99 protein-coding genes (1 of these 99 running past the window's edge) are annotated in these 115,343 nt (G+C 61.0%); 49 read left to right on the top strand and 50 right to left on the bottom strand.

The window, feature by feature from the left end; translation table 11 throughout:
• Positions 1 to 790, top strand: partial view of a histone deacetylase family protein gene (locus tag FQ705_RS04370; protein WP_144138183.1) — the 3' portion only. The gene continues 233 nt to the left of window position 1, outside the view; 790 of the gene's 1,023 nt are visible here — the last part of the coding sequence; the start codon falls outside the window, past its left edge; its stop codon occupies positions 788 to 790.
• Positions 791 to 978: 188 nt separating this feature from the next.
• Positions 979 to 1,731: a glucose 1-dehydrogenase gene (locus FQ705_RS04365; RefSeq protein ID WP_144138182.1), complete on the top strand. Its 753-nt coding sequence runs from the start codon at positions 979 to 981 to the stop codon at positions 1,729 to 1,731.
• A gap of 79 nt (positions 1,732 to 1,810) precedes the next feature.
• Here the strand turns inward: FQ705_RS04365 and FQ705_RS04360 are convergent, their stop codons facing one another.
• Positions 1,811 to 2,692: a LysR substrate-binding domain-containing protein gene (locus FQ705_RS04360; RefSeq protein WP_144138181.1), complete on the bottom strand. Its 882-nt coding sequence runs from the start codon at positions 2,690 to 2,692 to the stop codon at positions 1,811 to 1,813.
• Between the two features lie 118 nt (positions 2,693 to 2,810).
• Between FQ705_RS04360 and FQ705_RS04355 the strand changes: the two genes are divergently transcribed.
• Together FQ705_RS04355 and phnX are read left to right on the top strand one after the other, a co-directional pair.
• Entirely contained in the window at positions 2,811 to 4,019 is a 1,209-nt protein-coding gene (locus FQ705_RS04355; RefSeq protein ID WP_144138180.1) for a 2-aminoethylphosphonate--pyruvate transaminase, read from the top strand.
• Between the two features lie 30 nt (positions 4,020 to 4,049).
• Positions 4,050 to 4,853 carry a phosphonoacetaldehyde hydrolase gene (phnX, locus tag FQ705_RS04350; RefSeq protein WP_144138179.1) on the top strand — a complete coding sequence of 268 codons (804 nt, stop codon included), beginning with the start codon at positions 4,050 to 4,052 and terminating at the stop codon, positions 4,851 to 4,853.
• A gap of 102 nt (positions 4,854 to 4,955) precedes the next feature.
• Here the strand turns inward: phnX and FQ705_RS04345 are convergent, their stop codons facing one another.
• Both FQ705_RS04345 and FQ705_RS04340 read right to left on the bottom strand, forming a co-directional pair.
• On the bottom strand, positions 4,956 to 5,861 hold the full coding sequence (locus FQ705_RS04345; RefSeq protein ID WP_144138178.1) for a LysR family transcriptional regulator: 906 nt from the start codon (positions 5,859 to 5,861) through the stop codon (positions 4,956 to 4,958).
• A gap of 91 nt (positions 5,862 to 5,952) precedes the next feature.
• Entirely contained in the window at positions 5,953 to 7,170 is a 1,218-nt protein-coding gene (locus tag FQ705_RS04340) for an amidohydrolase family protein (RefSeq protein WP_144138177.1), read from the bottom strand.
• Positions 7,171 to 7,427: 257 nt separating this feature from the next.
• Between FQ705_RS04340 and FQ705_RS04335 the strand changes: the two genes are divergently transcribed.
• The gene (locus FQ705_RS04335; protein WP_260854386.1) at positions 7,428 to 8,459 is read left to right on the top strand and encodes a sensor domain-containing diguanylate cyclase; all 1,032 of its coding nucleotides are present in this window, start codon (positions 7,428 to 7,430) and stop codon (positions 8,457 to 8,459) included.
• Positions 8,460 to 8,524: 65 nt separating this feature from the next.
• Here FQ705_RS04335 and FQ705_RS04330 read toward each other — a convergent pair whose 3' ends face one another.
• On the bottom strand, positions 8,525 to 9,433 hold the full coding sequence (locus FQ705_RS04330; protein ID WP_144138176.1) for a LysR family transcriptional regulator: 909 nt from the start codon (positions 9,431 to 9,433) through the stop codon (positions 8,525 to 8,527).
• Between the two features lie 130 nt (positions 9,434 to 9,563).
• Here FQ705_RS04330 and FQ705_RS04325 point away from each other — a divergent pair, with 130 nt between their 5' ends.
• Positions 9,564 to 10,346 carry a glucose 1-dehydrogenase gene (locus FQ705_RS04325; RefSeq protein WP_144138175.1) on the top strand — a complete coding sequence of 261 codons (783 nt, stop codon included), beginning with the start codon at positions 9,564 to 9,566 and terminating at the stop codon, positions 10,344 to 10,346.
• Between the two features lie 94 nt (positions 10,347 to 10,440).
• Here the strand turns inward: FQ705_RS04325 and FQ705_RS04320 are convergent, their stop codons facing one another.
• The 5 genes from FQ705_RS04320 to FQ705_RS04290 all read right to left on the bottom strand — a co-directional run bounded on the left by FQ705_RS04320 (position 10,441) and on the right by FQ705_RS04290 (position 18,412).
• Positions 10,441 to 13,302: an Hsp70 family protein gene (locus FQ705_RS04320; protein WP_186307787.1), complete on the bottom strand. Its 2,862-nt coding sequence runs from the start codon at positions 13,300 to 13,302 to the stop codon at positions 10,441 to 10,443.
• Positions 13,299 to 15,149, bottom strand: a complete 1,851-nt coding sequence (locus FQ705_RS04315) for an Hsp70 family protein (RefSeq protein WP_144138174.1) — start codon at positions 15,147 to 15,149, stop codon at positions 13,299 to 13,301. The genes FQ705_RS04320 and FQ705_RS04315 overlap by 4 nt, the downstream gene beginning before the upstream one ends.
• Complete coding sequence (locus tag FQ705_RS04310) at positions 15,146 to 15,748, bottom strand: DUF2760 domain-containing protein (RefSeq protein ID WP_144138173.1); 603 nt, start codon at positions 15,746 to 15,748, stop codon at positions 15,146 to 15,148. The genes FQ705_RS04315 and FQ705_RS04310 overlap by 4 nt, the downstream gene beginning before the upstream one ends.
• A 579-nt stretch (positions 15,749 to 16,327) precedes the next feature.
• Positions 16,328 to 17,599: a glycosyltransferase WbuB gene (locus tag FQ705_RS04295; RefSeq protein WP_144138172.1), complete on the bottom strand. Its 1,272-nt coding sequence runs from the start codon at positions 17,597 to 17,599 to the stop codon at positions 16,328 to 16,330.
• Between the two features lie 78 nt (positions 17,600 to 17,677).
• Complete coding sequence (locus tag FQ705_RS04290; RefSeq protein WP_144138171.1) at positions 17,678 to 18,412, bottom strand: hypothetical protein; 735 nt, start codon at positions 18,410 to 18,412, stop codon at positions 17,678 to 17,680.
• Positions 18,413 to 19,367: 955 nt separating this feature from the next.
• Between FQ705_RS04290 and FQ705_RS04285 the strand changes: the two genes are divergently transcribed.
• The 9 genes from FQ705_RS04285 (at position 19,368) to FQ705_RS04245 (ending at position 34,559) form a co-directional block, all read left to right on the top strand.
• Positions 19,368 to 20,927 (top strand): mannose-1-phosphate guanylyltransferase/mannose-6-phosphate isomerase, encoded by a 1,560-nt coding sequence (locus tag FQ705_RS04285; RefSeq protein WP_144138170.1) that lies wholly within the window; start codon positions 19,368 to 19,370, stop codon positions 20,925 to 20,927.
• A 24-nt stretch (positions 20,928 to 20,951) separates the two neighbouring features.
• A complete protein-coding gene (locus FQ705_RS04280) occupies positions 20,952 to 22,385 on the top strand; it encodes an undecaprenyl-phosphate glucose phosphotransferase (RefSeq protein WP_144138169.1) in 1,434 nt (477 codons plus the stop codon).
• A 104-nt stretch (positions 22,386 to 22,489) separates the two neighbouring features.
• Positions 22,490 to 24,709: a polysaccharide biosynthesis tyrosine autokinase gene (locus tag FQ705_RS04275; RefSeq protein ID WP_144138168.1), complete on the top strand. Its 2,220-nt coding sequence runs from the start codon at positions 22,490 to 22,492 to the stop codon at positions 24,707 to 24,709.
• A gap of 32 nt (positions 24,710 to 24,741) precedes the next feature.
• On the top strand, positions 24,742 to 25,761 hold the full coding sequence (locus FQ705_RS04270; protein ID WP_144138167.1) for a hypothetical protein: 1,020 nt from the start codon (positions 24,742 to 24,744) through the stop codon (positions 25,759 to 25,761).
• A 79-nt stretch (positions 25,762 to 25,840) separates the two neighbouring features.
• A complete protein-coding gene (locus tag FQ705_RS04265) occupies positions 25,841 to 27,022 on the top strand; it encodes a glycosyltransferase family 4 protein (protein ID WP_186307786.1) in 1,182 nt (393 codons plus the stop codon).
• A 3-nt stretch (positions 27,023 to 27,025) separates the two neighbouring features.
• Positions 27,026 to 28,378 carry a hypothetical protein gene (locus FQ705_RS04260; RefSeq protein ID WP_144138165.1) on the top strand — a complete coding sequence of 451 codons (1,353 nt, stop codon included), beginning with the start codon at positions 27,026 to 27,028 and terminating at the stop codon, positions 28,376 to 28,378.
• Positions 28,375 to 29,478, top strand: a complete 1,104-nt coding sequence (locus FQ705_RS33960; protein ID WP_186307785.1) for a glycosyltransferase family 4 protein — start codon at positions 28,375 to 28,377, stop codon at positions 29,476 to 29,478. The genes FQ705_RS04260 and FQ705_RS33960 overlap by 4 nt, the downstream gene beginning before the upstream one ends.
• Positions 29,479 to 29,676: 198 nt before the next feature.
• A complete protein-coding gene (locus FQ705_RS04250; RefSeq protein WP_144138164.1) occupies positions 29,677 to 31,002 on the top strand; it encodes a lipopolysaccharide biosynthesis protein in 1,326 nt (441 codons plus the stop codon).
• Complete coding sequence (locus FQ705_RS04245; RefSeq protein WP_144138163.1) at positions 30,999 to 34,559, top strand: hypothetical protein; 3,561 nt, start codon at positions 30,999 to 31,001, stop codon at positions 34,557 to 34,559. Before FQ705_RS04250 ends, FQ705_RS04245 begins: the two co-directional genes overlap by 4 nt.
• A 30-nt stretch (positions 34,560 to 34,589) precedes the next feature.
• Here FQ705_RS04245 and FQ705_RS04240 read toward each other — a convergent pair whose 3' ends face one another.
• Both FQ705_RS04240 and FQ705_RS04235 read right to left on the bottom strand, forming a co-directional pair.
• A complete protein-coding gene (locus FQ705_RS04240; RefSeq protein WP_186307784.1) occupies positions 34,590 to 35,633 on the bottom strand; it encodes an acyltransferase family protein in 1,044 nt (347 codons plus the stop codon).
• A gap of 47 nt (positions 35,634 to 35,680) precedes the next feature.
• Positions 35,681 to 36,877, bottom strand: a complete 1,197-nt coding sequence (locus tag FQ705_RS04235; protein ID WP_144138161.1) for an acyltransferase family protein — start codon at positions 36,875 to 36,877, stop codon at positions 35,681 to 35,683.
• Between the two features lie 256 nt (positions 36,878 to 37,133).
• Here FQ705_RS04235 and FQ705_RS04230 point away from each other — a divergent pair, with 256 nt between their 5' ends.
• The 4 genes from FQ705_RS04230 (at position 37,134) to FQ705_RS04215 (ending at position 40,963) form a co-directional block, all read left to right on the top strand.
• Positions 37,134 to 37,403 carry a DUF1488 family protein gene (locus FQ705_RS04230; protein ID WP_144138160.1) on the top strand — a complete coding sequence of 90 codons (270 nt, stop codon included), beginning with the start codon at positions 37,134 to 37,136 and terminating at the stop codon, positions 37,401 to 37,403.
• A gap of 22 nt (positions 37,404 to 37,425) precedes the next feature.
• Entirely contained in the window at positions 37,426 to 37,830 is a 405-nt protein-coding gene (locus tag FQ705_RS04225) for an Hsp20/alpha crystallin family protein (protein WP_144138159.1), read from the top strand.
• A gap of 29 nt (positions 37,831 to 37,859) precedes the next feature.
• Positions 37,860 to 40,259: an endopeptidase La gene (gene lon, locus FQ705_RS04220; RefSeq protein WP_144138158.1), complete on the top strand. Its 2,400-nt coding sequence runs from the start codon at positions 37,860 to 37,862 to the stop codon at positions 40,257 to 40,259.
• Positions 40,260 to 40,453: 194 nt separating this feature from the next.
• Positions 40,454 to 40,963 (top strand): low affinity iron permease family protein, encoded by a 510-nt coding sequence (locus FQ705_RS04215; RefSeq protein ID WP_144138157.1) that lies wholly within the window; start codon positions 40,454 to 40,456, stop codon positions 40,961 to 40,963.
• A 66-nt stretch (positions 40,964 to 41,029) separates the two neighbouring features.
• On the opposite strand, the gene FQ705_RS04210 is transcribed toward FQ705_RS04215, so the two are convergent.
• The 6 genes from FQ705_RS04210 to FQ705_RS04185 all read right to left on the bottom strand — a co-directional run bounded on the left by FQ705_RS04210 (position 41,030) and on the right by FQ705_RS04185 (position 45,713).
• Entirely contained in the window at positions 41,030 to 41,926 is an 897-nt protein-coding gene (locus FQ705_RS04210; RefSeq protein WP_144138156.1) for a fructose bisphosphate aldolase, read from the bottom strand.
• A 164-nt stretch (positions 41,927 to 42,090) separates the two neighbouring features.
• The gene (locus FQ705_RS04205; protein WP_144138225.1) at positions 42,091 to 42,744 is read right to left on the bottom strand and encodes an ureidoglycolate lyase; all 654 of its coding nucleotides are present in this window, start codon (positions 42,742 to 42,744) and stop codon (positions 42,091 to 42,093) included.
• Between the two features lie 71 nt (positions 42,745 to 42,815).
• Positions 42,816 to 43,229: a DoxX family protein gene (locus FQ705_RS04200; protein WP_186307783.1), complete on the bottom strand. Its 414-nt coding sequence runs from the start codon at positions 43,227 to 43,229 to the stop codon at positions 42,816 to 42,818.
• Positions 43,230 to 43,490: 261 nt separating this feature from the next.
• Complete coding sequence (locus FQ705_RS04195) at positions 43,491 to 45,062, bottom strand: AAA family ATPase (protein WP_186307782.1); 1,572 nt, start codon at positions 45,060 to 45,062, stop codon at positions 43,491 to 43,493.
• 69 nt (positions 45,063 to 45,131) lie between these two features.
• The gene (locus FQ705_RS04190; protein ID WP_144138154.1) at positions 45,132 to 45,326 is read right to left on the bottom strand and encodes a hypothetical protein; all 195 of its coding nucleotides are present in this window, start codon (positions 45,324 to 45,326) and stop codon (positions 45,132 to 45,134) included.
• 153 nt (positions 45,327 to 45,479) lie between these two features.
• Entirely contained in the window at positions 45,480 to 45,713 is a 234-nt protein-coding gene (locus tag FQ705_RS04185; RefSeq protein WP_144138153.1) for a hypothetical protein, read from the bottom strand.
• 37 nt (positions 45,714 to 45,750) lie between these two features.
• Between FQ705_RS04185 and poxB the strand changes: the two genes are divergently transcribed.
• The 12 genes from poxB (at position 45,751) to FQ705_RS04130 (ending at position 60,379) form a co-directional block, all read left to right on the top strand.
• The gene (gene poxB / locus FQ705_RS04180; protein WP_144138152.1) at positions 45,751 to 47,472 is read left to right on the top strand and encodes a ubiquinone-dependent pyruvate dehydrogenase; all 1,722 of its coding nucleotides are present in this window, start codon (positions 45,751 to 45,753) and stop codon (positions 47,470 to 47,472) included.
• Positions 47,473 to 47,485: 13 nt separating this feature from the next.
• The gene (locus FQ705_RS04175; protein ID WP_260854384.1) at positions 47,486 to 47,857 is read left to right on the top strand and encodes a YtcA family lipoprotein; all 372 of its coding nucleotides are present in this window, start codon (positions 47,486 to 47,488) and stop codon (positions 47,855 to 47,857) included.
• 19 nt (positions 47,858 to 47,876) lie between these two features.
• Complete coding sequence (gene mdtN, locus FQ705_RS04170) at positions 47,877 to 48,974, top strand: multidrug transporter subunit MdtN (RefSeq protein ID WP_313955658.1); 1,098 nt, start codon at positions 47,877 to 47,879, stop codon at positions 48,972 to 48,974.
• Positions 48,975 to 48,979: 5 nt separating this feature from the next.
• Positions 48,980 to 51,148 (top strand): FUSC family protein, encoded by a 2,169-nt coding sequence (locus tag FQ705_RS04165; protein WP_260854388.1) that lies wholly within the window; start codon positions 48,980 to 48,982, stop codon positions 51,146 to 51,148.
• A gap of 4 nt (positions 51,149 to 51,152) precedes the next feature.
• Positions 51,153 to 52,697 (top strand): MdtP family multidrug efflux transporter outer membrane subunit, encoded by a 1,545-nt coding sequence (locus FQ705_RS04160; RefSeq protein WP_313955657.1) that lies wholly within the window; start codon positions 51,153 to 51,155, stop codon positions 52,695 to 52,697.
• Positions 52,698 to 54,170, top strand: coding sequence for a mechanosensitive ion channel domain-containing protein (locus FQ705_RS04155; protein ID WP_144138150.1), 1,473 nt, complete (start codon positions 52,698 to 52,700; stop codon positions 54,168 to 54,170).
• Between the two features lie 170 nt (positions 54,171 to 54,340).
• On the top strand, positions 54,341 to 54,739 hold the full coding sequence (locus FQ705_RS04150; protein WP_144138149.1) for a MucR family transcriptional regulator: 399 nt from the start codon (positions 54,341 to 54,343) through the stop codon (positions 54,737 to 54,739).
• 285 nt (positions 54,740 to 55,024) lie between these two features.
• Positions 55,025 to 56,536: a helix-turn-helix transcriptional regulator gene (locus FQ705_RS04145; RefSeq protein ID WP_186307781.1), complete on the top strand. Its 1,512-nt coding sequence runs from the start codon at positions 55,025 to 55,027 to the stop codon at positions 56,534 to 56,536.
• 252 nt (positions 56,537 to 56,788) lie between these two features.
• Positions 56,789 to 58,177 (top strand): cytochrome ubiquinol oxidase subunit I, encoded by a 1,389-nt coding sequence (locus FQ705_RS04140; protein ID WP_144138220.1) that lies wholly within the window; start codon positions 56,789 to 56,791, stop codon positions 58,175 to 58,177.
• 4 nt (positions 58,178 to 58,181) lie between these two features.
• Positions 58,182 to 59,189 (top strand): cytochrome d ubiquinol oxidase subunit II, encoded by a 1,008-nt coding sequence (gene cydB / locus FQ705_RS04135; RefSeq protein WP_144138147.1) that lies wholly within the window; start codon positions 58,182 to 58,184, stop codon positions 59,187 to 59,189.
• A gap of 32 nt (positions 59,190 to 59,221) precedes the next feature.
• The gene (locus FQ705_RS33955) at positions 59,222 to 59,365 is read left to right on the top strand and encodes a hypothetical protein (RefSeq protein WP_186307780.1); all 144 of its coding nucleotides are present in this window, start codon (positions 59,222 to 59,224) and stop codon (positions 59,363 to 59,365) included.
• A gap of 27 nt (positions 59,366 to 59,392) precedes the next feature.
• On the top strand, positions 59,393 to 60,379 hold the full coding sequence (locus FQ705_RS04130; RefSeq protein WP_186307779.1) for a catalase: 987 nt from the start codon (positions 59,393 to 59,395) through the stop codon (positions 60,377 to 60,379).
• Between the two features lie 51 nt (positions 60,380 to 60,430).
• On the opposite strand, the gene FQ705_RS04125 is transcribed toward FQ705_RS04130, so the two are convergent.
• A complete protein-coding gene (locus FQ705_RS04125) occupies positions 60,431 to 62,080 on the bottom strand; it encodes an ATP-binding protein (protein WP_144138145.1) in 1,650 nt (549 codons plus the stop codon).
• 317 nt (positions 62,081 to 62,397) lie between these two features.
• Here FQ705_RS04125 and FQ705_RS04120 point away from each other — a divergent pair, with 317 nt between their 5' ends.
• Positions 62,398 to 63,324, top strand: coding sequence for a LysR family transcriptional regulator (locus tag FQ705_RS04120; RefSeq protein WP_313955656.1), 927 nt, complete (start codon positions 62,398 to 62,400; stop codon positions 63,322 to 63,324).
• A 123-nt stretch (positions 63,325 to 63,447) separates the two neighbouring features.
• Here FQ705_RS04120 and FQ705_RS04115 read toward each other — a convergent pair whose 3' ends face one another.
• Positions 63,448 to 65,157 carry a thiamine pyrophosphate-dependent enzyme gene (locus FQ705_RS04115; protein ID WP_144138144.1) on the bottom strand — a complete coding sequence of 570 codons (1,710 nt, stop codon included), beginning with the start codon at positions 65,155 to 65,157 and terminating at the stop codon, positions 63,448 to 63,450.
• Between the two features lie 423 nt (positions 65,158 to 65,580).
• Between FQ705_RS04115 and FQ705_RS04110 the strand changes: the two genes are divergently transcribed.
• Both FQ705_RS04110 and FQ705_RS04105 read left to right on the top strand, forming a co-directional pair.
• Positions 65,581 to 66,381 carry an acetoacetate decarboxylase family protein gene (locus FQ705_RS04110; RefSeq protein WP_144138143.1) on the top strand — a complete coding sequence of 267 codons (801 nt, stop codon included), beginning with the start codon at positions 65,581 to 65,583 and terminating at the stop codon, positions 66,379 to 66,381.
• Between the two features lie 148 nt (positions 66,382 to 66,529).
• Entirely contained in the window at positions 66,530 to 69,634 is a 3,105-nt protein-coding gene (locus FQ705_RS04105) for an ATP-binding protein (RefSeq protein ID WP_144138142.1), read from the top strand.
• Positions 69,635 to 69,791: 157 nt separating this feature from the next.
• On the opposite strand, the gene FQ705_RS04100 is transcribed toward FQ705_RS04105, so the two are convergent.
• Both FQ705_RS04100 and FQ705_RS04095 read right to left on the bottom strand, forming a co-directional pair.
• Positions 69,792 to 71,342: an acetolactate synthase large subunit gene (locus tag FQ705_RS04100; RefSeq protein ID WP_144138141.1), complete on the bottom strand. Its 1,551-nt coding sequence runs from the start codon at positions 71,340 to 71,342 to the stop codon at positions 69,792 to 69,794.
• 250 nt (positions 71,343 to 71,592) lie between these two features.
• On the bottom strand, positions 71,593 to 71,979 hold the full coding sequence (locus FQ705_RS04095; protein WP_144138140.1) for a DUF3331 domain-containing protein: 387 nt from the start codon (positions 71,977 to 71,979) through the stop codon (positions 71,593 to 71,595).
• Between the two features lie 1,411 nt (positions 71,980 to 73,390).
• Here FQ705_RS04095 and FQ705_RS04090 point away from each other — a divergent pair.
• Positions 73,391 to 73,849: an HAD domain-containing protein gene (locus FQ705_RS04090; RefSeq protein ID WP_144138139.1), complete on the top strand. Its 459-nt coding sequence runs from the start codon at positions 73,391 to 73,393 to the stop codon at positions 73,847 to 73,849.
• Between the two features lie 744 nt (positions 73,850 to 74,593).
• Here FQ705_RS04090 and FQ705_RS04085 read toward each other — a convergent pair.
• From FQ705_RS04085 to FQ705_RS04025, 14 genes are all read right to left on the bottom strand, one after another.
• Positions 74,594 to 76,315: a UvrD-helicase domain-containing protein gene (locus FQ705_RS04085; RefSeq protein WP_144138138.1), complete on the bottom strand. Its 1,722-nt coding sequence runs from the start codon at positions 76,313 to 76,315 to the stop codon at positions 74,594 to 74,596.
• Positions 76,312 to 78,060, bottom strand: a complete 1,749-nt coding sequence (locus FQ705_RS04080) for an ATP-dependent nuclease (protein ID WP_144138137.1) — start codon at positions 78,058 to 78,060, stop codon at positions 76,312 to 76,314. The genes FQ705_RS04085 and FQ705_RS04080 overlap by 4 nt, the downstream gene beginning before the upstream one ends.
• Positions 78,061 to 79,036: 976 nt before the next feature.
• Positions 79,037 to 79,657 (bottom strand): hypothetical protein, encoded by a 621-nt coding sequence (locus FQ705_RS04075; RefSeq protein ID WP_144138136.1) that lies wholly within the window; start codon positions 79,655 to 79,657, stop codon positions 79,037 to 79,039.
• A 344-nt stretch (positions 79,658 to 80,001) separates the two neighbouring features.
• On the bottom strand, positions 80,002 to 80,673 hold the full coding sequence (locus tag FQ705_RS04070; RefSeq protein ID WP_144138135.1) for a hypothetical protein: 672 nt from the start codon (positions 80,671 to 80,673) through the stop codon (positions 80,002 to 80,004).
• An 81-nt stretch (positions 80,674 to 80,754) separates the two neighbouring features.
• Positions 80,755 to 81,135 (bottom strand): hypothetical protein, encoded by a 381-nt coding sequence (locus FQ705_RS04065; protein ID WP_144138134.1) that lies wholly within the window; start codon positions 81,133 to 81,135, stop codon positions 80,755 to 80,757.
• A gap of 95 nt (positions 81,136 to 81,230) precedes the next feature.
• Positions 81,231 to 81,578 carry a hypothetical protein gene (locus FQ705_RS04060; RefSeq protein ID WP_144138133.1) on the bottom strand — a complete coding sequence of 116 codons (348 nt, stop codon included), beginning with the start codon at positions 81,576 to 81,578 and terminating at the stop codon, positions 81,231 to 81,233.
• A gap of 93 nt (positions 81,579 to 81,671) precedes the next feature.
• Positions 81,672 to 82,187, bottom strand: a complete 516-nt coding sequence (locus tag FQ705_RS04055; protein WP_186307778.1) for a RelA/SpoT domain-containing protein — start codon at positions 82,185 to 82,187, stop codon at positions 81,672 to 81,674.
• Positions 82,188 to 82,414: 227 nt separating this feature from the next.
• Complete coding sequence (locus FQ705_RS34890) at positions 82,415 to 82,918, bottom strand: 4-fold beta flower protein (RefSeq protein ID WP_409934676.1); 504 nt, start codon at positions 82,916 to 82,918, stop codon at positions 82,415 to 82,417.
• Between the two features lie 104 nt (positions 82,919 to 83,022).
• Entirely contained in the window at positions 83,023 to 83,253 is a 231-nt protein-coding gene (locus FQ705_RS04050; RefSeq protein ID WP_144138131.1) for a hypothetical protein, read from the bottom strand.
• Positions 83,254 to 83,255: 2 nt separating this feature from the next.
• Positions 83,256 to 83,678 carry a hypothetical protein gene (locus FQ705_RS04045; RefSeq protein WP_144138130.1) on the bottom strand — a complete coding sequence of 141 codons (423 nt, stop codon included), beginning with the start codon at positions 83,676 to 83,678 and terminating at the stop codon, positions 83,256 to 83,258.
• A gap of 33 nt (positions 83,679 to 83,711) precedes the next feature.
• Complete coding sequence (locus tag FQ705_RS04040; RefSeq protein ID WP_144138129.1) at positions 83,712 to 84,179, bottom strand: hypothetical protein; 468 nt, start codon at positions 84,177 to 84,179, stop codon at positions 83,712 to 83,714.
• A gap of 9 nt (positions 84,180 to 84,188) precedes the next feature.
• On the bottom strand, positions 84,189 to 84,737 hold the full coding sequence (locus tag FQ705_RS04035) for a DUF2441 domain-containing protein (protein ID WP_186307777.1): 549 nt from the start codon (positions 84,735 to 84,737) through the stop codon (positions 84,189 to 84,191).
• Positions 84,738 to 84,786: 49 nt separating this feature from the next.
• The gene (locus FQ705_RS33945) at positions 84,787 to 85,296 is read right to left on the bottom strand and encodes a hypothetical protein (RefSeq protein WP_186307776.1); all 510 of its coding nucleotides are present in this window, start codon (positions 85,294 to 85,296) and stop codon (positions 84,787 to 84,789) included.
• A gap of 1,029 nt (positions 85,297 to 86,325) precedes the next feature.
• Positions 86,326 to 87,351 carry a DNA-binding protein gene (locus FQ705_RS04025; protein WP_144138127.1) on the bottom strand — a complete coding sequence of 342 codons (1,026 nt, stop codon included), beginning with the start codon at positions 87,349 to 87,351 and terminating at the stop codon, positions 86,326 to 86,328.
• Between the two features lie 161 nt (positions 87,352 to 87,512).
• Between FQ705_RS04025 and FQ705_RS04020 the strand changes: the two genes are divergently transcribed.
• Both FQ705_RS04020 and FQ705_RS34885 read left to right on the top strand, forming a co-directional pair.
• The gene (locus FQ705_RS04020; RefSeq protein WP_144138126.1) at positions 87,513 to 88,691 is read left to right on the top strand and encodes a tyrosine-type recombinase/integrase; all 1,179 of its coding nucleotides are present in this window, start codon (positions 87,513 to 87,515) and stop codon (positions 88,689 to 88,691) included.
• Positions 88,692 to 89,010: 319 nt separating this feature from the next.
• On the top strand, positions 89,011 to 89,250 hold the full coding sequence (locus FQ705_RS34885) for a hypothetical protein (protein ID WP_409934675.1): 240 nt from the start codon (positions 89,011 to 89,013) through the stop codon (positions 89,248 to 89,250).
• A gap of 290 nt (positions 89,251 to 89,540) precedes the next feature.
• Here FQ705_RS34885 and hxsC read toward each other — a convergent pair whose 3' ends face one another.
• The 6 genes from hxsC to FQ705_RS03985 all read right to left on the bottom strand — a co-directional run bounded on the left by hxsC (position 89,541) and on the right by FQ705_RS03985 (position 94,210).
• Positions 89,541 to 90,758, bottom strand: coding sequence for a His-Xaa-Ser system radical SAM maturase HxsC (hxsC, locus tag FQ705_RS04010; RefSeq protein WP_144138125.1), 1,218 nt, complete (start codon positions 90,756 to 90,758; stop codon positions 89,541 to 89,543).
• Positions 90,752 to 92,209: a His-Xaa-Ser system radical SAM maturase HxsB gene (gene hxsB / locus FQ705_RS04005; RefSeq protein ID WP_144138124.1), complete on the bottom strand. Its 1,458-nt coding sequence runs from the start codon at positions 92,207 to 92,209 to the stop codon at positions 90,752 to 90,754. Before hxsB ends, hxsC begins: the two co-directional genes overlap by 7 nt.
• Before the next feature lie 9 nt (positions 92,210 to 92,218).
• Positions 92,219 to 92,503 (bottom strand): His-Xaa-Ser system protein HxsD, encoded by a 285-nt coding sequence (hxsD, locus tag FQ705_RS04000; RefSeq protein WP_144138123.1) that lies wholly within the window; start codon positions 92,501 to 92,503, stop codon positions 92,219 to 92,221.
• An 11-nt stretch (positions 92,504 to 92,514) separates the two neighbouring features.
• Positions 92,515 to 92,802, bottom strand: coding sequence for a His-Xaa-Ser repeat protein HxsA2 (hxsA2, locus tag FQ705_RS03995; RefSeq protein ID WP_144138122.1), 288 nt, complete (start codon positions 92,800 to 92,802; stop codon positions 92,515 to 92,517).
• A gap of 763 nt (positions 92,803 to 93,565) precedes the next feature.
• Positions 93,566 to 93,820, bottom strand: a complete 255-nt coding sequence (locus FQ705_RS03990) for a hypothetical protein (protein ID WP_260854383.1) — start codon at positions 93,818 to 93,820, stop codon at positions 93,566 to 93,568.
• 90 nt (positions 93,821 to 93,910) lie between these two features.
• The gene (locus FQ705_RS03985; protein ID WP_144138121.1) at positions 93,911 to 94,210 is read right to left on the bottom strand and encodes a hypothetical protein; all 300 of its coding nucleotides are present in this window, start codon (positions 94,208 to 94,210) and stop codon (positions 93,911 to 93,913) included.
• A gap of 448 nt (positions 94,211 to 94,658) precedes the next feature.
• Here FQ705_RS03985 and FQ705_RS03980 point away from each other — a divergent pair, with 448 nt between their 5' ends.
• Both FQ705_RS03980 and FQ705_RS03975 read left to right on the top strand, forming a co-directional pair.
• Entirely contained in the window at positions 94,659 to 94,970 is a 312-nt protein-coding gene (locus tag FQ705_RS03980) for a DUF4148 domain-containing protein (protein ID WP_144138120.1), read from the top strand.
• Positions 94,971 to 95,294: 324 nt separating this feature from the next.
• The gene (locus tag FQ705_RS03975) at positions 95,295 to 95,942 is read left to right on the top strand and encodes a BON domain-containing protein (protein WP_144138119.1); all 648 of its coding nucleotides are present in this window, start codon (positions 95,295 to 95,297) and stop codon (positions 95,940 to 95,942) included.
• Between the two features lie 208 nt (positions 95,943 to 96,150).
• On the opposite strand, the gene FQ705_RS03970 is transcribed toward FQ705_RS03975, so the two are convergent.
• On the bottom strand, positions 96,151 to 96,927 hold the full coding sequence (locus FQ705_RS03970; protein ID WP_260854382.1) for a helix-turn-helix domain-containing protein: 777 nt from the start codon (positions 96,925 to 96,927) through the stop codon (positions 96,151 to 96,153).
• Positions 96,928 to 97,700: 773 nt separating this feature from the next.
• Here FQ705_RS03970 and FQ705_RS03965 point away from each other — a divergent pair.
• A complete protein-coding gene (locus tag FQ705_RS03965; RefSeq protein ID WP_144138117.1) occupies positions 97,701 to 98,195 on the top strand; it encodes an MgtC/SapB family protein in 495 nt (164 codons plus the stop codon).
• A 90-nt stretch (positions 98,196 to 98,285) separates the two neighbouring features.
• Here the strand turns inward: FQ705_RS03965 and FQ705_RS03960 are convergent, their stop codons facing one another.
• Positions 98,286 to 98,720: a PRC-barrel domain-containing protein gene (locus FQ705_RS03960; RefSeq protein WP_144138218.1), complete on the bottom strand. Its 435-nt coding sequence runs from the start codon at positions 98,718 to 98,720 to the stop codon at positions 98,286 to 98,288.
• A 295-nt stretch (positions 98,721 to 99,015) separates the two neighbouring features.
• Here FQ705_RS03960 and FQ705_RS03955 point away from each other — a divergent pair, with 295 nt between their 5' ends.
• The 3 genes from FQ705_RS03955 (at position 99,016) to FQ705_RS03945 (ending at position 103,526) form a co-directional block, all read left to right on the top strand.
• On the top strand, positions 99,016 to 99,591 hold the full coding sequence (locus tag FQ705_RS03955; RefSeq protein WP_144138116.1) for an HdeD family acid-resistance protein: 576 nt from the start codon (positions 99,016 to 99,018) through the stop codon (positions 99,589 to 99,591).
• A 191-nt stretch (positions 99,592 to 99,782) separates the two neighbouring features.
• Complete coding sequence (locus tag FQ705_RS03950; protein WP_144138115.1) at positions 99,783 to 100,418, top strand: Hsp20/alpha crystallin family protein; 636 nt, start codon at positions 99,783 to 99,785, stop codon at positions 100,416 to 100,418.
• A gap of 273 nt (positions 100,419 to 100,691) precedes the next feature.
• Positions 100,692 to 103,526, top strand: coding sequence for an ATP-dependent Clp protease ATP-binding subunit (locus FQ705_RS03945; protein WP_144138114.1), 2,835 nt, complete (start codon positions 100,692 to 100,694; stop codon positions 103,524 to 103,526).
• A gap of 53 nt (positions 103,527 to 103,579) precedes the next feature.
• On the opposite strand, the gene FQ705_RS03940 is transcribed toward FQ705_RS03945, so the two are convergent.
• The 4 genes from FQ705_RS03940 to FQ705_RS03925 all read right to left on the bottom strand — a co-directional run bounded on the left by FQ705_RS03940 (position 103,580) and on the right by FQ705_RS03925 (position 105,827).
• Positions 103,580 to 103,852, bottom strand: a complete 273-nt coding sequence (locus FQ705_RS03940) for a UBP-type zinc finger domain-containing protein (protein ID WP_144138113.1) — start codon at positions 103,850 to 103,852, stop codon at positions 103,580 to 103,582.
• A 56-nt stretch (positions 103,853 to 103,908) separates the two neighbouring features.
• Complete coding sequence (locus FQ705_RS03935) at positions 103,909 to 105,123, bottom strand: NAD(P)/FAD-dependent oxidoreductase (protein WP_260854381.1); 1,215 nt, start codon at positions 105,121 to 105,123, stop codon at positions 103,909 to 103,911.
• A 194-nt stretch (positions 105,124 to 105,317) separates the two neighbouring features.
• A complete protein-coding gene (locus FQ705_RS03930) occupies positions 105,318 to 105,557 on the bottom strand; it encodes a DUF6566 family protein (protein ID WP_144138111.1) in 240 nt (79 codons plus the stop codon).
• 27 nt (positions 105,558 to 105,584) lie between these two features.
• Positions 105,585 to 105,827: a hypothetical protein gene (locus tag FQ705_RS03925; protein ID WP_144138110.1), complete on the bottom strand. Its 243-nt coding sequence runs from the start codon at positions 105,825 to 105,827 to the stop codon at positions 105,585 to 105,587.
• A gap of 537 nt (positions 105,828 to 106,364) precedes the next feature.
• Between FQ705_RS03925 and FQ705_RS03920 the strand changes: the two genes are divergently transcribed.
• Positions 106,365 to 106,931: a phosphate-starvation-inducible PsiE family protein gene (locus FQ705_RS03920; RefSeq protein WP_144138109.1), complete on the top strand. Its 567-nt coding sequence runs from the start codon at positions 106,365 to 106,367 to the stop codon at positions 106,929 to 106,931.
• Positions 106,932 to 107,716: 785 nt separating this feature from the next.
• Here FQ705_RS03920 and FQ705_RS03915 read toward each other — a convergent pair.
• Positions 107,717 to 108,358, bottom strand: coding sequence for a glutathione S-transferase family protein (locus FQ705_RS03915; RefSeq protein ID WP_144138108.1), 642 nt, complete (start codon positions 108,356 to 108,358; stop codon positions 107,717 to 107,719).
• 599 nt (positions 108,359 to 108,957) lie between these two features.
• On the opposite strand from FQ705_RS03915, the gene FQ705_RS03910 reads away from it, so the two are divergent.
• The 3 genes from FQ705_RS03910 to FQ705_RS03900 all read left to right on the top strand — a co-directional run bounded on the left by FQ705_RS03910 (position 108,958) and on the right by FQ705_RS03900 (position 111,454).
• Positions 108,958 to 110,544: a recombinase family protein gene (locus FQ705_RS03910; RefSeq protein WP_260854380.1), complete on the top strand. Its 1,587-nt coding sequence runs from the start codon at positions 108,958 to 108,960 to the stop codon at positions 110,542 to 110,544.
• Between the two features lie 5 nt (positions 110,545 to 110,549).
• The gene (locus FQ705_RS03905; protein WP_144138106.1) at positions 110,550 to 110,873 is read left to right on the top strand and encodes a hypothetical protein; all 324 of its coding nucleotides are present in this window, start codon (positions 110,550 to 110,552) and stop codon (positions 110,871 to 110,873) included.
• A gap of 125 nt (positions 110,874 to 110,998) precedes the next feature.
• Positions 110,999 to 111,454, top strand: a complete 456-nt coding sequence (locus FQ705_RS03900; RefSeq protein WP_144138105.1) for a hypothetical protein — start codon at positions 110,999 to 111,001, stop codon at positions 111,452 to 111,454.
• A 104-nt stretch (positions 111,455 to 111,558) separates the two neighbouring features.
• Here FQ705_RS03900 and FQ705_RS03895 read toward each other — a convergent pair whose 3' ends face one another.
• On the bottom strand, positions 111,559 to 111,768 hold the full coding sequence (locus FQ705_RS03895; protein WP_144138104.1) for a hypothetical protein: 210 nt from the start codon (positions 111,766 to 111,768) through the stop codon (positions 111,559 to 111,561).
• A 30-nt stretch (positions 111,769 to 111,798) separates the two neighbouring features.
• Positions 111,799 to 112,164, bottom strand: coding sequence for a hypothetical protein (locus FQ705_RS03890; RefSeq protein ID WP_144138103.1), 366 nt, complete (start codon positions 112,162 to 112,164; stop codon positions 111,799 to 111,801).
• A 644-nt stretch (positions 112,165 to 112,808) separates the two neighbouring features.
• Here FQ705_RS03890 and FQ705_RS03885 point away from each other — a divergent pair.
• Together FQ705_RS03885 and FQ705_RS03880 are read left to right on the top strand one after the other, a co-directional pair.
• Positions 112,809 to 113,789: an SDR family oxidoreductase gene (locus tag FQ705_RS03885; protein ID WP_144138102.1), complete on the top strand. Its 981-nt coding sequence runs from the start codon at positions 112,809 to 112,811 to the stop codon at positions 113,787 to 113,789.
• A 144-nt stretch (positions 113,790 to 113,933) separates the two neighbouring features.
• Positions 113,934 to 114,956 (top strand): IS110 family transposase, encoded by a 1,023-nt coding sequence (locus FQ705_RS03880; RefSeq protein WP_144138101.1) that lies wholly within the window; start codon positions 113,934 to 113,936, stop codon positions 114,954 to 114,956.
• Positions 114,957 to 115,343: the final 387 nt, after the last annotated feature.

Here is a 115,343-nt window from a genome sequence, read left to right as displayed (position 1 = left end):
GAAGATGCCCGCGGAATGGGGCGACGAAGTGATGTCGAACGTGTACATCCGCGAGAACAATCCCCTGCGCGGCGTGCTGGCGCAAGCGGCACGCTATCTCGCCGACGGCAGTTGTCCGGTGGGCGAGCATACGTACGAATCCGCGTACTGGTCCGCACAAAGTGCGCTCGGCGGCGCCCATGCAATTCTCGACGGCGCGAGCGAAGCCTACGCCTTGTGCCGCCCACCGGGCCATCACGCGCGCGCTGAAGCGGCCGGCGGTTTCTGCTATCTGAACAATGCGGCTGTCGCTGCGCAAGCGCTGCGGCAGAAGTACCCGCGCGTGGCGATTCTCGACACCGACATGCATCATGGCCAGGGCGTGCAGGAAATCTTTTACGGCCGCGACGACGTGCTGTATGTGTCGATTCACGGCGATCCGACCAACTTCTATCCGGTGGTGGCGGGCTTCGAAGACGAACGCGGCGCAGCGCAGGGTGAAGGCTACAACGTCAATCTGCCGATGCCGCACGGTTCGTCGGAGGAGGTGTTCTTCGAACACCTCGATGCGGCCTTGCGCGTGGTGGCGCGTTTTCAACCGGATGTGCTGGTCGTTGCGCTTGGCTTCGACATCTACAAGGACGACCCGCAAGCGATGGTGGCCGTGACCACCGAGGGTTTCGGCACGCTGGGCGGCAAACTCGGTGGCTTGAAACTGCCCACTTTGATCGTGCAGGAAGGGGGATATCACATCGAGACGCTCGATGCGAACGCGCAGTCCTTTTTCAAAGGCTTTGCTTCGAAACGGTGAGGTCCGGCCGCATAGGCGGCCGATCGGTCGAGCCGTTCTCCGGCAGACGCTTAAACCTGCGCCTGCCGATTGTTCGGCTCGACCGACGTATCTATTCGTTTCAAGCTGCTTTATCCCGGGCACCAACCTGCCTACATTGTCTCCTGTGACAGCGTCACTCGACGCTAACCCACTTAAAGGACACGATGATGAGCAAGCTCACAGGTAAGGTTGCAGTAGTAACCGGCGCATCGAAGGGTATCGGCGCGGCGATCGCCAAGGCTTTGGCGGCGCAGGGCGCATCGGTGGTGGTGAATTACGCGTCGAGCCGCGAGGGTGCGGACAACGTCGTGGCGGCCATCACCGCGGCGGGCGGCAAGGCAGTCGCGGTGGTCGGCGACGTGTCGAAAGCCGCGGACGCGCAAGGCATCATCGATACCGCGATCGAAACCTATGGACACCTCGATATTCTGGTGAACAACTCGGGCGTGTATGCATTCGCGCCGATCGAGGAAATCACCGAAGAGCATTTCCATCAACACTTCAACGTGAACGTACTCGGTCTGCTGCTGGTTACTCAGGCGGCGGTCAAGCATCTCGGCGAAGGCGCCAGCATCGTCAACGTCAGTTCGGTGGTGAGCCGCATCACGCCGGCAGGCAGTGCGGTCTATACCGCGACCAAGGGCGCGGTGGACGGTATTACCGGCGTGCTCGCCCGCGAACTGGGCCCGCGCAAGATTCGCGTGAATTCGGTGAATCCCGGCATGGTGGCGACGGAAGGCACGCATAGCGCGGGCATCACCGGCACGGATTCCGATTTCGAAGCCTGGGCGCTCAGCACGACGCCGCTCGGCCGCATCGGCAAGCCGGACGATATCGCCGATGTCGTCGCGTTCCTCGCCTCGGACGACGCTCGCTGGTTGACCGGCGAAAGTCTGATTGCAAGCGGTGGCTCGCGTTAAGCGCGTTCGACTCCGTTTGGCAAAATAAAAAATCGCCCCGACGCCGTGCGTGCCGGGGCGGTTTCTATTTCGGGCGCACTTATTTCGCTGTCACGTCGCCGACGCCAGGCAGTTCCACCGCAAACAGCGCATCCAGCAGATTCGAGCCCGGCCGCTCGGCGAGTCGCGTCAGCGATTCGATCATCTGCACCTGGCAATCCTGTAGCGGAATCATTCTGATACGCCGCGATTCATTGAATTCGGCACGCGCGATCACGCCGACGCCCATACCTTGCGCGACCGCTTCTTCCAGCGCCTCGCGCCCATCTACATACATCACCGGTTCGACCTGCAACGACGAGCGCACCAGTTCGATTTCAAGTAGCTGCTGCGTGACGGATTGCGGCTCGCGAAAAATCATCGGCTGCCTGACCAGTTCCGCGTAGCTCAGCTTGCGCTTCTTGGCGACCGCGTAACTGGCCGGCACCATCGCCACCAGCGGATCGCGTCGTAAAACGCGCGCCTCCAGCCGGCTATGCACCTGCGGCGCGGCAGTAATCGCGGCGTCCACGGCGCTCGACAACACCCGCTGCATGCAATCCGCCGCATTGGCGATCGACAGCGTGACGACGATGCCCGGATGCAGTTTGCGAAACGCGCTGACCAACGCGACCGCGAGATCGGGCGCATCCGCGACCAGCGAGAGCGACCCGGACTCCAGACCGCCCGCGGATTCCAGCAATTGACGCGCGTCGCGTTCGCAACTGAGCATGTGCCGAGTCACGCTGAAAAGACGCAGGCCGAGTTCGGTTGTTTCGACCCCGCGCGGGCCGCGCTCGAACAGCTTGACCCCGTAATCCTGCTCCAGACGCCGCACATGATCCGACACTGCGGGCTGCGTGAGCGACAGCGCCTGCGCCGCCCGGGAGAAGCCGCCATGTTCCGCGACCGCGTGGAACGCCCGCAATTGCGCGTATTGCATGTGTGCCTCACTAAGCCATAAGTTTTTACGATATCCACATCGATTATATCGATTTTACCGATGCCGGGCCTTTCGGTACGCTGTGATCACCGAAACAGCCCTCTCGGAGCGTCCGAACATGGAAAGCACGATAGACCGTTCTCCCGCAGCGACCTGCGCCCCGCCGGCCAAAGGCGAACCCTATCTGCTGACGCCCGGTCCGTTGACCACGGCGTACTCCACCAAGGAAGCCATGCTGCGCGACTGGGGGTCGTGGGACGGGGATTTTCGCGCGATGACCGCGCACCTGCGCGCCAGCCTGCTGGACATCGCCGGCGACACGGCGGGCGACTACGACTGCGTGCCGCTGCAAGGCAGCGGCAGCTACTGCGTCGAGGCCATGCTCGGCAGCCTGATTCCGCGCGACGGCCACGCGCTGGTCCTCGCCAACGGCGCGTACGGCAAGCGTATTGCCACCACGCTCGGCTATCTCGGCCGCCGCGCCACGCTGCTCGACAAGGGCGATTATTTGCCGCCGCGCGGCGCAGAAGTCGAGCGCATGCTGGAGGCCGATCCGAGCATCACGCATGTGGTCGCGGTGCACTGCGAAACCAGTTCGGGGATTCTCAACCCGATCGGGGAAATCGCCGCCGCCACGGCCAGGACAGGCCGCAAGCTGCTGATCGATTCGATGAGCGCTTTCGGCGCGGTGCCGTTCGATGTGCGCGAGATTGCCTGCGAGGCGTTCGTTTCGTCGGCCAACAAGTGCATTGAAGGCGTACCCGGCTTCGGCTTCGTGATCGCCCGCAAGAGCGCGTTGCAGGAAGCCAAAGGCCGCAGCCATTCGCTCGCGCTCGACGTCTACGACCAATGGGACGTGATGAACCGCACCGGTCAATGGCGCTTCACGCCGCCCACGCACACGGTCGCCGCGTTCATCGAAGCGCTGCGCCTGCACAAACTCGAAGGTGGCCAGCCGGGACGCCTCGCGCGTTACGCGAACAATCGTGACGTGCTGGTGGCCGGCATGCATGAACTCGGTTTCGAGCCGCTGCTGAATGCACGTTGGCGCTCGCCGATCATCGTGACGTTCTTCGCCCCGGCGCATGCATCGTTCAGCTTCGAGCGTTTCTATGAATTGATGAAAGAGCAGGGCTTCATCATTTATCCGGGCAAGCTGACCGTGGTGGACAGTTTCCGCATCGGCTGCATCGGACAGGTGGACGAGCAGGTGATGCGCCGGGTGGTGCAGGCCTGCGCGAAGTCGCTGCAGACGCTGGGCGTGCCGCACGCCGCGCCGCCGGCCGTCGCGCTCGACGAACGCAAGTCATTGGCCGAGTCAGGCTGACCCCGACTGACCTCTTCAGGATCGAAGCAGATGAAACATGTCAAAGCAGTGATTTTCGACTGGGCCGGCACCGTAGTGGACTACGGCTCACTGGCGCCGATGGGCGCATTCGTCGAGACGTTCGAGCAGTTCGGCGTGTCGATCACGATCGAGGAAGCGCGCGGGCCGATGGGCATGGCCAAGCGTCCGCATATCGCCGCACTGATGGCCTTGCCGCGCGTGGCGCAGGCCTGGGCGGACAAGCACGGCCACGCGCCGGGCGAGGCGGATATCGATGCGGTCTACGACGTTTTCGTACCGAAGAACATCGCCGTCGCGGCGAGCTATAGCTCGGTGATTCCGGGCGTGGCGGAAGTGGCCATCGCCTTGCGTCACGACGACATCCGCATCGGCACGACCACCGGTTATACACGCGAAATCATGGCCGAGATTCTGCCGGGTGCGGCCGCGCAGGGTTTTTCGCCGGACAGCCTGGTGTGCACGGGCGATACGCCGGAAGGGCGGCCGTCGCCGTACATGATCTACAAGACGTTGCCCGAGCTGGGCGTATGGCGAGCGAAGGATGCGATCAAGGTCGACGACACCGAAGTCGGCATCGAAGAGGGCATCAACGGCGGTACGTGGGCGGTGGGCGTCGCGGTGAGCGGCAACGCTTTCGGCATGGCCGAGGACGACGTCAAGGCGCTCGCCCCGGCTGAATTCGCGTGGCGCCGCAAGGCCGCGATCCAGAAGCTGCAGGCGGCCGGCGCGCACTACGTGATCGACAGCGTGGCGGATCTGATGCCGGTGGTGTACGACATCGAAGCGCGTCTCGCACGCGGCGAGCGGCCGTGATGAAATGAAAAAGCGGGGCATGTACCCCGCTTTCTTACTTGAAGGAAGGCGCGCCGTTACACGACGGCGCGCCTTTTTTCTTGCCCGACGCCGCGCGCAATTTCAGTTGAAGAACCCCACGGCGAGATCGATGAACTCGCGAATTTTGCGCGGCACGAACTCCCGGCTCGGATAGACCAGCGACACGGCCACATCGCCATTGAGCACGGCGTAATCGTCGAGCACCTTGACGAGGGTGCCGGCGCGCAACTCGTCGGCCACCATTTCGAGCGGCAGCAAGGCCACGCCCATCGCGCCGAGCGTCGCCTGCTTCTGCATGACCATGCTGTTGACGGTGAACGACGCGTCGAGCGCGACCATTTCTTCGTCGCCGGCACCGGCGCTGTTTTTGCGGAACACCCAGGTCTGCGGGCTGGTATCCGTCGAGGCGGCGATCATCCGGTGCCGGGCGAGGTCGGCCGGCGTTTTCGGATAACCCGCTTGCGCGAGATACGCGCCAGCCGCCACCGGCACGGCGTGCGAGGTAATCAGGCGACGCACCACCAGCGACTCCGAGCGGATCATATGCTCCGTCACGATGCCCACGTCGAAGCCGCCTTCGAGCAGATCGACACGTTTCTCGGTCAGCGTCACGCGCAGATTGACGTGCGGAAACTTGGCCTGATATTCGGCGAACAGCGGCGTGAGCCGGAACAGCGAGAAACTTCCCAGCGCCACGATGCGCAGATCGCCCGCCACCTCCTTCGAGGTGGTGGTCGCACGCGATTCGACTTCCTCGAGTTCCGCGAGCAGCATCCGGCAACCGGCGGCGTAATCCGCGCCCGCTTCGGTCAGCACGACCTTGCGCGTGGTGCGCTGGAACAGGCGAATGCCGAGGTGTTTTTCGAGGCTCGATACGTGACGCGTGACGACCGAGGTCGACACACTGAGTTGTTCCGCGGCCTGCGCGAAGCTGCCGGCGTCGGCGACTTTTACGAAGGCCTGCATGGCTTGAAAGAGATTGATCATGTCAGTGCGCAAACCGGTTTCTTTGCAGCGCGCGGCGTGGCGTCACCATGCGCTGGTTCAATGTTCGGGATTCAATCGGGTTCAACGGACCTCACTCGACTACGGCCGCGCCAGCGCGCGCGACGATGCGGCCGTGGCTCATCACCAGCTTGCGTGGCGGCCGCGCGACCAGCGCGTGCGCGAGCGTGTCGGCGTCGACCAGCACGAGGTCGGCGCGCGCGCCGGCGTGCAAGCCATAGTCGGCGAATCCGCACGCGTGCGCCGCGGTGCTGCTCACGCAGTCGAACGCCAGGGCGAGATCGTCGTCGCGGCGCAGGCCGTAGCGCATCGCGATCAGCATGGCGCGCTCCAGCATGTCGGGCGAGCCATAGGGCGTCCACGTGTCGCGGATGCCGTCGTTGCCGCCGAATAGCGTGACGCCTTTTTCGAGGCAGGTTTTGAGCGGCGGCACGACGGTCGAGGACGGCGCGGTCGTCAGCAATGCGACACGCAGATGGGCGAGGCGCTCGAGCAGGCCGTCGCGTTCGCGTTCGGGCAGCGCGCCGAGGCAGAACGCGTGACTGACTACCACCCGACCTTGCATGCCCAGCGCGGCGACGCGGTCGAGCAACAGTCCGAGCGTGAACGCACCGATTTCACCCGGCTCGTGCAGATGGATGTCGATCGGTTTTTGATGACGTTCGGCAAGGCCGAACGTCACGTCGAGCGAAGCCACCGGGTCGCCGTCGATCAAGGCGGGATCGAGCGCACCGAGCACATCCGCACCGGCGCTCAAGGCCTGGTCGAGCAGCGCATCCGTGCCAGGACGGCCGAGCAGGCCCGATTGCGGAAAGGCGACGATCTGCAGATCCATTGCGCCGCGCAGCGTCTCGCGCGTGGTGAGCACGCCTTCGAGATGACGCAGGCCCGCGTCGGTGTCGATATCGACATGGGTGCGCAGGCGCGTGGTGCCCGCGGCGAGAAACGCGCGAGCCAGCGCGAGCGATTGCACGCCCGCGTCGTGACCGCTTTCTGCACGCCAGCGTCGTTCGTTCTCGATGCGGTCGGTCAGCTTCGGCCCGACTTCGTTGCGATACCAGCGCAGGCCCCAGTTGGTTTTGTCCAGGTGCGTATGCCCTTCGACGAAACCCGGCAACAGCAGCGCGCCTGCACCATCCTCCAACGCGACGCCAGCGGCGCGCGGCAGGTCCGTGCCGATGGCCGCGATGCGGCCGTCGACGATCGATACGTCGACGCGGCTACCATCGCGCTGACGGACATTCGTGATCAGCAAGGCGCGGGTTGGGTGATGAGCGGCGGTCGTCGTCATTGGGGCGGTTGAACTACAGCGCAAGCAACTGCACGGCGCGCGAGATGGCACGTGCAATTGTCTGTTGAATGGATGCGTTGCCCGTTTCTTGAGCAGAAAGCAGGCCGCGCATGACTGGCGCGTGAATTGTACTTCGTGAGGCTGCTCACGCCGGACTTGCGCCGCGCGCCAGACTGCGCGTCCCGGACTACGCGTCCCACTCAAGTTTCGTGCCGCGGTGCCGTTGACATGAGCTAGTCACTCTCGGGAACCCAGCCGTGCAACTCGCTTACAGTAACGACCGTCTGTCCAGCCGCATGTCGGTCGATCCTGCCGCCGGCAATGAGCCCGAGGTGGAGTCGTCGGTGATCGAATGGCTTTTGCACGACGATCAGGTGATGCGCGAGTGCTTCACCCACGCGGCCGAAATCCTGAAGAGCGTGACCGGTGCGGCGATCACCGCGATTACGCTGCTCGACGAAGAGCATCAGCATTACCGTGCCGAAGTCGGCATGGCGATGCCGCTCGTCACACGGGCCCGATCGCTCGCCGACTACGCGGTGCGCGACGCCGAGCTGTTCGTGATCGAAGACGCTCACGACGACGCCCGCTTCGGCGAATGCATGCTGGTGCAGCGTCATCCTTTCGTGCGCTTTTATGCGGCGATTGCCCTGCGTGCGCCGAACGGCGAGATCGTCGGCGCGTTGTGCGCGATGGACCCGGCGCCCGGCCGTCTCGACGCCTCGCAACGCGGCGTGTTCTACCATCTGCGCGCGATGATCGAAAACGATCTGAAGATGCGCACGGCTACCGCGATCGATCCGCTCACGCAGATCTATAACCGCCGTTTTCTGCTGGAAAGCATCACACGTCGCTGGAAAGAAGCGCGGGACGGCGACGTGATGGGCTCAGTGGTGGTCGACGTGGACTGGTTCAAGCAATACAACGATACGTATGGCCACCAGGCCGGGGATCATTGTCTGCGTCAGGTCGCCTCGGTGATGCAGGAAGCGGCCGATGGCGATCGCATCGTCGTCGGACGCATGGGCGGCGAGGAATTCGGCCTGCTGGTGACGAACGCCGAGGCCACGTCGCTCGAGAACACGCTCGACCGTCTACGGCAGAGCGTCGAAGATCTGGCTATCGAGCATCGCGCTTCGCCGCTCGGACGGGTGACGGTGAGCGTGGGTGCCTCGCTCACGCGCATCACCGACCTCTCGCGGCCGGCGCATCGCGACGGCTTTGCGAGCGCGGACCGGGCGCTGTACCGCTCGAAGCACGCCGGCCGCAATCTGGTGACGATGGCGTAAGGCAACCGGCGGCCACTGAACCTCGGCTGAACCTCGGCTGAACCTCGGCTGAACCCGGTTGCGGCTCAGCCTTCCCGAAGGCCGGCATACACCTCGCTCACCCATTCGGCAAAGACGCGTACTTTCGTGCTGTAACGGCGGCTCGGCGGATAGACGAGAAAAATCGGCAGCGGTGGCGGCCGCCAGTCCGTAAGTATCGGCACCAACTCACCGCGCGCGATGGCCGGGCGCACCATGAAATCCAGCGTATGCACGATGCCGAGACCCGCCAGCGCGGTGGCCAGGTGTGCGTTGCTTTCGCTCACCATCACCGTATTGCGCACCTTGGCGAGCACGATCTGCTCGCCGTCCCGTTCGAATCGCAAGGGCTGCACGAGCCCGCTGCTGGCCGAAAAATAGCCGGCGACGGCGTGTCCGTCGTCGACGATCTGTTGCGGGTGCGAAGGCGTGCCGTATTCGGCCAGATACGCCGGAGTCGCGCAGGTGGTCCAGCGCAGCACGCAGATTTCGCGCGCCACCAGCGCGGGATCGTTCGACGTGCTGCGAATCGCGCAGTCGATATTCTCGGCGAGCAGATCGGCGGTGCGGTCCGTCACGCTCAACTGCAACTGAATGTCGGGATAGCGCGCGCAGAATTGCGGCAACGCGGGAATCAGAATGCCACTCGCCGTCGAGCCGCCGCTATCGACCCGTAGTGCACCACGCGGACTTGCGCGGTCGCGTCCCAACGTCGCCTCGATATCGTCGAGCTCGCTGAGCAGGGGATGCATGCGTTCGTAGTAGGCCGCGCCGTCGGTGGTGACGTTGACGCTGCGCGTGCTGCGTTCGAGCAGTTTGACGCCGAGGTGATCCTCCAGCGACTTCACCCATTTGCTGACCGTGGCATTGGGCATCTGCAGCGACTGCGCCGCGCGGCTGAAGCCGCCGGTTTCCACCACCCGCGCAAAGATGCGGATTGCCTGCAAGTGATCCATCGGGCCTCGCCGGAAACGGATTATCCACTGCTGTGAATAAAGTATCCACAGCATACCGATTTATCTCCTGGTGTGTATGAAATAAGCTGACGTCAAGGGTCAAGCGACCTTCAACACACAGGAGTCAGCCATGAATCACCTCAAACCTGCAAACGTCAATTCCACCAGGCACGCCGGCAAAATCGTGCTGGTGACCGGCGGCAGCAGCGGTATCGGCCTCGCAGCCGCCATGCGTTTTGCGCGCGAAGGGGCGACGGTCTACATCACCGGCCGGCGTCAGGCGGAACTCGACGAAGCAGTCGAACAGATCGGCCACGGCGCGACGGCGATTCGCGCGGACATCTCGTCGGCGGCCGACCTCGACCGGATGTTCAGCACGGTGCAAGCGGCGCATCAAAAGCTCGACATTCTGTTCGCGAACGCCGGCGGCGGCGAGTTTTCGCCGCTCGGTCAGATTACCGAGGCGCAATTCGACAAGTATTTCGACATCAACGTGAAGGGCACGCTGTTTACCGTGCAGAAAGCCTTGCCGCTGATGCAACCGGGCAGTGCGATCGTGCTGACGGGTTCGATCACGTCGATTCAGGGCGTGCCGGCCTTCGGCGTGTACGCGGCGACCAAGGCCGCTCTGCGTTCCTTTGCGCGGACGTGGGCGTCCGATCTCAAGGGGCGCGACATTCGCGTCAACGTGGTGGCGCCGGGCGTGGTGGTGACGCCCGCTTACAAGACCGAACTGAAGATGAGCGACGAGCAGATCGACGCTTATCGCCAGCAGGTCAGCGACACCACGCCGCTTGGCCGCGTCGGCGAGGCGGACGAGATCGCCAAGGCCGTGTCGTTCCTCGCATCGGATGACGCGAGCTATATCACCGGGATCGAGTTGTTCGTCGACGGCGGGATGGCGCAGGTTTGAGCGAGTGAACGGGCGAGGTGCGTTGCGTGAGGCTCATCGCGCACGTCAACGCGTCCATCGACGTGCACGGCGCCTCGCGCTTTCAACGCGCCTCTCAACTTGCGATCAGCTTCAACCCCGCCGGCAAGGACTCGCCGAACACGCGGCCTTCGTCGGCGTCATCGAGTTCCACGCTTTCGCTCACCATCGTGATCCACGCGCGCGGGGCATTGACCGCTTCGAGCCGGCGCACCACCTTGAGCCGCAGGTCTTCCGGCAAGTCGCGCGAGCGATCACCCGTCATGCGCGCGATCTGCACAGCCGCGAAGGCGGCCGGATCGACTTTCTTCCAGTCGAGCGCAAGGAGGGCGTCGAGCCATGGCGCGGCAATCTCCGGCGGCACGACGCTGTGGGCGCTGCCGTAGAACGGCCGGCGCGCGCCGATGCGGCCCACCGCCCACCAGCTTTGATGGTTTTCCGCCGGCTTCTTCAAACGCGTGAGCACTGATTCGCCCAGTTCGATCTTGCGTTCGACCGGAATCCGTTCGAGCGACGCGCTCAGCCGGACCATATCGGTGAAGCCCGTTTTCGCCACATCGAAAGGCAACTTATGGCGCGATTGCGCCGCCGTTTGCAGATACGCCATCGCATCGAGCACGCGCAGTTGCGCGGCCTCGTCGAGGCCGCCGGCGGCACGGCGCCAGAGCGTCCACCATTCCGACCACACCTGGCCATCGTTGACGTACTGAATGCCGTCGTCGAACAGCGACCAGAGTTGTTCGACGCGCCATTCGTCGAGTGGATAGCCGAAGCCCGGCCGCAGGCAATAACCGGCCAGATTCAACCAGAGCCGCTCGTGATCCGCCGAGCGCCGCCGACGCCGCGCGCGTTCCCACAGCGCGCCGAAAAGCTCGCGCAGCAACGCGCTGTTCCAGCTTTCGCGTGGGCCCAGCAGATGTTCGAGTTGCGAGCGCAGGCGTTTGATGTCCTTCGGATCGACCTTTTGCGTGCGCGAACCGAAGCAGCGGTCGATCTGTTCGATCGCCTGATCGAGCGCGGGGTGGCGAGCATGCGCTGCTTCGTCGGCGAGATTGACCTGTGCGTCTTCGCGGCGCAGCTGGAATTCGAGCAGCCAGCGTTGCGCGGGATGATCGAGTTCGATGCAGTGGACTTCGAGCGTGCCCACTTCGGTGAGCGAGGTCGCGATCTGCACGACGGTTTCGCGCGCGGTACCTTTGTCGCCGCGCGGTTGCACGATCGTTGCGATCGGCGGCAGGCGCACGAAATCGCCGTCCGCGAGATCGACCAGTTGGCCTGGCTGATACGCCGTGTCCGCACTCGACGACACCAGATGAAAACGCACCGGATGACCAAGACGCAGCGCAAAGGTGCGATCCGCGATCAGGATTTCATGGCCTTCTTCCGTGCCGCGCGGCAACAGACAGATGCCGCGTTGCGCGAGCGACGTGTCGTGCTTGCCGTCGCCGGATTCGTCGAGCACGAGGAAATAGCTGCGCGGCGAGCCGCCGCCGATTTTCGGCGCGGCGCCCGCGCGGGCCAAGGTATAAGCAACCGCGCCACGTGCGACGGCGACGTCCGGGTTGTCGTTGTGCAGCACGTTGAGCGCTTCGCCGCGCCATGTGCCCAGGGTGCCGGCGAGTCGTTGCGTCAGTGCTTCGGCGCGGAACACGCCGCCGTTGAGCAGCAGGGTGTCGGGCACGGGCAAGGTGTCGTCTGGTTCGCCATGGCCGGTCGCGTCGGTAGAAGCAATACCCAGTGCTTGACGCGATTGCGCCGCGAAACGGCTCAGGAACGCCGCGATGTGACGCGTGACGGCGGCATCGGTCGCATAGGGCAAGCCGAATTCCACGATCGCCCCACGTGGCCGGCCAGGACGTTCGCCGGAAGACACCGTCGGAAAAAAGCCATCGACGATGATCCGTTCGACTTCCTCACGCGTGACCTGCGCCGTGCGTGCGCCGCCGATCAGTTTCGAACCCGCGCCGAGCAGCGTGATCGAGGTGGAGTCGGGCGCCTGCGGCCCGAGCAGGAGTTCCTTCGCATTGCGGCAACGCTCGACCAGTTGCGACAGATTGGCTGCCGACAGTCGCGTGCGCGTTTCGCCGCCCGGCAGACGCGCTTCCACCAGATGCGCGAGCGCCAGATCCATGTTGTCGCCGCCGAGCATCAGGTGATTGCCCACGCCGATGCGCGTGAGTTGCGGCTCGCCGTCGCGCAGGCTCACTTCGATCAGCGTGAGGTCGGTGGTGCCGCCGCCGACGTCGCAGATCAGTACGAGCCGCGTGTCCGCAAGTTCGCCGGCGAGCCGGTCGCGGTGATGGAACAGCCAGTCGTAGAACGCCGCTTGCGGTTCTTCCAGCAGCTTCAAAGTGGACAGTCCGGCCATGCGGGCCGCTTCGACGGTCAGGGCGCGCGCGCCTTCGTCGAAGGACGCCGGCACGGTGAGTACCACGTCCTGCTGCTCGAGCGGCGCATCGGGAAAGCGCTGGTTCCATGCGGCGCGAACGTGCGCGAGGTAGCTTGCGCTGGCTTCGACGGGCGAGACTTTGCGGACATCGTCGGCGGCGCCCCAGGGCAGGATCGGCGCCACGCGATCGACCGATGCATGCGACAGCCAGCTTTTCGCGCTCGCCACCAGCCGCCCCGGCACCTGCGCACCGAGCAGACGCGCGAGCCGGCCGATCACGAGCGGCGGCGTGGCGGCATTCGCGTGAGCGTTGGCGGCAGTGCGATCCGCACGCGACCACGGCAATTGCAGATCGTCCGGGTTCAGCTCGCCTTCGGCCGCCTGATAACGCACCGAAGGCAGCAGTGGCCGCGCGGCCACCTCGCCGGGACTGACCAGCTGCTCGATCTCGAACACGCGGATGGTCGGCGACCCCGCCTCGGCATAGGCGAGCACCGTATTACTGGTGCCGAGATCGATACCGACGCTGTACCGCTTCATCTCAGTCATGCATTCGCGTTGCCGCGCACGTCGAATTCGACCTTCCAGCGCTCATCCGTGCCGCGCGGCACGGCTTCGAGTTCGAGCGTGCCGGCTTCGGTCACGCGCGCGTGCAATTTCACCGGCACGACTTCACCGGCGCTGCGTCCCGATGCGGGCAGCGTCGCCTGAATCTCATCGAGTTCCTGCAGTTCGTCGGGACCCCAGAAGTCGAGCAGCGTGCCGACCTGATCCTGACGACGCACCGACGACCCGAAGAAGCGGAAGTGCACCGGCTCGCCGACCACCAGACCAAACTCCTGCGTGGGCAACTCGGCCTCGGTGCCTTCTTCCATGCCGAACGGTGCCACGCACAACGCCTGGATCGGCGGCTCGAGTCCGGGGACCGCGGGCATCGCCGATTCGATCGCGATGTAGTAGGCCCGCGCGGTGCCGCCGCGAATCCGTACACCCTGGCCGCGTCGCACGTAGCCGTAGTAGGCCGCGCCGCGCGCCACCGCCAGATCGAGGTCCGCGCCTTCGAGCAGACGGGCCGGCGCTGCGCCTTCCGCCGTCAGCCATCCGTTGAGCGTACCCATGATGCGCTCGACAAGCAGCGGCGACTTGAACACGCCGCCGTTGAACAGCACGACGGTGGGATGCAGGAAGCTCGCCCCCTCGGGCGCGGCGGGATGGCCCAGTCCTTCGAGTTCGGCCAGCGCGCCGACCTGGCGGCCGAGGAAGGCCGCCAGATGACGCGTGATGCCCGCGTCCTGCGCATACGGCAGGCCGAGTTGCGTCAGACCGGCACGTGCGCGGCTCACCGGACGCGCCGCGCTGTCCACCTGCGGGAAGAAGCCTTCGAGGATCGTCTGCGTCAACTCGGCGCGCGTGAGTTCGGTGCGGATCGAGCCGCCGATCAGTTTCGAGCCCCGGCTCGGCACGACGAGCGGCACGGTGTCGCTCGCCGGATCGCTGAGCAGCGTTTCCTTCGCCGAGCGGCATGCGTAGGTGAGGGCGCGCAATTGCCAGGCGTCGGCCTGGGTGCCTTGCGCCGCGAGCTTGCGAGCGACCACGTGCGCGAGCGCGAGGTCCATGTTGTCGCCGCCCAGCAGAATGTGTTCGCCGACTGCCACGCGATGCAGTTCGAGATTGCCCTCGCGTTCGATCACGGCGATCAGCGAGAGGTCGGTCGTGCCGCCGCCCACGTCCACCACGAGGATGATGTCGCCGACCTTGACCTGCTTGCGCCAGTCGCCGCTGCTCTTCTGGATCCAGCTATAGAGCGCGGCCTGTGGTTCCTCGAGCAGCGTCATGCGGCCGTAACCCGCGGCGTCGGCGGCTTCGGCGGTCAGCTCGCGGGCGGCCGGATCGAACGATGCGGGGATCGTCACCGTGATGTCCTGCTGCGCGAACGGCGCGTCGGGATGCGCGTGGTCCCATGCTTCGCGCAGGTGCGTCAGAAAGCGCACCGAGCTTTCGAGTGGCGAGACGCGTGCGACTTCCGGCGGTGCATCGTTCGGCAGAATCGCCGCGCGACGATCGACGCCCGGATGGCACAGCCAGCTCTTCGCGCTCGACACCAGCCGGATCGGCGTGGCTGCGCCGCGGCTGCGGGCAAATTCACCGACCGCGAATTCGCGCTGGCCGGTCCACGGCAGATGGAGGTCGCCGGCGGCGAGCTCGTCCGGGTGCGGCAGATAGAGGAACGAGGGCAGCAGATCGAGGTTGTCGATCGCGCCGGGGCCCGTGAGCTGAGCGACCGGCAACACGCCTTGAGTGGTTTTCTCGCCGTCGCTGGCGCTCGTGTCGACATAGGACAGCGCGCAGTGCGTGGTGCCAAGGTCGATACCGATGGAATAGCGTGCGTCGCTCATAGCTCGACCTCGGCCGGTGCGATCACGGTCGCGTTGTGGCTGGCCGTCAGCTTCGGCAGACGCACTTCGTCGACGCGCCAGCCGCGATGGCTGATGCTGCCGTTGAACGGCGCCTTGCCGACGACGTTGCCGGTCAGGCGAATGGAACTGGCGTCGAAACCTTCGGGAAGCGTGACGCGGCTGCCTTCGGCTTCGTCGCGCACCGGTCGGATCGTGAAGTGCTCGCGCAACGTCGCGCGGCAACCTTCGTGGACGAGACGGGCGGCCGCGCCGATGTCGGCGTCGCTATAGCCCTTGATGTCTTCTTCGACGAAATCGATGAAGCGCGCGTCGCGTTGCAGCAGGCCGAGCAGTTGCAGGGCGGCGTCGGGGCCGGCTTCCTTGAGCGTCGGGGCGGGCTGGGCTGCGGGTGCCGGTGCCGGTGCGGCAGCAGGCGCGGGCGTTGGCGTCGCGGCGGGCGCGGGCGCGGCGCTGGCAGCCGTGCCGCGGTTACGTAGTCGCAGTACGTTCGCGGCGAATTCGCCGTCGCCGAGAATGCTGAAAAACGTGCTCACGGCGAGAGAAATCCTGCCGAGGAAAGAGGGGTTCGAATCGGTCATAAATGCTCCTGAGGGGCTCTGTTCAAGGACGAGCTGTCCTGCTTGCGCCGCGCGCTGTGAGACGCGCAAAACCCGTATTTTGCCTTGTGGCGCGTCGGACGCGGACAAAGCCGGGCATTCTAGCGGGCAATGGGGTGAGATTGGCGGGTCGTAAAAGGCGAGACGAGGGCGGCTAGCAGGCTGCTAGCGGACGATTGAAGGCCGGCCCGCAGCCTTGCTCGCCCGCGCGCTTCACACGCTCTCGGGCCGAATCCGGCCACGACCTGATCGATGAACGCCCGCAGTTCCGGCGTGACGCGGCTGGCTGGAAACACCAGATGCATTGGCCTGGCGGCCGCTTCGTACTCGCGCACAGTTGGCGCTTCGAGCGCGCCAAGCCGGTGTATCGCATCGCCCACGATCGCGCGGGCCTCATCGCGGGATTGGCGGCGGCGCAACGGGAAGTGGAGTTGCCGCATGGGTCGTGGCGGCATTGGACGCCGGCGCGCGCAGACCCCTGGGCGGACTGGAGAATCGTTGAGGCTGCAACCGGCTATCGGCGATGTCGTCAGGGTGGTCGAGGTGGTCGACCTTGTCGCCTTAGCTGACTTCGTTCTCCACTTCCTCGAACGACTCGGTGACGTCGTGGCGTACGCCGCCGAGTTTTGCGAAGCGCGCTTCGAGCGCCGCGAATGCCGCCTCGCGCGACAACGAGGCCAGCGCGAAGGCGCGGCCCGCACGTCCGAGCCGTGCCCGCTCAGCCGGCTTGTCCGCGAGTTGGCGGATTGCATCGGCAAGCAAGGCGGCGTTGCCGGACGGCACCACGACACCACGCGGCGCGACCGTGTCGTGCAGTTCGGTGCCGGGCTCGGCCATCGCGACCACCGCCTTGCCGCTCGCGAACATGCCGGTAAGCTTGGACGGCATCACCAGATCGGCGGCATCGGAGCGCTGCGGCAGGACGTGGATGTCCGCCAGATTGAGCAATTCGTTGAGCTCTTCCTTAGGCCGCAGGTCGATGATGCGGCAGTTCGGCATGTCGCCGCATACGGTCTGCACGCCGCTGCGCGCGGGTCCGTCGCCGCAGAATACGAACGCGAGGTCGGCGTGGTCCTTCAAGGCGAGCGCGGCGGCGGCAAGAATGTCCAGGCCCTGCTTGATGCCCATGTTCCCCGAATAGAGCACGACGATCGAACTCGCCGGTAAGCCGAGTTCGGCTTTCAGACGGCTCACGCGCGAAAGCGGATAGATTGCGCTGGTGTCGGCCCAGTTGGGAAAGCGCACGAGGCGCTCGGCGGCGATGCCCTTGCTCGAGGCGCGCTCCAGCATCTTGCCGGAGATCGTCGAGATGGTGTCGAAGCGCGTCATCAAGGCCCGTTCGGCTGCCAGCGCAACGCGTTTGAGCAGCGAGCCTTGCAGGATGCCCAGCTTGAACGCGGCGTCCACTTCGAAGTCCTGGATGTGCAGCCAGGCGTGCGCGCGGGCGATCCGCGCAACCAGCCAGCCGGTCGGTGCGTTGAGCAGGCTCGGCGCGACGCAGAACACGATATCGGGCCGCCAGAACGCATGGCGGACCATCAAAGGCAGACTCGTCAGCGCGAAGCTCGCGAGGTGCACGAGACGCCCCAGGCCGCGAGGCCGGCTAGGAACCCACAGCGGTGCACGCGACACGCGGACCCCGTCGCGTTGTTCCTGCGCGTAGCGCCGCGACGAAAAGCCACGTGCGATCCGCCATTCCGGATAGTACGGCGGCGCGCAGACCACGCGCACTTCATGCGCCTGGCCTGCGAGCGTGGCCGCCATCTCCGCGGTGTACTTACCGATGCCGGTCATTTCCGGCGCGTAATTGATGCCGTAGATCAAAATTTTCACGCATCCTCCGTAGACCAGCGGACGGCATGGACCGGTCTGGACTGTTGAGTACCGGCGGCAAGTGCGCGCGGCTTCAGTTCAATAGATCCATGCAAGGCGGTCGCGCAGATTGCGTACCGAGCGCATGAGATATCGCGCGCCTACACTCAGGCCCGCGTCGTAGTGGTGAATGATCAGCGTGCGCCGCTCGCCGACGGCGACATCGAGATTGTGATGAAGCGTGACGAGTCCGTTGAAAACGTAAACGTTGCCGGGGATGCACTGGATGCGCTCGCAGCCTTCAATCGACTGGCTGCGTGCCACGAGCGCGCTGCGCAGAAAGAACGGCAGTCCATGTTCGAAGAACAGATACATCTTCGTCAGCAGGTTCAGCAACGCCCATTTCACAGCGCGCTGGCGAATATGCAGCACCAGATCTCCGTTGCTCTCGCCTTGCTCGGCGAGGCGCAGCGGGATCAGCATGGTCAGAACGTGCGAGTCGAAGTGACGCAGATAACTCTGTTTGGCTGCCGCAGGGCCGACGCAACGTAATACGTGAAGCGGCATATCGGAAATGTCGCGCTTGAGTGCCGTCTCGCTCCACTGGCGCGCCTCGCTGCAGACTTGTGATTCGAGCGCGTAGAAGCGGGCGTTCTCACGCAACTGTTCGGCGAAGCTTCGCGCCATGACGGCTTCGCGGCGCCCGTCTGCGGGCTGCCAGTCGCTCTGGGTGGCATCGATCGTTGCGTTGATCGTCAGAAGCAATGGTGCGGGTACGACGTCCTCGAATACTTCAATCAGACTGCTATGACGGGCTTGGTCTTTTACGTTCATAGTCGGCCACACAGTGAGGCACAGCGCCTCGTGATTAGATCTTTCCGGCAATCCGGTTGCACGCGCAACCATGCCGTTGGTCCGTTTGAAACGCATTGCGACTACGTGAGTGCAACGATAGCGCGAATTGTGCAGTGAACAATAGCCAACTGTTACGCGCATTCGGCCAACACATTCAAGTCCGTGTGTCGAGTAGGGGTATCTCGCAGCAGAACCGGCATGAATTTGCGAGAAGAGTTCGGTGGGTAACGTTAAGTAAGTGGATTGCGTGGAATCATGCGGCCACGGTGCTCGACGCGGCGCGTATCCGGACGCTGTCCTGGTTGGTCGCTTCGCCCTTACAGTATTGACATGTAGAGATGACGGATAACACGTGACGCGAAGAAATATAGTTTGGATAACGAATTGCTGTCACAAACCTGGCGTAGGCGTTGCCATGTCAGGACAAACGGGGATTCAGAAAACGCGAACTTCCTGATGCCCACCCGATCCGCCAACATGTCGGGAATTTCGGTCAGGAAATACGGTTGAAGTATTGCGATGCCTATGATGCACTGCACACAGACGATCGACAGGGAACCGAGGAAAGTTCGTTACGGTCGGTCTGCGCAAGGAGTGCGGCGGCAAGTTACCGAAAGATCAATGCGGATTTCGGGGCCGCCGCCGGGTGTCGCCAACAAGCGGTTTCAATCGTAGTCGCGTGGACAGGGTTGACGCGGAGCGTAGCGTCAATGAGGTCAGCTTCGTCACCGGATCGAATCAGGTTTCGCGCGCGCTTTCATGGATTGCGTGCGTGTGGAAGACGGGTACATGCCGGCAATACGTCTGCTCATACGTCTTCCATTTGCAAGTCTATTGATGCGAGCACTGCATGATTCATGAGGCGCCACGCGCCTCATGGGAATGATTTTGCCGCACGGATCAACGACGTAGTCCTATCGAGGAGTGCAGAGCGATGAGCGGGAATGTCGAAGAAGCGCAACGGGCAGTACTCGAGGCCGTTCAGAAGTCTCTCTCTACGGGCGACAGCACGGCGGACGGCAATCTGGGCGCGGCGGCGGTCTTCACGCCCGCCGTTCGTCTCGCGCCGGTCATTCTGGCCGGCGGCGCCGGCACGCGTCTTTGGCCGATGTCGCGCGAACAATTCCCCAAGCAACTGATTGGCCTGCTCGGACAGGACTCGCTGCTGCAAGCCACCACGCAGCGCCTGCAAGGGTTCCCCGGTCCGTGGGAGTTGATGCCTGAGCCGATTATCGTGTGCGGCGAAGAGCACCGTTTCGTCACCGCCGAGCAGATGCGCGCGAGCGGTGTCAACGCGCGCATCCTGGTCGAGCCGATGCGGCGCGACACCGCGCCGGCCTTGACGCTTGCCGCCGCGGCGGCGTGTGCGGACGGCGAGGACGCCATCATCGTGGCCATGCCGGCGGATCATGCGATTGCCGACATCGATGCGTTTCAGGCAGCCGTCGCGCTGGCGGCGCGCGAGGCCCAGGCGGGCGCGATCGCCACGCTCGGCGTGCCGCCGACGCGGCCCGATACCGGTTTCGGTTATATCCGCCTGGGTGAATCGCTGCCGGGCGGCGCTCACCTCATCGAACGTTTTGTGGAAAAGCCGGCGGCGGAACTGGCCGCGCACTATGTCGAGTCCGGCAACTATTGGTGGAACAGCGGCATTTTCGTCGTCCGCGCAACCGTGTGGCTCGACGTCGTCAAGCGTTTGCAACCGGCGGTCCACGAGGCATGCACGTCCGCGTTCGCCGCAGGTACCAGCGAAGGCATCTTCTTCCGGCCGAATGGCGAGCAGTTCGCGCTGTCGCCATCGGACTCGGTCGACTACGCCGTGATGGAACGCCTCGGTACCGACGACGCGCTGCCGCACGGCGTCGTCGTCAAACTCGACGCCGGCTGGTCGGATCTCGGTTCGTGGGATGCCGTGTGGGATGCGCTCGACAAGGACGCCGACGGCAACGCAGCGCGTGGCCGCGTGGTACTCGACAGCTCGACTTCCAGCCTCGTGCATTCCGAGGGCCGACTGGTGGTGTGCGTGGGCGTGGAAAACCTGGTGGTCGTCGAAACCGACGACGCCGTGCTCGTGGCCGACCGTGCGCACGTGCAGGACATCAAGGGTGTGGTCGCGCGCATCAAGGCGCAACGCGCGCCCGAGGCGAACGTCCATCGCAAGGTTCGGCGGCCGTGGGGTTACTACGATTCGATCGATCACGGTGGCCGTTTTCAGGTCAAGCGCATCGTCGTGTATCCCGGCGCGCAACTGTCTTTGCAGCTCCACCATCATCGTGCCGAGCACTGGATCGTGGTCAGCGGCACCGCGCTCGTGACGTGCGGCAAAGAGAAATTCCTTCTGACTGAGAACCAGTCGACGTTTATCCCGCTCGGCAACACGCACAGGCTCGAAAATCCAGGCAAATTGCCGCTAGAGATCATCGAGGTGCAGTCGGGCTCCTATCTTGGCGAAGACGACATCGTCCGTTTCGACGACACGTATGGGCGAGCCTGAGCGCAGGCGCACCGGGAGAGCATCATGAGTACGACCAGTCCCACGAGCAGTGTTGCGTTTCGCCCGGAAGCGCCGGCCGCGTCCGGTTTGATCGAACTGGTCGTGCGTGTGCTGGACGTCGTGTCGATCGTGGTGTGCGCACGCCTTGCTTCGACGCTGCGTGTCGATCATCCGCTGCCGCAGGGACTCGACATGACGCTGCTGACCTTCGCCGCGGCATTCGCGTTGGTCGTGTTCCCGGTCTTCAGCCTGTACCAGTCGTGGCGCGGCCGTTCGATGCTGTTGCTGGCCGCGAAAGTGGCGCTCGCCTGGGCGGTCGTGCAGATCGGAGTGCTGGTGCTGCTGTTCGGGCTGCATCGCACGGAGTCGATCTCGCGAGTGTGGTTCATTTGCTGGACCGTTTTTACGTGCGCCAGTCTGATCGGGACGCGCCTCGCGGTACGTTCGGTGCTTTCCCGTGTGCGCAACGCGGGTCTGAATCTTCGCCATGTGGCGATCGTCGGCTGCGGGACGCATTGTCACGACATCGCACGCAACATCCGGCGCTCGCCGGGCAGCGGCTTTCGCGCGGTCGCCGCGTTCGACGCGCGGCCCGGCAGCGACGTGTCGCGCACGCGCATCCCGACTTTCAACGACTTCAACGGCTTCGTCGGTTTCGTCCGCCGTCATGCGGTGCGCGAGATCTGGCTCGCACTGCCGCTCAGCGAAGAACAGACGATCCTCAAATTCGTCAACGAGTTCCACGACGATTTCGTGAACGTGCGCTTCATTCCCGATGTGCGCAGCATGGCGCTTTTCGATGGCGGCGTGACCGATCTGATCGGGATGCCGGCAATCAGCCTGGTGGGTTCGCCGTTGCCGGCGCATGCCTTGTTGAAGAAAGAAATCTTCGACCGGATCTTCGCGGCGCTTGCCCTGATCGCGCTGATGCCGGTCCTCGCAAGCGTGGCGCTCGCCGTCAAGCTGTCGTCGCCCGGGCCGGTTTTCTTCACGCAAAAACGCAAGGGCGCGGACGGCCGCGTGTTCAGGATCTACAAGTTCCGCACGATGAAGCTGCACACGGAACAGGCGGGACACCTCAAGCAGGCGACTCGCGACGATCCACGCATCACGCGGGTCGGCGCGCTGCTGCGACGCACCAGCCTCGACGAACTGCCGCAGTTCTACAACGTGCTGCGCGGCGATATGTCGGTGGTGGGACCGCGTCCGCATGCGCTCGAGCATGACGAGCTCTATCAGAAGATCGTGAGCGGCTATCTGCAACGTTACCGGATCAAACCCGGCATCACCGGCTGGGCCCAGGTCAACGGTCATCGCGGCGAAACCGATCGTGTCGAGAAGATGGAACGGCGTGTCGAGCACGATCTGTACTACCTGCGGCACTGGTCGTTCGCGCTGGACATGCGCATTGTCGCCGCGACGGTGCTGCACGGACTGGTGAACCGCAACGCGTATTGAAGAAAAAGCAGCAAGAAAAACAGGGCAAAAACCCTGTGAGAGAGCAGAGCGGGCGGCGTGCCGGCTCGAAGCTGGATAACCCGAAGTGTCTTGATTGGTACCCTATGAGCGCTATCCTGGATAACGAATCGATTGGCTCCCATCGGATGGGCGGAGCAACGCTCGCCTCCCACTTGTCTCACCTGGCCCATAGCTGGCGGCTGATCGGCGCGACGACCGCTGTGGCGCTCGTGCTCGGGGTGGGCTATGCCTATGTGGCTACGCCGGTCTACCAGGCCGACGCGATGATTCAGGTCGAAGACAGTGAGTCGACCGCGAAAGCCAAGGAAACACTCGGCGAACTGGCTTCCATCTTCAACAAGAGCGGCACGACGGCGGCCGAGATGGAATTGATTCACTCGGACCTGGTCATCGCGCAAGCGGTGCAGCAGCTTCACCTGGACATCAGCGCGAAACCGAAATACTTCCCCGTGATCGGCGCGGCACTTGCACGCCACGCGCCCCAAGGCGAGTTGGCGCCCGCACGTTTCGGCATGCCGAAGTTCGCGTGGGGCGGAGAACAGATCTCGCTCAGCGCACTGGAGCTGCCGTCGTCACTCGCATCGCAAGGCGTGGTGCTAACCGCGGCGGGCGACGGCGCCTATACCCTGGCGACCCGCGCGGGCAGTTTCATTTTGCGCGCACAGGTGGGGCAACTCGCTTCCGTGCCATTCGGCGACGGCCGCGTGGTCGTCAAGGTCGATCAGCTCGTGGCGCATTCCTCGACGGAATTCGAGGTAATGAAGATGTCCGAGCAATCCACCATCGAGACACTGAAACGCTCGCTCAGCATCGCCGAGAAAGCCAAGCAGTCGGGCATGATCGGCGTGAGTCTCACGGGTGAGCACGCCGGGCGCACCGCCGACATTCTCAACGCGATCACCCAGCAATACGTCAAGCAGAACGTCGACAGAAAATCGGCCGAAGCGGAACACACGTTGGCGTTTCTCGAGCAACAGTTGCCGCAATTGCGCGCGGAGCTCGACACGGCCGAAGAAAAGTACAACCAGTTCCGCAATGAGAACGGCACGATCGACCAGAGCGAGGAAAGCAAGCTGCTGCTCGAGCAGATTTCGCAGACGGAGGTAAAAACGCTCGATCTCCAGCAGCAACGCGACGACTTGAGCCAGCGTTTTGCGCCGGGCCATACGGCGATCACGTCGCTCGATGCCCAGCTTGCGAGATTGCATGACAAGCAGGCCGAGCTGAATCAACAGGTACAGAAGCTGCCGGGTACCGAGCAGAACTCGCTCAGACTGCTGCGCGACGTGCGGGTCGATACACAGCTTTACACCGATCTGCTCAACAGCGCGCAGCAACTTCGTGTGCTCAAGGCCGGTCAGGTTGGCGACGTGCGTGTCGTCAATCACGCGACGATTCCGGAAGCGCCGATCCGCCCGAATCTGTCCATCATTCTGCTGGGCGCGACGATTGCCGGTCTGATGGTCGGCGTGGTGGTGGCCTCGGGCCGGAAGATGCTGGTCGGCGGTATCGAGAGTTCCAACGAGATCGAGCACGCGCTCGGCATTCCGGTTTTCGCGGTGGTGCCGCGCAGCCCGGCGCGCAAACGTCTGCAGCAGTCGATGAAGCGTGGCGACAGCGGCCAGCACGTGCTCGCGGGCACGGCTTCATACGACGTGGCCGTGGAAGGTCTGCGCACCCTGCGCACCGCGTTCCAGTTCGGCATGATCGAGTCCAGCAGCAACGTGATCGCCGTGACCGGGACCGGCACGCAGGTCGGCAAATCGTTCGTGTCGATCAATTTCGCCTCGGTGATGGCGTTGGGCGGCAAGCGCGTGATCCTGGTCGACGGCGATATGCGCCGTGGCGACATCCACCAGTATCTGAACATCAAGAGCACGCCGGGACTGTCGGATGTGCTGTCCGGTATGGACATCGACCGGGCCGTCGTCAAGGACGTGCTGCCCGGTCTGGACGTGCTGCCGCAAGGCACGGTGCCGGGCAACCCGTCGGAGCTGCTGATGGGCGAGCGCTACAAGGACATGATCGAGCATCTGTCGCGCAGCTATGACGTAGTGATCGTCGACACGCCGCCCACGCTCGCCGTGACCGACGCCGCGCTGATCGGAAAGTCCGCCGGGGCGACCTTGCTGGTCGTGCGGCATGGCAAGGATCAGTTGTTCGGCATCGGCGAAGCGGTCCGGCGCCTGCGCCATTCGGGAATCGCGGTCAAGGGCGTGGTCTTCACGGACGTGCCGCGCGGCCCGCTGGGATATGGGGCGTACTTCCCGGATTACTACTCGAGCACGGCCGGGGCGAAGTAGCCCACTCGCGTCAATAACGGACGACCGAAATCATGCTGAACATTCGCATTGTCCAGCCGATGGTGAAAGAGAGCGGCTGTGGCGTCACCGACCACTCCGGCGTGCTGCTGCAATCGCTGCGCGCAAACGACGTGAGCGTGGAGCGCTACTCCGTACCGAATCGTCAGTCGTCGCGCGACGTGCCGATCGTGCCGGGCGACGTCTGGATTCTGCAGGTGTCGATCTACGGCTTCGATCGCAAGGGCGTGCCGCTCTGGCTACCGGCTTTCGTGAGAAAGGCCAAGCGTCGCGGCCTCAGATTGATCGTGTACTTCCATGAGTTGTGGGTGCTGGTGGCGCCGCGCATGTCGACGGCGTTCTGGCTGGCGCCGCTGCAGCGCGCGATCTGCGAGCAACTGGTCGAACTCGCGGACTACGCATTTTTCAACACGGATTTCACCCATGCATGGGGCGTCAAGATGATCGGCGATCGAGCCATCTATTCGCCGACCTTCTCGAATGTCGGCGAACCCGGCAACGTGAACGCATGGCACGAACGCGGCAATACCGCGGTGGTGTTCGGCTCGCCCAAAGCGCGCCGCGAGGTCTACGACGCGATGACGCCGATTCTCGCCGAACAGCTTGCGAGCGGCGGCATCGAGCGGGTAATCGATATCGGTGCGCAGGGCGAGTGGCTCGATAACGTAGCCGAGGCGCTCAAACCGCACGCATTTGAAATGGCCGGCCCGCTGGCGGCCGAGGACGTCTCGACGAAGTTGAGACAGGCCAAGTGGGGGCTCTTCAACACGCCGTGGGGCCAGGCGTCGAAGTCCGGTGTGTTCGCGGCCTATGCCACGCATGGCGTAGCGCCCGTTTCGATTTTCGACGACGCGGGCGCTTATCCGGTGCCCACGCGTTACCCGCTGGCCGACCAGCACTTCGTCAGGCGCGAGTCGTTCCGTGCCGGGCCGCGCGGATTGGACGCCTTGTCGGAAGCCGTCGGCGAGCGCGTGTTCGCCGGGCATGTGCGTAGCAGTCAACTGGTCGGAAAGATCCTGGAGCTTACGTCATGAGTGCAACTCGTCGTCTCGCGTGGCGCTTTCGCGCTCAACCGCTGACCGGTCGACGCAACGATCGTCGTGGAGTGCGCTCATGAAGTCCGTCGCAGTTTTTCATCCGGGCCTGCAACACGCTCATCAGTTAGCCCGGGGGTTGCACGAACACGGTTTGCTGCAGACCTTCTGGTCGGGCGTGCCGCTGAGCGCCAACGGCTCACGGTCGATGTCGATCGTGCCGGCGCAGATTCGCGGCAAAGTGCGCAACACGACCATTCCGACTGCGCTGCGGCGTCACCCGGTGTGGTGGCAGATTCTGCTGCGGGCGCGTTCGCTCGCGCGCTCGGCGCCGATGCAGCACGACTACACGCACCGTGTCTTTCACTGGTTCGACTGGTGGGTCTCGCGCCATGTCGTGGCATTGCGGCCGCGCGCCGTGGTCGGCTATGAAAACTCGTCGTATCACACCTTCATGGCGGCCCGCTCGGTTGGCGCCGTGTGCATTCTCGACGCGCCTTCGCTGCATCACGAAGATGCCAGGCGTCTGATCGAAGTGCCGTCGAACGGCTATATCGACGAAATCAATCGACGCAAGGACAAGGAAGTGGAATTGGCCGATCTCGTCATCACCTGTTCGGACCTGGCGCGCGATTCGTATCTGAAGGCGGGCGTGTCGGCCAGCAAGGTGAAGTCGATCCTGCTGGGCGCGGAGTTGCCCGACGGGGTAGCGAGGCCGTCCGAAAGCGAGCGGCCCGTGCAATTCATTTTTGCCGGCACGCTGTCGTCGAGAAAATCGATCGACCTGATTCTGGATGCATTCGCGCGCCTCAATGTGAACGGCCATCGCGCCGACCTCACATTGGTGGGCGGCACGGAAGAAGCGCAGTGGCTGACTCGCGCGAAGCAGATTCCTCACGTGAGCCATTGCCCCAACGTGCCGCAGGCGCAGCTTTACCAACTGTTCGCGCAGGCCGATTGCCTGTTGCTGCCCTCGCGTTTCGACGCCTTCGGCATGGTGGTGGTCGAAGCCATGGCCACGGGCACCCCGGCGATCGTCTCGACGATGACCGGCGCGCGCGAAATCATCTCGCTGTTTCCCGATAGCGGTTGGGTGGTCGAACCCACCGCGGAGGCGATCTTTCGCTGCATGGAGGACAAGGTCATGAACCGCCAGGCAATCCGGACAGCGTCGCCCTATGCGCTGAAAGCGGCGGGACATTTCACCTGGCGTGCGTACAGACGACGCGTCGCGGACCTGATTGCCGAGACGGTGGAGTAACCCATGCAGACCCTGGCATCGTCCCACGTCAAGGCGCCGGCTCAACCCATGAGCCTGGAGTTCAAACTCGTCGTCGTCGTCATTCTGATTGCCGTATTCGAAGGTGCGGCACGCAAATGGTTCCTGCCCTCGTCGTCGGGGCCGCTGCTGGTTCTACGCGATCTGGCCGCGTTTGCGCTGGTGGTGAGAGCGATCGTGCTGCAGCGTTTTCGCGTCATGCCGATGCTCACGCAATGCCTCGTGCTGTGGTCGTTCTGCGTGGTGATATGGGGCGCAGTGCAACTCGTGGTCGTGCAGGGACCCGTGCTGTTGTTCGTGCTCGGGCTCAGATTCTGGCTGCTCTATTTCTGGTTTGCTCTGGCGATGGCGTGCTCGCTCTCGTCGAACGAGGTGGTCAGACTCATGCGCCTGATGATCGCGCTCGGTGTCCTGATGCTGCCGCTCACGGTGATGCAGCATTTCCTGCCGCCTTCCTCGCCGCTCAACGTGCAGCCCGACACCGACGAGGACGAGATTTTCCGCGTCGCGGCCAACATCGTACGGGTCACCGGCACTTTCACCTTCACGATGGGCTACGCGTGTTTCATCGCGGCCGTCACCCCGCTCGCGATGAGCGGCACCTGGAACGGTACTCGCGTGTTTCGTCGCCAATGGCTCGCGGTACTGGCTTTCTTCGCGGTGTCGATCGGTACGCTGATCAGCGGGTCGCGCGCCTCGATCATGTTCTTCGGGGCGTTGCTCGCGATCCAGACCGTCGGCAGTTTCGTCGGCGCGAAATCGGGCCGCGCGTTGATGCTGTCGGCCGCGAAGGCGCTGATCGGCGCCATTGCGCTGGTCACCACGCTGATGGTGTTCAGCGACGCGCTGGTCGCAACCCAGGAGCGCTTTGCCAGCGCCTCGGCCGAAGAGGATGTGCTCGGCCGCGTCGAGACCGAACTGCTCGGCGAGCCGGCCGCCCGCAAGGACATCGATTTCATCGGTCACGGCCTTGGCGCCGGTACCAACGCAGGGTCCGTGCTGTTGACGGGGCATCAGCAATTCGAACTGGCGGAATCGGAACCCGCGCGTGTGCTGCTGGAGATGGGACTCGTCGGTTTTGCGTGGTTGATCATCAAGTGCGCGATTTTTGGCTTCGGCCTTGCAAAAAGCATCACCCGGCTGACGCGGCTGGGCGAAACGCTGCCCTTGATGCTCTGGGCCACCGCGGCTTACGGCATGTCGTCGTGGCCGGTCAGCGGGCAAGTGAGTGCGAATGCCTTCGGCTATCTCGTGCTCGGCCTTGCGTTGTGTTCCATCCGGCCGGCGTTTCCTGCGCGGACCGTGGTCTATCGCTATGCAACGGAGGTATCCAGATGAAGCTTCTCCTGGTCGGAAATTATCCCGCCGACGATATCAAGAGCATGCAGGCCTATGCGCAGATGCTGCTGCAAGGCTGCCGCGCCGCCGGTGTCGAGGTCGAATTGACCGCACCGAAATCCGTGCTGCTGTCGCGCTCCAAAGAGCCGGTGGGCGTGTCGAAATGGGTGGCCTACGTCGACAAGTTCATCATTTTTCCGCTCTTCCTGAGCCGCAAGGCGAAGCGCTTCGACCGTACGCACATCTGTGATCACTCGAACGGCATGTACATGTTCTGGCTGCCGCCGAAGACAAGCAGCATTACGTGCCACGATGTCATCGCGATCCGGGCCGCCCGCGGCCTGATCGGCGGCTGGCGCACCAGCCCGTTCGGCAAGGTGTTTCAGGCATTGATCCTGCGCGGCATGGCGCGCGCGCAGAAAATCATCTGTGTGTCGGACTTCACGCGCTCGGATCTGATCGGACTGCGTCCGGATCTGACTGAACGGACCACCGTGATTCGCCAGGCCTTGCATAGCAAGTTTGAGCAGGACCCGAGCTGGCGGGAAATTCTCAAAACCTACGATCTGCATATGCTGCAAGATAAACCTTATTTCCTGCATGTCGGCTCCGATCATCCGCGCAAGAACCGTGCGGCCGTCGTGCAGATCTTTGCGGAACTGTCGAAGCTGCCGGAATTTTCCGACGCGCAATTGATGTTCGTCGGGCCGCCGCCGAATCAGGAGATGAACGAAATCATCGGGCAGGCGCGGTTGGAATCGAGAGTTCACGCTGTGCAGAATGCGCCGATGGAATTGCTCAACGCACTCTATTCGGGCTCGCAGGGGTTTATCTTCACGTCGCGCAACGAAGGTTTCGGCTGGCCGATCATCGAGGCTCAGGCGTGCGGGTGTCCGGTGTTCGCGTCGTCCGTGGGTCCGATGCAGGAGGTGGGCGGCTCCGCCGCGAAATACATCGATCCCGACGACGTAGCCGCTTCGGCCGCGACGATCGCCTCGGCGGATTTCGAAGGCATGCGGCGGGCGGGACTCGAAAACGTGGGCCGGTACAACATCGACCGGATGATCCGGGAACTGATCGAGACCGTGGAGCGGGATTGAACCGCCCGTGCGCGATCTGTTGCGCGACGTATTTGATCCGTTCGGGAGCAGGGTGCGCCAACGAACATTCCTGGCGAGCAGCCGCGCGGGAAGATACCGGTTGCTTCGATCGAGTGATCTGCGGCCGTGGACACAGGCTTCAGCGCGTCGGGAGAATCCGGATGTGTTCAATCGTGCCTGCCAATGGAAGCCTCCTCTATGAATCCAACCCCTGATGCCTCAAGCGAAGCAGGGGCTTGCAGTCTGAATGCCGTGCATCAGCCGGTCGCGCAGAAGGGCGGCGGGATGCATGTGTTTCTCGCCAAGTTCTTTTCGCGCGAGGCCTTGCTTCAGGGCATCAACTTCCTGTGCGGCATCTGGGTGGTGCGAACCTTGTCGGTTCACGAGTACGCGTGGTACACGATTGCCGTCACCCTGCTCGGCGCCGGCAGCGTACTGTGCGATATCGGCGTCGGCGCGGCATTGATGAGCGTGGCCGGCCGCCTGTGGCCGGACCGGGCGAAGATCAATAGTGTCTTCGCGGTTGCGTTCGCGACACGGATCAAATTCTTCCTCGTGTTTGGCGGCGTCGTGTTCGCAGCGGGTCTGCTGCTGCTGGGCAAGTCTCAGGCGCCATTGATCCTGTCGGTCTGCATCATGGGACTGGTGGTGCTGATCACGTATTTTCAGTTGAATTTCGATTTGCTGGCGGTGCTGCCGAAACTGGAGCAAAGCCTTGGCGTTCTGCAGCGAATCACGATTTCCGGCGCCTTGACGCGGCTCGTGGTGTTGTCGCTCATCCTGCTCTCTCCGCACACGGTGACTGCACTGGTTGCGGCCCTGGTCGCGATGGCCTTCCAGGCGTATCAGATCCGGCGCCATTACGACCTGTCGAACAAGGACACGGGCGTGCCCGTGGCGGAAGTCAAGGAGGAATTCCTGCGGGTCGCCAAAAGACAGGCGCCCGCGTCGATCTATTTCTGCATTCAGGGGCAGTTGAACGTTTTCCTGCTGGGGTATTTCGGCAGCGCGACCCAGGTCGCACAACTCGGCGCATTGGGACGCATTGCGGCGTTGCTGCTGGTCGCTCAATCCGTGTTCGCCAACATCCTGATGCCGCGTTTCTCGATCCTGAAAGACAAGGCCGAGATGCGGCGCAAGTATCTGCAATACGTCGGCCTGTTCCTTTGCATCATCACCGTATTTCTGGGGGCGGCCGCGCTTTTTCCCGGCCTGATGCTCGGCATACTGGGCGGCAAGTACAGCGGACAGAACGGCGAGCTGAGCACTGAGTTGCTGCTGATTCTGGGTTCCGCTTCGCTGTACGTGATCGAAGGACTGTTGTACTCGCTGAACATGTCGAGGGCATGGATCGCGCCGTCCTGGATTCAGGTCGTCACGACACTCGCGCTCCAGGCGCTCCTGCTGTGCTTCATGTCGATGGACTCCATCTCGCGAGTGGTGATGTTTTCCTCGATCAGTCCGGTGGTGTCGATCTCCGTGTACGTCATCCTGGCGACGATGCATTTCAGCAAATTGAAATGAGTGTCTCCCGGTGGGTCGTGCTGTTCCTGACAGCTTGCCAGCTGACGTGCCTGATGGCGGCGCAGCCAGTTACGACCCCGCCGGTCCCCAAAGGCATTCCGATCGACTTCACCCTCGACCATGCGGGCTATGTCACGCTCGTGATCGAAGAAGCAGCGTGCGCGCGCGCGGATCAGAAGCAGAGCGGTCAGTCCGCCGGCAAGAACGACGACGGCCGGCGCGTGCGTAATCTGGTCAGCGAGCAGTTTTTCCCCGCGGGAAAGAACACCGTGCAGTGGGACGGTCTCGACGATCTTCAGCGCGACACGGACGCCGCCGCTCATGGCCAGTACTACGTGCCCGGCCGCCTGGTAGCGGCTGGCTGTTATCGCGTGAGAGGGCTGGTGCGTCCTGCCATCACGCTCGAGTATCAGTTCAATCCCTATAGCCCGGGGCGTCCGCCCTGGCAAACCAAAGAGCCTGCCAGCGAATGGCTCGCGACCCACTCCGCGCCTGGCGCCATCCTGTTCGTGCCGCCCGGAGCCACGCCCGCGCGGCCCGGCGCGCCAGGTGCGCTCAAAGGCCAGGTGCTGGTCGGCAGCTACGTGTCCGAGGGCGGCAGCGGTCTTGCATGGCTCGATCTCGCCGGCCGCAAAGTGTGGGGGCAAGTGTGGCTAGGCGGACTCTGGACCGGCGCGACACAACTGGCGCGCGATACCGGCACGCGGCCCGCCGCGAACGTTTACGCCTATGCGGCCACGTCCTGGAGCGGTGACCAGCACGATGGGCAACCCGAGTTACGTCTGAGTGCGCTGTTGTCGAAGAGCGGTGCGCCGGCCAGAGCGAACGATCCGCGTTTCGGCACCGGTGAAGACGCGCCGCTCAGTCTCGAGAAGTTCGATTTACCGGCGCTGTCGCCTTCGCCTCACGTCGACCTCGCGTATCCGGAGCGCTCCGAGTCGCTTACCGGACTCGCGGCGTACAACGGTCTAGTCGTCGTCGCCATGCGTCAAGGCGGCGGCCGGCTATTGTTCATCGGCCCGGCAAGCAACGATGTCACAGCGAAAAGGAAGGTCATGCAGACCATACCGCTCGCCGATCCCCGAGGGCTGGCGTTCGATACGAGCGGGAAATTGCTGGCGTTGTCGGGCAAACAACTCGTGCGAATCGAGGTGAAATATGCCGGCAACACAGTGACGGTTTCCGAGCCGGTACGCGTCGTGACAGGCGGCCTCGACGATCCTCAGAATATTGCGCTCGACCCGGCCGGCAACCTCTACGTGAGCGACTGGGGGCAAAGTCACCAGGTCAAGGTTTTCGCGCCCGACGGCAAGCCGCTGCGCGTGATCGGTCATGCCGGGCCGCCCACGGTGGGCACGTACGACCCGGCCCACATGAATCATCCCGCCGGCTTGACGCTCGATAATCAAGGCAGGCTCTGGGTCGCGGAAAACGACAAGATGCCCAAGCGCGTGAGCCTCTGGGACGCCGCCACGGGACGCTTCATTCAGGCGTTTTACGGACCGCCTCAATACGGCGGCGGTGGCTCGCTCGATCCCAACGACAAATCGCGCTTCTTTTACGCAGACGACGGCGGGGCGATGGGCATCAAGCTCGACTGGCAAGCCGGCACCGGCGTGCCCGAAGCCATCTACTATCGCGCGGAGCAGGACACGACCGGTCTGGTGGGCAGCGAGAACAGCGACACCACGGTGAAGGGCGGCATGCCGGACTATCCGCTCTATCGCAACGGACAGCTTTTCCTGACAAACGCGAATAGCGCCAAGGTATCGGGACGGCCCAGCATCGTGATATGGCACGTCGGCAAGGAGAACATCGCACGGCCGGTCGCCGCCGCGGGCAGCACGCTCGACGTCATGCGAAAACTGCTGCCGGCATTCCAGTCGGCGGCGATGCGCGCACGCATGCCCGCGACACTCGACCCGCAATCCGATGCGCTGCTGTTCGTCTGGAGCGACACGAACGGCAACGGACGTGTCGATCCGGATGAGGTCACGTTCCTCGCACCCGTCGGTGCGAAAAAAGGCGATCAGCGATATATCGGCAATGTCACCGTGCAGGACGATCTGTCGCTCACGATCGCTTATGCGGGCGACGTCGCCAGGTCGATTCCCGTTTCGAGACTCACGCCACAGAACGTGCCGGTCTACAACATCGGCGGATCGACGGTGCTGGCCGACAAAGTGCAAGCGCAGTTAAGCACCGGCGGCGGCCAGGTGCTGCTCGGCAAAGACGACTGGAATGTGTTCACCACGCCGCCCGCGCCGCTCGCCCCGGAAAGTCTCGCCGGCAATCATAGGGGCCGCGCCGTCTGGTCCTATCCGGACTTGTGGCCGGGTCTGCACGCGTCGCACAACATGGTCACCGCGCCCGACCGGCCCGGCGAACTCGTCGGGACCACCCGCGTGCTCGGCAATCCGGTCGCCGCGCCGGCGCCATCGGATGCCGGGCAACTGTGGGCGATCAACGGCAACAACGGCAGCATTTATCTGTTCACGATGGATGGCCTGTTCGTCGCCACGCTGTTCAAGGATGCGCACGAAGCCACCGAGGCGCCGCCCGCCGAGGCTCGCCGCGGCATGGATATGAACGGCACCAGCCTGCTCTACGAGAACTTTCATCCCACGATGACCCGCACCAGCGACGGCAACGTCTATCTGCAGGCGGGTGCCAGTGCGCCGCTGATGCGCATCGCCGGTCTGGAGCGGATCAAACGTCTGCCCGACCAGCGCCTGGCGGTGAGCGACGAGAGCCTGCTGGCCGCGCAACGGTGGGCGAAGAGCGCGCCGGCGCCCGACACGAAGCCGACCGTGCTCGATGTGGAAGATCGCCTGGCGGGCTCGTCGAATGCCGACGCGGCCAACTGGCCGAATGCGGCCACACAGTGGGCGAAAATCGATACGCGCACGGTCAAGTCGGGCGACTGGGGACAAGCGAGCTTCGAGACGCGCGCCGCGCTTGCCGTGTTGGGCGATCGTCTGCACATCGCGATGACGTCGGACACGTCGACGATGCTGGACAACAGCGGAATCTCCTTGCAGAACCTGTTCGCAACAGGTGGCGGCATCGATCTCATGCTCGGCACCGATCCGAAAGCACCCGCCGGACGCACGGCAGCGGTTGCCGGTGACGAGCGTTTGCTGGTATCGCGCGTGCGGGGGCAAACGGTGGCCTTGCTGTATCAGCCGATCGCTTCGTCGCGGGGAGGCGCGCCTGTTACCTTCACTTCGCCATTGCGCACCTTGCAATTTGCGCGGATGGATAACGTCAGCAAGGAGGTCTCGCTAACGGTGACGAAGGTGCCCGCGACCAGCGCCGGTGCGCCGGAGAGCTTCGTATACCGGATCGATGTGCCGCTGAAAGTGCTGAATTTGTCCGCCGCGCCGGGCACGACGCTTACCGGCGACATCGGTGTACTGCGCGGCAATGGATTCCAGACTTTGCAGCGGGTGTACTGGTCCAGCAAGGCAAGTGGCCTGCTCAGCGACTTGCCCGGTGAAGCCGAGCTGACACCCGGCCTGTGGGGACATTTCCGCTTCGTTGCGCCGGGCAAATAGCCGCGATCTTGCCCGCGCGCAACCTCCCGCTCAGTTAGTGACGCCCATCGGCCGAACGGTTTCCCGGCTCGGGCTGCGTTGTTTGACGAAGCGTTCGCGAGCATGACTGCAAGGCCGGTCGACGTAGAGCGTGATCAGCGCCGACAGCGCGAACGATATGACGATGAGCGGTGCGGTAGCGAGCGCGCGCCACGGCGAGGGCAAGGCGCTCAGATGAGTTGCGTAGTGGGCGACGAACAGCAGCGGCAACCAGTGCACCAGATACAGCGAGTACGACGCATCGGAGAGCACGCGGTCGAAGCGGCCGCTGCGCACGGTGACTGTGCTGAATGCAAACGGCACCGCAAGAACCGCAAGGCCGATGTTGAGGAGCGGATTGTAGGCGACATAGAGCGCCGAATGAACCGCGCCGCCGAACAGAACCGGTCGCAGCGCCGGCACACCGGCAAATACCGCGATGACTGCGAGCGGTAATGCAGCAGACCAGAGTGCGAGCCGTTTGCCGGGTCGCGCGGCGGGATACTTCGCCATCAGAATGCCCAGGACGAACCACGGCAGATACGAAGTCATGACACGATCGTAGAACACCGCGATCGACACGGCGCTCAACGCAAGCACTGCCAGCGACACGAGCAACGGCCGCTTCTGCAGCAGCACGATCACGAGCGGCGCGAGAAAGTAGAACTGCAATTCGATATCGAGCGACCAGGCAGGCACGAGCGGCACGCCGCTCGCCGTGTTGTAGCCGAGGATCACGAAACTCGACAGCAACGCATGCGGCTCGACCGGCGGGAAGGGCACTTGCGGCTGAATGACGTGCGGCAGGATCATGACCATTGCCAGCGCTGCCAGGCTGCACAACAGAAAAACCGGCGCGAGCCGCCAGACGCGTGAGATCACGAACGTCAGATAGGGATCGCGCGTCGACTGGTATTTCTGCTGCCACATGGAATACACCCAGTAGCCGCTCAATGCGAAGAACAGATAAACCGGCGTATGACCCACGCCGAAACTACTGTAGTGAAAAACCAGCACCACCGTTGCCAGAAAAAACCGGAATGCGCCTGGAGCCATTGAGCTCTCCGTAAGTAGGTGCGTGCGTAAGCGAATGGGATGTCTCGTCATGCTTCCGGGGCGGCCGCGCGCGCGGCCACGGCGCGCGGCGCAACCCAGCCGACCAGGGCGTCGAGCCGGCGCCGCACGCTGGTCGTATAGCGCTCCGTTACCATCGACATGGCGAAGCAGTAAGCGTAGGCCAGCGCCGTGACGCCGAGCAGGTAACTCAAGCCCGCGAGATGCGGTTGCTGCAGAAAGGGTTGGCCTGAAACCTGATAGATCGCGCCGCAAATCAGAAACAACGCGGGTAGATGAAACAGGTAAGTGGTGTATGAGAATTGCGCGAGTTCCTGGTGCACACGAGCGAAACGCATGGGCTGACCACGGCGGCTCATGCGGCTCGAACTGGCGAGCGCGAGTGCGTAGCCGAGGCCCAGGATGAAGTCGCGCGCGAACGAGCCGGCCACGCTGTTCTCGAGCGCCGCCACGTTATGACTGAGGCGCGACGCCACGAGCGTAGCGAGAAATAAACCCATGCCTAGCCACGGCGCCGGCCGCCATGCCGTCGAGCGGATCCAGCGATGGGTGAAAATGCCCACCACCCAGATTACGCCCCACAACACGAGCTTGAAAGGCAATAGAACCGCGATCAGGAACGCACCGGCCGCATAGGCGAAACGCCGGTTACCACCCGTTGTCATCGCAGCGGCCACGCAGGCGAAGATGCAGTAGTACCACCATTCGTAGGCGAGACTCCAGAGCGCGCCGTTGGTGCCCAGCGGCTGCGTGAGCGTGCCCTGCATCATGAACAGATTGCCGATCAGGGTCGGCAGGTTCATCGTCGACACCATGGTGTAATTGATCGAGGCGATGTGATAAGGAGAGATGCTGGTGTAGATCGCGCTCGCATTGAACCAGCGCATGCCGATGTAATCGAGCGCGAAACCGATAATCAGCGCAGGCACAAGAGCGGTATAGATGCGGCTCACGCGTGCGCTTGCATAAGCGCGCATATCGGGGCCCCGGCTTTGCCAGCGATCGAGCGTCAACCCCCCCACCAGAAAGCCGCTTATCACGAAGAAAATCACCACCGCTTCATGGCCGAGACCGGTCGCGAGATAAAGGGCTTTGGCAAGGATATTTTTATTCTGCACGTCGGAAAAATCGACCAGCACGAGGCTTCTCGCGTGGTTAACCACCACGAGTAGCGCGGCGAGCCAACGCGACATGTCCAGGAACGTCGAGACGTTTTCTTTCATCATTCCGCCGGGCTATCAGTCGATGCGAAGTATTGCAGTGCGCCTGTCGAGGCGAGCAATCGGCTATGAGATGCACGGTCCGAGCGGCATCGTATTGGTGCGATGGTATGTCGTACAAAAAGACCGGATGCGCCACGATCCATGCTTTCAGCGACATCGCGTATCGATATCGTTTCCAATAGTTCGATAGCCCACAAAATCGGCATCGTTTGTGTCATTTAGTGCTAGGCTTTTTGAATGGCTGGCAACGGAGACGACAATGGCCGACACCATCGAAGGTATCAGGGTCGTGACTTTGAATGGCGGCGATGCCGTCAAATTCGGCATTAAAGTCGATAGCGTTCACCACTTCTGCACGGTGAGCAAAGAAGTCCTCAAACAACTCTCCCAACCCGAGGGGCATCGAGCCGACCTGCTACAGGAGTTCGAGCGGCACCGCGAGGTGATCTACGAGAAGGCCGCGGCGGCCATTCGAAGCGGCTCGAAGGGCGACCCGCTACCGCTGAGCGCGGAACTGCTGCTTTCCTAAGGCTGAAGCCAGGGGGCCGTGCATGAGCATTACCCGCCACATCACCCTATGGGAAACCGCCATCGACGCGCTCGAGCGCGCCGAACGGCTGCAGCGCCAGTTCTTCCGGCTGGCGGGCCAGCAAGGGCGCGCGCCGGTCTGGGAGCCGCCCATCGAAGTGTTTCAGAACGACGCGCGCCTCGTGATCGTGGTGGCGTTGCCGGGAGTGCATCCTGAACACATCGAGGTCAGTGTCGACGGCCCGAAACTCGTGGTCGCCGCCGAGCGGCAGTTGCCCAAGGCCTTCGCCGTGGGCGCGGTTCATTGCATGGAAATTCCCTACGGCCGCTTCGAGCGCCACATTCAGCTTCCGGCTGGTCGCTATCGTCTGATACGGCGCGAGTCTGAACACGGCTGTCTGCTGCTGGACTTCGAAAGACTGGACTGAGTGGGGCGAGGGCGGATCGAGGAGGGTAGATGAGCACGGACAGCGAAAGCAAAGCCCCTGAATCCCGCCCGGCGAGCCCGGCGGCGACCGACGTGCCGGCCTTGCCCAAAGACTCCCTGATCCTGCTGCCGGTGCGCAATACCGTGCTTTTTCCTGGCATGGTACTGCCGCTCACGGCGGGAGTCGGACGCACCAAGGACGACGTGCAGGCGGCCGTGATGCGACAGCAGCCTTTGGGCATCGTGCTGCAACGCGATCCGCAAAGCCAGGACCCGGCCTTCGACGGTCTCTACACCGTGGGCACGGTGGCGAACGTGCTGCGCTATGTCACCAGCCCGCAGGACGGCGCGCATCATCTGGTGTGTCAGGCGATCGAGCGCTTTCGCCTGATCGAGCCGGTGACCAACCTCGGATTCCGGGCCGCGCGCGTCGAACTGCTGCCCGACAGCACACAGCGCGACTCCGCCATCGACGCACGCGTGCTGGTCCTGAAACAACGCGCCGGCGAAATGATCGGACTGCTGCCTAATGCGGGCGCCGAACTCATCAAGGCACTGGACTCGATCGAAGCGCCCGGCATGCTCGCCGATACGGTGGCCGGGCTGCTCGACATTCCGCTCGAACGCAAGCAGGACATTCTCGAGACGCTCGAACTGTGCAAGCGGCTCGACAAGGTGCTGGATGCCGTCGCCGGACGCATCGAAGTGCTGCGCCTGTCGCTCGAAATCGGCGAGCAGACGCGCGGCCGGCTCGACCAGCGACAGCGCGAGATGATGTTGCGCGAGCAACTCCGGACGATCGAGCACGAACTCGGCGAGAACGTCGAGAGCAAGGAAGAAGTGCGCAAGCTTGCCGGGGCGATCGGCAACGCGCACATGCCGCCGGAGACCGGGAGCCACGCGCGCAAGGAACTGGCGAGGCTGGAGCGGATGCCCGAGGCGAGCGGCGAATATTCCATCAGCCTGAACTACCTCGAGTGGCTGACCGAACTGCCGTGGCAGCTGCCGGAAGGCGCGCCCATCGACATCGGTCGCGCGCGGCAGATTCTCGATGAAGCGCACTTCGGTCTGGATAAGGTGAAGCGCCGCATCCTCGAATATCTCGGTGTCAGAAAGCTCAATCCGCATGGCAAGGCGCCGATTCTCTGCTTCCTGGGGCCGCCCGGAGTCGGCAAAACGTCGCTGGGCCAGAGCATCGCTCAGGCGCTGGAGCGGCCGTTCGTGCGTGTGAGTCTGGGCGGCGTTCACGACGAGGCGGAGATCCGCGGCCATCGCCGCACGTATATCGGCGCGATGCCCGGCAATATCATCCAGGCGATCCGGAAAGCCGGCGCGCGCAACTGCGTGATGTTGCTTGACGAACTCGACAAGCTGGGGCAGGGCGCGCACGGCGATCCTGGCGCAGCGATGCTCGAAGTGCTGGACCCCGAGCAGAACGCCTCCTTCCGCGACAACTATCTGGGCGTGCCGTTCGATCTGTCCGGCGTGGTGTTCGTGGCGACCGCGAATCAGCCCGAAGGCATTCCCGGACCCTTGCGCGATCGCCTCGAAGTGCTGGATTTGCCGGGCTACACCGAGGCCGAAAAATTCCAGATCGCGCAACGCTTTCTGGTGCCGCGTCAGCTGGAAGCGTGTGGTTTGACGCCGGCGCAATGCGAGTTGAGCGACGCGGCGCTGCGGGTGATCATCCGCGACTACACCCGCGAAGCGGGCGTGCGCAGTCTGGAGCGGCAGATCGGCTCGGTATTCCGCTATGTCGCCCTGCGGGTCGCAGAAGATCCGGCAACGCGGGAGCAGATCGACCCCGAACGCCTGCCGTCGATACTGGGTCATCGCCGCTACGAAAGCGAGGTGGCGATGCGTACCAGTCTGCCGGGCATGGTGACCGGCATGGCGTGGACGCCGGTAGGGGGCGAGTTGCTCTTCATCGAAGCCAGCAGTTCTCCGGGCGGTGGCCGGCTGATGCTGACCGGGCAGTTGGGCGACGTGATGAAGGAGAGCGCCCAGGCCGCGCTCACGCTGGTCAAGTCGCGCTCCGAGGCACTGCATATCGACGCCGCGAGCTTCGACAAACGCGACATCCACGTTCACGTGCCGGCGGGCGCGGTGCCGAAGGATGGACCAAGTGCCGGCGTGGCCATGTTCATCGCCATCGCCTCACTGCTGATGGGCAAGGCGGTGCGCAACGATTGCTCGGTGACGGGCGAGATCAGCCTGCGCGGCATCGTCCTGCCGGTGGGCGGCATCAAGGAAAAGGTATTGGCGGCCTTGCGCGGCGGTATCGGTACGATCCTGCTGCCGGCACGAAATGCGGCGGACATCGAGGACATTCCCGAGGACGCCCGCAACCAGTTGCGCTTCGTCCTGCTGGAAACCGTAGACGACGCCGTGCGCGAAATCATCGAACCGGGCGCGCCCAAGCCTGGCTAACGTGTCTTTACCTGGTTACCGGATTACCGGGAAGAAAATACAAACACGGTACGATTTGCCGCGAAAAGATCGGCTTTTGCGTGGATGGCAAGCAGTCAACTGCGCCGGCCATAGGCCGAAGCTTGCAAGATCGTTTCACCGTGTATCGGCATGGATATTGCGGGTGTCGTTGCGTCAACTTTCCGGAGCCGCACATGCCCAACCGACCTGTCGCCGCTGCGTCCACTGACGAACTCGATACTGTTCCTGACACCGTGAGCCCGGCTTACGCGGGCCGCCATCCGCTCACCCGCCTGTTCGACCGCTTCGCTAGCGTGGTGACGCGGTGGGCCGGTTCGCCCGCGGCATTCTGCCTCGCGGTCGTCACCGTAGTCGTGTGGATCGTGACGGGGCCGATTTTTCATTACTCCGATGGCTGGCAACTGGTCATCAATACCGGCACCACCATCGTCACCTTCCTGATGGTGTTCCTGATCCAGCAGAGTCAGAACAAGGACAGCGTCGCGCTGCATCTGAAGCTCAACGAACTGCTGTCCTCGCACCGGTCCGCCGACAATCATCTGATCGGTATCGAAGATGCCTCGGAGGAAGAACTGCGCAGGCTCGCCGCGGCCTATCTGCGGCTGTCGACGCGACCCCGAGCAGAGGAAGACGCGGCGAAGGTGGACGTAGCCGAAGCGGCAGGCCAGACCAGCGAGCGCTGAACCGGACCCGCCAGGCCGCTCGCCGGGGCATCGCACGGTGCGAGCCCCGGCGAACCGCGTACTCGATTAAACCTTCGCGACCGAAGCCTGATAAATCTCGTCGACGGCTTCGGCCAGCGCGGCGTCGAATTCGCTGTCGCTCATCGATACTTTCAACTCGTTGATCAGGGCCCGCGAAAAGCTGGCGATCATGCCGTGATTGGTGGCGAGCCGTTCGCACGCCTCAGTGCGCGAGTAGCCGCCGGACAGCGCGACCACGCGCACCACGCGCGGATGGTCGATCAGCGGCTGGTAGAAATCCGCCACGTCGGGAATGGTCAGCTTGAGCATCACGCGGCCGGTCTCCGGCAGGGCGTCGAGACCCTTGAGCAGTTCCGCGCGCAGCGTCGCTTCGGCGCCGGCCTTGTCCGGACTCTTGATCGACACTTCGGGTTCGAGAATCGGGATCAGACCATGCGCGCCGATCTGCGCGCCCAGTGCGAATTGCTGTTTCGCAATCGCCGCGATGCCTTGCGCCGAATTCTGGTGGATGACCGAGCGCATCTTGGTCCCGAAGATGCCGAGCTTCACGGCCCGCTCCAGCAGCGTGTCGAGACCGGGAATCGGCTTCATCAGCTGGACGCCGTCGGCTTCGGCTTCGAGGCCTTTGTCGACCTTCAGGAACGGCACGACCCCGCGCTCTTCCCACAGATAGGACGGCACGGCCTTGCCCTCGGCCTGTCCGTCCATGGTGGCTTCGAACAGAATGGCGCCGATGATCTTGTCGCCGGTGAAGGCGGGTGCGGTCATGATGCGCACGCGCATCTCGTGAATCAGCTTGAACATCCCGGCTTCGTCGCTATAGGCGCTCTCGGGAATGCCGTAAAGCTTCAAGGCGCCGGGGGTCGAGCCGCCGCTCTGATCGAGCGCTGCGAAGAAACCCTGTTTGTCAGACACCTGCGCCATCATCTTGTCATTTGCCACGAACGTCTCCCTCTATCAGAAACTGAATTCCAGACCAAACCCTGTCCGGTCAGGGCTCATCGCCCTCGATACATGAAGTGTACTGGCATTAGCGAAAATCCCGGACTTCACTAAAAAGATGCTAGCAGCGCAAGTGCGGCAGCACACATCAGGCCTGCCCATGCTCAGCTCGGCGCCTGGATCGGCGCTTCCAGCAGGCAGCCGAACTCGCGGGCGAACTCGACCGACACGCGTGCATGCACGGCGCCTTGTTTGTCGAAGAAACGCTGGGTGCCTGCCAGGGTGAACACGCCTTCATGCCAGATGTTCGGATGAATATAGAGACCTTGCTGTCCGTCGAAGCGGAAGCACACGAATTTTTCCGGCGTGATGTCGTCGCCGGGCAGCGCCAGCGGGACATAGAAAGGACCTGGGTCGAGCGGGAAGAACAGCTGGCCGCCGTCCGGATGGTAGTTCGCGTGCCAGAGCAGCATGCGTTGCGCCGGGCCGACGTGGTCCTCGCGCGCGTCTTGCGGTTCGCATCCGTAGGCGAGGACGTAGTGGCCGCTCACCGCTGCATTGCGACCGTAAAGAATGTCGCCGCGCCATTCGCTCACGAAGGTGCCTTCGGTGGTGCCGGCTTCGTCGCCGGTGCCGGGGTCGATGGGACGCGAGCCGCGCGCCGGCCATTGCACGATTTCGACCGGACAGTCGTTCGGGTCGGCGACCAGCCGGCCATAGCCTTCGAGCGTGGCGGGCGTGGCGTCGACTACCGGCATCGGGACACGTCGCAGGCCGCGGGGAAGGGCGGGGTTGAGGTAATCGATTTCCTGGGGCATCGGCATAGTTTATCCGAGCCTGCCGGGCGCTCCAATCCAGAGCGACGAAGTCGCTTAGCGGGTGCGCCCGCTCAGCGCCGGCGCATTGCCCCGTCTTGCGCCGCCGGTCTGCCGAAGCGAAACCGACCCGGCCCGGCGATGGCGATCGTGCCGAACAGTATCAGCAGCATCCACGCAAACTGGCCTTGCTCGAGCGACCAGTCGCGATGGACGAAAGCCAACGCGATCACCACGACGACCAGGATCGGCAGCGCGGCGAACCGTGTCGCGATCCCCAGAATCATCAGCGGCGGGCAGATCACTTCCGCGAAAATCGCGAACGCCATCGACACGCCGCGGCCCAGATGAAACGGATCTTCGATGACCGCCGCCTGGCTCGCGTAGTGAATGAGCTTCGGCAAGCCGTGAACCGCGAGGACCAGCAGGCTCGCGCAGACTCGTAAAAACAGCAGCCCAATGTCCACTAACGTCGGCCTGGATTGCACGTGCTGCCTCGTTGTCGATTTCAATCGGATTAATCATAGGCAAGCACAGGCGGCAAGTCCTTCCCGTCGTCCTTAAACTTTCTTAATGCGAGGCTGAAATCAGCAAAGGACGGCCGCGTCCCGGTGATCTGGTGAGCGACGTGGATCTGCATGGATTGCGACGCGCAAATAGCCGAGCGCGCGGTCCCATTGCCTGGCGGCCCCGAAATGTCGTGCGAGCTCGGCGGCGACGAGTCGACGCTCAGGCGGCGGACGCAGTCCCTAGAGCGCTTCTGCAACGCGCAGATGGGCGCTGCCGCTGCGCAGCGTTCCCTGGCGTTCATAGAACGTCTGGCGATAGATGGCATGGCGGAAGGTGTAGGTTCGTCCGCCGAAGCCGGGATCCAATGACGGTTGGGCCTCCCGGCGGATAAAACTCTCCTGTCGGCACAGCACTTCGCAGACGTCCTCGAAGTCCTCCCGGCTCATTCGCGCCGCGGCGGCTGCGGTGGTGGCATCGAACGAGAGGCCCGCGACGCTCGCGGCTTCGAGTACTTTCTGCTGCACTTCACTCAATCGCCGGATACGGCGCTCAATGACCTGACTCAGGGTGAGCGGTACCTCCAGCCGCACTTCCGATGGTGAAATATGAAGTTTCCAGCCTTCCGGGGTCGACTGCGCAATCCCCCGCTCCACGAGGTTGTCGAGTGTCGCGACCATGAAAAGCGGATTGCCGCCTGAGCGTTCGCGCACGAGTTCTGCAAAGTCGTTCACGTGCGCCGGCACGGAACTCTGCGCACCGCCGGCCAGATATTCGGCGGTCGCCCCTTCGGTCAATGGCTGCAGCAGCATATCGTGACAGAGGTTTTGCAGCCTGAGGTCACGATTGAGCGTGCATAAAGGATGTTGAACGACTTCCGCGTCTTCGGGGCGATACGTCGCAATCACGATCAGGCGGGCGTCACTGCGGTGGCGGGCGAGCGCAGAGAGCAGGTCGACAGTGGAGTAGTCGGACCAGTGGAGATCTTCGAGAACCAGCGCTACGGGACTTTGCAGAGACAAAGCCTCGAGGAAATCGCAGATCTCGCGCAGCATTCGGCCGCTTGCAGCGCCTGCCATTTGATGCAGAAGCTCGGGACGGTGCGCTTCAGGGACCGCGCCCGACATCTGAAGCGCCCAGGTTGGCGCAACCGACCTCAGCATGCCCATGATCAAAGGGCCTGCTGCCCCTCGCGCGAGTTGAGTCAGTGCGTCGAGAACCGGATAGTAGGGCTCTGTGCCGCCGTAGCCCTCGACGCAACGCCCGAGCGCCTTCAATACGGTGGCGTCGTTTTCGAGTGAGTCCAGAAACCGGGTAACGAGCGTGGTCTTGCCGATGCCCGGCTCGCCGGCGACGAACACGACACGCGACGAACCTTGCCGCGCTTCGTCGAACAGGCCGCTGAGCTGGTTCAACTGCGACATGCGGCCGACGAATGAATGATGGCCAACGTGGCGGAAGTCCTGGGGGATGCGCTGCGTCGGCACGAGAGCCGAGCGCTTGAGCGGGGCGATAAAGCGGTATCCACGGCCGCGCAGCGTTTCGATATAGGTCGGATTCCGTGGGTCGTCGTCGAGCGCGGTACGTATCGACAACATGTGCGACTTCAGTACTTCGGGTTGTACTTGCACCTTCTGCCAGAGGGCGTCGAGAAACTCGTCCTGGGTAATGAGGCGGCCCGAATTGTCGATCAGATACTGAAGCATATCGTAGGCGCGCGGAGTCAGCGCAAGCCGGCGGCTGGTACCGTCGGCTGGGCATGCCCAGACGCACCGGTTCGCGCTATCCAGCCGGAAAGGGCCAAATTCAATCATGCCTACTGCTCCATTCATACGTATTAGTTTTTAGTGATGTGTGAGCGATCAATTACATGAATCAGTAACTTACCCGGCGTCGTCGAGGCCGACTTCGGTACATTCAAAAGCACGGATAATCGACTGACGGCATGTCTCGTTTTGCCTCACATGGGTATTGACCGTGCCAGGAGCTGGCGCCAACAGACGAGCAGTCGGAATATCGTCGAACCCCATTGCCGCGATATCGGCAGCGCTGGCGCCACCCGTTTCGTCGACGCTCATATGCACTGCAACGTCGGATTCGAAGCCGGCTTCGTACATCGCGTGTTAATACGGATTGCCAACGAACGCGCCCTGGAAGCGACTTCCGGTGCATGACAAACGCCGTACTAATTCGTATTGGTTGCCACTCAGCATAGCGTAAGTGTAAGAACGCTAAAAGTTAAACTTGTTTAACAAAACCCGGTGCGGCACCTCGAACAAAACGTCTGCGCGCCGAGCGATTGTGTAATCGGTTTGAATTGCAAAGTCAGAAATATGAAAGCAATCGACCGACCGCACTTTATCCCCCGTCAGGGGGATTTCATCGAGGTGGCGGATAAAGGCAAACTTTGCTGGTGCCAAACGAGCCTCGTGACAACGCTCGCTCAGCTTATCGATCAACGACAAGCGCGTTTCGGTCCTTCCCATTCTCAGGAGGCAACACATGACTACAGCGGCGGACTATCTCGTCGATACCCTTGCGCATGTCGGGGTAAAACGGATCTATGGTGTGGTCGGTGACTCGCTCAATGGAATATCCGACTCGTTGCGACGGACCGACAAGATCGATTGGGTTCACATGCGCCATGAAGAGGGCGCTGCGTTCGCAGCGGCCGCCGAAGCGCATCTGACCGGTGAGCTTGCCGTGTGCGCGGGTAGTTGCGGGCCGGGCAATCTGCATCTGATCAACGGTTTGTTCGACGCGCACCGTAGTGGCGTGCCGGTGCTGGCGATCGCCGCGCACATTCCGAGCACGGAAATCGGCATCGACTACTTTCAGGCCACGCACCCGGAAAGCCTGTTTCGCGAATGCAGCCACTATGTCGAGCTGGTGTCGGATGTCGGCCAGTTGCCTCAAATCCTGACACGCGCCATGCGGGTCGCGGTCGGCAGAAGAGGCGTCGCCGTGGTGGTGATTCCGGGTGACGTGGCACTCTCGCCAACGATTGCACAAGTCGCTCCCTGGGTGGTGCCCACCAGTGCCCCGGTGTTACGCCCGTCCGATGACGAACTCGCCTGTCTCGCCGACATGCTGCACGATGCGTCACGGGTGACCTTCATGTGCGGCGCGGGATGCGCGGGCGCGCGCGACGAAGTGATCGAGCTGGCGAGGCGCGTGAAAGCGCCGATTGTCCACTCGCTGCGCGGCAAGGAATATATCGAACACGACAATCCCTACGATGTCGGCATGACCGGCAATGTCGGGTTTGCTTCCGGCTTTGCCGCCATGAAGGCCTGCGACCTGCTGTTGCTGCTCGGCACTGACTTCCCCTATCGTCAGTTCTACCCGGAGAACGCGAAGATCGTACAGATCGACGTTCGTCCTGAAGCATTAGGTAACCGCTGTTCGCTGGATCTCGGTCTGGTCGGCACGGTGAAGGATACGCTGGCCGCACTGTTGCCGTCGGTCAACGACAAGCCGGATTCTGACCACCTCGACAGTGCACTCGCGCACTACAAAAAGGCGCGCAAAGATCTGGACGAGTTGGCCGAAAGCAGACCGTCGAGCACCGCGATCCACCCGCAATACGTGACGCGACTCGTGAGCGAACTTGCCTCCGACGACGCCATTTTCACCTGCGACGTCGGTACGCCGATCGCGTGGACGGCGCGCTATCTGAAGCTGAACGGTAAGCGCCGGCTGGTCGGATCGTTCAATCACGGCTCGATGGCCAATGCCATGCTGCACGCGATCGGAGCGCAGTGCGCGTTTCCGGATCGGCAGGTGATTTCGATGTCAGGCGATGGCGGCTTCACCATGATGATGGGCGATTTCATCACGCTCGTGCAGGCCAAACTCCCAGTGAAGCTGATCGTGCTGAATAACGGCACGCTGGGTTTCGTCGAAATTGAAATGCGGGCGTCCGGTTTTATCGACACCGGCTGCGATCTCGTCAATCCGAACTTTGCGAACATGGCCGAGGCGATGGGCGTCAAGGGCATCCGCGTCGAGAAGCCTCAGGAACTCGAAGGTGCGATTGCAACGGCGCTTGCGCACGACGGGCCGGTACTCGTCGACGTAGTCAGTGCCCGCCAGGAACTGATCATGCCGCCCAAGACTACCGTGGACGAAGCGTGGAAGTTCGGCATCTTCATGATGCAGGCGGTGCTGGACGGCCGGGGCAGTCAATTGATCGACATCGCGAAGGTCAATCTGACGCGCTGAATCGGACAGAACCATGCAGAGTCGAACCCGGGTGCGGCCTCCGGCGAAGAATGTGGCTCGTTTCTCGGGTCAAGCCATGCCCGAAACACGACAGCGCACCGCGCCGGCCCGGCTCAATTGGGTCGGGCGGATTCGCGGAGGCTTCGTTCTGCTGCTGTGCGCCCTGACGGCAGGGTGCAGTGGCTCGCCCTCGATCGCGATACTGGGTGCCTATTTTCCTGACTGGCTGTTTTGCATCGCGGGCGCCGTGCTGGCCGTCGCCTGTGTGCATGTGCTGTTGTCGCGCAGTGGACGAGGTGCCCTGCTCGAACCTCCTGCACTTGTCTACCCTGCGCTGACAGTGTTATTCGCAGTCGCGCTCTGGACTGCCGGCTTCAACTTATGATCGACATGCGAGCGACGTTGTGAACTTGACAGCTTCGAACCGCGCGAATGCGGACCAGCGTCGTCCGCGAACCTGGTTGGCCATCCTTCTGATCCTGCTCGCCGTGCTCGCGGTGTGCGCAGTGATCTGGCGCGTCGACACGACACCGCGCACCGACGACGCGTACGCCTACGCCGACACCATCGGCGTAGTGCCGGAGGTGAGCGGCAAGATCGTCACGCTCGCTGTGCGAGACAATCAACAGGTGAAGCAAGGCGATCTGCTGTTTCAGATCGACCCAAGGCCCTATCAATATGCTCTGCAACGGGCGCAAGCCGAACTCGCTCAACTGGACGCGCAGATTCCGCTTACCCAACGCAGTGTGAACGCGCAAGTGTTCGGCGCGGCGGGCGCCAAAGCGGCAGTGATCCGTGCGCAAGCGGCGGCGAAGCAGACCGCCGACACCCTGGCCAGAACCGAGCCGCTTATCACGAAGGGCTACGTTTCCGCAGATGAGCTGGAGCGGGCTCGAACCGCACAACGTTCCGCACAGGCTGAACTCGATGCTGCCGAGCAGCAGGAGCGCGAAGCCCGGGCGGCCGTCAGCGGTGTCGACGCGCTCGTCGCGCAGCGCTCGGTCTTGCAGGCTCAGATCCAGACAGCCCGGCTCAACCTTGAATATGCAACCGTGCGCGCACCGTTCGATGGCCTGGTGGTCGAACTGCGGACTTCGATCGGGCAATACGTATCGGCGCAAAAACCGGTGTTCACGCTGATCGACACGCGGCACTGGTATGTGATTGCGAATCTCCGCGAAAACGAACTGGGTCACATCCGCCCCGGCACGCCGGCCACCGTCTATCTGATGAGCGACACCGGGATCCGTTTCAACGGAGTGGTGGATTCGATCGGCTTCGGCGTCGATCCTCAGGATGGCGCCGGTACGGCCAATGGCTTGCCGTCCATCGAACGTAGCATCAACTGGGTGCACGTCGCGCAACGTTTTCCTGTGAAGATCCTGATCGACCAGCCCAATCCGCGGCTCTTCCGGATCGGCACCTCGGCTGTTGCGGTGTTGCGTCCGACCGGTGACGACGCACGGCAGGCACAGGCCGCGCGCGACGGAGCGCCATCGTGAGCGAGATGGAAAGCACCCGGCCGATGCTGGAGTGGCCCGCGCCGCTGATCCGTTTCGCGGCTTTCCTGCGCACGGAACTCGCGCCTTATCCGGGGCGCGGCAATGTCACCCTGCGTTGCGTACTGGGCGGCGCGTTCGTCATCATCGTGTCGATGACCTTGCGGGTGCCCGAATTGCCGTTGTCGTTGCTGGTGATTTTTTACGTTACGCAGTCGAACATCGTACTGACACGCGTCATTGCGGCCAATCTGGTGATCGGTGTCACTTTTGCTGTGGCTTGCGTGGTCGCTCTATATGCGATCGCCTTTGGCTATCCGATGTTGCGCATCCTGATCGCGAGCGCGATTTTTTTCTGCGGCGTCTATCTGATGCGCGCGGTGACCCGGTTCGGGCTCGTCTTTTTTCTGGTCTCGCTGATCGTGATCTATGCGCAGAGTTTCGGCGACCTGACCGATAACACCGAAATGCTCGTACGAAGCTGCCTGTGGGTGTGGGCGGCGGTCAACTATCCGGTCGTGACCGCGCTGATCCTCAACACAGTGCTGTTGCCGGCGGAACCGGAGCGCCAGTTGCGCGCCGCAATGCAACGGCTGCTGACCGCGACGCAAGCAAGGCTCGCGACGCTGGCCGATGCACGCGGCCCACTCGAACCAGTCAGTGCGCTGGCGCTGCAAGTCGATACGATGACGCTGCAGAAGCTGCTGCGCTTTACGACGATGCGCCGCCATTTGAGCGAAGCGCAGGCGTGTGCGATGCTGGCGAGCGTAGCGGCCGTATCGCGCATCGTGGAGGCGGCAGCCTATCTGCCGGAGCGCATTCCTGCGGCCGGGGCGAACCGGACCGAAACCCTGCGCACCGTGCAGGGCGAACTTGCTTCAATGTCGCTGGCGATCGGCGACGATGCACAGTGGCCACGCTGGAACGCGCCGGCCCGGGCGCCGCTGCCCACTTCGATTGCGGGCGTCGACATGATGGAGCGCACCCTCAGCGCATTGGCGGATGCGACGCGCGGCGAAACGGGGGGCCCTGCATCGACACGAACGGGCGCGCCTGGCGAGGCTGCCAGAAACGCGCCGGCCCGCACCGCGTTCTTCCAGCCGGACGCCCTGACCAATCCACGCTATGCGCGCTTCGCGCTGCGTACGTTGCTATCGGTGCTGATCTGCTACGTGTTCTATAACGCGGTGAAATGGCCGGGTATTCACACGATCATGTTGACGAGCCTCATCGTGGCGTTGCCGAGTCTCGGCGCATCCGCGCGTCAAGGCATCCTGCGCGTGGGTGGTGCGCTGACCGGCAGCGGGCTCGCGCTGTTCATGGTCGCATTCGTGATTCCCCATCTTGAGAGCATTAGCGGGCTCCTCCTGATGGCACTCCCCGTGATTGCGCTTGGCGCGTGGCTATCGGCCGGCTCGGAGCGGATTGGCTATGCCGGCACGCAGATCATGTTCACCTTCTCGCTGGCCTTGCTCGTGTCGTTTTCGCCGCCGTCCGATCTCACGGAGATTCGCGACCGGATCGTGGGCATTCTGCTGGGTGTCGGCGTGGCGATTTTCATTCAGACCTGGGTGTGGCCAGAAGGCGAGGGCGACGCGCTGCGCGCGCAACTTGCCTCGGTGCTGCGCGAGATCGCGGCGGTAGCGCGCACCAATGCGACGAAGCTCCTGCGCGGCGCTACCGCTTCTCAGGCGCAGGCCGAACCGGCGCCGTCGACGCTATGGGGCAAACTCGCGGACTGTTCGGCCATGCTTGCGCGCGTCGCGCTCGAACCCGACTGGCGCGAAGGTGACATTCCCGACGTGACCATTCTGTCGCAAGCGGTGCTCGCACAAGGCCGCGCGTTGCTGCTCGCCGTCGACGCCTTCAATGCCGAGGCGACACTCGGCCCGGTGACGGAATCGATCGTGCCGCACGCTGCACAGTTCCAAACCAACGTCGCCGACGCATTGGACCATTACGCGGACGGTCTGGCAATGCAGATTCCCGACGCGATGCCGCCATTGCCGATCGACTTCAGTGCGTTGGGTCCGTTCGTGCAAGCGTTCGCGCCACCGCGAGACGCAAACGCGCGCACGCTCGTCTGGCATGCGCGAAGAATCGACGGCGCGCTAGCCGGGTTACCGCGCTGGACGGCCAATCTGCGTGAAATTGCGGAACAGCCGGTGCACGGGTGACGCCATGATCTGCCTCATTCGGGAATCGCGTTTTCGCTCCAGTGCCGTCATCGGCAAAGGAAAGCACTATTTCGCGCGATGGATCGTGCCGTCGATCATGCCGCTGCTGGCGTCGTGCGCGATCATCCACCACGATCGACCGCCGGCCGCGATGATCGCGCCGCAGCAGGTGCGGATTGCCGACGGCATTCGTCTGCCGAGCGAAGCGTGGCCCTCGGCGCATTGGTGGACCCAGTATGGCGATCCTCAACTCGACACGCTGATCGACCGCTCGCTGGCTCACGCACCGACGCTTGCGATTGCCGAGGAGCATGTATCCCAGGCGCGGGCGCAGGTGGAACTGACTCGCGCAGCCACCGATCTGCAGATCTCCGCACATGCGGAGATCGATCAGCAGCACGTGTCGGATCATGGCTTCCTGAGCGCCTACGCCGATCACAATCCGCCGATCGGCGCATACGGCCCGTGGTACACCTCAGGATTAATCGGCCTCGACGGGCACTACGATATCGACATTTGGGGCAAGCAGCGCGATCAGGTTCGCGCGGCGCTCGGTGAACAGAACGCGCAGCGCGAAGAGGCGGCGCAGGCCGAGCTTGAAGTCGCGGCAGGCGTCGCCGAGCTCTACTTCACGATTCAGACTGCTTATGCGAGCCTCGATCTGTTGCAGCAGCTTCGCGCGACCCGCGCATTCGACTACGACGCTCACGCGGCGCGCAGCGGGCGCGGCCTCGAAGCGCTGACGCCGTCCAACGAGGCCCGCGCGCAACTGCTTGCGATCGACCAGCAGATCGAATCGACCAGAGAGCAGATCGTGCATGCACGAGAGGCGCTGCGTGCGCTGTCAGGCGCCGGCCCCGATGACCTGCCCGCGATCGTGCCGGTGCCGTTGCCGACGCCGTCCGTGTCGTTGCCCGCCTCGCTCTCGTACGAATTGCTGGCACGTCGCCCGGACCTCCAGGCAATGCGCTGGTTGATCGAGGCGTCGCTTGACCGGATCGATGCGGCCAAGGCCGCTTTCTATCCCAGCTTCGACATCACCGTATTTTTCGGTCTGGACGCGCTACGCCTGCGCGATCTGTTCACGCACTCGGCCCAGCAGATCAATATCATTCCTGGCCTCACGTTGCCGATCTTCGACGGTGGCCGTCTGAACGCCAATCTGCACGGCGCGCGTACGGTGAGTAATACGCTGATCGAGCAATACAACCAGGCGGTGCTGAACGCGGTGCGCGACGTCGCGCAAAGCGGGAGCGCGATCGAAGACATCGACCATCGCATGCAGTTGCAGCGCGAGCGAATCGGCGCACTCAGTTTCGCCAGTGACAGCGCCGCGGCGAGTTATCAAACCGGCCTGTCCGATCAGGTGAGCGCGATGGGCGCGAAGGCGCCCGTCATCGAAGCGCGCCTCGCTCTCGTCAAGCTCTCTGGCGACGAGTTGCAGACGGCAATCGGTTTGACCATGGCATTGGGAGGCGGTTATCGAAGCGGCGATCTCCCGGCGGATCGCGAGACCCAAGTAGGCCTTGCCGATCTGAAGAGCCCTTAGATGCCGGACAGCTTCGAACAATTGTTGATACCGCTGGGCGCCGTCGCGCTCAACGGCGCGCTGCTGCTGTGGTGCGGGCGGCGCCGTCTCACCGCGCTGCGTGCCGCCTTGCGCTGTGCCGCGTTTCTGCTTTTCACGGTTGCGATCTTCCGCGCGCACATTACCCCGACCCAGACGCCCGATCTGAGCGCGGCGGCCGAATACCGGCTCGTGCGCGGCGCGGTGCAGATCGTCTGGTGGCTGCTGGCGGCATCGACTGCAAACCTGTTGGCGCGTCTGTACTTCGCGTTCGACGACCGGACCCGCCAGGAACGCTTTACGCTAGATGTCGTCGAGACGCTGCTCTATCTGACGGCGGCGGTCGCGATAGTCGCAGACGTATTCGACATTCCCCTCAAAGGCGTGCTGGCGACTTCCGGTGCCGTCGCCATCGTGCTCGGTCTCGCGCTGCAGAGCACGCTGGCCGACCTGTTTTCGGGCTTCGTCATCAACGCGACCGCACCTTACCGGGTGGGCGATCACATCTCGCTCGACGACAACACGGAAGGCGTGGTGCTCGAAATCACCTGGCGCGCGACGCATGTTCTCAAGCGCAATCAGGACCTGATCGTCGTGCCCAATTCGACGATGGCGAAAACGCGCGTGACCAATACGAGCGTGCCGGGCGGCGTGCACGCGAGCATCGTGAACTTTCAGGCGGTGCCGACTCTGCGGCCGTCGACGGTCATTACCGCGCTGCGGCTGGCCGTCGAGTCGTGTGTCGATATCGACGAGGCAAAGCCGGTGGATATCGTGACGAAGTCGGTAGGCTGGCAGGCGGTGGACTACGAGATTACTTTTTTCGTCTCCGTCGAAGGCGATTCCAACAACACGAAGAATGTCTTCTTCGACGCGGCGTACCGCCATCTCGAAGCACTTGCAACGCTCACCGACGCACGTGACGCTCTCAAGGAGACCGGAGACCATCCACTCGCGCGCAAACTGATCGACGGTATCGACGTGTTCGGTTTGCTGTCGACGCTCGAGAAAACCCAGCTTGCCGGGACCATGACGGTGCGTGAGCTCGCCCCCGGCGATGTTCTGCTGCACGCCGGCGAGGTGCCCGCGGCAATTACGATCGTGGGTTACGGCGTGGTCAGCGCGTCGACGCAACGCGATGGCAAGATCGTCGAAGTGATGCGCTTCTCGCCAAGCGAGTATTTCGGCGAGAGCGGGCCGGTCGCGGGGGTCGCGGTCGACGCCGATCTTTCCGCGAGAACACACGTCATCGTGTTCGACCTGCCCGCCAGCGCCGTCGCGGGCCTGTTGCGCGTGCACCCGGGGATGTCGCAGGCGCTGGCCGCGAAACTCGCCGAGCGTGAACGGCGAGGGCAGGCGTTGATGCAGGTCAGCCACGACCAGCCCATGACACATCACGGTCTGTTGGCCTGGCTTGAGCGCACCATGCAAACGCTGCACGGCTTGCGGGTATAACGCAGCCCCCATCTGGGGGATTGTGTGCGTCGCGATCCGTATTCATAGTGAACCTCGGCCTGCCTGAGGAGACGTCACAATGTCGCGAAGAAACGTGTCTTGCCGTGTGTGGGTTATTCGTCGTTGGTCCGGCGCTCACGTATCCATCGTTTGACTGATTCCAATCACCTGTGCCCCGCGAAGCCAATCTTATCGAGCTCACAGTAGAGATTGTGGCGAGTTACGTTGCCAGCAATTCGCTACCAACGGGCGAACTGCCGGCGCTGATCTCCAGCACACACGCCGCACTCGTGGCGCTCTACGAGTCCGCAACCGAACGCATCAGGCAACGCGCCGCCGTGCCGATCGAAGAATCGGTACACAATGATTATCTGGTCTGTCTGGAAGACGGACGAAAGCTGAAATCTCTCAAGCGGTACCTGCAACGCCAGTTTGGCATGACCCCAGACGAATATCGTGCGAAGTGGTCGCTTCCCGCAGATTACCCGATGGTGGCCCCTGCCTACTCCGCATTGCGCTCCTCGATTGCCAGGCGCAATCCGGTCAGGCCGGATAAACCGCGCGAGTGAGCGCCCCGTCTTACATTCCCTCAAAATAACTCTTTCATTTCCGTTTAGTCATAAGTTAGACGGTTAATGACGTGACCTTTACCAAAATAAAACCTCATCTTCACGCTCTTTAGCGGATCAGAGTTTAGTCTTGACTCAGATATTCGCCGACTGGTGTAGGCCATCCGGTTACCGACGGAGCGTGACATGAATGAAGCGCCGATCTGCAAATTCACTCCAGACAGGACCCAACGTGAGCGACGTGTCGTTCGGCCACGCCCGAGCATTTTTGTCAGCGGACATGTCTTGACGCTGCCTCTCAATGAAGTGCCGGGCGGCAGACCCTGGCATTTGCAGCGCGGCCTGGCCCGCGCCTGGCACCAGTTCGCCAAATTCGATATCGACGCCGCGCTTCGTTCGGCGCAACGCGTCGACCTGCAAGCTGCAACCCTGCCAGGATCGGCCGCCACCGCAGTCCGAGGCGAAACGGCCGCGTTGTGCGCGGCGGCTTTCGTCCTTCAGGACGACGTTGCGCACGCACTGTCCGCCGTGGAATTCGCGTTGCGTTCGGGCGCCACGTCGCCGGTCGCATTAACGGCGTGTCGTTGGGTCTACTGGCGGCTCGGCGATATCGAGAAGCTCTATGCCGTGAAGCGCCGGCAGCCCGGTTCCCAGCCCAGCGCGTTGCACGCGATAACCGGGATATTCGACCTGGCGATCGACGCGGCGATTGCGCTCAGTCAGATGCATTTCCGGGCCGCACGCGTTCTTGCGCAGGATGCACTCGATTTCGCCCGCCGTCATAAGGGTCACACGTTGATCGACGTGTTTCCTGCCTGTGTCGCCGCACAGGTGCTTTACGAAGCCGGTCGCATCGACGACGCCGAGGCGCTGGTCGCGCCACGCCTGCGGCATATCTCACAGGGCGCAGCGCCTGAAATCGCCGTGCGCAGTTATAGCCTGCTTGCCCGCATCGCTTTGCAACGAGGGCAGGTGGGCCGCGCGATCACGCTCCTCGACGAAGCCGAAACGCTCGCGATCCGGCGTGGCTGGCCGCGTCTCCAGGCAGCAAGTCTTGCAGGGCAGATCGAAGCGCACCTGCTACGACACGGCGCCGACCAGGCTGAAATTCGCGTCAGGCGGCTGGCGCGTTTGGCCGAGCAACAAGAGGTATCTGACAGCAGCGTCAACTTCGAGATCCTGCGTTATCGCGTACTCGGCGAGGCGCGTCTTGCGCTGGTTCGTGCGCCGGACACGGTCGACACGGATGCGCTGCATCGGCTCTACGAGGTGACCCGCGCACGACGGGATCGCTACGGCGCCGCGATGATCGGGCTATTGCTGGTGGAAGCATTACTCGCCACCAACCGGCGTAACGAAGCGCTGCTGTTGCTCGCGACACTGATCGAATCGGCTGCGCAGTCCGGCTTGCATCAGACGCTTGTGGATTGCAGCGAACCGGTCTGCGCACTCATCGAAGTCATCGTTCGCGGGGAGAGTGAGCTGGTTGAAGATCAACGCGAATTGCTGCCCTATCTGGGCGCGTTGATGATGCGCCGCCGCGCCGAGATCGAATTGCGGACGGTGCGCGCGGCATCCGTCAGGCTTGGCAAAATGACGCCGCCGATGGGTCTGAGCGACCGCGAACACACGATCGTCCGGCTGATGGGCTCGGGCCTCACGAATAAGCAGATCGCCGCGCATTTGCGTATCGCACCGGAAACCGTCAAGTCACACGCAAAGCATCTCTATGAAAAGCTGTCGGTCAAAAATAGAACCGAAGCAGTCACACTGGCAAGCCGCTACGGTCTTGTCTAGCGGTGCGGGGCGCCGGTCATTGGAGGCGATCGTTCGCCGGACCAATCTGGCGTAAGCATACGCACACCCAAAGCTCACCCACGCCCGCTCGCAGCACATCCCTCTGTCAGGTGAGCCCCCCACCAGGGGGATAGGAACTCGTTTGCGGCCGCCGCACACTTGTCGCTAGTGCCGAGGTCCGAAGGCCCACCCGGGCGCCTGGACGCCGTGTGCCGGATTCGTCTGCAATCAGCCGGAGAGTGAGTGACGCTTATGGACATGTTCGATGCTTTCCACCTCGCAAGACTGCAGTTCGCCTTCACGGTGTCGTTCCATATCGTGTTTCCGGCGATCAGTATCGGCATGGCCAGCTTTCTCGCCGTGCTCGAAGCGCTCTGGCTGTTTACCGGCGACCGCGCCTACCGCGAAATGTTTGCCTTCTGGTCGCGGATATTCGCCGTGGGTTTCGGCATGGGCGTCGTGTCAGGCGTGGTGATGGCTTACGAGTTCGGCACCAACTGGAGCGGATTTTCGAACGTGGCGGGTAATGTCACTGGGCCATTGCTGACTTACGAGGTGCTCACTGCGTTCTTTCTGGAAGCCGGCTTTCTCGGTGTGATGCTGTTCGGTTGGCAGCGCGTGAGTCCGCGAGCGCATTTCTTTGCGACCCTCATGGTCGCGCTCGGCACTTTGATCTCGACGTTCTGGATTCTGGCATCGAACAGCTTCATGCAGACGCCGCAGGGATACGCCATCGAAAATGGCAGGATCGTGCCAGTCGACTGGCTCAAGATCATTTTCAATCCGTCCTTTCCTTACCGGCTCGCGCATATGACCATCGCGGCGTTCATCGTTGCGGGCTTCATCGTCGCCGCGTGTGGCGCATGGCATCTGCTTCACGGCAGACGCGACGCTCCCGTGGCCCGCAGCTTCTCGATGGCGCTCTGGATTCTGCTGCTGCTCACGCCGATTCAGATTTTCGTCGGCGATGCGCACGGTCTCAACACACGCAAGTATCAGCCGGCAAAGATCGCGGCGATAGAAGGGCTCTGGGAGACGGAAAAGGGCGGAACCGCGCTGAACCTGGTCGGGCTGCCGGACATGAACGCGGAAGTCACGCGTTACACCCTCCAGATACCGCATCTGGGCAGTCTGATTCTGACCCATAGCTGGACGGGCGAGATTCGCGGCCTGAAAGAATTTGCACCGGAAAACAGGCCATTTTCTCCAATCATCTTCTGGACCTTCCGCATCATGGCCGGGCTCGGCATGTTGATGCTTCTGACCGCGCTGCTTGGACTATTGCTCCGAATACGCGGCCGTCTTTACGAAACCCGCTGGTATCAATGGTTCGTGCTGTGCATGGGACCGTCTGGACTCGTTGCGTTGCTGGCCGGCTGGGTGACGACCGAAGTCGGCCGGCAGCCCTGGACCGTCTATGGCGTGTTGCGAACCGTCGATTCGGTCGCTCCGATCAACGCGCAGCAGGCAGGCGTCTCGCTGCTGATTCTGGTGATCGTCTATTTCACGGTGTTCGGCACGGGCATCTATTACATGCTGCGAATGATGAAACGCGGGCCGGAAGAATATCTCGAGGGAAAAGGGCAGCGCAAACATCCGGTGTTGCACAATCGCGCGCTCGACGCGCTGGAAACGGAGTAACTTCATGCAGATCGATCTTCCCGTGATTTGGGCGGCCATCATCGGACTCGGCGTGTTCATCTATGTCATGCTGGACGGCTTCGATCTGGGTATCGGACTGCTGTTTCCGTTCTTCGAGGCGAGAGGTGACCGCGATGTCATGATCGAGACGATTGCGCCCGTGTGGGACGGCAACGAAACTTTTCTCGTGCTCGGCGGCGCGGGGCTCTACGGCGCATTTCCCGTGGTTTATTCGACCTTGCTGCCTGCCAACTATCTGCCTCTCATCCTGATGCTGGTCGGCCTGATATTCCGCGGCGCGGCGTTCGAGCTGCGTGCGAAGGCAACGCGCACGCGGCATGCGTGGGATCTGGCCTTTACTTGTGGATCGGCACTGGCGGCGCTGTGCCAGGGAATCGTGCTGGGTTCGCTGCTGCAAGGTATCCGGATCGTCGACCATCGGTTTGCCGGCGGTCCGTTCGACTGGCTTTCGCCGTTCAGCCTCTTTTGCGGTATCGGTGTGCTCGTCACCTATGCGACGCTCGGTTGCGGCTGGCTCATCCTCAAGACCGAGGGTGATCTGCAACGGAGCATGCGCTCATTGATGCGCGTACTCGTGTGGCTGCTGCTCGGCATGATCGGCGCGATCAGTCTGTGGACGACAATGGGTCTGCCTGCCGTTGCACATCGCTGGTTCGGCGCTGGAGATCTTCGATGGTTTCTGCCGGTGCCCGTTCTCGTGCTCGCTTGTGCATGGGGCATTCTGCGCTCCATCAAGCAGCGCCATGAAGCGAGGCCTTTCGTGTTGGCGCTGGTCGTGTGCTTTCTCGGCTATAGCGGTTTGCTGATCAGCATCTGGCCGAATATCGTGCCGCCTTCGCTGACGATCTGGGAAGCATCGTCGAGTCACGCGAGCCAGCTGTTCGCGCTGGTGGGCACTGCGATCGTGCTGCCGATCATCCTGGTGTACAACGCGATGCAGTACCGGGTGTTCAAAGGCAAGCTGAGGGGCGGTGAGTCGGGCTACCACTAAAGCGCCGATCGATTCTTCACATCGACACAACCATGCAGAAAACTGCAATCCGCAGGCTTGTCTCGTCCGGCAAAGGTGCGGGATGGTTTGTGCTCTTATGGTTATCTGGGGTTGCGGGCACGGCGCTGCTGGTGCTTCCCTTTCACGTTCTGATTGCCTTGGCGATGCGTCACTGATCGTAGTTATGGAAAATGGAGATTCGCATGCAAGCGTGGAGAGAAGTGTACGACGGTGGATCGCCGGAAGCGGAAAAACAGATCTTTCTCGATCTGGCGGCGAAGATGCTTGAGATTCAACAGAACAATATGGTTAAGTCTGGAAAGACCCGGTACGACCGCACGCTTCATTCGAAGATGGTGGTCGGCGTCACCAATGCTTCGTTGATCGTAGACGACAGCATTCCCGAAGCGTTCCGTGTGTTGCATTTTCAGCCGGGCGCGACGATTCCGGTGGCGGTGCGCTTCTCCAACGCCAGTGCGATTCCACAACCGGACTCGGCTCCCGATATGCGCGGGATCGCCTTGAAGATGACGCTCGATGAAACCGCGATCCATGACTTCCTTCTAACAAGCTTTCCAGTCTCGCACGCACGCAATGCGCGGCAATTCGTCGATTTTGCTTCGCTTGCGCAAGGTCCGCGGGAGACGTTCAAGGAGCGTCTGTTATCGAGGTTCGGAGAAGCCGAGACAAAACGCATGCTCGACAACATTCAGCAAGGGGCGCGTCCGTGCACGAGCCTGGCGATGCAACGTTTCTGGAGCCGGGGAGCGGTTCTGTGGGGCGAAGCGGCGGTCCGGTTCGATCTTCGGCCGGCGCACTCCCACAGCGCCGTCGCTGCCGCAGACGAGGCGTCGGATGATCTGCATAAAGAGTTGTCGAATCGCCTTATTGTCGCTCCGGTTAGTTTCCGCCTTGCGGTTCAGCGTTTCGTCGATGAAGAGAAGACACCGATCGAGGATGCCGGCGTGCAATGGCGAGAAGAGATATCTGCACCGGTCGAGATCGCAACGTTGCATATACCTCGCCAGAACATCGATGACGAAGAAGGCATAAGGGCTGCGCAAGAAGTCGACGCGATGGCGTTCAATCCATGGAATGCACCACCGCTGTTCCGTCCGCTCGGTAACCTGAATCGGGTGCGCGGCGTCGTCTATGGCATGAGTGCGCAGCGCTGGCAGCATCAGTCCTGAAGGGCGGCGGGCCGTCGATATGCGCTGGATGCAAGGTGCGAGACCACGTCGTTAGTGAAGGTTCCGGTTGAGCCCATTCGCCCCTGCGATGCGCAAGCCGGGCGTTGGGTCGATCTCACTCTCATCGATCGGTGTGGGCGCTTCGGGTGTTTCGGCCATGCGGGTTTGCAGGCTCGCTGCGCGGAGCAGTCCGAGCCTTTCGTACAGCGCTTGCCGGTACATCACATGGCGAAACCGGTAGCTGCCGGAATCGAGGTGATGTGCCGGCGACGAATGAGCGTCACGTCGAATAAAGCTCTCCTGTGCACACAGAACCTCGCAGATATGCTCGACCTCCGTGTGCGACATATCAGCGGCAGCTGCGACACTCGCCGCACTGAAGGTCTGTCCTGCCACGCTGGCGATCTCGAGAATGCGCTGCTGCACGGCGCTCAGGCGTCGGATGCGATGCTCGATGACCTGGCCCAACGCGGTCGGGAGCGCAAGCCGCGCGTTGTGCGGCAGGCAATCGAGGCGCCAGCCATCGGGTGCGAGCCGCGCCATTGCCAGCGCGGCAAGCTGATCCAGTGTAGCGGCCATGAAAAGCGGGTTGCCACCGGTTCTCTCGCGTAGGAGTGTGGCGAGGCCTTGCGCCGTAGCGCCGTCCGGCGCTTGCGCACCAACGCTAAGATAGTCGGCGACGGCGATTTCGCTCAACGGCTCCAGTACGATGTCGTGACACAGGCCTTTGAGTCGCAATTCCATGTTGAGGACCGGTAACGGATGCCTGAGCATGGCCGCTTCTTCGGCGCAGTACGTCGCGATGATCATGAGAGGCGACTCGCCACGCTGACGCGCGAGCGCAGAGAGCATGTCGACACTCAGGTAATCGGACTGATGCAGGTCCTCGAGTACCAACACCAGGGGACGCTGCCGGGTCAACTCGTCGAAAAACCCGCAGATTTCACGCAGCATGCGCTCGCTCGCGCCGGCCCCGGTTTGATAAGTCGGGTCCCGCTGGCATTCTCGCGGCAGCGAGCCGGCCATCTGGAAAGCCCAGGTCGGCGCAACCGCTGCAAGGGTTCGTGCGACGAGCGGCCCGGCTGGCCCACGGACGAGTTTCGTCAGCGCACCGAGCACGGGGTAGTAGTTCTCCATTCCGCCGTAGCCCTCGATGCAACGACCAATGGACGTCAGAACCGTTGTGTCGTCGGCCAGCGTATTGAGAAAGCGTGTGACCAGTTCCGTCTTGCCGATTCCCTGTTCACCGGAAACAAACACGATGCGGGTTGCACCTTGACGAACTTCGTCGAGCAGGCCGGTCAGGCGTTCTAATTGCGAGGTCCGACCAACGAACGTGTTCTGTGCGCCTGGCGCAGCGGGGAGAGCGCCGCGCGCCGGCGTGGCTCGAAGGGGGGCAATAAAACGGTAGCCGCGCCCGCGATGGGTTTCGATGAAACGGGGCGAACGGGGATCGTCGCCTAACGTTGTGCGGATGGACAGGACATGGGTCTTCAACACTTCCGGTTGCACAGCCCGGCCCTGCCACAAGGCATCCAGCAGTTCATCGTGCGTGACGAGCCGTCCGGCACGATCCGCCAGATATTGCAGCATATCGAATGCACGCGGGGTGAGTGGCAACCGGCAATCGGGGCCGTCATCGGAGAAGCGCCAGACGCATCGGTTTTCGCTATCCAGACGGAAGGTGGCGAAGGCTATCACTCAGGTTCTCCGATCCAGGACATTTTGAATTGACGGGCGCGCTGATTGGCGTCGTTTGTTTCGTCGGGACGAGACAACGCCAGGCCGGGTCCCTGAATGCAAAAGCCGGCGAAAAACGGCGATAGAATGCGGGTTTGCGCAGTGCCCGATCGAGCGTCGATATCTCCATTGGAATCGTGCTGATTGCCCTCGATGCTACAGAGTGCCTGGCTGTTTTTTAAGTAGCGAAATCGTGCAGCAGTTTCATTGGATCAACGAAGATCAGCCTTCGCGAAAGGTTTCTGTAATTGACACGCAACCGAGGCCGGACCGAAATAATGCGCTTTGACGATCTCACTGCTTTTGTCCGCTCGGCGGCGACCGGGAGCTTTTCGAATGCAGCCCGCGAGATGGATGTCCTTCCGGCGCAAATCAGCGCGAGTATCAAGCGGCTGGAGATGGAGCTCGGCATTCGGCTGTTTGCCCGATCGACACGCAGCCTGCGGCTGACAGCGGATGGCGAACGATATCTACCTTTTGCAGAGCGCGCGCTATCGGCATTGCGCGAAGGTCAGGAGAATCTTCGTCTACAGGACGTCGACTTCAGCGGCGTGCTCCAGATCACGGCGCCGTCCGATCTGGGAAGAAACGTTCTTCTCAAGCCATTCACCGACTTTCGGCTCGAACACCCAGGACTCGAACTGCGACTCTTTCTATCGGATCAGCTCACGGATGTTTTTCGGGAGCCCGCCGATATCGCCTTACGTTACGGAATTCTCGAAGACGCCAGTTTCGTTTCTCTACCCATCGTGCCTCGAAACCGGCGCGTACTGTTCGCGTCGCCGGCGTATCTCGACGCGCACGGCAGGCCAGGCTCGCTTGAAGAACTCTGCGAGCATGACTGCCTGATCTATATGCTGAGTGGCCGCCCCTACGATCGCTGGGAATTCCCCGACGGCGAGGGGCGCAAATGGATCGATGTATCGGGCCCGCTGGTGGCAAACGATGCGGACGTCGTACGGCGTTGGGCCGTTGCAGGGCAGGGGATAGGATACAAATCGGAATTGGACGTCGCAGAGGACGTCTTTGCCGGGCGACTCGAAGTTGTTCTCCCCGAAATAGAGGGGAAGTTGTCGCCGCTGAGTCTCATCTGTCCGCACTGGCGGCAATTGACGCCGTCGGTGCAGAAGCTCTGCGCACATCTGCGCGAGTACTTTCTCGCACTCGATCATAGCCGGTCGCCTGAACTCAGGACCGGCGCCTGATTCGATCGATCCAGTCATGCGGAGCCGCCGCTGTATCGCGGCAGCGGATTTTCCATGGCGTCGAGGCGAATCCAGGAGCGCAAAGCCGGCTCGTGGATTCGCGGGTTTGATCTCGCTTTAACGCTAGATATTTTCGCGGATCATTTCGAGTACGTCGGCGCCCCGGCCGTTAAGAAAGGCACGCACGGAATACAAAGCCATGCCGAGCGCAGGCTTGAATTCGATCTTCGGCGGCGTGACCAGTTCCAGCGGATTGACCAACACGTTGAGCAGCGCCGGCCCCGGCTGCGCCAGCCAGTCTTCGACGGCGCCTTCAAGTTCCGAGGCGTTGCGCACTGTGCGGCCCCACAGACCCATCGCCTCGGCCACCTTGCCAAAGTCGGGATTCGTCAGTTTGGTGAACGTATCGAGCATGCCCTCCGACTTCTGTTCGATCTCGACGAAACCGAGCTTGCTGTTGTCGTACACACAGATCTTGACCGGCACCTTCTCCTGAATCGTCGTCATCAGTTCGCCGAACAGCATGGACAGGCCACCGTCTCCGCACAAGGCAATCACCTGACGCTCCGGTGCGGCCTTCGCGAGCCCTAATGCACTGGGCAGGGCACTCGCCATCGTGCCGTGCAGCAGACTGCCGAACAGACGCCGCTTGCCGTTCGAATGGGAGAATCGCAGCGCCCAGACGATGGGTGAGCCGTCGTCGGCTGCGATCAACGCGTCGTCGTCCGCGTGAGTGTCGATCACGGAGGTCAGCCACGAGGCCGGGATGCTGTCGCCGTGACCCGGATGAAGCTGCCTGGCCCATTTGTCCATCGACTCTTCATAGAGCGCGAGCGACGAGTTGAGGAACGACGCGTCGGATTTCTGTTCGAGGTGCGGGAGTAGCGCCTGCAGCGTGGGCCGGATATCACCGACCGCGCCGAGCGTGACCGGGTGGCGTCTACCGAGATGGGTCGGGTCGGTGTCGATCTGGATGATCCGTGCGTGGTCAGGATAGAACTGTTTCCACGCGAAGTCGGCACCGAGCAGAAGCAGCGTATCGCAGTCCAGCACTGCGCGATAACCGGCCTCACTCCCGAGAATCCCAGTCATGCCGACATTGAAGGGATTGTCGTATTCGAGGAAGCTCTTTGCACGCGACGTATGCGCCATCGGCGCGCAAAGTTTCCCGGCGACGGCCTTGATTTCTTCGAGTGCGTCCTGGCTGCCCGCGCCCGCGTAGATCGACACTTTCTCGCCGCTATTGAGCAGACGGGCGATTTCCGCGATCTCGTGATCATTCGGGCGAATCGTCGGTCGGCTGTGATGGACCCGATACGGCGGGTCGTCATGCAACTCGCCATGCGAGATATCGACGGGCACGATCAGTACCGCGACACCGCGTTTGGCCAGTGCGGCCTGGCATGCCATGACGGCTTTGCGGCGCGCCTGATCCGGCGTGAGGATCATTTCGCAGAACACGGAGCATTCTTTGAATACATTCTGGAAATCGACTTCCTGAATGAACTCGAAGCCAATTTCGGTCATGGCCACCTGGCTTGCAATCACGACCACGGGCGAGCGGTTACGGTTTGCTTCGTAGAGTCCGTTGATAAAGTGCAGACTGCCCGGTCCGCAACTGCCGGCGCAAGCGGTCAGTTGACCGGTCAGAAGGGATTCCGCACCGGCTGCAAATGCGGCGGCCTCCTCATGGCGAACGTGAACCCAGTCGATCGTGCTTTTATCGAGGTGTTCAGCAATGAGATTCAGGGTATCGCCGACGATTCCATAGCAGCGGCTAACACCGGCCTGCTCGAGAACCTCGACGATGACTTCCGCGACTTTCTTGCTCATGGTGACTCTATCCGGGGGAGGGTTTGGCGAATGCGCCGCTGTCGGTGGAGACATGGCGCTTGCTGGTGGCGAGCGGGCGCCGCCAATAAGCGCCACTCACCGAGGGGTGCAGTGTGGAGTGTCGAAACAGGCCGCTCAATCCCTCGTTCGGGGCTCACCCAAACGGGGGAGTGCGCCAGAGTCGAATCTTGCAGAGACGCGACACGCAAGGTGGCGTTCGAAGCCGCTGTTGGCCCCCTGATCGGGGGATAGGATGCATCAGGGCGTTCGCCAATAATGATTCATGGCGATGGACAGAAGGGGCAAGGCGTCCCGCCAACGTGCACGTTCGAATGGTCGCCCTGAGGTGACTCGCTGCGGTTTTCCAAAAGCCAGCCCCGGTGAACGGCGACTTCTGGCCGCCTCGATCAAGGATGAACGACAATGGCAAAGGCTTTCTCAGTTCCTGTCACTCCGCAGGGCAAGTCCGCATTGGCGACGATGCCGCCGTGGCACTATTCCAGCGACTGCCTCGTCGTTGAATATTGGGCCGACAAACAGGCGCTCGCCGCGCTCCTGCCGCCGGGCGTCACGCTCGATGAGAAGTCGGATGGGCGCTGCTTCCTGTGGTTTCTGGACTGGCAGTTCACGGGCTCGAACGACGAGTTGACGGACCCCGCGCGCTATCAGTATCGCGAAGCCTTCGTCATGGTCGAAGCGCTCTTCGAGGGCACCCCGATCAACTACTGCCCGTACATCTTCGTCGATAACGATGCGGCGATTGCCCGCGGTTGGGCGCAGGGGTTTCCGAAGAAACTGGCAAGCGTCTTCCAGACGCGCAGTTTTTCGGCACCCAGCGCGGCAGCGGCTCCGCTGGCCGCAGGCAGTCGCTTCGGCGCGAGTTGCACCGCGCACGGAGAACGTCTGGTGACCGCTCGCGTCCAACTGGAGGAGCCCGTTGCCGATCCGGCGGCCGTTTTCAATCGGCCTACTACAATGCGCCGTTACTTTCCGCAGCTCGCCGCCGCCGGTCAAAACAAGCCGCCCGTGGATGAGCTCACGATGTCCCTGACCGACGATCTCGCGATCGTGGATGTCTGGTCCGGGTCAGCCGAATTGAAGATTCCCGAGGTAGACGGTGAAGAGATGCATCTGATTGCCCCGCTGCGCGTCGGCAAGGGGTATCGGCTGGGCATGTCGTATACCGTCACGGATCTGCGCATTCTGAAGAACTATGCGGCCTGATCGCCGTCGCGGTCTTTTGACGAATTGGCGTAGCCGGGTCATCATCCGGACTACGCTAATTCGAATGAGCGGAACCTTCGGCGCGGAACCGGGGCGCTGATCATCGCGGCCTGCCGGAAACCCGGCCGGCCACCCTGGAGTATCTCGATTGAGTCACGCATTCCAGGCCCGGGCGGGCATCCGCTTCTCAGGCTTCCTGCTCGATGCCGTCAACCAGTGCCTTTGGTCTCTGGACGGCGCGCCCGCCACGGCGGGTGCGCGTTCGCGCGTCGACTTGCCGCCGAAAACCTTCGACGTGCTGCGCTATCTCGCGGAACACGCCAACGAACTGGTTCGTCCTGCTCAAGTGCTCGACGCCGTCTGGCCCGACGTCTATGTGCAACCCGAAATCATCAAATCGCATATCGCGGCGATCCGTCGAGCGTTGGGCGATAGCGCGGCGCATCCGCGTATCGTCGAGACCGTTCGCGGACGCGGCTATCGTCTCATCCTCGACGACCACGCGACGCAGGCAGTGGGGGGTTCACGCGCCTCCGAAGACAAGACGGACCCTTTCGTCGGCCGCACGCAGGAGCAGGATCTGCTGCTTGAAGCGCTGCGCCGCGCGCATACGGGCGAGCGTCAGATCGTGTTCGTGGCGGGCGAGGCAGGCATTGGCAAGACGGCGCTCATAGGGCGTTGGCGCGATTCCTCTGCGCGGGAGGGCCTGCGCAGCGCAGGAGGCGGTTGCGTCGAAGGCTATGGCGGCGCGGAACCGTTCTATCCGTTTTTCGAGGCGCTGGGCCGACTTTGCCGCCTCGCCGGAGGCGATGACGTGCTGGAAGCGATCATCACGATCGCGCCGACCTGGGCCGTGGTGATGCCGGCTCATGTTCCCGCGCAACGGCGCCGTGCCCTGCAGGCCGATCTGATCGGCGCCGGTCCCGAACGCATGATGCGCGAGGGCTGCATGCTGTTCGAAACGCTGGCGGCCGAACGAACGCTCCTGCTCACTTTCGACGATCTGCAATGGTCCGATTTCGCCAGCATCGATCTACTCTCGATGCTGGCGCAACGCCACGCGAGAGCACGCCTGATGGTCATTTGCAGTTTCCGCGTCGAAGAGGTGGAAGCCGCACCGTTCAAAATCCAGCAACTGGTGTCCGCGCTTGCAACACATCGGGGCTGCACCGTACTGCGTCTCCAATCGCTTTCACATGAAGCGATCGGTCGATGGCTGACGGCAGGCGCTTCGGCGTCGCCCGTCGATCAGGAGTTCGCGCATCTGCTGGCCGAGTGCACTGATGGCAATCCTTTGTTCGTGCGCGCGCTGCTCGATCATCTGCTCGAACTTTCGCTCGTATGCCGGCATGGCGACGGCTGGCGCCCGCTTGCGAGCGCCGCGACGATTCGCTCGGCGCTGCCGCCGACCGTCATGCGGGCATTGGAAGCACGGATCCAGCGGCTGGACGCAGACATGCGGCGTCTGCTCGAAGCGGCGAGCGTTGCGGGGCAGGTGTTTTCCTCGGCCACGGTGGCAAGCGTGGTCTCCATGTCGCCATCGGCGTTCGACGATGCGTGTGACGTGCTGCTGCGCACCGGGCAGTTCATCCGCGATCTCGACGTCGAACAGTTTCCGGACGGTTCAACCGCGCGGCGGTTTGCTTTTCAGCATGCATTGATCAGGCAGGCGTTCTACGTGCGTCAAGGTATCGGACGTCGCTCGGCCTCTCATCGCAGCATTGCAGCGCAACTGGAACAGCGATTTCCGCCGGATCAACGCAGCGAAATTGCCGCGGAGCTATGTCTTCATTTCAGCGACGCAAGGCTCTGGGAAAAAGCGCTCGACTACCTGCGTATTGCGCTGGAACTCGCGAGAGCACGCTATTCGCACCGCGACGCGTTGGCGTTGCTCGATCAGAGCGACAAACTCGTTGGCCAACTCGATCCCGATGCACAACGACCCTGGCGCATCGAGTTCGGAGAAGTGCGCGCCGCGCTGCTCACCGTTGCGCACGATCCGTTGGCCGTTCACGCATACCTGCGCCTGTTCGACGATGCAAGCTGCCATGGCGATCTCGACGTGCAGTTGCGGGCCCTCCTCGGGCTCTCACATGTACTCAGTTGGACCAGCCAGAGCCAGGCCGTGGCGAGCCTCGACGATGCCCTGCGCCTGAGCGCATCGCATCCGAACCCCAAGGTGAGGGCCTTGACTCGGATCAATTGCCACGTCAGGCGTATCTGGATACTCGGCTGGAGTAAGGAGGACGACGAAGCCTGCCATGTGGCGCTCGAGACGTTGCGCGAAAGCGGCGACACGCTGGCGCTCGCGCGGGGAGAACTCGAGTATGCGATGCCCGAGATCGTGTCGACGCGCTATGCTGCCGCGCTTGCGCACGTAGAGGCTGGTTTTGGCATGCTGCTCGCGCATGCTCGTGAGTATCCGCAGGTCGACCTTGCGCGCGGTATGTGGATGATGCAGCTTGGCTCGGCGTGGGCGTCTCTGATGCTCGGCGAATTCAGCCGCTCATTTCGTCAGTTCGAAGCGGGCATCCGTTTCTATCAGAACAACGGCAACTATCTGGCCGCTCGCACGCTCGAGGTGTATCGGGGCTGGTTGCTCGTCCACACGATGGACTACGAAACCATCCTGGCCTCCGATAAGCAGTTCCGCAGCTCGACAGAAGCGATCCTCGCGGATGAGTGCCGGCACCTCGGCAATCGCGATGCGTTGCTTGCGCCGCAACGGCGGGCCTGGAACGTGGTCACCGGGCTTGCGCAGGCAGGGATCGGCAACGCCGCCGCCGCCGCGACGCGCTTTGCCGAAGTCGAGCGCGACATGGAGCGTGAGCCGGCGATGTTCGACTGGCACTGGCGCCTGGCGCTCGCATGGGGAGTCTCGGGCGAAGCGCTCGGCAAAGACGCGCATGACGACAGCGCGCGGCATGCTCGACAGTTTCTCGATCTGGCGCTGGCGACCGACGAGCGGGTCTGGCATGGGCTGGCCTGGGAGCGCATGGCTCAGGCCGCGCTCGAAGCCGGCCGCCTGGGTGCTGCCATGACGCATTCAAGGGCGGCGTTTGCGGCAACCGACGGATTCGACACGCCACTGGTGGACTGGCGACTGCATCGCACAGCGGCGGCCGTTCATCGGGCGTGTGGCGACGAAGCGGCAAGTGCACGCGAAGCGCGGCTGTCCAGCGACTGTCGGCTGCGCCTGTATGGCTCGCTTGCCGCGGATCCGGGCGCCGGTCTGCGTCTGCGCGAACGCTAGCGAGCGTCGAAAGGCCACGCTGTCGTCTGCGAGCTAACCCGTCGAGGAGACGGGTCGATACGAGGCCAGTTGGACTTGCGCCGCTCACGAGTGCCGTTCTACCTTCGATGCCAAGGTTCATGTCACGTGTCGAGGATGGGCTGGTGGCGGATTGACGTTAGTTCACGATGGCTTCGATCACATGCGGGCCCGGCACGCTCATCGCAGCCGCGAACGCCTGATCGAAAGCCCGGCGCGTCTCGACCCGCGTGGCGCTCACGCCCATGCCGCGCGCAAGATCTGTCCAGCTCAGCGCGGGGGCGGCAATGTCGAGCATGCGCGATGCGCGCGGGCCGTCCGTCGTGGCGCCCACGCGTTTTAGTTCGTTGTTCAGGACCTTGTAGCCCCGGTTGGCAAACACGACAGTAACGACATCGAGGTGCTCATGGGCCTGGGTCCACAGCGACTGGACCGTGTACATGGCGCTGCCGTCACCGACCAGCGTCACCACCTTCCGGTTCGGGCACGCCACTGCGGCGCCGGTCGAGACCGCCATCATGCTGCCGATGGCGCCGCCCGTGAGATTCAGGTGATCGTGCTGAGCTGCGTCTTCGAGCAGGTCGTAGAACAGTAGTGTTCCGGACACGCCTTCGTCGGCCAGAATGGCGTTCTCCGGCAGATGGCGGGCAACCATCTGCACGATGCTTCGCCCGTCCAGATCGCTATCTAGCGAGAGTGTCGATTCTTTGCGTTCGTACAGACGCTCCTCGCTGCCTTGCGCGTTCAACGCCGACGCGAGCGTGTCGAGCGCCGCGATGCCGTCCTCGTGCGGATGAGCCAGCGTCGCGACCCGGCATCCGGCAGGCGTCAGCCAACTCGGCTTGTCGGGATACGCAAAGAAGCTGACGGGCGGTTGTGCGCCGACCAGAACGAGCAATTCCGTGCCTTCCAGAAAAGCGACGGCCATCTCGCCAAAGTACGGCAAGCGTTCGATGCTGACACGTCCCACGCCGCGTTCGACTCGCGGCGCGAAGGTATCGCAGACAAGGCGTGCTCCGGTCTTCGCCGCGATTTTTCCTGCCACCTTCAAGCCGCGGCCTCGCAGCACATCGCCGCGCAAGAGAAACGTGGTCTTTGCGCCCGCGCGGATCAGGTCGGCGATCCGCTCGATGGTTGCCTCGCCGGCGTGGGCGCACGGCGTGTCGGGCAGCGGCGGCGCAACCTCGTCGGCGCTGTCCCAGGCTGCGTCGGCGGGCAGGATGAGGGTAGCGACATAGCCGGGTTTCTGTTTCGCCGCGTGGACGGCGCGCGCGGCGTCCGCGCCGACTGTCCGGGCGCTTTTCGACGCATAGACCCAGTTCGAAACGGGTCGTGCAAAGCCCTGAATATCAGAGGCAAGCGGCGCATCGTAAAGCGAATGCGACGACGCGTGATCGCCCACGATGTTGACCACCGGACTGGAGGCCCGGCGTGCGTTGTGAAGATTGCATAGACCATTGGCGAGTCCCGGGCCCAGGTGAAGCAGGGTGGCAGCCGGCTTTTCCGCCATCCGCGCGTAGCCGTCGGCCGAGCCCGTGACGACGTTCTCCTGCAAGCCCAGAACCGGCCGCATGTCGGGTACCGCGTCGAGCGCCGCGACAAAATGCATTTCCGAGGTGCCAGGGTTGCCGAAGCAGACCGTGACGTCGCTGGCGACCAGTGACCGAAGAAGGCTTTCTGCTCCATTCATGGTAGTTCCTTTGATTGAGGGCCGGCCGCAGCCAGCAGTTTGCACGCGGACTTCTGGTACATCATCATTCGTGCGCGCGGCAGGTCGGACCTGGGCGCGGCTTTCCCGACTCGCCGCTGGTATGCATGATGAGCATCACCAGCGCACATTTCGTCGAGCAATCGACGACGTACATGCTGAAACCGACGGAGTCATCAGCTGCGGGGATTTCGCTGTCGAGAGTAGATCTCATGGCAAGCCCGGATAAGCCTCAGGCCAATTCGCCGAGAGGCATGGCTTCCATCACCGACGCGAGAATCATGGCGTCGATGTTGGCGGGAGTCGGCGCGATGAGCCTGGGGCGAAAAACCTCGTCGCCCGCAACGATCGGGGTGCCGGTGAGTGCGCAAAAGCCGCGTTTGCGCGCGCGGCCGCGGCGCCACAACTGCTCCCAGTAACAGCACGCAGTCGAATCGGACCACGAGACGACGGCGCTCAACGGACCATGACGTTCGAGCACGGTAATTTTGATGCGCAGGCGGGATGCCGCGGTGAGCTTCGTGCGTGACTGGCTGGCCACGGGCAAAGGTTGAGCGTTCCCTGACAGGAGAGACGTAACGTAGGCCCAAGGGCGGTCGACGTGCATGGCTTCTGACATTGCGTCGCTCCTCACTTCATAGCCGTAATGTCGAGTTGGATCGACGCTGATTTCGATAACAGGAAGCCAGAGATGTGTGCCTCGCGATACACGCGGTTCCAGACCTCCAGTTCACTCATGTCAGGCATGCGCATGTCCAGTCAGCATTGCCGGAAGCGCAAGGTCTCGGGTGGCTGACGTGTAACTAGGCTAGAGGCTGCACCCCCTACTTACAATCACCCGAATGGGTGCGTGTGCGGCGAATAAGCCGATCGCTTGATCCCGCCGAACGGCAAGTCAGGGGCGCTGATAGAGGGAAAATTTGTCCAGTCGGTTTTGTTAGCGCAGATGAACTCGATTGACTTTCATCCGGATCACCGGTTTCAGGCGTGCACGCGGCTCGGCAGCAATGGCGCGCATGGATAACTGGTGGGGTTGTCGCGCGAGGAATACTCGACGTGGATAGAGCAGGGCGGCAGCGTGCGTTGTTCAGGCCGAACTAATGCGGGAAAGCCCTGCAAGAATCAGATTGTCGGTAGCAAGCTTGAGCCGCAAACGTGGCGAAAAATCAATGGGCTGGCGGCTACTGCCCGGTGCATGGCGGTTAGCCGCGATGCTGGTCGCTCGACCGACCAGTTCTCAGTACTTGTCTGCGGCGATGTCGACCAAAGTCGGTGGGATGGCAAATACCGAGGAAAGACGAAAACCGTTCGAAAGAACACAAGCAACCTTTTCATTTTTCCGCCACCGCTGGAAAAGGTGTTCGCGGTAATGTCATGGCTCTTTCTTTGACGAGCAATTCCGTTCGAAGGTTGAAGACCGTCGGGTTCGGATTCTATAATTTGACATAAGATAAATTATCAACATTATCTGTGTTACGGCAAAGCTGTAGTGTCGTACCTAGGCAAAGCTGAAACGTCGCGTGTCATGCTGGCTGACCTTTGAAGGGAGGCTCGCATGAAGCGCGAGGAACTAAATTTGAGATATTTCGGGAACTAAAGCCGGGCAATCCCTGTGACGCGTCCGTTTCCAAAATTTACTTCCCAAGCATCGCTGATGTGGACCGCAATGGTCAAAACTTCTAAGCATTTCCTCGCAGACGACCTGTACTTCCTGGCTGCGGTGCAAATTTATCTGAGGCATATCAATTGGCCTCGTGGGATGCTGTTGATGAGCATGCAGGTGTCCGGTGTCCACGTATGTGTCCGTCTCAGTGGTCTATGTGCTTGGTCGCTTTCATCTAGAGAGGCTTCAGCCTCCGAAGCGCGAGTGGATGAACGGCGTTGGTTAAGTGCCGAACTCGGAAAAACGAAGATGCCTGTTTGTACGACTACGGTTGGGGCAACGCTCAGGTTTGGCATCTGAAAAATTGAAACCTTCATTGGACTTGTAGCCGCTCTCGTATCAAAGGGCGCGACGGCATATTGGCGACATGAAAACTATCTTTTTGGACATCGACGGCGTACTACACCCGTCGACCGTTGGCGAACTAGAATATGGGCCTGACGGGCCAATGGTGACGGGACCGGGCGTGTGCGCGTTGGAGGCTAAGCTAGCAGCGCTAGTCGCCGACAAACCGGTTGAGATTGCAATACATAGCACGTGGATTTACATGTTCAACGCGGAAATCCTTTGCGGGAAGTATCTGCCTGAGTTGGCCGCGGCGGTACGCATTACGCTAACCAACCGGCGTATTGAGAGTCGCGCGCTTCGAATTCTCGATCACATTCGACGAAGACGCCTTTCTCCGAACGACTATCTCATTCTTGATGACGCGCCGAAGGAATTCTCGTCGACACCCAGCCTGCAGTCTCGCCTCGTTGTATGCGACCCCGCACTTGGGCTCGACGACCTGCGGGTAGTCTCGCGAATTGAGGAATTTTTGCGCTGAGCGCCGTTTTGGGGAACGGCGCCCGCAAATTCCGCAAGCAGTCCGCCCATTGAGTCGCGGACTATTTATGCGGCGACGCCCTACTCGTTCTAAGTCGGATCTGAAATCACACTGGAACAGACCTGAGCAGCGAACTGATTCAGATTCAGATCGCCTGCCCGTTAATGGAGATCGCACAGTCAGGCTGCGCGTGTCGTCGACAACTCGACCTGCATAATTTAAGTTCGTAGTTGAAAAGATCGTTTCGTGCTCGAGGTATGCCAGTGCGTTAATCTATTCACCGACTGGCGGTTCTGTCTGCGGGACTTGTTTAATCTGGATCTGAAAACACGGGACCGTGAGCGACATGGTGCTCTTCGGACGCGACAGGTGCGAACAGACGTTTTCAGCGGCGTTCTTTAAAGATCGCGCGACAACGGCAACGAGTCGGATTTTGTATCGACCATGACCTATTAAATTTTATTAATAAAGGTTATGTAAAATAAATAAGGAATACTAAGTAAATGTCACGATTCAACTGCCGGGTTGCATTAACCGGTTCCCGATTCTTGCATGTTTTTTTTCCTGTCTTGCTTGCTGGTCGCGACCGGTCGTGGGCAGGCGGGGAAAATAATCTAACCGATGATTGTCAATCCGGTGACTGCCCCGTCGCGAGGACGAGTTTCCGTCAGTTTGAGTACGAACGATCCTCTTACCGCACAGCACCTGTCGCGTGAGTGCATCCTGCAACAGCGCCGGCGGTAGCTAGAGGATTACCTCTTGGAGTCCATGAGCCAACAAGGCCGGCCGAAATTCTCTCAGGGCGTTCGCGGGAACGCCAAGCCAGAGCAAATTCCTCGCGCGCGTGACAGCAACATAGCCGATGCGACCGACTTCCGTATTCACTCCGCCGAGCAGTGCAGCTACATGCTCCTTCGTTGCCAGGTAAAGCACAGCATCCAGGCTTTCCCCTTTAACCTGGTGCACCGTGTCGATCCGGATGCGCGTGTCATCGCCCGCCCCCAGATCGCCTGCCAGCATGAGAGGCTCGGCGGTCAATCCCGTTTTCGCCAACTTGTTGCCCAACTTGTCGATTGCCTGCAGGCTATGATCTCGTACCAGGACTGCAAGCAGGCTTTTCACGCGCGATAACAGTTGAGTATGCCATTGCCCATCTGCGGGCAAGGTGGCGGACGGCAGTCCGGTATCGGAGTCGCGCGTAAAACCCCAGATGAGCCGGCGCAGCGCTCTGGCTTCTGGATAGCGGTTTGGTTGGGTGATGGTCGCAGTCAAACCGTGCGGAGCATCGGCAAGTAATCCGGTGATGGCCGATGCGACCAGCCTGAAGGCACTAAGATAGTCTTGCCGCTTGTCTCGATGAAGCGCCGCTTGGGCGAAGGCTTTAATAAGCCCCTGGCCTACCGGTGCCTGACGACCAGCCAGTTTGTTTGCCGCCTCCCTACCGCGGCACAACACCGCCGAGCGCTCGATCTTGAGGTCGGCAGCAAGCACGGCCGCTTGAAAACCCGTGATCAGCGTCTCTCTATCGGCCGTTTTGTACGCGATAAAAAAAGCCCCGTGTCGGGTGTGGGGTGCCGTCCGTTCCGCAGCATCGCCTCGACCGGACAGCCGGTTCGCCAACGACAAGATGGACGGCACGGACCGATAATTTCGGGTCAAGCCGTAGCCCGTGACCCCAGCACGCTTACCGTAATTCGCCAGAAACCGCCCGTTTGCGCCAGCAAACTCGTAAATGCCCTGATTCGGATCACCTATTAACGAAACCCGTACTCCAGCGCCGATGAGCTGCTCAAGAATGACCTGATGCAGTGTGCCGATATCCTGTGCCTCATCGATCAGAATGTGCGGATAGCGACGCGCGAGAGCGCGCAAAATTACAGGCTGGTCCTGCAAGGTCCGATAACACCAATAGCGCCCTAGGTTATGCGTGTAGGCACCGGTGCGGCCCAGTCGTCGAACGATCTCGCTGGCGTAGTAGGTGTCCAGTTCGACGATCTGATCGTTGTTCGCGTAGTAGAAGTAGATATCCGCGCCGCGGGTACCGACCTGCATCCGGGTGATGTTGACCGGATAGGTTCCGTTCCAGAAGTTATAACCGCCCAAAAACGACTCCTCGCCGGTCACAAGGTACGCCGCCTGTCCGGCTCCCATGGTTCGGAACGCATGGGGGTGAAGCACATTACGGGTGATGAAGCCATCGAGCGTGTCGATCTCCACGCGATGGCCGCCGGCGCCGACGCCCATTTCCCGGGCGAGGGTCTGATAGCTCCGGGTGAATGTGTCCACGGCTACATTGGAGAAGGACAGCAACGCTACCCGTCCCCGTTGATCGCCCAACAGTTTGCGAATCTCCGCCAATCGGCGCACGGCGGTCCGCGTCTTTCCACTGCCTGCGCACGCGATGACCGATATCGAGGTCAGCGGTGCATGGACAACCGCCAACTGCTCTTCCGACGATTGGCTCATGGCCGCGCCTTGACTATTTGGCAGGCATGCTGGACGGCGTCATGCAAATACTTCGGTACCTCGCACTGCGTTCCTTCAGCCAAAATTTGCGCGAGTGCCTGACCGAATCGGCCTTTCTGGACATTGTTTTGTTTTCGTTCGAACATGCCACTGAACATGGCGCGCGCCTTTGCCGCATCATTGGGAGCGGCGTTCACCGCAACCTCGACACTCTCTCCGATTTTCGGATGCATTTCCTTGAGCGCCTTGAGCATGGCGGTCCGGTTCTCCGCGTGCAAGGCAAGGTCATACTCCAAGGTCTTGACACCGTGGAAAACCTTGACGAAGGCATCTTCCTTTCCCTTCATCTTTGCGGTGTTGTCGGACACCTTCACGACGTCTTCAAGCGACGGGTAAAGCGCCTCCGGGTCAGGTCCGTCGACGGGCTCGCTCATTGGATCGGCATCGGTGATGAGCGCTACAGGAATCTTCAACGCGTTGTCTCCGAATAACGGCATGAACGAATCAAAGTTCAAACCCTCCACACTGATCAGGCTAACGCCGTGCTCCCGCAACTTGAAACCGAGTTTCTCCGCCAGCACGTTAACCAGCATAAGCTCGGCAGCGCGTTCTACGAAAATGACACGACGGGCGAAGAAGATTTCGGCACGGGTAACGTCGAGGTAGCGTTCCAGCTTTTCACGTTTGCCCTTATCGAACACGATCGTTCTTGGGAAAAACGTTTCCACGGTCGTGCCGGTGTCCACCAAACACGTCAGACTGTCGAGGTTGGCGATGCTGGCGAAATTAGGCGAGTGGCTGGTGACAAAAAGCTGTACAGGCTTCTCCCCTTCGACGGCCTTGATCGTCTCTAGGTAGCTGAGCAGCACGGCCTGTAACTGGGGATGCAGATGTGCTTCGGGCTCCTCGACAATCAAGCCGCGATAGCTCGACTCGGGATTTTTGGCCAGTTCGCTGAGTACCACCGCCATGAAAATAAGGTTGTTGAATCCAAGCCCGTTCTGTTCGATCTCGAAGGCGTCGACCAGAATGGACAGGCGGGCCGCCAGACGCTGAAAGTCACTCCCGCTGAGCCCGAGGTTCAGGGCTTGAGCGAGTTGTGGACCAAGCATCGTGTCGTGCCGGCTTTTGATGGCGCTGTGGGTGGTGATGACCGGTTGATGCTTCTTCAACTCGTCATCCAGCTTCTTCAGCGCTTCATTGATCCCGTCACGCCCCGCATCGTCCGCTAGCAGTTGGAACAGCCGGGACAACTGGCTGGCGCGACTGGGCTTGAGGCTTTGCGCGGCGTCGCGCAGCGGTGGCAGATAGACACCTCGGAGGTTTTCCATCATGTCCGACGTCAGGCCAATGTCCTCGTGGTCGCCGCACCAGCGCTTCGCCCGAAGCCGGCCGGTCTTGTCCGCTTCCGAATAGCGAATAGTGATGTGCGCTTCCATCTTGCCGGCGGCGTCGGGCTTCAATGCTGCAAGGAAGTCGGCTTCATCATCCGCGTCGAGACCTCGGAAGACGTACCGAAAGACGATGTTACCCTCGGGTTTCGTAGCGAGTGGCCGATGGATATCTTCCGCATCTAGCCGCGGATAGGGTTCGTCATGCCCCGCCAGCAACGCCCGCAATCCGTCCACAATCGCCGTCTTGCCGACGTTATTGGCACCAACCACTACATTCAGGCCCGGTTGAAACTGCAACTGCGCTTTGCGCAACTTTCTGAAATTAGCGATTTCCATCTGCGCCAGATACACGAACGCCCCCCCTCTCGCTTTACTAATAATTGAGAACCGGATTATCTCATCGTGCAGCGAATATCGTTCGCGTGATTGAAAAAAAACGGAGGGGCCATGAGGTGACAAGAAAGTCGGATGACAGGGTTGAAGGCTATGCCCATGCGTACCGACTGGGGCTGCGTTTTGCTTCTGCGCACAAGCCGTTTAGTTGCGGCAGCATGAGGCGTGTTGTTCCCGCTCGGCCCGGTGGCGAGTCAATCTTCGACTCGTGGAACTGGAGTCTTCATTGTTTTTCCTTTATGCGGCGAACGTCGTTCGTATCGCTTACTGCGTAAATCTGAATGTTGAGCGACCCGCGAACGCGTGCCGGTTCTCGCGCCATTGCATGGCCGTCTCTTCCGGGACAACAACAGCAAAACGAGCTTGACTCACTTCATCGTTTGGCATGCTACGTAATAGTTGTCCGTCCATCCTATCCACGTCGAGGGGCCCGTTCTTTCCGGTTCGTCCCTTCGCCTCTGCATACAGGAGGTGATCCCCCCGCGTTGCTACCATGTCGAGGTGATCGACTTCCATTCGCACTGCCGACTGCAACGTCCTTTGCTTTGTCATCGTCAAGAGCGCGGCTCAACAAGGCCTTCCCAAGACGCGGATCCCGTGAAGCGATACACTCCGCAATCTCAAGAACGGACTGTCCACTGATCACCGTCCGAGCGATGAATTGCTCTAACGCTGAGAGAAATTTGCGAAACTCGGTTTCGTCGGCGGACCATCCGCGATGAGCAGCGGCATTTCCCGCATTCGCCACGGTGGCCAGCGCACTCGCCTCAGTTTCGCCGACAAAGCCACTGCTCCACAAGCGTTCTACATTCTTATCGGACGGCAGTCCTGGATCAATCTTAAGAAACTCTACCTCTCAATCGACAGCCGTCCTCAGCCCCACGGCAGCCAAGATCAGATCGCCACTGTTTTCCTGTTTGACCTGCACGACCGTTTAAGCGCTTTTCCTAGGCACCCACGCACCGGCTGTCTTGGTCTCCTGCTCCGTCAAACTCGGCAGGGCAACTGCCCGCATTATCACGTCGCCCAAGGTGAGAACGAGGTGCATGTTGTCCTCGATTGGCTTGTGGTCATTCCCCGTTCTTCTGCAGCTCTCCAGCAGGGCGCGATGGTCTAGTGCAGCGAAATAGGCCCGATTGAAAGCGTTACGAACTTCCGGCTCCAGGTACAGCGCGTTGTCGTTCCACCATGCCTGACATTCGACAGCCACAGGCCCGATCTCTTCCTTATGAATGTGCGCGATCAGCTTCCGCCATCGAGAGAACGCCTCTTGATGCACCTGCAAACGGCGATCCACCGCTGCAAACCGTAGCTCGTGCGTTGCCTTCAACTGTTCGATCAGTACGGCGTTCTGATGAGATATCGCCGCCAACCGCGCGGCATTCTCAGTCTTGATATCTTCGACGGTACGTGTCAATTTGCCGATGTCTTGCGATATGGCGCGGTTTTTGCCCTTTTCCTGCATGTAACTGACGACGTACCCGCTTGCCACGATCAGCAGCGTGACGATTGGCGAGGCCACGGCGAGCCAATCGATTCGATGGAAAGAACTCATGTCTCTCATGCCTTTGCTATTTGGGCGCGCGGTGCCTCAGCGCTTCGAGTCGGGCGACGTCGGCTTGGTCTTGATTGCCGCTGGCCAGATACCGCATGATTCACCTACCTCCTCGTGTGTGCCATGCCGCCGTTTTTCGTTGTGACCGCACGAACGGCGCGAGCGTGTTTCCGGTCAGTCATTCCAGTCCCGCGTCCTTTTCCATAAGCCGTCTGCGTATTCAAACGCAGCGTCTTCGCTCGACTTCGGGAAGATAAACGTGACAATCGCTGTTAAGCTTCCGGCTGCCCGAAAATAGCTGATGTAGGGCGATGATGTGTCGTTGGGCAGCGCCGCAAGCTCCTTCAGATATAGCCGCCTGATCGTGTCCCAAAGAGCTTCATCTTTGTCCACCAAAACATCAAATACCTGCACGCCTGCCATTCGAATCTCGACGGTCGTTGATTATGCGGTTTTCCTGCCAAGCAGGCTATTGCGATGCCGGCCTGTTGCACGGCAGGCGGTCGCTTTTCAGCGTTCTCGACGTCAACGCGCAGATTTAAATCGGAATGTCTAGGAATGGCGTCGTCCGCAACAATCATCTTGCCCTTCTTGGCATAGTCACGTTGACATTGTTCTAACAGCTTCTGAGCGTCGTCGCCGAAACCCATCAGTCCGCGAATCTCTCCGGTCACCGGGTCGCGATCTACGGGATTACGCAGTTTGAACGTGGCACGACCCTTCCCCAGCGTCACACGAACATTCGCGACAGTTTCGACCGCTGTACCTGCTAAATCAACCTTCACTACCCCAGAACGAGAGTGCACACCTTGAGCGGAAGCAATGAGCCTCATGATCGGGTCATGATTTGCTGGCTCGTCGATGAGGTCATTCATTTCCGTATTTTTCGCTGCCTTTGCCGGCACGGTGAAGTTATCAGGCGCACCGAATGCAACGGGCAGAATGTGTTCAGCATTTTCAGGTTCCGAGCCGTCCAATACGTCGGTAGAGTACGGACAGCGTGTTTGCACTCCCATTGTTGCCACCGTTGCGTTGGAATCGAAAAAAAAGACAACAAATGGTGTCGTCGAAAATTGCTGCCGCTGTTTTCCTACCCGTCAAAACTTCCGGCTGATGAAGAACCCGCCAAACCCATTCGCCGCAGTAAGGATGTATGTCACATTGTTTGACTTGAATCCGTAAAGTGCGATCAGCGCCTGAAAAAAGCAGAACGCCGCTGCCACGACCCAATTGGACTTGAATGTGCGCTTGCGTTCTGACTCCGCGTCATCGAGTTCTTTCATCTTTTGTGCGTGCGCGTTTGCATCGCGTACCGTCTTTTCCCGCTCTCGAATGTCCGTGCTATCTACAAAAGCATGTCGGATGCTTTCGGCAGCACGAGCGAGACCGAACGGGTCATCGCCTTCCTTCTTAGAATTTGCCAGTAAGCTTCCAGACGCCGACGCGTCGCCGGTGATGATGTTCGGGTTTTTTTCCATGCGACCTGTCTCGTCTAATCGTTAGTCTTTGTCGGTTACTGCTCAGCTTCGCTTCTCGGTTCTAAGTGGTCTTCAACCGCTTGGTACCATCAAGGCTAACCGGGCTGCTCAATGTTCGCGATGATATTTTGAAGTTCGGCGATAAAAAGCGACGTGTCTCCGAAATAGTTCGGATAAGCAACTCTCAGCGCGTGAGCCGAGTCAGCGACCACCAGTACCGCGTCGACTCCGGGCTTTGCCGCTTCTTCCACGCGTTTGTACTCCGCAGTTGCCTTATCGAACTCGTTAGGTGCATACGACAGGACGTTGACCTCTTCGTTCGGCGCATCCAGTACCATCAGAAAATAGGCTGCCAGGCGTCGCTCAGGATCTGCGATCGCTGCTTTCATCACGCGCTGGAACGCACTCAGCCTGTCTATGACGTGCAACTCCCGCTCCATCACGCGTAGGATCGCCTGAAACTCCCGAAAGTCGCGAGGCCCGTCGACGCCCTCGCGTATGGCAAAGGCCGCAGAAACCAACGCAAAAAAGTCGAGCTAAACCCTCTCTCCCTGATCGGCTTTGAGGCCTTGACCAATCAGTGTCCCCACAGTCTCGACGGCAGTCGCCCAGGCATGCTGCAAGTTGGTCCGAATCTGGATTTCGACCGAATGATTGTTGTACGTCTCCTTTCGATCGCTCACGTAGCGATAGACGAGATGGATGCCCCAGTATCCATCTTGCTTTGGGGCCGCGATGTAGTCCTTCTCGTTGACCAGCCGATGCTTGATCCTGCTGCTCTTCAGCGCGTCGCGCAGTAAAGTCACATCGGCTAGCGTGGAAAGGACGGCCCGGCACCCGCCGATGTCCTGCATCTGGGTGAGCCGCATATTGGGAAAGCGACTAAGCTTCGCAACGATCGACGGCGCGCGCTTGAGGCGCTGCGCGACAAAGGCATACTCATCAACGCTCCTTGCGCGATCACGCAAATTAATCTTGAACGTGTTTAGTGGAAACTGGTGGGAGGCGCGCCAGTTCGACATCACTGCATACGCGTCTAGGTAGCGATCCATGCTATCTACCGTGTCGCCAAATCCCGCCACGAGAGTACGGCCGGCCGCATTCACTCTCTCGCGGCTATTTTCTGGTGTAGCCCACTGCATCGTCAGCCCCGTTAGGTTTCGTCCAGCTTCTTTATGCCGGCAGGAGTGGTTTGCCCGCGCCCCGCGCGCGCTTTTGCGAATAAACCGTTGCGATGATTCGCGTGCATTTTTTTCGATCTGTCGACGACTACTTGCTTTCAGCCGCGAATCAACATATCCCAGCTCGTAGACGAAAACGTTCCAGCGGGCATTGCAGGGGTAGCTGGGCTCGCCGGTGTTGCTGGTGTTGCTGGTGTTGCTGGTGTTGCTGGTGTTGCTGGTGTTGCTGGTGTTGCTGGTGTTGCTGGTGTTGCTGGTGTCGCAGGGGTAGCGGGCGTCGCGCCGGGAGAGCTGCCGCGCAAAAACGCCACAGCTCCGGCACGCTTGTCCCTGAAAATCCCGTTCATGAAAAAACCGAGGTGCTTGCTTCCCGAAGAGAAAAGCCCATTGCCGCGCACGAACGCCACAAACCGCATTTGCGTGCTGAAGACATAACCTCGCTCAGAGTTGAACCACCCCACGAGTCTGCAATTGCAATCAAAAATAGGTTCCACGGCCCTTCCCTTGAAAATGTTTTCGGCTACGTTCGGTACTCGATGCGCCCGGCCAGAATTGCGTCGCTGGCAGTTTGAGTGCGGCAGCGTCCTAGTATCGGGCTGCATTGCGATGGTCGTGATTGCCTACCGCAGTTTTCCTTGCTTTTCCGATCCATTCCGAACCGACCGCTACGGCCCCGTTCATGCCTGCAATCGCCTCTAGCGGCCTATCATGTAACGTCGACGCAGGTCACACCGCCTGCCCCGCCGAACTGTACGCCGTCGATGAAGCGAGTCGAATTGGCTATCGCCCTGACCCACTGGTCACCGTGCTCGCTGTCTGGCACCGGAATGTGGAAATTCCCCATCGAAGCATACAGATTGTCGTTCAGATGGGTCGTCGCAACGTTGCAAAGGAACATCGGCAGATGAAATCCCAGTGCGCCGGACGTGTCTGCCACCTCTAGGACTCCATCCCTGACACCACATCCGTAAAAACTACGGCCGGAAGCGGATGGCGAAGGCACAGCCGCCCCGTCGTTTCCAATGCCTGGCCGCTGTAGCTCAGATCCTTCGGAAGCACCTTCAGGTGTGCCGTCTCCAAATCTTGGGCGCTCGGCGCTCTCCCTCCTGCCGCATCTTCGCCATAGACGATCCCCTTCATGTTTTCGCCGTTGAGCGTGAACGTTTCTGCCTCTGCGGCGATCGCTTCGCAGGCCCCTTCCGTTCGTCGGGCGAGAGCTTGTCGAAACGTGTTAACCCAGCACGGAGGCGGAAAACGGAGACTCGACAAGGCAGCGCTCTCCGGACTCGATAACCGCCTCAGAAGTGGCTTCGGCGCCAGCGGATTCGGCCAGCAACCAAAAGAGTTGCGCAGCAATTTCATGCACAATCTGCGGATTGACTCTTCGCTGTTGGTTCATTCTTGTTCACCGTGTATCCCGCCTGAGCGGCGGTGGCCGCTTTCCAATTGATCCGATTCGAATGCCTTCATCCAGACCACAATCCCATCGCTGTACTGTTCCTCCACTTTGAACGGCAGACTGCGTTTGGCACGCATCGCTGCCCAGAACTCAGGATTTCTCTCGTCAACAGGGGCAATCACGGCGTTGTGTTTGGCGGCAAGCTGTGCGAGCACACTCGTGGCATAGTCCTTTCCCTCATGCGCCGAAACGGTTCCTATGAAGTCAATGAAAACAAAACGGTTCGGCACATAACGGTACGCTACACGGCCGACATGCGTCCCATCAGCGTAAACGTGGTGGCCCTCGGCCTTCTGTTTCTTCGGATCGATGAAAACTGCCGGTAACGAACTGGTCTTGCCGCCAATCGCCTTGCGCAATACCTTCCACCATGCATCCAGTTTGCTCTTGCCAGCAAGTCCCATGTCGTTTTCCTATACTTCTTGGCGGACAGTGATCGCACCGCATAGTAATACTTCCCAACAGGGCGGAAGCATTCCATTCAACGCGGGCCCTTGTTCCCCAGCCCAGTAAGCATGAGCAAACTGCGAGGCCCGCAGTGTCGACGTGCTGACGTTCAGGAGGCTCATGTTGGCGACGAATCCCTCTGCCGCATCCAGTCGCCAGATCTTCGCGTTGGTCGCACCGGTCCGCGCTCGCCACGCTCTGGCTTCTTCCAATTCTCTCCATGCGCATGTCGCTGTGAAGCGAGAGGGCCGATCAGGGAAATGGGCACGGCGGACATATTCCCAAATCAGCTCGGCAGCAGGTTCGCCGTTGCCCGCTTTCACGTCGAGATTCAGATACTGCGTTCCGTGTGCCGATACGCCATCGGGAAATAGAAGATTGCGATGCTGTGCCAAGTCAGGAGCCGCAGCGAGATCAACTTTGCTCAAGGCAACTGCTTGGCCAGCAACGAAGCGCCCTCGGCGGTCGACGTGAAAGTATGTAGGCATCGGCTTGTTTTCCTTGTTGCGCGGCAATGCCGCTTTTCCTTTGCCTCGCCGTTGACATCGACAAAGTTGAACACGTTCACCGCGAAGCTGCTTCTTCGGCCCTACGATCTGCGGCCTGTTGCTCCGCAAACGCCGCGCGCACGAAGCGCTCGAAAGTTGCTTTACCCAGCGAGAGGTCGAGCTGCCTAAGGGGTAAGTGCTCGTCCTGCCGTAGGCTGTCCCACGGTCCATACTGGTAAATGCGCAGTTCCATCCCGAAGCTCTGAAAACCGAGATGGCAGACGTTGTCCCGTTGGTAATGATCGGTCCTGCGTTCCTCGCCTTTTTTCGGATTTAAGCCGATTGAAATGCTGGCCCTGTCGCCCACGTCGTCGGGCCAGAAGCAGGACCAGTAGCCCGACTCACGCATTTCCTCGACCTCGCCTTTCAGGTAGTCGTAAAGCCCGATCGTGCGGAACTGCTCGCGGGCCCGTTCGATCTGCAGTTCCCGTCGAGACGTCTCGCTTGCCGCGCCAATCGATTCGCTTGCACGGCGCTGTGCCTTGGCGGCCTCAATGTCCGCAGCGAGCTTGCCAAAATCCGCCATCCTTCGTCCTATTCAAAAACATCTACCCCGGCGACGAGCCGACACTGGTCACAAATACGTCAACAGTTTTCCGTCGTACATCAAGCTCATATAGCTTTGTATGCAAGTTGCATGAATCTGCTGCGAAAGTTGATTCTGTACCTATCGACAATTAACGGCATCAACGCATCAATCTTTATCCCGAATTGCGTCGAATGCCGCGAGCGCGTCCCGTTGCTCCCTGCGAGTCACGTCCAAGTAAGGTGCGGTCCAGATGAAGTGTCCTAGCAATAGCTGAACAATATCGAGCGAGTGCCCTTGCGCGACAAGGCGGCTCGCAAAGTTTCGCCGGCCACTGGGGCTGCTATGACCGGCATGGAGGCCTGCGGCCCGGTAAAGGCCTGTGACATAGCTTTGCAGGCTGTCGGCCGCGAGGTATTCGACCGTATTTCCATTGAGGTTGACGCGCGGCTTGACGGTCGGCTCAAAGGCGCTGCCCCTCTGCGTGAGGATCAGCCCGTGCGGAGCATGAGGCCGCTATATTCCCGGCGATCCAGAGCCGCGCCCGCACCGCGATCGTGACGCCATTCGATATAACGCTGGAACGCGCCAATGGTGCGCGCGTGTGCAAGGTAGACGCAGTGAGGACGGCAGCCCTTCGTGATCGAGCCTCGCAAGCTCACTTCCTCGTGGCGCGCGCTCGATTTGGCAAGTACATCACGAATTCGAGGCGTGCAATTTCGGTGATACGCATCCCGCATGTCACCCCAAGCAGCAAGACAAGGGTGTCGCGCTCGGGGAATCGGCTTGTTGCCTAATGACGCGCAGCAGATGGCGAAATTTAGTGGGGGTAAGGACTTTGGCGCGTTCGGGTTCCATGTTTCCTGTCTCGGAATAAGCTCGAAAATCGAGCCGGTCACGAGACAAAAAGCGGTGGGCGCTACTTTCCAGTCTGACGCAGACGGATGCACGCTTCATCGGAAAAACCGGTGGCACAGCGGCGGGCGCCCGATGGCATCGGTCCAACAACGTTACGGGTTAACACTAAAATCAGGATGCCGATCGCTTCCTGTTAGCGGGCCTAGGTGGAGCCCGACGAGGCTTGCTGGTCTCGACGGAGGATAGCGGGCGCTTCCGCGTCGCCGCCCGGTTCGCGACGGTGGTCGCGAGTTGTAATCTCAGCGCGTCAAGTTCCTTGACATATGCTGTATTCGAGCTGCGAAACGCTTCCAGATTCCCCTCCACGACGCCTGCGCGATGACGCGCGTCGCCCAACTGAGCCTGCAGCGCCTGGGTTTCCTCCCGGTGGCGGGTCTCGCTGTGCTCCGCCCTGCGCGCGGCCGCATCAAGCTCCTTCTGGGCCCGTGCGCTCATGCCCCGCTCTCGCTCGATTTCAAGGAGCGCCCGCTTCTCGGTCGCCCGCAAACGCTCTTCCGCGAGCTCAGCGCTGCTCCGCAGTTTGTCGAGTTCACCCGAAAAATCCACCCTCGCCTGCATCAGTGCCCGGTCACGCGCACCGATCTCGTCCTGCTGCCGCGCGATTTCAGTCTCGAGCGCCTGTCGCGTCGCCTCCCCTGCGGCCTGCGCCTGCTCCACTTCCTGGATGCGCACCTGCGCAGCGAGCAACGCGCCGGTGCGCTGTTCGAGCGCCGTTTCGGTCCGCGCGAGCTCGGCCTGCAGTGACGTCACTTCGTTGTGCGCGCTGGCCTTCTCTGCCTCGGCATCAGTCCGCAGCGCCTCGAGCGCCGCCTGCGCTGACGCGGTGGACTTCGCCCACAGTGCTGCGACCAGTTCCCCGGCCGCCGCCTGCAACTCCGCCGGCAGATCAGGGTGCTCGATCCGCACCCGGCTCTTCTCGCGTAACTCGACCCAGAACTCACCAAGCACCTGAGTCGGCGTGCTCATGCTGCCGCGCTTCACCAATTGATATAGCCGGTTCGCAGTCGGTGTGATCCCGAAGCGGAAGAACAGCAACGCGCAGGCCTCGCGGTATAGCTCGCGGGTTTTAGGGAATGCGGCCTTCAGCCGGTCAATTTCGGCGGCAAGCTGGGCTTCGTCGGACTGAATGTCGGGCATGAGTGCACGTACTCGCTAATTTTAGTAAAAAATATAACGTAAACCGTCAGATATACAATATCCTTAGTCGACTATTTTGACATTATGGCTATAATGTTGAAAATATTGTCCTATTGTCTGTGAATCAACCGCCACGTCTCGACCCGACCGCCGGAGCCGCAATGAATGCCCTTCTTCCCGGTCCACGTCCCATCGATACACTCGTCGTCCCGCCAGAACTCGACGGCAGCCTTGGGAAAAACCGGGCGCGCAACGGCATCGCCCAGATTGCGGCTTCCAACGATCTCGACGCGATCCGCGTGTGGCTTGCCCGATTCGTCGACACAAAAACCACCTTCGACAACTACCGCAAGGAAGCCGAGCGACTTCTTCTGTGGTCCGTATTGCAACTGGGCAGACCGTTATCCTCACTGACGCACGAAGACCTGCTCATCTACCAGCAGTTCCTCGCCGATCCGCAACCTGCCGCACAGTGGAGCGCGAGCGGCGGGCGCAAACATCCGCGGGGAGATCCTCGCTGGCGCCCGTTCTATGGCCCGCTCTCCCCGGCCAGCCGACGTCAGGCGATGGTGATTCTTAACGTGATGTTTGCGTGGCTTGTGCAGGCGGGTTATCTGGCGGGCAATCCGTTGTCACTCTCGCGTCAGCGGGCGCATCGGACCAAGCCGCGAATCACGCGCTATCTGTCGCCGGAGCTCTGGCTTGAGGTCAAAACCTTCATTCAGGCAATGCCGGCAGAGACGGAACGCGAGCGTGAACATCACGCGCGGGCGCGCTGGCTATTTACCCTGCTCTATCTCGGTGGTCTTCGCATCACAGAGGTCAGCACCAATACGATGGGCCGGTTTTTCCGCCGCCGCGATGCGAACGGGGAAGATCGCTGGTGGCTTGAGGTATTGGGTAAAGGCGGTAAAGAACGACTGGTGCCGGCCACGACCGAAATGACGGCCGAGCTCGCTGCGTATCGCCGGAGACACGGGTTACCCGCGCTACCCTCACCTGGCGAAAACACGCCCCTGGTGCTGCCGATTGGTCGGTCGCAGAAACCATTGACGCGGGCAGCACTACACCAGATTATCAAACAGGTATTCAGCGGCGCAGCGGACGCACTCCGTGAGCGCGGCGATGAGTACGCCCAACGGGCTGATCAACTGGAGCAGGCTTCAGCGCATTGGTTGCGTCATAGCGCCGGCTCGCATATGGCGGATCAGGCGATCGATTTGCGGCTTGTCCGCGACAACCTTGGACACGCGTCATTGACCACGACCAGCCAGTATCTGCACGTCGATGATGACCGGCGTCATAAGGAAACTGACGAAAAGCATCGCATCGGCTGGTAGGCTGGATGGATGCCGTTTTGTCTATGGATGCGCATCTTCGCGCTGACCTACTTTAAATGGATGATCGCTTGCAGTGAATCAAAGGACCGAAGTCGACCCACTCCGGTCAGACAGCTTGCTCCAAACCGGTCGGTCAGCCAGATTCAGGTTTTGCAAACCGGAGTGCCAATAATCGGCCGTTGGCGACCTCACCCAATCGGCCAATTTCTGCCGCTCGCCGGAGTCATGCGGTGGTCGCTCGAACGGCTGATCCGCTCCAAAACCGGCCCAATGCTCAACGCGCGTTTGTCGGCCTTCGCGGACGTTCGCCGCTCACGGGATGCGCGGCCGCTGCCGCCGGTTTGCTGTCCTTCGCCGTGCGGTGCTTGTGAACGGGCTGATCAATTCGACGCCGATAGCGAGCGCGAGTATTGTTCGAGAGTACGTTCTGACAGTGGACGGCCGTCAGGAATACGAGATTCACATCCGTACGTTGCTCTCGAAAGCGATGGAATCGCAGCCGCTTTCGTTTCCGAGTCTAACCAGCAAGGATACCGACAGCGAGGCTCTCCGAAAATGAGTAGTGGCGACGGTTCGCGTGCATCCGAAGGATCAGGTGAGACCGGAGCACATGGCGAGCCGGATGAGTACGGAGGGGTGCTGAGTATTAGCTGGTCGGCGGCGGCGGTCGAGGTGGCGCCGGAGTGATATTGGCCAGCCTCAGGGCTCTTTATGTTTTGCGAGCGTGTGTTCTGGTTGAGATGTTCCCGCCCGACTCCGACCGAAGTGGGCAGGCTCTCCGAATACGAAGGCCTACCCCCGCCAGACAGGCAATTGATGGTCTCGAAATGCAAAGTCGCCTGCTATCGCTCAAACCGCCTGTTCGCTTACGAATGGTCGAATATGCTCGCTATATCTGTGTTGCACCGCCGATGAAAAGAAGCCGCCACATTCATGTTTGCGTTCGCACGGGTCGCAGGCGTCTATGTACTCGTTCTTCCAATCCGATATCGAACGCCGGTATGCTCGCAGCACGTCATCGTTCACAAGACACAGTTGATGATTATAAACCGACAGAGGGATGCCATAAGCTTCCAGCACACCAACTGCCCGGCTAAGAATATCCTTATAGGAAAATTGATCGATCCACAACGAATCCATATTCGCTCTCGTGAATCCCGTTATTTCAAGACCCATAAGCGCTACGTGATCGACGAACGTTAGATTCCGGGCGATGAAGTTAGCAAGCGATTCCAGTGTCCTAATGCTTAAGGCATGCAATACCACACGGATCTCGACCTTTTGCCCAAGTTCTTTAAGATTCAGGATGCCTCGAACAGTTTCGTCGAACGCACCTTTTGCTTGCACAATATAATCGTGGGTGGACGCGTCATCCGAATACAGCGGAATGCCGACAATCAGATCCGGATGGTTAATCGCCGCGTAATCCTCAGCGAAAGGACGATGAGCGAAGGTCCGTCCATTCGAAAGAATCTGGACTTTAGTATGGGGAAGCAAGTTCTTCGTCAGTCTGACTGTTTCAAGGAACCGATTGCCAAACAGAGTAGGCTCACCACCAGAAAGAGTCAGAGCTTTGACCGTTCGGGGCATCAGCCTGATCAACTGCTGATTCTCATCGATCAGCCAGCTGTCGTCGATATTCTTCGGCGGTTGCGAACACATGAGGCAGTAGTGCTGGCACTGCTCAGTCATCAGAATGCTGTTGTGAAGACTGCCGTGCCGGTACAACACGCGAATACTCTTCTGGTCGGCGTTCAATCGAACGATGTCACCGTCGCCGATATACGCAAACTCGTCGGAAAGCACTACGAGCGATGAGTCGACCATATGCGCCGGGAAGCGCTCTGCATCTCGTTCGAGGACGAAATAGTGGCTGTAACCACCGGGAATGTCTCCGTCGCGCAAGAAAAAGGCGCTCAAGCGGCGGATTGCCGCTGTGACAGGTCGTGATCCTGATACGACAGGCAGCAGCGTTGTGGATGACGTTGCACGGGGAATCACCTCGCTCTTCGGCGTCAGTTGTTCGATCGGAACAATAGATACGACTTTTCCGCGTAAAGTCAGCATGCCACCACCCATCCCTGAAAAATTGCTTTGGCTTCCGGATCAGTTTCCATGATCGTGATCAGGCGGCGGAATATCGCCATGTTCCGACGGCAGAAATCCGAGGAGGGCTTGCGTCCGACAACATCACCGTAAATGGCATGCGCGTACACTGGGTCGGCGCCGCAGAATGGTTCGAATGCGCATTCCGAACACATCGGAACTGAAAGGGTAAAGGAGTCTTCAAGCGCATTCAACAAGACATCAGAAAGGAAAATCTCTTCGTAGCTGTTCTGCAGAACGTGACCCAGTTTGAAGGTCATGTCTCCCATCTCGGCGAGCATTCGCGCCTCGTCTGAAGCGAACACGCCGCCGTCGTAGTTGCAGACCACAGCAGCTATACCCGCACCCGCCGGATTCATGAGATCGACATACCCGGGATCGTTCGAAGTCAGCATCTTCTGCAGAACGAGCGACGCGTAATGCTCCCGGAAAGGAACCCCCTTCCGATTCAGGTCGATGATGTAATCCAGCCCTGCAAAGTAAAATGGCAGCCAGTCTGCTAACCCGTACGACTTGATAGCTTTCGTTTTGACGGCGAATCCATACGGCGAAAGCGGACGCAGAAATATTCCACCGAAACCCAGCGACAAGTATTCGTCGATGATCTCTTCGACACGGGACAGGCTGTGTTGCGTCGTTGTCATCATCGCCGAGACCCGATCGAAGCCGACGATTTCACGTGCGCGTTGCAGCCCGTCGACGTAGCGTTCGTGGCTGTCCCGTCCAGGTCTAGGACGATTGCGGTTATGCAGATCGGCGGGACCGTCGAGAGACGTCGAAAGCAGTATCCGATGGTCGCGGCAGTATTCCAAAATCTCTTGCGTAGCGAGGGACAGCGTCGTCGCAATGACAATCTCCAGCTCGCGAGATTCTGCTTTCGCGCGCTGCTCCACCTTCTCGACGATGTAACGTACAAGCTCGAAGTTCAGAAGGGGTTCGCCACCTTGAAACTCAAGCTTCAATGCGGGCGACGGAGAGCGGAACATCAAGTCGATCGATGCGTCGGCGACTTCGCGGGACATGTCGAACGCCTCGCGATTTTCCGATTGCCGCGATACCTGGCAATAAGGACAGCTATGGTCACAACGGAGCGTAACGACGAAAATGTGGAGATTCGTGAAGTTCGGGAGGCGCTGATATTGGGTTCGCACTTTGAGCGCGAGAAGTTCGCGAGGCGATTGGTCGCCACGGACTTCGATCAGATGCTTCGTTCTCGCACTACGAAAGACTGGCTCGTCAGGGCGCAATTCGTGGCTGACGAGACGCTTCAGGTCCTGTCTTCCGAGCATGACGTATTCGCCTGCCATATTGGTGACGACATATCGTTCGCCATCCAATTGAGTGAAGTTGAACGGCAACAACTGATAGTCGCCGTCCGCGTCGAACGCGGACGGCGGGAGAAACTTGGCCACATCCGGCTCCTACGTCAGACCTGTACGCGAAAATGCGTGTGCAAGAATGAGATGTCTGATCGACTCGGTTTCTGAAGCAACCTGCTTCCGAAGGGCCTGATCGAGGACTTCCTTGTGAAAGTCCTGAATCAAAGCGTCGTGGTCGACTTCTTGTGAGTCCAAGCCCAACGTACAATGCACGTGTTTTTCATCAAGCTGGAATTCGACGCTCATCCGATCGATAAATCGATACGCCGCCTTCTGAACGACATCGACTTCGAACGCACCTCGATCGAAGTCGATCTTATAGCTCATGCTAGCCATGCCTAGTAAGACGAAGAGCTATGGGAAGAATGTGAGCTATGCGACGCGTGCGAGCTGTGATAAGCCATCAGTTGTCCGGCTTCCGAGCGCTTTAAAACAAATTTGAAAGCCTCGCCGCCCGCTTTGACGTTCAGATCCTGAGACGCCTTGCCCGAATCGAGACCGTCGGTTTTCGCGTGCGTGACGTGATGTTCCGCGTTCATCGTCGGGGTGACCACCGCCGCGTCGGAGTGCTGGGCAGCCATCGCCGCAGCAAGCGTACTCACCGGTACCAAAAACTTTGCTTTCATAGCAACGGCCCCCATGCATTGAAAAGTGGAAAATATTACCGAATTATTGTAACGATTTGTGACGTAAACGTAAGATTAGATGAAATCTTATGTCTGTGGAACATCTATTTGCTTCCCCCGTGGCTGTCTTCACAATTTGTCACAGTGGCCAGCAATGCCTTGAGACGGTCACGAGAGCAGTTACCGTGAGCCATGTCATGCCGAGGTTGAGTTACCAGCTGGTCATCTGCTGACCGTTCAAGTCGGCAAGCCGTCACTGATGGTCGAATACTCGACCGACGGGAAGGGGTCGGGTTGCGTCAGCCCGCTCTTAAAATTCATCGCCGGAAGCGGCCAGTGGAATTCCACTTCCCGGAAGCGGCCGGTCGGCAGTGCGTACTCCCGACCCTGAAGGGACGATCGGATTTCTCAAAAGCGGACGTTCGCCCTACTCGAATGCACGCTGTATCTGGTTGATTAGGGCTGCGAGTTCTGGCTTATCGCCCCACATGTCAAATTCCCGAGTCGCAATCAGTCCCATCGTAAGCGGTCCCTGTTTAGGCTCCGACGGCTCACCGGAAATTTGAGCGCGGCACCACCTCAGTTGAAGGTAGATGCTCTGCACATTCGGCCACGTTGCAGTCAGCATAGGGCCGATGGCCGACAATGCCTCGTCATTCTTGAGTAGCAGCTCGGTGTCTCGTAGTTGCATGGCGCGGTCGCCTATCTCATTCTTCGTCTGGTGACGAGTGCCTCCGAGCAATCGTCCATTGATACCGCTCTATCAGCTTTTCGGCAGCAGAAAGCGCCTGTTCACGCCATAATTTTTCGGCAGCCTCAATGCGAACGTCCTCGCGTCCTCGCGTTCTAGCGCATCTGCCGCCCAGTGCGCGCGAACGTCGCCGACTGGAAGATCGTCGGTTTCCGATGTAATCGCACGAAACAGTAGGAACTCCGGCTCGTTTTGAACCTTGGTCCAATATGCCAATGGAAGCATGACCCGAGCTGTTTCGATGACGCCAAGGCGACCTTCAAGCAAGTCCAGCGCTCTGGCGCGAATCTTTCGACAGTGTTTGCGCCAAAAGCTCTTCGTTCCTGACACCAGGAGGAATCTTCATCTTTTAATGGATCACGTTTGCTGACGCCAAATCTCGGTTTTCCAGCCGAGCAGCAATTCGGCTACGCGCTTGGAATGTTCAGGATTGGCGTCTAAGCCCATGCGATCAGTCACAACGTCGTCGAGGTATGCCGCAATGGGTGACGCGTCCATTCCCTCCTGCAACATTGTGAAAACCGTGGGCAAATACCCTTGATATTCGTCGCGTGCCGCCGGACTGGTTGCGACGCCAATTGGGTCCCAGACATAGTACAGAACCTCATCGATTCGCCTGTATAGCTCCAACTTGGTATCGGATAATTTCCGTCCCATCGCACCTTTCCTTATTTGCGCGCCTGGCCGTCCACAGACCCGTACGGCAATTGTCCACGATCTAGGCAACCTCGTCGACCGGCCGCTCCTGGCCGGGTTGAGGCGGTGCCACCGGCAATATGCTCACCAGAAACCGGCCATTGAGCGGGGGCGGACGAGACCTTGGCTATTCAAATTGGATGGCGACCTCGACCGGCGGCTCATGGCCGCGTACTGCCTGATGCGTTTTGGCTCAGATCGACCCTCAACGGTCACGCGGCCACGGCCGCGGCCAAAGACTGCTTTTGAAAGTGCGATGGTCATTCGAGGCGCTGGCACCTGACTTTCTTCTCTTTGTGCAGTGGCCTTCTTCCGGCGACTGAACTAATGCAAAATAAACGCGGAAGTCACGCGCGCCGGCGGCATCGCACCGCTTGCGTTGCGCCAATCGGACGCGTGGAGATGCGCTATGGCAAACCTCACGAGAAACGGCTCGATGCGAGTTGTGTTGGCGCTCCTGCTGACTGGGTATGCCGCCGCCGGCATGCCACAAAGCGGGCCACATCTGAGCCCAATGCAGTGCATTGACCTGGCCGCGATTAGAAACAACGCGCCTCGGACGAAATCGCAAAACCAAAGCGAGCTTTCGGCCCTGAGGAAAGCGGGGTACAACCCATCACCATGGCACGACGACCCACACTACCCAGCGAATCTACACGCGGCGCAACGCCTGGTCGATCATTGGTTCGAAACGGAGTGCAAGCAGTCGCATCCCAAGTGAGAAGTCCCCGGAGCCACGACGAAACTCCTCGGACTTAGCGCGCAGCAACCGCGCGTCGCATGCAGCGTGGCCTGCAGACCGTCCCACGGGTCTCGCCGGTTGCACTTATTCCTCATTCCTGCAAGACGTGCCGGATCTCTGCGCTTCTGCTGCGCGGCGTTCGGATGTGAACGGACGGCAGCATTCCGCAAAATCCGCGCGGACGTATGGAAGAGAATCCGCCCGGTGCACCCTATCGTTGCCCTACCGTGGACTGATTTCTGTGGCGCTGGGCGTAGCCCGCGTGCGTGCGTCAGTCCATCAACAAACCGACGAGGAGCGGCGATGAGAACCGACGAGGACATCAAGCGAGAAGTGGAGTACGAACTGAAGTGGGATCCGGACATCGATCCATCAGATATCGGAGTTGCGGTGAAGGACGGTGCGGTCACACTGTCCGGTTTCGCGCGCAGCTTTCGGCAAAGGCGAAAGGCCGAAGAGGACGCGACGCGTGTGCGCGGCGTGAGGGGGGTGGCAAACGATGTGGGGGTGCGGTTGCCTCTGATCAACAAGCCGCCCGATCCGGAGATCGTGCGCGAGATCATTGCCCAACTGAAGGCCGACCTGCCTTATGCGGCGGACACCATCAAGGCGGTCATCAGGGACGGACACGTGACGCTGAAGGGGGAGGTCGAATGGGACTACCAGAGTGGCCGCGAGGCCGACACGGCGCTGCGGGCGAGCGGCGTAACCGGTCTGACGAACGAGCTTGAGATCAAGCCGAAGGTCAAGCCCGAGGATCTCAAGCGCAAGATCGAAGACGCGTTCAAGCGCAACGCGGAAGTCGACGCCCAGCACATCACGGTGGTGGCCGAAGGCAACAAGGTCATCCTGCGCGGCACGGTCCGCTCATGGGCCGAGCGCGAGGAGGCCGAGCGGGTCGCATGGCTTGCCCCCCGGTGTGATGAGGGTCGACAACCCGATCACAATTGATTACTGACAGGTTCGCGGCTCGGCAAAGCGAACCTGCATAATTCCCCCAGCTACGGGGTTCGTCAAACGGAGCCAGGTCAACGTGTCGAAATTATTGTTCTGATCAACTCCCGGAGGCCGTATCTACTTCGAGAAACTTTTGTCGCTCTGTTTAATCGCGAGGGCGGAAGTCCCCGCGGTCATTTTGCTCGCAACTTCGCCAAATGAATCAGCTGCCGACGTTCCGGTGAGCAAGTCGGAATGCGCGCGGCGTCACACCGGTATATCGATGAAACACGTCGGTGAAATGCTGCTGAGTCTGAAACCCCGCGCGCGCGCCAACGTCAACCAGGGGAATGGTCTCCTCGCACAACATCGTCCTGGCAAATTTCACTCGTTCGAGTGTTACGTACAGATGGGGCGGGTTACCTGTCGCCGTTTTGAAAACGCGTGCAAAGTTTGATGTACTCATGTGCACCAGAACTGCGAGTTGCTCGACCAGAATAGTTTCGGCAATGTTCTCATGAACAAAGACTTGAATACGAGTCAGCATTTGACGCGTAAGAGGCATGTCCGGCTCGACCGCGTCCGCACAGTGCCCGTAGCGAAGAGCGATGTGCACCGAGATGACATCGGCAAAAGCGTCGGCGCAGGCAGCGTCGATGAGATCCGCATTGTGCAAGGCACCCAATGTATCGGCGGCCTCGCGCAGGAACGGATCCCAGGACTTGGACCATTTCGGGACCGCGCCAAACGCTTCTTTCGAGACTTGCCCAAGTACGCCCGGTTTGAGTGCGATAACCCATCCATTGCGATCGTTTTCAGTGGTCGTGGCCAACTGCGCCCCCCCAGGAATAACTGCGACAAATGGTGCATTTACCTGGATGGAGTGACTCATTCCGAGATCGTCGCAGCCCGCAGCGTGCACAACTGTGCTACCCGTCGGCATAACGAGCCGAAATTCCTGCTCCGAATTCAGCCAGCCATTGGTGAAAGCGATATTCATCGGTTGGCAGCGTAACCCGTGATCCGGGGTCGATCTTGTTGCTTGCTTCATGATAAGCAGCAGTCGCCTCCTTGTTCGTCGCATAGCTAAGCTTACGTCGAATTCAAGGCTGCTTAAGGCGGATTCGTAATATGGGCAGAAGCAAAGCAGTCCATCGCCCCCCTGAAGGCATTCTGCAAGCTGACGCTTCGCCGGGTATCCCGCAGCGTTCGACGCGGTCAGGTTCGCGACCCGGCATGTCATGCGCACCGCACAGGCGCCCGCGATCTGGGAATATCGATCGAACTTGGCGTGCGATGCCTTTCGCGCTTCAGGAGCTGCACGCACGTTAGATAAGTTGCTCCGGGAACATCCTCGCCATCGGCTTCTCATAAGTAGTTGAAGTGTACTGATACTGAAAATCGTGCTCGACGAGGCAGTCACCCCTTCGGGTCAATTGAGCTTTTGCTGCATCAGCTTACTATCAAAGCCCGCGGTATTAACGTCGCACGCTTTACGGACTAGTTCGCGAAGCTCGACCGCTGGCGCGAGTTGCTGCGCTACATCTGCGCGCGCATCACCGTATCACCGTATCACCGCATCACCGCATCTACGCCGCTGCGACGGCGACCGATCGGTTCGATCGTCAGAGGATAGCTGCGGCTTTCAGGCTAAAGGGTTTCCTGAGTGGCGTTTGACGCTCAATCAGTTTTCTCCCCTCGACGCTAGACTGTAGTGGGTAGCCAGGCACTCGCCGAGCGCGACGTTACCAGGAAACCTTAGCGGGGGTTCCGATGATTTCACACGTGCAATTGCTTGAGGCGATCTTGCGCATGGGCGCAGCAGTGCTGGTGGGTTGTATCGTCGGGCTCGATCGAAACCTGCATGGCAAGCCAACCGGCGTCAAGACACTAGGCCTCGTCGCGCTTGGCTCCTGTCTCGTCACGATGGCCGGCATGTCCTTCGAACTACATGGTTTCACCGACGGCAGCGACGCCGGCCGTTCGATTCAAGGCGTCATTACAGGCATCGGCTTTCTCGGCGCCGGGGTGATCCTGCAGAACCGCGCCACCGGCAGGATCAGCGGCTTGACGACTGCGGCTTCGATCTGGGTCACCGCCGCGCTCGGCATTGTGTGCGGCATCGGCGCATGGCAGATTGCGGGTATTGCCACCACCCTGCTCCTGCTGCTGCTCTCGGTGGGCGGCAGCATTGAACGTGCGTTACACCGGCGCTGGTTAGGAAAGTCGCCTGAAGAGCAGGCGGCGATCATGCGGCACGACGAATAGTCACGCGGCGGCGCACTCATCGGCGTACTTCCCATGGAACGAATGTGCCGCGCGCCAAATGCATCGATCACGGACGATGCGAGACCTATGTCAGTGATGCCCGCCGTAGTCGGACCTTGCCATAGGTGTCGCGCGTACCTTCGCGTATTGAAACTCGGGCAGCGCCTTGATCGCATCTTTCGTCGCACCGGCAAGCACCAGTTTGCCATTCTTGAAATCGAGCTGCTCGATCGGAATGGCCACGTCGTGATGCGACACCCCCAGAAACTGGTTTGCGGCGACGATTGCAAACGACACCGACCGGTCCGGTGCCACGATAATGTCATGAATGACGCCGACGCGCTCACCCTTCTCGTTGAAGACGGACTTGTCCATGACCGACTTTCTCACGCTCCAGCCTGCCACGATCGCGGCCGACTCTTCTATGCTGACTCCAAGCGGCTGGGCGCCGGCCACCTGGGCGTGCGCGTCTAGCGGGAGTCCGAGCGACGACGCGAGCAGCCATACAAGCAGATTCGTTTTCATCACATCCCCTTCGTGATGGTGTTGGCGGTGCGACAGCGGGCCGACAATGATCACGCTAATGTCAGACCGTGCGCGGCATAAGTTCATGTTAGAACGCCTCACGGCAAGCCGCTATAAAAATGCGGAGACGGAGCGGCTTATTGTGATGCATCCGGGATGCCAATCTCGATGCCATTCAGCATGCCTAATGAATGAAGGCAGAATTGCGAAACGCACGGCAGAAACGCGAAAGAAATGCAGATACGCGGAGCCTAAAATGAAGTTCATCACCTGACGGTACAGCGTGGAGTCCCACATGGATGAACTGCTTGGACGCGCTTGGTGGATGCTCATTCTGCGTGGCACGGTAGCGCTGCTATTCGGCACTCTGGCGCTATTCTGGCCCGGTCTCACTCTGCTACTGCTCATCACTCTCTTTAGCGCCTATGCAATCGTCAGCGGCATTGTCGCGATTGTCGCGGCCATCCGCTACCGCGCGGTGCACGGCGGCTGGTGGGTGCCCTTGCTGCTCGGCATCTGCAGCATCGGCGCCGGTGTGATAGCCGCGTTGGTGCCGGGCATTACCGCGCTCGTGCTGGTCGCCGTCATCGGCGCAAACGCGATTGTCACCGGCATATTCGATCTGATCGCAGCAACGCGGCTGCATAGGCGCCTGCGCAATGCGTGGATGCTGATGCTAACGGGAGTGCTATCCGTGCTGTTCGGCATCCTCGTGCTGCTCTTTCCGGGCGCGGGCGCATTAGCGCTCGTCTGGCTGATCGGCGTGTATGCGTTGTTCACGGGCGCGCTGCTGTTCGTACTCGGCATCACCGCGCGTGCCTGGCACCCTGACGGCCTGACCGTCGAGCCACACGCGCCATTGCATCCGTAAATGCAGTGCTCACAGGCGCTTGTGGGTCACAAGGTCAAGCCCGCGGCCAGCCCCGCGTCCGCATTCGTGGGGCCCGCGGACGATGCGCGCCGGCCGCGCCCTTCGCATCCGGAGGTCGGATGGACTGCCCGTCATCTCCAGTGGTTCAGCCTCAAGTCTGGCACTGGCGTACCTCACGTAAGGAGAATCACATGCCTCTCGATCTCGACAAATGGAATCCGTTCCGGTTTTTGCGCTCGCACCCAGCGCAAAAAAACGCATCGGGCCACGCCGCTGCGCCGCGCACCAGTCAGCAAAGCGCGCTGCAAAATGGGCAACAAACTGGCGGCACGCAAACGGGTAACGGGGCACCGACGGCAACCGCTGCTGCGCCGGTAGCACTTGCGCCTGCCAGCTGGCCGCTGCCCGATCCGATTCATCTGTTTGCCGAATTGATCCGTGATCCGTTCGGCGGTCGTGGACCGCTCGGGAGCTGGTTCGGCGACTTCAGTGCCAGCGAGTTTCAACCGCGGATCGACGTTACCGACGAAGGCGACGCACTGCGCATTGTCGCCGAATTGCCGGGCATGACCCGCGACGACGTCGAGCTCGAAGTGATTGAAGACATGCTGATCATCAGCGGCGAAAAGCGCGTCGAATCGACGAGCGAAGAACAGGGATGCTATCGGGTCGAGCGATCGTTTGGACACTTTCAGCGTGCGGTCCCCCTGCCCGCGGGCGTCGATCTCGATCGGGCAGAGGCCAGATTTGAAAACGGCGTGCTGACGCTGCGCGTCCCCAAAGCGGCCGGGGAACCGGCAGCGAAGCGGCGCATCGAGATCAAATAACACAAACCGCACTGAACCAGTTGCCCAACGCGTGGTGACACGGGGGTGCTGCCTCGAGCAGGCCAAGGCGTTCCTGCGCACGGCTAGAGGAACTGGGTGCCGCGCGAACAGCGGATCGGTCGACGTGCCGTCCACTGGATTACCTCGTTTCGAGTGCAGCGCGAGCCCAGCGCGCAAACAAGGCGGCACCGGAATAAGCAGCGGAACAGATGTTTTCCACACACCCATTACCCGCCCGGGAAGCGATGCCCTCACGGACGAAAGGAGATCATCATGGCCGAGTGCAGTGTTTGTGGAAAGCCCGCAACCTCGCAGATCACGATCACCGAAAACGGTCAGCGCCGTCAGCTGATGCTGTGCGATGAGCACTACATGGAGTTCATGGCGCGCAATCAGAGCCGCCTGTCGCCGCTAGAGTCACTCTTTCACGGCGGACTTTTCGACAGTCTGTTCGACGACATGTGGCCACAGATGGAAGGCGGCCGCAGTAGCCGGTCACGCATCGGACGCGCGCCCGGACAATCCGGCGGAGCGGATCAGGGCACAGGCGCCGGTAGCGGGCAAATGGGCGATTCAGCGGGCGTGCACCCAGGCGGCCGGACACGCCGGCATCGCCGGGCGCGTGAAGCGGTGGACCTGCAGACGTACCTGAGCCAGAGCGGTCTGGACCGCCTGCAAGCCGCGGCGCAAGCAGCGGTCGAATATGGCAAGAACGAAGTCGATACGGAACACCTGTTGCTGGCGCTCGCCGATAACAATGTGGTGCAGGAAATCCTGCGCGAATTCAAGCTTGATGCCGAAGAGATCAAGAAGACCATCGACCAGACCGCGCCGCGCGGCACCCGCAAGGAGCCGGGCGACAACGAGCAGATCGGTGTGTCGCCACGCGCTAAAAGTACGCTGGAAAATGCGTTGAAGTCGTCACTGGAACTGGGTCACAGCTATGTCGGACCAGAACACATTCTGATTGGACTCGTGGAGGAAGAAGACGGCTTTGCAGGTGAATTGCTGCGGAAGCTCGGGCTGTCGTCGCCATCGCTGCGGCAAAAAGCAGTCAAGGTGGTCGGCAAGGGCGCCGAAGACGGCAAGATGGAAGACCGCTCCACCACGCCCACGCTCGACAAGTACGCGCGCGATCTCAGCGCGCTTGCGCGTCAAGGCAAGCTCGATCCGGTAATCGGCCGTGACAAGGAAATCGAAACCACAATTGAAGTGCTCGCGCGGCGGCGCAAAAACAATCCGGTGCTGATCGGCGAGCCCGGTGTGGGTAAGACCGCTATCGTGGAAGGCCTCGCCCAACGCATTGCTCAGGACCAGGTGCCCGAAGTGCTACGCGGCAAGCGCGTGGTCGAACTGAATATCAATAGCGTCGTGGCAGGCGCGAAGTATCGTGGCGAGTTCGAGGAGCGCGTCAAGAAGGTGCTGGATGAGATCGTCCAGAACCAGGACCGTCTGGTTGTCTTTATCGACGAACTGCATACGATTGTCGGCGCCGGCAAGGGCGGCGGCGAAGGCGGCCTCGATATCGGCAATGTCTTCAAGCCCGCGCTCGCTCGCGGTGAGCTGCACCTCGTGGGTGCGACCACGTTGAATGAATACCAGAAGTACATTGAAAAGGACTCGGCATTGGAGCGGCGCTTTCAGCCCGTCATTGTGCCTGAGCCTAGCGTCGAGGAAACGATCGAGATTCTGCGTGGCCTGCGCGACCGGCTCGAAGCGCATCACAAGGTGAAAATCACCGAAGAGGCGATCGCTGCCGCGGCAAAGCTCTCGGACCGCTACATTGCCGCACGCTTTTTACCAGACAAGGCAATCGATTTGCTCGACCAGGCCGCCGCCCGCGTGCGCATTTCGTCGAATTCGCGTCCGCAGCCATTGCACGATGTGGAGGCGAGCATCCGCCGCATCAAGCAGGAACAGGACGCGGCCAGCGCTGCCAAGGAATTCGATAAAGCCAAGGAACTGGAAGAACAGCTCGTCGCGGAACAAAAACGCCTGCATCAAGCCACTGAATCATGGAAGAAGGAACGCGGCACCAGTTCGCAGGAAGTGACGGCGGAAGACATTGCGCAGATCGTTTCGTCGCTCACGGGCGTACCGTTATCTGAACTCACGGCTGAGGACCGTGAAAAGCTGTTGCGACTGGAAGACCGCCTGAAGGAGCGCGTGGTCGGCCAGGATGAAGCCATCTCCGCGGTCGCCAAAGCAGTGCGGCTTTCGCGCGCCGGTTTGACCGAGGCCGGCAAGCCGACAGCGAGCTTCCTCTTTCTTGGGCCCACAGGCGTGGGCAAAACCGAACTCGCGAAGGCGCTTGCCGCATCGGTGTTCGGTGACGAGAGCGCGCTAGTGCGTATCGACATGAGCGAGTATTCCGAGCGCCACACGGTGGCACGGCTAGTTGGCGCGCCACCCGGATATGTCGGCTACGAGGAAGGCGGGCAACTCACCGAGCGCGTGCGGCGCAGGCCATATTGCGTGGTGCTGCTCGACGAAATCGAAAAGGCGAACTCGGAGGTGCACAACCTCCTGCTGCAACTGTTCGACGAAGGGCGGCTCACCGACGGCAAAGGACGTCTGGTCGATTTCACCAACACGATCATCATCGCGACCAGCAACGTCGGCTCACAGTTGATCCAGGACAATATGAAGGCCGACTCGAAGCAACTCGACTATTCGGAGCTGCGCGACCGGTTGATGCAAATCCTGCGGCATCATTTCAGGCCGGAGTTTCTCAATCGCGTCGACGAAGTGGTTGTGTTTCATGCGCTCGGCAAGGAGCAGATTCGCAGCATCGTCGATCTGCAGCTTGCGCGCGTACGACGCACGGCGTTGGCCCAGGGCATCGATCTGTCATTCGACGATGGCTTGCGCGATCACCTTGCGCAGATCGGCTATGACCCCGAATTCGGCGCGCGGATGCTTAAGCGCAAGATCCGTCTTGAAGTGGAATCGCAACTCGCCGATGCGCTGTTGCGAGGCGACGTGCGCGACGGCGACAAGGTCACAATGGTCTACGACTCGGGTACGCACGCTGTGCGTGTGCAGAAAGGAGCCACTCCCACAGAAGCGCCCAGTGAGGCGTCGAAGCCGGCACCGGCGCATGCGTGACTCTGGCATGCTCAGGAACGCGACGCCGCTCGCACGTGCGGGCGGCGTCGGCGTTACGATTCGAGTTCACCTGCGATGATCTCGTCGCGATAGCACCAGATCCACGTTTCGCCGGGTTCGATTGAACGTACCAGCGGATGGCCGGTCGCGTGAAAATGCCTGCTTGCATGCCGGTTGGGCGATGAATCGCAACAGCCGACGTGTCCGCACGAAAGACAAAGCCTCAAATGTACCCACGGCTGGCCAAGCCTCACGCACTCCTCGCAATAGTCGACGGACGTGTGGAGAATGCGGGCCTCGCCCAGGTGCATGCAACCAGGGGTCATGATCGTACTCCTCGGGCAGGTGCGCACAGACGTGCGCACCAAGGTTGTGCTTACGCTTAGGCGCTATTCAGATAGCGATGCACCAGCGCCACAGCCATCGCTCCCTCGCCGACCGCCGACGCCACGCGCTTGATCGACGCGTGACGCACGTCGCCTGCCGCGAATACGCCGGGCACACATGTTTCCAGATGCAGCGGCGCGCGTTCGAGCGGCCAGTTCAGGTTCGCCCGATATTCCTGCAGGTCGGGACCGGTCACGAGATAGCCGCCTTCATCGCGGACAATGCCGACGTCCTGCGCCCATTCGGTCTGCGGCACGCCACCAATGCAGACGAATAGCCAATTAGTCTTTGCCGTGCTTTGCCGGCCGGTGCGCACATCGGTCAGCGTGATCTCCTGCAATACGTCACTGCCTGCAAGCGCGGTAACTTCGGTGCACGTGCACACTTCAATGTTCGGCGTCGACGTGATGCGATCCAGCAGGTAGTGGGACAGCGTGTTCTTAAGCGATGCGTCACGCACGAGAATATAGACGCGCTTGGCGGTCTGCGAAAAATGCATGGCGGCCTGTCCCGCCGAATTGCCGCCGCCCACCACATATACGTCTTCGTCATGGATCAGCTCAGCCTCACTCGCGCCGGCGCCGTAATAAAGGCCCGCGCCGAGATAGCGCTCTTCACCCATCAGGCCTAGCGTGCGATATGCCACGCCGGTCGCGCAGATAGACGTGCGCGCCGTGATACGTGTGCCGTCTTCGAGATACACGATGCCACGGCCTGGCGGAAACTCCGCGTGCACGCCGGCGCGCGCCAGCAGGATTTCGGCGCCGAACTTGATGGCCTGGACGCGTGCCAGTTCAGCGAGCTCCGCCCCGCTCACGCCCTGTGGAAAGCCCAGGTAGTTCTCGATTCTCGAACTGCTGCCTGCCTGGCCGCCCAGTGCCCAACGCTCCACCAGGACGGTATGCAGTCCCTCCGATGCACCGTATACCGCCGCGCTCAATCCCGCCGGTCCCGCGCCGTAAATCGCGAGATCGTAGGCCTCACGGGATGGACTCGCAAACCAACCGAGCTTCTCGGTGATTTGCTGGATGGTGGGACATTCGAGCCGCGTGCCGTCGTGGAAGACGCAGACCGGCAAGCGCGAATCGGAAAGATGCTGCACGTGCGCCAGTTCCTCCGCTTCTTTATCGCTGCGCAGTTCGATCCATTCGAACGGTATGTCGCTGCGATGCAGAAAGTCCCGTATCGCGTAGCCGTTTGCGCTGCGCATGGGCCCATAGATCCTGACCATGAACATGCTATCCGCCTTTGAGGATGTGGGAGTTTCTTTCGTTTCACGCGCTTCACAAGTAGGCGGCCGCGCCGAGATAACGGCTGTCGGCCGTATTCGTGCACCGCAAGCGCATTGTAGGGGGCGTCTTTCGCGATACTGCTGGGTATATTCGCTTTCCGCTCATGGTTCCATCACATTGGGTCGTGCGACTCTTCCAGTTTGTGATCGACAAAACGCGTGCCCCACTCGATGCCGTCGCGCACTGCCTCCTCCTGCGTAAGCCATTCCGGCTGAATCGTCTCCGGACGGAATTCGGCTACGGGGCTATCGGCATGGCGCACGCTCACCTTCGCCTGCCACGCGCCGTATGCGTTCTGCTCCGGCTGTACCACGATCTCGTGGCCTCGATGTTCAAACACGTGCGTTCGCATGAGCCGCTCCGCTTTCGTATTAAGGCGTCAATCTGGAAGCACGAACTCGGTGCGCATGTCTTCGATTACCTTCTGGACATGATGTGCGTAATCTGCGCCGAGGTCATTGAGCGGCACTACGTTCCAGTTGCGGCCGGATGCGTCGGGCGGGTGCCGCTCTGGTAGCGGTATGCGCACGCGCGAAGCTCCCGGCACGTCAGCGGCGAGTTTCGCCATGTGGTTCTGCAGTTCGTTGTGAATCTGCTCAGCGGTTCGAATGGTCTTCGGCATCGGTCTCCCTCCCTCGGTCGCGTGTCCGGATCGTGCCTTAATGGCGCATACGTTTCTCTTGCGTGAGCATGCGCCAGCAATGCTTTAAGTCTAGTCGCTAATCCGTTGATGTTAGGATAATCCGTCGCTTCTGCGGACTGCATCGAGGGACGGCGCGCCGCAAAGCTATAGCTCGTATGAGCGGTTGATGACCGGTCGGCGCATCCTGTGATGCGATCCCTGTGGCGCCGCCAAAATCGCGCAATTCCATATTGCGCTCGTTGGGGTACAGTGAATGAACCTGCTGCTTCAGGCCGAGTACCTCTTCGAATACATGACAGGAACTGTATTACAAGCGCAAGATAGTTCAACCTCTGTTATCAATAACTGGATATATCAGTTCCGCTTTGGGCAGCTATCCGCAAAGAAGCCGCGCAAACGCGAAGGACCGTAGCATGTGCGTTAGTCGACCGTCGAATGAACCGTGCACGATGCATGTGCGATCCATACGCGCTCGGTGCGTTCGCGGCGCAGCGACGGCCGTCCGGGAGTCAAATCATGGAAAGTAAGAAAAGCTGGCTGCGCAAGGACCTCGATGCGTTGCGTCTGCAGTGGGACATGCTCACCTTTTATGAACGATTCGAGCAGCTTGTCGCGCATGTGCTGAGTGTGGTGATTTCTATCATCATCCTCGTGTCACTTTGGCAATTGATTCGCGCGGTGATTTCATTGCTGGTTTCGGATGCGCTGAACCCGCTGGATCACGCGGTGTATCAGACCGTCTTTGGCATGGTCATGACGCTGCTGATCGCTATGGAATTCAAACATTCGATTACACGCGTGATGGCGCGGCGCGATCACATCGTGCAGGTCAAAACGGTGCTTCTTGTTGCGCTGCTGGCTATCGCCCGGAAATTCATCATTCTCGATCCGGCAAGTGCGCCCGCCCAGATCGCGGCGCTTGCATTTGCGTTGGTGGCACTGGGGAGCGTCTACTGGCTGATGCGGCAGCGTGATGACCCGGCCGATGCGACGAGCGCCGCGCAAGCTGAGCGTGATCGCGTGGTGCACGCGCAGCGACAGCAAGCGGGACCGCCCCGCGAAGGCGGCCAGCCTGGCAATTGACCTGAGTCGCCGCGCTCGTCACGTGATGGCCGCGTAAGCGTCAATACAGCGGACGGCGCCGATGGTCACGGGAAGTCCGGTCGCCTCCAGTTGCGCCCGGGACAGGAGCGTTTCGAGCGCAAGCCCTTTCGTCTCAATGCCCATCTACCATGCCGTAAGCGCCGCTATGCCGAACAACGGCGCACGGAGCCTGAACAGGCAGCCCTCGCCGAATGCCGGCGACACGAGACCGACCGCATACCGATCGGCGACGGAGCCCCGGTGACGCGGACGACTTGATTGCGGCATCTCCGGCCAGACTTCCACACGAGGAACAACGATGGCGATGGTCAGAAAAACACAGGCCTTCCTTAAAGCGGTGGGATTCGATCTGCAACCGGGCCATGGCCTCGGTATCGGTGACACCTTTCAACGGCGCCCTGACGATCAATGATTCGTCCAGGCAACGGGACGTCCGTCCTGACGGCGGTCGCGGGCCTCTTTTCCCAAAACCTTGTCATATCCGAGCAAGCAACCTGTCTTTTTCACCGAAGCCGAGTCGTTTTCCCGGTCCCCAGTTCAGACGTGCACAAAAGTAACGCTCCTCAAGTCGCGGCATGGCCGACCACCCAACAAACTAGTCGGATCATGAAGGTCCGTTGCCCGGGGCGAAGCCGACGTCCGAACGTCCGCGAAAATGCATGTGTCAAGGTCCGTTCGTGGCCGAGCGCGGAAGTTTGCCAGTCGATCATCGCGGCCGGCATTGCTTTGCTCGCGAAGCCGCGTCGAGTCGGTATCGACCAGGGTTACGCCAACATCGGAGTCAAGTCCGGATCTCCTTTCGCCATCGCCTGCTGATAAGCGGACCGCCCTCCGATCCGCTGCAGATAGGCAAGTATGCTGGGATACGGCTTGAGATCGACTGGATGGAACAGGCGCATTGTTGTCAGCGAGAATACGCTCATGATGTCGGCTGCCGTAAATTCGCTCCCTGCCAGATAGTCGTTCTGCGTCAACCGCTCTTCGATCAGCGCGAGCACCTTGTCCAAACGCACCTGGACTGACGTCTGAACCGGATCATCCGGCGCTAATCCGCAGCGTCCCACAATCATCGATCGACCCATCACGGGCTGGAGATTCCCGTTGGCAAAGTGGAACCAGTAGAGATAGGAAGCAAACTCCGGATGGTTCAACCCATATTGCAAACGGCCATGACCATATCGGGCGAGGATGAATTCGACGATGGCGGCTGATTCGGCGAGCAGGACTCCGTCGACTTCGATGAGCGGCGCAGCGCCGAGCGGATGCAGCGCTTTCAGTTCCGGGGGCGACAGTCGCGTGACCGCGTCGCGCGTATATTTCTCGAGCTCATACGGAACGCCGAGTTCTTCACAAAGCCAGACAATCCTTTCCGATTGTGAGTGGCCGAGGTGATGGATTTTTAGCATGGAACTTTCCTTGTGAGAAACGCGAGACAATTGAGAAGCATAGGGGAATGTTTGACTCAAAGAGCGAGAGCGCGAGGGGCGTCGGGACGTGGGCTGATTTGGGAAAGATGAAACCGCCGACCGCACTCCAGTCCTCAAACCTCGGTAAGCAGCTTCCCAATGCGCACGCGGGCCTTAGCAGTGAAACGGCTGCTGCCACTGAGAGAATTGGCGCCTTAACATGCTCATTATCGCCTGACGATTCTGTCATGGATGGCACGTACACCGTCCCGACGCGTATGCCAGTCCAATAGCCCGCTTTAGCCAGCATGTGAAGGAGCTATGTCGGCAGCTCAAGGTCTGATCGATGAGCGCAACGGCCCCTTGACTGCTTTCGGGGACGGAGCGCAAGGTCGCAGGCGGAATATAACCGTTCGCAGCCTTGCGAATTACTAATCATTTTGACTGGACGCGCGACGTCGAAGTGATTCCACGGTGATGCCCGACTGTTGGCAGGCGCGACGCAATCTGTCGCCCTATTTCAGCAAAAACGGCCGTCGCCCGCCTTGACTTCGTGAGGAATACGGCTAGCACTGAAGGGTACCGTTAGTCGAGCTGCCATGTCCTCCTCCCGGAAGCCTGGTGTTCACCTCGCTGGGCCGCCAAGGGCGGCGCAGTACATCCGCATGTCCACCGATCATCAGGAATATTCTCCGCTCTTCCAGCGTGAAGCGATTGCGCGCTATGCGGTCGCGAACAATATTCGCATTGTGCGGGACTACGAAGATGCGGGCATCAGCGGCCTCACGTTGCGCGACAGGCCAGCATTGATCAGGCTCCTGCTCGATGTGGAGGATCCGGCACGACGGTTTTCCAGCGTACTGGTGTATGACGTCAGCCGCTGGGGACGGTTTCAGGATGTCGATGAGAGCGCTTTTTACGAAAACACGTGTCGGCGCGCCGGTGTGCGCATTATCTATGTCGCTGAACCCTTCGAGAACGACGGCACTCCCCTCTCATCGGTACTGAAAGCGATGAAGCGGGCGATGGCTGGAGAATTCAGTCGCGAGATGTCGCGCAAGATCTTTCTGGGTCACTGTCTCAACGCCCAGCGGGGATTTCATACCGCGGGGCCCGCGGGGTATGGCCTGCGTCGCATGCTGGTCGATGCTCGCGGGAATATCCGGCAGCCGCTTGGCAGCCACGAGTACAAGAATGTACAGACCGACCGCGTGATTGTCGTTCCGGATACTTCGGGCGAAGCGGCAATGGTCCGCAAGATGTTCGAGTGGTATGCGACGCAACCGGTCACAGCAGCCGGCATTGCGAGGCGGTTAAACGACTTTGGGATCGTCAATGGCGTTGGGCGCGCCTGGAAAGGCAGGAACGTCATGCAGATCCTGCACAACGAGAAGTACATCGGCACCAACGTGTACAGCCGCACGACGTCGAAGCTCGATAGCCCATGGCAGCAGCTCCCGGAGGACGAATGGATAAAGGTGCCAGACGCATTTCCCCCTGTGGTCGACAAGACGATCTTTGCAGCCGTTCGGAGCAAACTGGCGGGTGTCCGGCGAAGACCAACGCGCGACGAGATCATTGACGGCATGCGCAAGGTCATCAGCCGCACAGGCAAGATCAATCAGAGGTTACTCAAGCATTACAGGAGCGCCCCATCGGCGGAGCAGGTTGCGCACGAGTTCGGCAGTCTCAACGCAGCGTACAAGGTTGTGGGCTACGCCCCGAACCTGGATCCTGAGCGCTCAGAAAACCGGGTTGTCGAGCGAGATATGGAGCGACGCGTTGCGGAGAGCGCCACTGCAATGCTGCGCGAGCTCGGACACGACGTTTGCTATGAAAAGCATACCACTATGCTGTGCGTCGATGACGCGTTACGAATTCAACTGGTCGTGCGCCGGCCGTGGCTGATCCAGGGACATTTACCGTACTGGACGGCCCGCTGGCCCGACTGCTTTGCGATTGATTTTCTGGTTTTTGGGCGTATTGAACGGGCCGGTACGGAGTTACTTGATTTCCACGTCCTGCCGCGCGGCAGTCTCCGCGCCGGGGAATACACCGTGGTGTTCCGACACGGTCAATCGCATTTTGAACCCTATCGGCATTCTGACCTGAAAGCTCTGGTCGCACTGGCGGACATCGTTTCACTCGAAGCGTTTGCCCCGGGTTTCAATCCGGTCTCGAGGTAGACTCTATGGCAAAGGCGAACCCAGTCAGCTCAGAGCAGCAGGTCGCTCCCGCCAGTAGCCAGATTCCGGCGCCGGTTTGCGGCGACCCTTATCCCGCAAACCGGAAATGCACGCCCGAAGCCACAGCGCGGAAAGTTCTCATGCTCGAACGTGCGCGGCAACAGGCCGTCATAATACAGATGGAAGCCGTCCACGCGGAGATGTGCATCATGGAAAGCGTGCTTCGCGAACTCATGTCTGATCAGGCGTTCGTGGCGCTGCTGAGACGTCAGGGGTTCCTCACAATGCCGCGACAGCTTCGCGATCGTCTTGGGGGATGGATTTCGTGACTAAACCACGCCTTGCAAGATTCGTGGCCCGCGCAGTAGAGTCGTCCGTTGGGCAAGTCGTACCGGCCGGCGTGTGCGCGGAGGCACTCAGACAACTGGCTGGATTCCGCCTGCCTGAGCGCACGGTGGCTGCTCTTATCCGAATGGCTTCATCACGGCAATCAAGCGTGGCCCAGGTGATGGTCAGGCAAAACAACTGCAGCGGCGATTTTGCTCGCGCGCTACTAGCGGCCACACCAGCATCGCAGCGTGCGGACGATCCGCGCGGCCGGCAGTCCGACTCTGAGCGCGTCAGGCTGTTGTCCGGCCTTGAAAGCGGCCTCGTCCGTATGCAGTTGACGGGGCGTTCCCTGAAGCCGGCCTTCAACGACGATCTTTACTATCTTGCACTGACCGCGAGTTTTGTCAGGGGCTGGATGGGCGATGAGGACGTAAGAACGTGGATCGAGGCTCACTATCCAGGCAACGCTGTCACGCTCAAGCAGCTTGTTTCAGCATCGGAGGCGGCGACCGTCCCGAAGCGTCCGATGAAGCTGCCATATAAGCCTCCCGTTCAGACCGCAGACAGAAACCGACACTGATTGGCCCCTTTCCCGCCACGGGAAACCTTATCCGTACCGCGGGTGCGTGAGCGCTTCGTAACGCGACGGCGCAGATGAGACCAGCGACGGATCAGAGCCAGCGCTTAAGGCAACTGATCCGGATCGCCGCCCATGGCACGATACAGATCGCGTACAAATTCCTCGCTGACGACGTCCCACTCAGCTGAGCCATAGAGCACATCTTCCGGATTTTTCTTGCCCCGCGCGTGACGCAAAGTACGCACGGTCATTTCGAGGGCCATCGCTTCTTCGTAGAGCGGATGACCCGGGCGCAGGTGATCGTCGTTGTCCATGGCTGATTTTCGGCAGGCACCGAGAATACTTTAGGCATGCCCCCTTAGCTCGCCCTCGCAGGCCGCGTGGATTCCACGAACCACAGGGGAGCGGTAGTCCAGTCGCCAGCCGTCCGTGAAGAGCTTTGCCAGGAAGGCAGTGTCGACAAAAAGAGGCAGCCCTGCAAAGTCGATTGCCACTTTCTCTGACAGCGAGGCCAAGTGCACCCGTTCCGACCAGTTGGCCGTCGCGCCGTTGCTGGCAAGCCAGATACGTGTCGACTCGACCAGGTGATCTGTGCGTAGCCATTCGTGCGTGCGTGCGTGGGCCATGAGTTGCCCAACCACTAGGTAGCAGAGCAGTTCGGCGCGTGCATCGTTGTCAAGCCCAGCAGGCTTAGGCGAAGATGTGGTCATCGGTTGTACAGCACCCGTTCAGTATTGTTTCGCGCCGCTTTTGGCAGCTACGTGAGGCCGCAGCAAGTTTCACAAACGTCGCGCCGTTTCACGTAGACGAATCTCGCAGCGGCAACATCCAAGGCACTGATACAAACCCTGAACCCGTGTCCGCAACCATCGATGATATCGACCGTCAACCGGCGATGATCCGCAACCGACTTTCAGTCTTGGTTCGATCCATTAAAGTCCATGCGGAGGATTTAAAGCACTGCTAGTCGGTCAGCCTGTGTTTTCAGCGGCGCGCCCTACGACCCTCGCCGATCGGTCAGATTCGCTCGCAAAGCCGGCTTACGACCTCACTCAAGCCTGTAGGCAACACGTTGTAACTTCATCAATCGCTTCGCCCCCCGCCTTCGCCAAACCCGTGTACGAATCGCTTTTATGGACTCCATCTTCCGGCGTCAATGTTTGCGCAGCGAATTGCGCCGTGCGGCGCTGCCTCACCTTCCAGCTTGTATATAGTTGTCGCAACGCTTCAGGTAAAGCCGATTCGTAGCGACTGTCGGGAGTTGCATCTGTTTTTACCTGCTGTCTGCCGGGTGGGCGGCTCGTGGCGGTCGTACGCTTGTTTCCTGACGAAGACTTCACCATGCAGAGCCTATATGAATGAAACCTGGAAGTCGGCAGACATCTCGTCTCTGGACGGCAAACGGATTCTGATCACCGGAGCAAACAGCGGAATTGGATATCACGCCACGTTAGGGCTCGCGCGAAAGGGAGCGCATGTGATCATGGCATGCCGCGATCCACGTCGCGCAGGAGCAGCGATTGCCCGTCTGAGGGTCGAGGCGCCCGGCGCCAGCGCCGAACTGGTCGTCCTGGATCTTGCGTCTCTTGCATCGGTACGGGAGTTTGCGCACCGTGAGCTCGCGGAACTACGCCCTCTTCATACCCTTATCAACAACGCAGGTGTGATGGCGCCACCGAGGAGGCTTGAAACTGCAGATGGTTTTCAACTTCAATTCGGCACCAACGTCCTCAAGCATTTTGCCCTGACAGGCTTGCTGATGCCGCTACTGGAAAGGGCGATGTGGGCTGGGCGTCCGCGCGTGGTGACGATTGCATCTATCGCCCACAAACGGGGACGTCTGAACTTCGACGATCTGCAGTCCACACGACACTATTCACCGATGCAGTCCTATCAGCAATCGAAGCTCGCCGATCTGATGTTTGCACTCGAACTCGACCGGCGCTTGCGCGCGGGCGGCTCGCGTGTGATGTCGATCGCCGCCCATCCCGGTGTGGCGAACACCAATCTGTTCCGTGCCGGCGAGCGATCAACATTGGATACTGCGGTGCGCGCCGCGGCAAGCCATATGATCGGCGCACTGCTCAACAGCGATGACGCGGGCGCATTACCGACGCTGTATGCGGCGACGTCGCCCGACGTGGCTGACGGTGGCTATTACGGTCCGACCGGTTTGATGGAGATGCGCGGCAACCGTGTCGGCCATGCCGCTATTGTACCGAAGGCACAGAATGCGGAAGCTGCGCGACGCCTCTGGCAAGTGTGCGAAACGCTGACCGGAGTGCAATTCCCCTTGCGAGCTTCAGACTTAGAGCATTCGTTTCGATCGAAGTGACGGTCGCCACGCGACCCAGATGGGATGGACACCGCCCTCCCTCCGGGGAAGAAGGCCTGATGCGAAGGAGGCCTCCAGAACTGGACGGCATCAATGTGCCACAGTGGAGTTTCGAGACAACCACTTGTGGAACGGAGGCCCGAAATGAATGCGACGACATATGGACTCGACATTGCCAAGCGCGTGTTCCAGATGTACTGGGTTGACGCCAGCACTGGAGAGGTTGTGAACCGGAGATTTGGCCGGGATGATCTGATTTCGTTCCTCGCGCAGCGTCCCGCTGGTCGCGTTGCCCTCGAAGCATGCGGAAGCTCGCACTGGTGGGCGCGCAAGATCCAGTCGCTCGGGCACGAGGTGGTTCTGTTACACGCCCAGTTTATCCGGCCATTTGTTCAAACAAACAAGACCGACGCTGCGGACGCTCGTGCGATCTGGACGGCAGTACAGCAGCCAGGAATGCGTACGGTTGCAGCCAAGACGGAGGATCAGCAAGCCATGCTGAGTCTGCATCGCATGCGTTCATTGCTAGTCAAGTTCCGGACCATGCAGGTAAATCAGCTCCGGGGGCTGCTGTATGAGTTCGGCGCGTCGTTCCGCGCTGGTCGAGTTGCGGGGCTGGCCGAAATCCGGCAGCGTATGGTTGAGCTTGGAGACGTGCTACCCAAAATAATATCCGCGAATTTGCACGATCAGTTGCGACGCATCGACGGGATTGAGGCCGATATCGAACTTCTCGAGAAACGCATCGGCGCGTGGCAGAAACAGGAAGCAGCCTGTCGTGCGATAGCAGAGGTACCGGGCGTCGGACGACTCACCGCGACAGCCCTGGTCGCAACAATCGGCGATGCCAAGACGTTCAAGTCTGGACGCGAATTCGCGGCTTTCCTCGGTCTGGTCCCCCGGCAAAACGGTACAGGTGGCAAAGTTCGACTGGGATCCATTTCGCGGCGCGGGGATCCATATCTGCGTACGTTATTGATACACGGAGCGCGCTCGGTCATGTACCACGCGAAACTACCAAGCGCGTGGCTAAAAGGACTGCGGGAACGACGCCCTGCGAACGTGGCAGCAGTCGCGTTAGCAAACAAGATGGCGCGAACTGCATGGGCGATTCTGGCCCACGACAGTGCTTACGAAGTGGGGCACATAAGTGTGAGGCCTGCGTAGCAGCACAGGCAATTGTTGAGCGTTGAGGAACTGGTAGGTTGCTAAGGTTGACTCCATGTGATGGCAAAACAGGTCGGACCGCAGGAACGCAAACCTGAACACACTCCTGTGTCTGAAGCACGCGACCCAGATGAGGACGTTCCTGGCGAATTCCATCAGGGCTCGCGGCCTCGGCTTGCGTAAAGCCGAATATAAGACCGCAGCCGATACCTCGTTAGGCATCACAGCAGAATCAACTTGGCAACCGGGCGGTGTCCATATAAGAGTGTGTGGAAACACCGTTTCTTCCGCCAAGCGGTTGATTGCCAGTCAGGTCGATCGAGTTTGATACGGCGAGTTTGCACTAATCGAACATCGCGAGCACAACAAAGCCCCTCGGGGCCTTAG

It is taken from the genome of Paraburkholderia sp. BCC1884 (genome assembly GCF_900996225.1).
In the GTDB taxonomy this organism is placed as follows: domain Bacteria; phylum Pseudomonadota; class Gammaproteobacteria; order Burkholderiales; family Burkholderiaceae; genus Paraburkholderia.
This window is presented reverse-complemented; position numbering and strand designations above follow the sequence as displayed.

Excerpts from the sequence above, each read along its gene's own strand:
- FQ705_RS04115 (WP_144138144.1), bottom strand. The coding sequence starts at position 65,157 with ATGAGCAAGAAAGTCGCGGAAGTCATCGTCGAGGTTCTCGAGCAGGCC.
- FQ705_RS04160 (WP_313955657.1), top strand. The coding sequence starts at position 51,153 with ATGATCTGCCTCATTCGGGAATCGCGTTTTCGCTCCAGTGCCGTCATC.
- FQ705_RS04100 (WP_144138141.1), bottom strand. The coding sequence starts at position 71,342 with ATGAATGGAGCAGAAAGCCTTCTTCGGTCACTGGTCGCCAGCGACGTC.
- FQ705_RS04360 (WP_144138181.1), bottom strand. The coding sequence starts at position 2,692 with ATGCAATACGCGCAATTGCGGGCGTTCCACGCGGTCGCGGAACATGGC.
- FQ705_RS03945 (WP_144138114.1), top strand. The coding sequence starts at position 100,692 with ATGGCCGAGTGCAGTGTTTGTGGAAAGCCCGCAACCTCGCAGATCACG.
- FQ705_RS04330 (WP_144138176.1), bottom strand. The coding sequence starts at position 9,433 with ATGGATCACTTGCAGGCAATCCGCATCTTTGCGCGGGTGGTGGAAACC.
- FQ705_RS04245 (WP_144138163.1), top strand. The coding sequence starts at position 30,999 with ATGAGTGTCTCCCGGTGGGTCGTGCTGTTCCTGACAGCTTGCCAGCTG.
- FQ705_RS04290 (WP_144138171.1), bottom strand. The coding sequence starts at position 18,412 with ATGAACGTAAAAGACCAAGCCCGTCATAGCAGTCTGATTGAAGTATTC.
- phnX (WP_144138179.1), top strand. The coding sequence starts at position 4,050 with ATGAAACATGTCAAAGCAGTGATTTTCGACTGGGCCGGCACCGTAGTG.
- FQ705_RS04085 (WP_144138138.1), bottom strand. The coding sequence starts at position 76,315 with ATGAGCCAATCGTCGGAAGAGCAGTTGGCGGTTGTCCATGCACCGCTG.
- FQ705_RS04095 (WP_144138140.1), bottom strand. The coding sequence starts at position 71,979 with ATGTCAGAAGCCATGCACGTCGACCGCCCTTGGGCCTACGTTACGTCT.
- FQ705_RS03965 (WP_144138117.1), top strand. The coding sequence starts at position 97,701 with ATGATTTCACACGTGCAATTGCTTGAGGCGATCTTGCGCATGGGCGCA.
- FQ705_RS04225 (WP_144138159.1), top strand. The coding sequence starts at position 37,426 with ATGAGCATTACCCGCCACATCACCCTATGGGAAACCGCCATCGACGCG.
- FQ705_RS04260 (WP_144138165.1), top strand. The coding sequence starts at position 27,026 with ATGCAGACCCTGGCATCGTCCCACGTCAAGGCGCCGGCTCAACCCATG.
- FQ705_RS04090 (WP_144138139.1), top strand. The coding sequence starts at position 73,391 with ATGAAAACTATCTTTTTGGACATCGACGGCGTACTACACCCGTCGACC.
- hxsC (WP_144138125.1), bottom strand. The coding sequence starts at position 90,758 with ATGCTGACTTTACGCGGAAAAGTCGTATCTATTGTTCCGATCGAACAA.
- FQ705_RS04215 (WP_144138157.1), top strand. The coding sequence starts at position 40,454 with ATGCCCAACCGACCTGTCGCCGCTGCGTCCACTGACGAACTCGATACT.
- FQ705_RS04250 (WP_144138164.1), top strand. The coding sequence starts at position 29,677 with ATGAATCCAACCCCTGATGCCTCAAGCGAAGCAGGGGCTTGCAGTCTG.
- FQ705_RS03960 (WP_144138218.1), bottom strand. The coding sequence starts at position 98,720 with ATGAAAACGAATCTGCTTGTATGGCTGCTCGCGTCGTCGCTCGGACTC.
- FQ705_RS04345 (WP_144138178.1), bottom strand. The coding sequence starts at position 5,861 with ATGATCAATCTCTTTCAAGCCATGCAGGCCTTCGTAAAAGTCGCCGAC.
- FQ705_RS03910 (WP_260854380.1), top strand. The coding sequence starts at position 108,958 with ATGTCCTCCTCCCGGAAGCCTGGTGTTCACCTCGCTGGGCCGCCAAGG.
- FQ705_RS04235 (WP_144138161.1), bottom strand. The coding sequence starts at position 36,877 with ATGATGAAAGAAAACGTCTCGACGTTCCTGGACATGTCGCGTTGGCTC.
- FQ705_RS04340 (WP_144138177.1), bottom strand. The coding sequence starts at position 7,170 with ATGACGACGACCGCCGCTCATCACCCAACCCGCGCCTTGCTGATCACG.
- FQ705_RS04025 (WP_144138127.1), bottom strand. The coding sequence starts at position 87,351 with ATGCCCGACATTCAGTCCGACGAAGCCCAGCTTGCCGCCGAAATTGAC.
- FQ705_RS03890 (WP_144138103.1), bottom strand. The coding sequence starts at position 112,164 with ATGACCACATCTTCGCCTAAGCCTGCTGGGCTTGACAACGATGCACGC.
- FQ705_RS04175 (WP_260854384.1), top strand. The coding sequence starts at position 47,486 with ATGCAGAGTCGAACCCGGGTGCGGCCTCCGGCGAAGAATGTGGCTCGT.
- FQ705_RS04270 (WP_144138167.1), top strand. The coding sequence starts at position 24,742 with ATGCTGAACATTCGCATTGTCCAGCCGATGGTGAAAGAGAGCGGCTGT.
- FQ705_RS34885 (WP_409934675.1), top strand. The coding sequence starts at position 89,011 with ATGCGCGGCCGCTGCCGCCGGTTTGCTGTCCTTCGCCGTGCGGTGCTT.
- FQ705_RS04355 (WP_144138180.1), top strand. The coding sequence starts at position 2,811 with ATGGAAAGCACGATAGACCGTTCTCCCGCAGCGACCTGCGCCCCGCCG.
- FQ705_RS04365 (WP_144138182.1), top strand. The coding sequence starts at position 979 with ATGAGCAAGCTCACAGGTAAGGTTGCAGTAGTAACCGGCGCATCGAAG.
- FQ705_RS04140 (WP_144138220.1), top strand. The coding sequence starts at position 56,789 with ATGGACATGTTCGATGCTTTCCACCTCGCAAGACTGCAGTTCGCCTTC.
- FQ705_RS03940 (WP_144138113.1), bottom strand. The coding sequence starts at position 103,852 with ATGACCCCTGGTTGCATGCACCTGGGCGAGGCCCGCATTCTCCACACG.
- FQ705_RS03950 (WP_144138115.1), top strand. The coding sequence starts at position 99,783 with ATGCCTCTCGATCTCGACAAATGGAATCCGTTCCGGTTTTTGCGCTCG.
- FQ705_RS03980 (WP_144138120.1), top strand. The coding sequence starts at position 94,659 with ATGGCAAACCTCACGAGAAACGGCTCGATGCGAGTTGTGTTGGCGCTC.
- FQ705_RS03970 (WP_260854382.1), bottom strand. The coding sequence starts at position 96,927 with ATGAATATCGCTTTCACCAATGGCTGGCTGAATTCGGAGCAGGAATTT.
- FQ705_RS04240 (WP_186307784.1), bottom strand. The coding sequence starts at position 35,633 with ATGGCTCCAGGCGCATTCCGGTTTTTTCTGGCAACGGTGGTGCTGGTT.
- FQ705_RS04190 (WP_144138154.1), bottom strand. The coding sequence starts at position 45,326 with ATGAGCGTCGACGAAACGGGTGGCGCCAGCGCTGCCGATATCGCGGCA.
- lon (WP_144138158.1), top strand. The coding sequence starts at position 37,860 with ATGAGCACGGACAGCGAAAGCAAAGCCCCTGAATCCCGCCCGGCGAGC.
- FQ705_RS03930 (WP_144138111.1), bottom strand. The coding sequence starts at position 105,557 with ATGCGAACGCACGTGTTTGAACATCGAGGCCACGAGATCGTGGTACAG.
- FQ705_RS04040 (WP_144138129.1), bottom strand. The coding sequence starts at position 84,179 with ATGGGACTTGCTGGCAAGAGCAAACTGGATGCATGGTGGAAGGTATTG.
- FQ705_RS04275 (WP_144138168.1), top strand. The coding sequence starts at position 22,490 with ATGAGCGCTATCCTGGATAACGAATCGATTGGCTCCCATCGGATGGGC.
- FQ705_RS03925 (WP_144138110.1), bottom strand. The coding sequence starts at position 105,827 with ATGCCGAAGACCATTCGAACCGCTGAGCAGATTCACAACGAACTGCAG.
- FQ705_RS34890 (WP_409934676.1), bottom strand. The coding sequence starts at position 82,918 with ATGCAGCCCGATACTAGGACGCTGCCGCACTCAAACTGCCAGCGACGC.
- FQ705_RS04165 (WP_260854388.1), top strand. The coding sequence starts at position 48,980 with ATGGAAAGCACCCGGCCGATGCTGGAGTGGCCCGCGCCGCTGATCCGT.
- FQ705_RS03885 (WP_144138102.1), top strand. The coding sequence starts at position 112,809 with ATGAATGAAACCTGGAAGTCGGCAGACATCTCGTCTCTGGACGGCAAA.
- FQ705_RS03915 (WP_144138108.1), bottom strand. The coding sequence starts at position 108,358 with ATGCTAAAAATCCATCACCTCGGCCACTCACAATCGGAAAGGATTGTC.
- hxsD (WP_144138123.1), bottom strand. The coding sequence starts at position 92,503 with ATGAGCTATAAGATCGACTTCGATCGAGGTGCGTTCGAAGTCGATGTC.
- FQ705_RS04020 (WP_144138126.1), top strand. The coding sequence starts at position 87,513 with ATGAATGCCCTTCTTCCCGGTCCACGTCCCATCGATACACTCGTCGTC.
- FQ705_RS03975 (WP_144138119.1), top strand. The coding sequence starts at position 95,295 with ATGAGAACCGACGAGGACATCAAGCGAGAAGTGGAGTACGAACTGAAG.
- FQ705_RS04195 (WP_186307782.1), bottom strand. The coding sequence starts at position 45,062 with ATGATTGAATTTGGCCCTTTCCGGCTGGATAGCGCGAACCGGTGCGTC.
- FQ705_RS04265 (WP_186307786.1), top strand. The coding sequence starts at position 25,841 with ATGAAGTCCGTCGCAGTTTTTCATCCGGGCCTGCAACACGCTCATCAG.
- FQ705_RS03920 (WP_144138109.1), top strand. The coding sequence starts at position 106,365 with ATGGAAAGTAAGAAAAGCTGGCTGCGCAAGGACCTCGATGCGTTGCGT.
- FQ705_RS04045 (WP_144138130.1), bottom strand. The coding sequence starts at position 83,678 with ATGAAATTGCTGCGCAACTCTTTTGGTTGCTGGCCGAATCCGCTGGCG.
- FQ705_RS33955 (WP_186307780.1), top strand. The coding sequence starts at position 59,222 with ATGCAGAAAACTGCAATCCGCAGGCTTGTCTCGTCCGGCAAAGGTGCG.
- FQ705_RS04110 (WP_144138143.1), top strand. The coding sequence starts at position 65,581 with ATGGCAAAGGCTTTCTCAGTTCCTGTCACTCCGCAGGGCAAGTCCGCA.
- FQ705_RS03985 (WP_144138121.1), bottom strand. The coding sequence starts at position 94,210 with ATGGGACGGAAATTATCCGATACCAAGTTGGAGCTATACAGGCGAATC.
- hxsA2 (WP_144138122.1), bottom strand. The coding sequence starts at position 92,802 with ATGAAAGCAAAGTTTTTGGTACCGGTGAGTACGCTTGCTGCGGCGATG.
- FQ705_RS04120 (WP_313955656.1), top strand. The coding sequence starts at position 62,398 with ATGCGCTTTGACGATCTCACTGCTTTTGTCCGCTCGGCGGCGACCGGG.
- poxB (WP_144138152.1), top strand. The coding sequence starts at position 45,751 with ATGACTACAGCGGCGGACTATCTCGTCGATACCCTTGCGCATGTCGGG.
- FQ705_RS33960 (WP_186307785.1), top strand. The coding sequence starts at position 28,375 with ATGAAGCTTCTCCTGGTCGGAAATTATCCCGCCGACGATATCAAGAGC.
- FQ705_RS04205 (WP_144138225.1), bottom strand. The coding sequence starts at position 42,744 with ATGCCCCAGGAAATCGATTACCTCAACCCCGCCCTTCCCCGCGGCCTG.
- FQ705_RS03905 (WP_144138106.1), top strand. The coding sequence starts at position 110,550 with ATGGCAAAGGCGAACCCAGTCAGCTCAGAGCAGCAGGTCGCTCCCGCC.
- FQ705_RS03880 (WP_144138101.1), top strand. The coding sequence starts at position 113,934 with ATGAATGCGACGACATATGGACTCGACATTGCCAAGCGCGTGTTCCAG.
- FQ705_RS04280 (WP_144138169.1), top strand. The coding sequence starts at position 20,952 with ATGAGTACGACCAGTCCCACGAGCAGTGTTGCGTTTCGCCCGGAAGCG.
- FQ705_RS04070 (WP_144138135.1), bottom strand. The coding sequence starts at position 80,673 with ATGGGAGTGCAAACACGCTGTCCGTACTCTACCGACGTATTGGACGGC.
- FQ705_RS04130 (WP_186307779.1), top strand. The coding sequence starts at position 59,393 with ATGCAAGCGTGGAGAGAAGTGTACGACGGTGGATCGCCGGAAGCGGAA.
- FQ705_RS04075 (WP_144138136.1), bottom strand. The coding sequence starts at position 79,657 with ATGAGTTCTTTCCATCGAATCGATTGGCTCGCCGTGGCCTCGCCAATC.
- FQ705_RS04320 (WP_186307787.1), bottom strand. The coding sequence starts at position 13,302 with ATGACTGAGATGAAGCGGTACAGCGTCGGTATCGATCTCGGCACCAGT.
- FQ705_RS04325 (WP_144138175.1), top strand. The coding sequence starts at position 9,564 with ATGAATCACCTCAAACCTGCAAACGTCAATTCCACCAGGCACGCCGGC.
- FQ705_RS03895 (WP_144138104.1), bottom strand. The coding sequence starts at position 111,768 with ATGGACAACGACGATCACCTGCGCCCGGGTCATCCGCTCTACGAAGAA.
- FQ705_RS04065 (WP_144138134.1), bottom strand. The coding sequence starts at position 81,135 with ATGGAAAAAAACCCGAACATCATCACCGGCGACGCGTCGGCGTCTGGA.
- FQ705_RS04285 (WP_144138170.1), top strand. The coding sequence starts at position 19,368 with ATGAGCGGGAATGTCGAAGAAGCGCAACGGGCAGTACTCGAGGCCGTT.
- cydB (WP_144138147.1), top strand. The coding sequence starts at position 58,182 with ATGCAGATCGATCTTCCCGTGATTTGGGCGGCCATCATCGGACTCGGC.
- FQ705_RS33945 (WP_186307776.1), bottom strand. The coding sequence starts at position 85,296 with ATGGCGGATTTTGGCAAGCTCGCTGCGGACATTGAGGCCGCCAAGGCA.
- FQ705_RS03955 (WP_144138116.1), top strand. The coding sequence starts at position 99,016 with ATGGATGAACTGCTTGGACGCGCTTGGTGGATGCTCATTCTGCGTGGC.
- FQ705_RS03935 (WP_260854381.1), bottom strand. The coding sequence starts at position 105,123 with ATGCGCAGCGCAAACGGCTACGCGATACGGGACTTTCTGCATCGCAGC.
- FQ705_RS04315 (WP_144138174.1), bottom strand. The coding sequence starts at position 15,149 with ATGAGCGACGCACGCTATTCCATCGGTATCGACCTTGGCACCACGCAC.
- FQ705_RS04155 (WP_144138150.1), top strand. The coding sequence starts at position 52,698 with ATGCCGGACAGCTTCGAACAATTGTTGATACCGCTGGGCGCCGTCGCG.
- FQ705_RS04310 (WP_144138173.1), bottom strand. The coding sequence starts at position 15,748 with ATGACCGATTCGAACCCCTCTTTCCTCGGCAGGATTTCTCTCGCCGTG.
- FQ705_RS04230 (WP_144138160.1), top strand. The coding sequence starts at position 37,134 with ATGGCCGACACCATCGAAGGTATCAGGGTCGTGACTTTGAATGGCGGC.
- FQ705_RS04055 (WP_186307778.1), bottom strand. The coding sequence starts at position 82,187 with ATGGATCGCTACCTAGACGCGTATGCAGTGATGTCGAACTGGCGCGCC.